We start from the raw sequence: 115,343 nt of genomic DNA, 5'->3' as shown, positions 1-115,343 counted from the left end.
ATTGGTATTGATGCAGTAGCAATGTGTGTAAATGATATTGTTGTCCAAGGAGCAGAGCCGCTTTTCTTCCTTGATTATATTGCTTGTGGTAAAGCTGAACCTAGTAAAATTGAAAACATCGTCAAAGGTATATCAGAGGGCTGTCGCCAAGCTGGTTGTGCATTAATTGGTGGAGAAACAGCTGAAATGCCAGGAATGTATTCTACGGAAGAATACGATTTAGCTGGTTTTACAGTTGGAATTGTTGATAAAAAGAAAATTGTAACAGGTGAAAAAATTGAAGCTGGTCAAGTATTAATAGGCTTAGCATCTAGCGGTATTCATAGTAATGGTTATTCTTTAGTACGAAAAGTATTACTAGAAGATGGAGAACTATCTTTAGATCGCATTTACGGACGCTTAGAACTACCTCTTGGTGAAGAATTATTAAAACCAACGAAAATTTATGTCAAACCTATTTTAGAACTATTGAAGAAACATGAAGTATACGGTATGGCGCATATTACAGGTGGCGGGTTCATTGAAAATATTCCACGTATGTTACCAGAAGGAATCGGTGCAGAAATTGAATTAGGATCTTGGAAAATTCAACCGATTTTCAGTTTACTTCAAGAAGTTGGAAAACTAGAAGAGAAAGAAATGTTCAATATTTTTAACATGGGTATTGGTATGGTAGTTGCAGTGAAGGAAGAAGAAGCGAAAGATATCGTTCGTCTTCTTGAAGAGCAAGGAGAAACAGCTCGTATTATTGGACGTACTGTACAAGGGTCTGGCGTTACCTTTAATGGGGGCACAGCACTATGAGTAGATTAGCAGTTTTTGCTTCTGGAAGCGGCTCTAACTTTCAATCTCTCATCAATGCGGTAGAAGAAAAAAGATTAGACGCAGATATTAGTTTATTAGTATGTGATAAACCAGAAGCACGTGCTGTTGGACGGGCACATTATCATCATATTCCATGTTTCGCTTTTTCAGCGAAAGCATATGAGTCAAAAGAAGCATTTGAAAAAGAAATATTAAAGAAGCTAGAAGAGTATGAAATTGATTATGTTATTTTAGCTGGATATATGCGTTTAATTGGACCGACTTTACTAGAAGCTTACGGCGGGAAGATTATTAATATTCATCCATCACTATTACCGAGTTTTCCAGGGAAAGATGCTGTTGGTCAAGCGTTAGAAGCAGGTGTGAAAGTAACTGGAGTAACAATTCATTATGTAGATGCAGGTATGGATACAGGGCCAATTATTGCGCAAGAAGCAGTAGTTGTTTCTGAAGGGGATACGAGAGAAAGCTTACAAAAGAAAATTCAACAAGTTGAACATAAATTATACGTAAATACAGTGAATCAAATTGTTCAATCTGTTAAAGAACCAACTGTTAACTAACATACAACCAGGGGTGAAGGATAAATGAAAAAGCGTGCATTGGTAAGTGTTTCAGATAAAACAGGAGTAGTGGAATTTGTTAAAGGTTTACTAGAACAAGGGATCGAAGTTATCTCAACAGGTGGTACGAAAAAATTACTAGAAGAAAATGGCTTACAAGTAATTGGTATTTCTGAAGTAACTGGGTTCCCAGAAATTATGGATGGTCGCGTAAAAACATTACATCCAAACATTCATGGTGGTCTATTAGCAGTTCGCGATAATGAAACGCATGTAGCGCAAATGAATGAGTTAGGTATTCAGCCAATTGATTTTGTTGTTGTTAACTTATACCCATTCAAAGAAACAATCGCTAAGCCTGATGTAACATTTGCTGATGCAATTGAAAATATTGATATCGGTGGTCCAACAATGATTCGCTCTGCTGCGAAAAATCATAAATTTGTATCGGTAATTGTAGATCCAGTAGATTACGATGTTGTATTAGCAGAACTGAAAGAGAACGGTGAAGTAAAAGAAGAAACAAAACGTAAATTAGCAGCGAAAGTATTCCGTCATACAGCGGCATATGATGCGTTAATTTCTAATTACTTAACAGCGCAAATGGGTGAAGAAAGCCCAGAAACATTAACAGTGACATTTGAGAAAAAACAAGATTTACGCTATGGAGAAAATCCACATCAAAAAGCAACATTCTATAAAGCGCCATTCGCGGCAACTTCTTCTGTTGCGTATGCAGAACAATTACACGGTAAAGAATTATCTTATAACAATATTAACGATGCAGATGCAGCACTTAGTATTGTAAAAGAATTTACAGAGCCAGCAGTAGTAGCAGTAAAACATATGAATCCATGTGGTGTTGGAGTGGGTACTGACATTCATGAAGCATACACACGCGCTTATGAAGCGGATCCAGTATCAATCTTTGGAGGTATTATCGCAGCGAATCGCGAAATTGATAAAGCTACAGCAGAAAAGTTACACGAAATTTTCTTAGAAATTATTATTGCACCTTCTTTCTCAAAAGAAGCTTTAGAAGTGTTGCAAAGTAAGAAGAACTTACGCTTACTAACTGTAAATATTGAAAAAGCGACAAGTGCAAGTAAAAAACTAACTTCTGTACAAGGTGGACTTCTTGTTCAAGAGGAAGATACGTTATCATTAGATGAAAATACAATTTCAATTCCGACGAAACGTGAACCGTCAGAGCAAGAATGGAAAGATTTAAAACTAGCTTGGAAAGTTGTAAAACATGTGAAATCAAATGCAATTGTTTTAGCAAATGATAACATGACAGTTGGTGTAGGTGCAGGACAGATGAACCGTGTAGGTTCGGCGAAAATTGCTATCACACAAGCAGGCGAAAAGGCGCAAGGTAGCGCACTTGCATCTGATGCTTTCTTCCCAATGCCAGATACGTTAGAAGAAGCAGCAAAAGCAGGAATTACAGCAATCATCCAACCAGGCGGATCAATCCGTGATGAGGATTCTATTAAAGTGGCGGATAAGTATGGGATTGCTATGGTGTTCACTGGCGTACGTCATTTCAAACACTAATAGAGGTTGTTTAAAAAGTCCGGTCAAGATAACCTTAACATATCGTCGTTGCATAGCCAGTGCGGTACTCATGTAGGAAAGCTACACTCCGTGTCCTCCTGTCAAATGCGCCTCGACCTGCTCGGTTCTCTTGATCCTCCTTTTTAAACTTACATTGATATGAAAACAAACTAGGAGCATAGCTTCTAGTTTGTACTTATTTAAGTATTGGGGGATGAAATATGAATGTTTTAGTAATCGGCCGCGGTGGGCGTGAGCATGCTTTAGCTTGGAAGTTTGCACAATCTGCAAAAGTGAAAAAGGTGTATGTAGCACCAGGTAATGAAGGTATGCGAGATGTTGCAACACCCGTTGATATTGATGAAAATGATTTTGATGCATTAGTCTTATTTGCAAAAGAGAATCATGTGGAGTTAACTTTCGTTGGACCAGAAATTCCACTTATGAATGGAATTGTTGATCGTTTTAAAGAAGAGGGACTTCGCGTATTTGGTCCGAATAAAGCGGCTGCTGTTATTGAAGGTAGTAAAGCTTTTACAAAAGAGCTTATGAAAAAATATAGTATTCCAACTGCGGCGTACGAAACTTTTACAGACTATGAAGAAGCAGTACAGTACATTCAAAAAGTTGGTGCACCAATTGTTATTAAGGCAGACGGCTTAGCGGCTGGTAAAGGTGTAACGGTAGCAATGACACTTGAAGAGGCATTACAAGCTGCGAAAGAGATGCTACAAGATGTAAAGTTCGGCGAAGCAAGTAAGAAGGTCGTTATTGAAGAGTTTTTAGATGGACAAGAATTTTCATTAATGGCATTTGTGAATGGAACAACTGTGCATCCGATGGTAATTGCTCAAGATCATAAACGAGCTTTTGATGGTGATAAAGGTCCAAATACAGGTGGAATGGGTGCATATTCTCCAGTACCACAAATTCCGGAATCAGCAGTTCAAGAGGCGATAAAAACTGTATTACACCCCACTGCTAAGGCGATGATTGCAGAAAACCGTTCGTTTACAGGTATTTTATACGCGGGACTTATTTTAACAAATGATGGTCCAAAGGTAATTGAGTTTAATGCTCGCTTTGGTGATCCTGAAACGGAAGTTGTATTACCTCGCTTAGAAAATGATTTAGTTGATGTATGTAACGCTGTATTAGATGAGAGTGAACTAACGTTACAATGGTCAGAAGAAGCAGTTATTGGTGTTGTACTTGCTTCGAAAGGATACCCAGAAGCATATAAAAAAGGTGATATTATTAGCGGATTAGATGCATTGCAAGATGTGATTGTTTTCCATGCGGGTACAGTAATGAAACATGGGGACTTTGTAACAAACGGTGGCCGTGTATTATTTGTTGCTTGTAAGGCGAATAGTTTACAAGAAGCGAAAGATAAAGTATATAAAGAAATCGGTAAAATTGAGAGTGATGGTCTATTTTATCGAAGTGATATAGGATATCGTGCAATTGGACATGAGATGACGAGAAGCTAATATTATGAAGATAAGAAAGGTGGGGAATGGTGTAGTCCATTCTCCACTTTTTTATATTATTTTATTTAGGTAGTTTTATAAGGTCGATAATGTCAGGGCAGTGTAATTGATAAGTTATTGCTGTTGATGAAACTTTTTTAGAAATTTTTTGGCAAGAGTTATTGGAATATTGAATTTCCCTGTCTTCTGTATTTCGACCGCTTGTTTTTGAGTAATCAACATCATAATACAAAGATGTCGTTTCTCTTCCTTTTTTTACTGTTAAATCTATGATGAGAGGCTCATCTTTTTCGTTAAATTGAGTGATTCGAATGGAGTGACTCTTATTTGCATTATATTTTTTAATGAAGGTATCTAATTTTTCGATATTGTAAACTGTATCATTCTTTTGAATGACATCACCATATTTTTCGGCGGTTTCAAAACTATATTCTTTATTGGATGTATCAATCGTTGGTCGTTTATTTGAGCAAGCGACAAGATTGAATGAGAGTAGTGTGATAAAGAATAAACTAGTTTTTTTATAGTAGTGTTTGATATGCAAAGCTAACCACCTCCATATATAACATTATATTTGTATTTTACAATATATTTAAAAAGAAAACATCATCATTGAAAAATATTTAGTAATATAGTATTAAAAAAATCCCGCTGATTTCTCAGCAGGATTTTTTATGCATCTTTATCTTTTTTCAATTTTCCTTTTTGCTTTGCCATTTCTCGAAGTAAATACTCGATGTGTGCATTGACGCTACGAAACTCATCATTCGCCCATTTTTCGATGACTGCGTGTAATTCAGGATCAATACGTAATGGAAAGCTTTTCTTTTTAGCCATAAGGATTTACAACCTTTAATATAGGCTTCCTGTATTAATAACTGGTTGCGCACCTTTATCTGAAACGATGGCAACTAATAAATTGTTCACCATATTTGCTTTACGCTCGTCATCTAATTCGAGTACGCCTTCTTCATCTAACATATGGATTGAATCTTTCGCCATCTTCACAGCACCTTCAACAATCTCTTTTCTAGCAGCTAATACTGCTTTCGCTTGTTGACGTTGTAGCATTGCATGGGCAATTTCTGTTGCGTAAGCTAAATGTGTTAAACGAGTTTCTAATACTTCTACGCCAGCGATTTCAAGGCGTGCTTCTAATTCACGCTTTAATTCTTCAGAGATTTCTTCAGTATTTCCCCGTAACGTGATACAAGTTTCATCTTGGAAATTATCATAAGGATATTTTGTTGCGACGTGGCGGATTGCCGTTTCACTTTGAATTTCTACAAATCGATCGTAATGTTCAACACCGAACATTGCTTTTGCAGAATCAACAACTTTATATACGATAACGGCCGCAATTTCAATTGGATTTCCCTCAACATCGTTTACTTTTAATTTCTTACTATTAAAGTTTTCAACACGTAACGATACAGTTTGACGGAATGCGAATGGAATTGTTAAAAATAAACCGTTTTGACGAATTGTTCCTAAATAATTACCGAAAAACGTAATGACTTTTGCTTGGTTTGGTTGAACAATACCAATACCTGTAGCAAGAACTGCAGCTAAAATAATAGTTAATGCTGCTCCTATGAAAATTTCTTGTACAAGGAAAAATACGCCGATAGCAGCTAAAATTAAAATCCCGATAACACCAAGAAAACCATTAACATAAAAAACTTGTTTTTCTTTCATATGATCGCCTCCTGATATAAAAATGATATCACTTTTATATCATTTTAAGCAAGGGGTTTACACCTAATTTTCTGAATTTTATTGATTTGGTATCTCTTATGTACATTTTAAGATTCAAAACAAGAATGTACGTTCTGTTTTGTGGTAAAATAAAGAAGACTTAACCGCCCACTGCAGCAGCTAAGTCTCTTTGAGAGCATCTTGCATCGTGACAAATGATTCAAAGCGGTTTTGCCAGGATTATATCTTCAATCGCTGACTCAATCTCTTTGTCAGAAGCGTCATAATTTCCATTTGACTTTGATTTGTCATCATTGGAAGTTTGATTCACTTCTTCTTTAGTATGTTCCTTTTCAGTAAAATTCATGCTAGGCATTTTAAATGCCCCCATATTCATGTATTTTCCGAATTTCCACATTTCAACAACAGGGCAGAAACGAACAATTCCCTCTGCAACTTTCATTGCACCAATCCATAGCAAAATGTTAGACCAAGTGCACCAAGGTTTGCGTACGAGTTTAGTTGCACTACAACCGAAGAGAACAAGTCCGAGTGTAATTCGAATTAGGGCATTTATTGTACCGATATTTTGCTTCATTAGAAAAACACTCCTTTTTATGAAAGTTGAAATAGATAATACTATTTCTTTTATTAGTATCCCATTTGATTTTTGGGATATGTAATCCAACATTTGACGTGGAAAAAGATGTTGGAATGTGCGTGTGTGTAAGTAGCTTTTTTTGTTATAATGAAAGAATGCATAAAAGGAACTTCAAAATTAAATCCTCTCGTTTAAAAAATATGGAAGAGGTAATTCCAAACTTAATTCTCCGTTTTAAACAAATATTTAAGATGAAGTTAAAACAATAATGATGAAAATAAACTGTTATTTTGAACAGAAATATATATAACTCGAGAAAAGAAAGGGTGTTTTCATGTACGATATTTCCGGGTGGAAACATGTATTTAAGCTTGATCCAAATAAGGAGTTAAGCGATGAACATTTAGAAATGATTTGTGAGTCTGGAACGGATGCTGTTATTGTAGGCGGAAGTGATGGAGTGACAATTGATAATGTACTACACATGCTAGTTAGCATTCGTAGATATGCAGTTCCTTGTGTATTAGAGGTTTCTGATGTGGAAGCAATTACACCAGGATTTGATTATTATTATATCCCAAGCGTTTTAAATAGCCGAAAGGTAGAATGGGTAACAGGCGTTCATCATGAGGCTTTGAAAGAATTTGGGGATATTATGGACTGGGACGAAATTTTCATGGAAGGGTATTGTGTTTTAAATCCGGAAGCGAAAGTAGCCCAGCTTACAGATGCGAAATGTGATGTAAGAGAAGATGATGTGATTGCATACGCGCGTTTAGCAGACAAGCTATTACGTTTACCGATATTTTATTTAGAATATAGCGGTACGTATGGAGACGTTGAACTTGTTAAAAATGTAAAAGCAGAATTAAAACAAGCGAAGTTGTATTATGGCGGCGGTATTTCTAATGCAGAACAAGCGAAAGAAATGGCACAGTACGCTGATACGGTAGTGGTTGGAAATATTATTTATGATGATATAAAATCCGCGTTAAAAACAGTTAAAGCAGTAAAAGGAGAGTAGGTGCAGGCGTATATGAGTAAGACAGATAAGTTATTAAATGGTTTAAATCCGCAGCAACAAAAAGCAGTACAAACAACGAACGGACCACTTCTATTAATGGCAGGCGCAGGTAGTGGTAAAACACGTGTGTTAACACATCGTATTGCGTATTTACTTGGTGAAAAAGGTGTAGCACCATGGAATGTACTAGCCATTACCTTTACAAATAAAGCAGCTCGTGAAATGCGCGAGCGTATTGATACACTTGTTGGACCAGAAGCAGAAGATATTTGGATTTCGACGTTCCACTCTATGTGTGTACGTATTTTACGACGTGATATCGATCGTATTGGTATTAATCGTAACTTTACAATCTTAGATTCAGGCGATCAGTTAACTGTAGTCAAAAAAATTATGAAAGAGCGCAATATTGATCCGAAAAAATTTGAGCCGCGCTCTATTTTAGCTGGTATTAGTAATGCGAAAAATGAATTGTTATCTGCAGATAAATATGCAAAAAAAATTACAATCGCTGATCCATATGAAAAATTAACGAGCGACGTGTATACAGAATATCAAAAACGTCTTCTGAAAAATAATTCATTAGACTTTGATGATTTAATTATGACAACAATTCAGCTATTTGAACGTGTTCCAGAAGTACTAGAGTTTTATCAGCGTAAGTTCCAATATATTCACGTGGATGAGTATCAAGATACGAACAAAGCGCAGTACCTTCTTGTTAAACATTTAGCAGCACGTTTTAAAAATTTATGCGTTGTAGGTGACTCAGATCAGTCTATTTATCGCTGGCGTGGTGCGGACATTTCTAACATTTTGTCATTCGAAAAAGACTATGAGAATGCGCAAGTTATTCTGTTAGAACAAAACTATCGTTCGTCACAAAATATTTTAAATGCAGCGAATGCTGTTATCGAGAAAAATACGAATCGTAAACCGAAGAAATTATGGACAGATAATCAAGTTGGAAGCAAAATCTCGTATTATCGTGCTGCAACGGAAAAAGACGAAGCATATTTTGTTGCGAAAAAAATTCGTGACGATATTCAAATGGGAAAACGAAAATATACTGACTTTGCAGTGTTATATCGTACAAATGCTCAGTCTCGTATGGTCGAGGAGATTTTCCTGAAATCTAATATTCCTTACAAAATTGTCGGCGGCACGAAGTTCTACGATCGTAAAGAGATTAAAGATATTTTGGCGTATTTACGTTTAATTGGGAATCCAGATGATGAGATTAGTTTCGCGCGTATTATTAACATGCCAAAGCGCGGAATTGGTGCGACTTCTATCGATAAAATTATCAATTACGGTGTACAAAATGGAATTTCATTAACTGCTGTATTCGATGAGATCGAGCATGTTGGTGTAAGTGCAAAAATAACAAAGGCAGTAAAAGAATTCGCAGGTCTATTACACAACTGGGTAAATATGCAAGAGTATCTATCTGTTACAGAGTTGGTAGAAGAAGTTATTGAAAAAACAGGCTATCGCGATATGTTGAAAAACGAGCGTACTTTAGAAGCCGAAGGTCGTTTAGAGAACTTAGATGAGTTTTTATCTGTTACGCAAACATTTGAATCTCAAAGCGAAGATAAGAGCCTTGTTGCATTCTTAACAGACTTAGCACTTGTTGCTGATATCGATCGTGTAGATGAAGATCCAACTGCTGGTGAGGAAGTTATTTTAATGACGATGCACTCAGCGAAAGGATTAGAATTCCCAGTTGTATTTATTGTTGGTTTAGAGGAAGGAATATTCCCGCATACGCGTTCTTTAATGGAAGAAGATGAAATGCAAGAAGAGCGTCGTCTCGCTTATGTAGGTATTACTCGTGCAGAAGAAGAGTTATATTTATCCAATGCACAAATGCGTACTTTATTTGGTAGAACAAGCATGAACGCCGCATCTCGATTTATTACAGAAATCCCGGCAGAGCTAGTGGAATCGTTAAATGAAACAGCGCCGAAACGTGAAACTTCGTTTGGTGCAAAAGGAAGAACGGCCAGTAGCAGTAGAACGACAACGACAACGACAACACGCTCTCGTTCAGCTTTCGCGCGTCCTGCAGCTAAGACGACAGGCGGCGAACAAATCGGCTGGGCAGTAGGCGATAAAGCTTCCCACCAAAAATGGGGAGTCGGTACAGTTGTAAGTGTAAAAGGTGAAGGTGATGCAAAAGAGTTAGATATTGCGTTCCCAAGCCCAATTGGTGTTAAACGCTTATTAGCAAAATTTGCACCTGTGACGAAACAATAGGAAAGGAATGAGGATATGTCAAAAGAGATAGCAAAAAAACGTATAGAAGAACTGCGTGATTTGTTAAATACATTTAACTATCAGTATCACGTATTAGACAATCCTTCTGTTTCTGATGCGGAGTATGACCGTAATATGCAGGAGCTTATAAAATTAGAAGCAGAGAACCCAGAATTTATGAGTGAAGACTCTCCCTCCATTCGCGTTGGTGGGACTGTTCTTGATATATTTGAAAAAGTAACACATAAGTCACCAATGTTAAGTTTAGGAAATGCGTTTAACGAAGGCGATTTACGTGATTTTGACCGAAGAGTACGTCAAGGAATTGATGATGCGAATGTAAGATATATATGCGAATTAAAAATTGACGGACTTGCTGTTTCGCTTCATTATGAAAAAGGACGCTTTATTCAAGGGGCAACACGTGGTGATGGCGTAACGGGTGAAGATATTACTCAAAACTTGAAAACGATTAAAGCGATTCCGCTTCGTTTAAATGAAGAAGTAACGTTAGAAGCTAGAGGCGAAGCTTATATGCCGAAGCGTTCATTCGTTAAGTTAAATGAAGAAAAAGAGCAAAATGGTGAAGATGTATTTGCGAATCCGCGTAATGCGGCAGCAGGTTCAATACGCCAACTTGATCCGAAAATTGCAGCGAAGCGTAACTTGTCTATGTTTGTGTACGGTCTTGCGAATGTAGAAGAAAAAACAATTCCATCACATAGTGAATCGCTTGATTTCTTAGGTGAACTTGGGTTCAAAACAAATCCAAATCGTCGTACATGTGAAACAATCGAAGAAGTTATAGCTTATGTAGAAGAATGGCAAGAAAAACGTCCGCATCTTGATTATGAGATCGATGGAATCGTTATAAAAGTAGATGATGTTGCCCTTCAAGAAAGTTTAGGAACTACAGCAAAGAGTCCAAGATGGGCAATTGCTTATAAATTCCCGGCTGAAGAAGTTGTAACAAGATTAACAGGCATTGAATTAAGTGTTGGTCGCACAGGGGTTGTAACACCGACTGCAGAGCTAGAGGCAGTGAGAGTGGCTGGTACTATCGTTCGTCGTGCTTCTTTACATAACGAAGATTTAATTCGTGAAAAAGACATTCGAATTGGTGACTATGTTGTTGTGAAGAAGGCCGGAGATATTATTCCAGAAGTTGTGAACGTTATTTTTGATAAGCGTACTGGCGAGGAAGAAGAATATCATATGCCAACGCATTGCCCAGCATGTGAGAGTGAACTTGTTCGTTTAGAAGAAGAAGTAGCGCTTCGATGTATAAATCCGACTTGTCCGGCTCAAATTCGTGAAGGGTTAATCCATTTCGTTTCAAGAAATGCAATGAATATTGATGGACTTGGAGAACGTGTCATTACACAACTCTTTGATGCAGATTATATTCGTACATTTGCTGATTTATATTCGTTGACGAAAGAGCAATTATTACAGCTAGAACGATTTGGCGAAAAATCAGCAACGAATTTAGTACAAGCGATTGAGAATTCTAAAGAAAACTCATTAGAGCGATTATTATTCGGTCTTGGTATTCGCCATGTCGGAGCAAAAGCAGCACGTACATTTGCAGAGCATTTTGAAACGATGGATGCACTTGTGAAGGCAACGGAAGAAGAACTAAAAGCAATTAATGAGATTGGTGAAAAAATGGCTCAATCCGTCGTGACGTATTTTGATAATGAAGACGTATTAGAGTTATTACAACAATTTAAAGAGTATGGCGTGAATATGAAATACAAAGGCATAAAAATTGCTGATTTACAAAATGTTGAGTCGTACTTCGCAGGAAAAACTGTCGTTTTAACAGGGAAATTAGAAGTTATGGGACGTAGTGAAGCGAAGAAAAAGATTGAGGCATTAGGTGGAAAAGTAACAGGAAGTGTTAGTAAAAGTACGGATTTAGTTGTTGCGGGTGAAGCGGCAGGTTCGAAATTAGCACAAGCGGAGAAACATAATGTTGAGGTTTGGAATGAAGAGAGGTTCTTACAAGAGCTAAATAAGTAAGAGGTGCAAACTTACCATGAAAAAAATAGCATTAGCGGTATTAAGCCTTGGTCTACTAGTAAGTGGGTGTAGTGCAGGTGCCGATAAAGATGACAAAGTGGTTGAGAAATCGGGGAAAGCAAAAGAACAAGCAATCGTTCCGAAGTACTCTATTTCGGATGAATATTATAAGACGACTATTCCATTTGATGGAGGAAAGGCACGTGGCTTAGTTGTGCAAGGAGTAAGTAATCGTCTTGATATAGATGAATTTGAAACAGGATTAATGCGTATTGCGAAAGAATCATTTAGTACGAAAGATAATGTTTTAAAAGGCGGAAAGGCCCTAAAAACTCAGGATATACAGATGCTTGTTAAAAGAAAACGTACAGATGCAGAACAAAAGGAACTAGAAGATACATTAAAAAAAGATGCGGTTAACTTCCCGAACATAGGGTTAAATCCCGCATTAGGTGCAGGATCCGAATCACTAGAAGTGAAAAATAAAAAAAATCCAATATATATTTCAAATATTTTAGAGCATGATTATTATGTGAACAAAGGCGAAAAAGATGAGCGTAGCGGCATTACAGTTGGATTAGCGATGAATTCGGTTCATTATTACGAGGAAGAGCATGGTTACCCGCGTGAAGCTACAATCTCGAATGAAAAAATGTTAGCTGAAGGGAAAAAAATGGCGCAAGAAATCTTGAAAGTTATGCATCAACGAGATCCTGAAACCAAAACCCTTCCGATAACATTTGCAATTTATCGTCAGGCTCCGAAGTCTTCGCTCGTACCAGGTAACTTTGTTTCTTATGCGAATGTCGAAAAAGGCAGCGAAACGGTTGAGGATTGGAAACAAATTAATGAGAAATATTATTTGTTCCCATCTGAACAAGCGAAAACAGATAATAAACGTGAAGATCTGGCGAGAGTATCGAACTTTAAATCAAAACTAAGCGATTATTTCCAAGGCGACTATACAGCTGTTATCGGTACCGGTATGTATAGAGATGATGAATTAAGAGAAATAAAGCTTGATATTCCTGTCCAGTTTAATGGGAAAGCAGAAATAATTGGCTTTACACAATATGTAGCTGGGCTTGTTATGGAATACTTCCCGAATTATATGAAAGTACAAGTAACGATTAAATCTGTAGAACGCCCAGAAGCGATTATTATACGTGAAGCGAAGCAAGATGAACCATTTGTGAAAATTTTAGATTAAATAGGAGGGCTGTTCCTTTATGGAACGGCTTTTTTTCTTGAAGAATTTTGTTATAATTTAAAATGTTATAAATAATGGGGTAAGGGGTAAAGCACATGGACGAATTGAGTTTTCAAGTCATTATTTTATTAATTGCATTCGGATTTTTAGCAGCTTTTATTGATTCAGTTGTTGGCGGTGGAGGATTAATTTCGCTTCCAGCACTTATGTTTGTTGGTTTACCACCAGCTTCGGCAATTGCAACGAATAAATTAGCTGCAACGATGGGGACGTTTACGAGTGCGATTTATTTTATTCGATCGGGAAAGGTCGATTTTAAAATTGTAGGAAAGTTAATCCCGTTAACTGTTATAGGAGCAGTCGCAGGTGCTTTAGTAGTAAAGTTTATTCCGCCGGATATTTTACGTCCGTTAGTACTTGTAATGTTGGTGTTTATTGCCATTTATATTATTGCGAAAAAGGATTGGGGAAGTGTATCTACCTATAAGAAGATGACGAAAAGAAAAACATTAATATTTTTCTTTGTTATTTTAATGATAGGGTTTTACGATGGATTTTTTGGACCAGGGACAGGATCCTTTTTAATTTTTGCATTTTTATTAATTGGTTTGGATTTTATTCAAGCGGCAGCATCTGGAAAACTTTTGAACTTTGTTAGTAATATCGTATCTTTAATTACTTTTTTATTTTTAGACGTAATTCATTTTGAATACGGTATTATTATGGGATTATCGATGATTTTGGGCGCTTATTTTGGATCGAAGTTTGCAGTTCAAAAAGGTGTTGGATATGTAAGGACTTTATTTTTATTAGTAACTATTTTATTAATCGGAAAAAACATTTTGGAATATACTCATATTTTTTAGAGTTATACGTATGTATAACTCTATTTTTTTATTATATTTTAAAAATTAATTAATTTTTAAAATATAAGTCTAGGAATATTTGAATAAATCTAAATTATCGTGTAGAATAATGTTGTAAAATGTAAACGTTTTTCTAAGGGGAGGCTAAAAAGAATGGTAGTAGCATACAAACATGAGCCATTTACAGATTTTTCAGTAGAGGCTAACAAATTAGCGTTTGAAGAAGGTTTAAAGAAAGTAGAATCTTATCTTGGACAAGACTATCCATTAATTATTGGGGGAGAAAAGATCACTACAGAAGACAAAATTGTTTCTGTAAACCCTGCAAATAAAGAGGAACTTGTTGGTCGCGTTTCAAAAGCAAGCCGTGAGTTAGCTGAAAAAGCAATGCAAGTAGCGGATGAAACATTCCAAACTTGGAGAAAGTCAAAACCAGAAATGCGTGCAGACATTTTATTCCGTGCTGCAGCAATCGTTCGTCGCAGAAAACATGAATTCTCTGCTATTCTTGTAAAAGAAGCAGGTAAACCATGGAATGAGGCAGATGCTGATACAGCAGAAGCAATCGACTTTATGGAATATTATGGTCGTCAAATGTTAAAATTAAAAGACGGAATTCCAGTAGAAAGCCGTCCAATTGAATATAATCGTTTCTCTTACATTCCACTAGGAGTAGGTGTTATCATTTCTCCTTGGAACTTCCCATTCGCAATTATGGCAGGTATGACAACAGCTGCTTTAGTTTCTGGTAACACAGTATTACTAAAACCAGCTAGTACAACTCCTGTAGTAGCAGCGAAATTCATGGAAGTATTAGAAGAAGCTGGCTTACCAGCTGGCGTAGTAAACTTCGTTCCAGGTAATGGTTCTGAAGTTGGTGACTACTTAGTAGATCACCCTCGTACACGTTTCGTGAGCTTCACTGGATCTCGTGATGTAGGTATCCGTATTTATGAGCGTGCAGCGAAAGTAAACCCAGGACAAATTTGGTTAAAACGCGTTATCGCTGAAATGGGTGGTAAAGATACAATCGTTGTTGATAAAGAAGCAGATCTTGAATTAGCAGCTAAATCTATCGTTGCATCAGCATTCGGATTCTCAGGACAAAAATGTTCTGCATGTTCTCGTGCAGTAATCCATGAAGATGTATACGATCACGTATTAAATCGTGCGGTTGAATTAACGAAAGAATTAACAGTAGCTAACCCAGCTGTATTAGGTACAAACATGGGTCCTGTTAATGACCAAGCTGCATTCGATAAAGTAATGAGCTATGTTGCAATTGGTAAAGAAGAAGGTAGAATCTTAACAGGTGGCGAAGGAGACGATTCTAAAGGCTGGTTCATCCAACCAACAATCGTTGCTGACGTTGCAGAAGATGCTCGCTTAATGAAAGAAGAAATCTTTGGACCAGTAGTAGCATTCTGTAAAGCAAAAGACTTTGATCATGCACTTGCAATTGCAAACAATACAGAATACGGTTTAACAGGTGCTGTTGTTACTAACAACCGTGACCATATTGAAAAAGCACGTGAAGAATTCCATGTGGGTAACTTATACTTCAACCGTGGATGTACTGGTGCAATCGTAGGTTACCAACCATTCGGTGGCTTTAACATGTCTGGTACAGACTCTAAAGCTGGTGGCCCTGATTACTTAGCACTTCACATGCAAGCAAAAACTACTTCTGAAACTTTATAAGAAATAGTAGAAGAGATCTTCGCAGTCTGCGAAGATCTCTTTTTTTTGAAAAAATTTCTATATGTGGTTTAAAGCATGAATGGGTCTACAAATTAATTATATATATTGTCTATTTTATATACGCTTTTTCATTTTCCACTAAGCTAAAATAAAATTAATAAACAATAAATTCTCTAAAGAACTAAAAACCAACCATAGATTGTCCAAAAAATTTTAATACCAATAGGCTTTACTCTATTGAGATTGTGAAGTTTCCTGCTTAAACTAACGGGGCAGATTAGTTGAATAAAATCATATTCGGATTAAGATAGATATAAGTAGAAAAACTAATAAATAAGGTTTACTTCAGTAAAATAAGGTATATTATATTTGTTGAATAGATTCTCTTTAAAGACAAGAAAAGTAGGTGAACAAAGTGGGAAAATATCAATTGGATTACAAAAGTCAGGTAGCTGTGGCAAAGTTTCATGAAAAACAGACGCCTGCCAAATTTGATAAAAAGCAGCAAATTGAAAAATTGCGTGCAGAGTATTTGAAAAAGAAGCAAAAATAAACAGATAAATAATATGTTACGTTTTTGATTACGTTTTCCCTGATTTTTTGTATATGGTGTAAACAAACACAAGAAAATAGGTAAGTTATTCATCGTTCAAATATATATAAATTAGTAGTTTTTATTCCATTGCTACACATAACTCTGTTTTTGATTAAACGTTATTTTAAAGATACAACAAAACCAACGAATAATAGAGCTTATATCGAAAAGTAAATGGCCATTGAAAATATAGGATTTATTTTTCAATGGCCATTTATGGTTATATATTTAACGTTTTGGACAATGTATGCTTTAACTTACCCTATAATAGGGGAAGCTAATTCATTTGAACCGAAAGTGATTTCCATATATTACTATTTGGTGATTAGAACTAGCTAAACCCTATTAATATCAGGATAAACATGTAAATAGAAACAAATCAACGAGAAAAGTTGACTTATTAGTCACATTTTTTAGTATTCATTTTAAGGATTTCCTGTATAATACAATTTGAAAGAAAATCTATGGTTTGACAAGAAACACTCTTTTCGGTTTTGCTCACTGAAGGGAGTGTTTTTTTGTAGCCAAAAACTCCTCTGTACTCATTACATTTGCATATACTCCATTTAAACTAGCTAAAATTGTGTTATGAATATAAACGGCTGGTATAGTAGCACTCTTAAAGGAAAGATCTTTTGTAGCACAAGCATCATGTATAACGGTACATGGAAAGCCGAAATCAAAAGCAGCCCTTACAGTAGCATCAATACACATATGAGTCATCATCCCGCATATGACGACGTGCTCAATGTCTAAACGTTGTAATTGTTCTAGAAGATCGGTTTCGCGAAAACTATTTGGATAATGTTTGAGTATAACGGTTTCTTCTCTAAGTGGGCGTACGCTTTCATGAATATGTACACCCTCTGTATTTGGTAGGAAAAAAGTAGCGTCATCTTTTATTGCTACATGTTGGATATGAAAAATAGGTTCGTTTTTCGTTCTAAAGAATTGTAGCAGCTGGCTAGCATATTCGCTTGCTTCTACTGGATTACGCAATTCCATCTTTCCATTCGGAAAATAATCATTTTGAATATCAACGAGTAAAAGAGCTGTTTTCATATATTTATCTTCCTCCGATTTCATATTCAAATAATGGTATTCAATGTATAGAGAGGATTCTCCTTTTAAAAAATATGAAGGAGGAGAATTTTACATAACTTTAAAAATTACTATTTGTATTGTGATTTTTTATTTAAAAATTTTAATAGAGAAATAATTAATATTTTTCTAAAAAATGTATTGACTCTTATTATTCTGAGTTCTATAATGAGAATTAATTAAACGACAATTAAATCGATACATTCTTATCCAGAGAGGTGGAGGGACTGGCCCTACGATACCTCAGCAACGGGTTTTTTAATACCGTGCTAACTCCAGCAAGCCTTATAAAAGGCTTGGAAGATGAGAAGATGTGAACGAGTACATATAAGTGCTCTCCTTCTTATCTTTATGGTTGATAAGAAGGAGAGCACTTTTTATTTTACCTCGAAAGCTCTACTTCAAGTTTTTACAGCATATAGGAGGGGAAAAAATGATTTCTTTTAACAATGTAAGTAAAGTATATGAATCAGGTGGGCAATCTGTTCATGCGGTGGAGGATGTAACGTTATCAGTTGAGAAGGGCGAAATTTTCGGCATTATCGGTTTTAGTGGCGCTGGAAAGAGTACGTTATTACGCCTAGTAAATATGTTAGAGAGACCAACGGCAGGAACGATTTCAATAGATGATAAAGATATTACATCCTTATCGACGAAAGAATTACGGAAGCTAAGACAAAGAATCGGGATGATTTTTCAAAGTTTTAATTTATTTAATTCAAGAACAGTGTTTGGGAATATTGCTTATCCATTAAAATTAGCGAAAGTACCAAAGAATGAGATAAAAGAAAGAGTAAATGAACTGCTGAAGTTTGTAGGATTAGAAGATAAAGCAAACTATTATCCAGAGCAACTATCAGGCGGACAAAAGCAGCGTGTTGGTATTGCAAGAGCACTTGCAACATCGCCAGACATTCTTATATGTGATGAGGCAACATCAGCTTTAGATCCAGAAACAACGACAGAAATTTTGAACTTATTAAAGAAAGTAAATCGAGAATACAATGTAACAATTCTTCTTATTACACATGAAATGCATGTTGTGAAAGAAATTTGTCACCGTGTAGCTGTAATGGAGAAGGGAAAGGTTATTGAAGAAGGAAAACTGTTTGACGTTTTCACACAACCAAAAACAAAGACAACTCAAAACTTTGTACGCTCTATTATTAATGATCATTTACCGGAAAGTGTTCTAGGGAAAATTCAAAATGGTGGACAGATTTATCGCTTAACATTTACTGGTGAAGAGACAGGGCAGCCAGTACTATCATATATCGCGAAAAACTATAACGTCGATGTAAACGTACTGTACGGAAATATTATTGAACTTCAAAATGTGCTATTTGGAAATCTACTTGTGGAACTGCAAGGTGAGCAGAAAGAAATTCAAAAAGCATTACAACATCTAAGACTGCAAGTGCAGCTGAAGGAGGTAGAAGCTCATGCGAGTTGATTGGAGTATATTTTGGCCACGCATAGTAGATGCGACGGGGGATACCCTCTTAATGGTAATTGTAACCCTTATATTTGCTACAATTCTTGGTATACCTCTAGGTTTACTGTTATATGTAACGAGAAAAGGAAACTTTTTAGAAAATAAATGGGTCTTTTCTATTCTTAATATCATTATTAATACAATTCGCCCGGTTCCATTCATCATCTTCTTAGTAGCTTTAAGCCCACTAACAAGAAGCGTTATTGGAACGACGATTGGAACAGCAGCAGCAATTTTCCCAATGACGTTAGTCGCTTCGATTGGTATTGCGAGAATGGTTGAAACAAATCTTGTTTCTGTTCCGAAGGGGGTAATTGAAGCAGCACAAGCAATGGGAGCTTCACCAATTAGAATTGTTTTTGAAATTCTTGTGCCAGAAGCGTTAGCGCCATTGATCTTAGGGGTTACATTTATGACAGTTGGTTTAATTGAATTTTCTGCAGTTGCTGGGCTTGTCGGTGGTGGCGGTCTTGGTGACTTAGCGATGACATATGGTTATCAACGTTTTGATACATCAGTTATGTTCGTAACGGTCGTTTTACTTATTATTCTCGTACAGGTAGCTCAAAACTTAGGAAACTACTTTGCGAAAGTCTTTTTACGCAGATCATAAAAAGGAAGAGGGGAAAAGAAAATGAAGAAAATTTTAGCATTTGCATTATCAGCAATCGTAGGGATTTCAGCATTAAGCGGCTGCTCAAGTGGGGACACGGGGGCAGGAGCAAAAGAGAAAACAGTTCGCATTGGTGTAACTGGAACGGATGGAAACGCTTGGGAAATTGTAAAGGAAAAAGCTGAAAAAGAAGGAATTAAAGTTAAACTGGTTGAGTTCTCTGATTACACAACGCCAAATAAAGCGTTAGCTGATGGAGATATTGAACTAAACTCATTCCAGCACGTTGCTTTCTTAGAGCAATTTAAAAAAGAGCATAAGTTAGATATTACAGCTGTTGGTACAACGCAAATTGCACCAATGGGCTTATACTCTGAAAAATATAAGAAGGCAAATGAAATTCCAGATGGTTCAGAAATTGCGATTCCAAATGATCCAACGAACCAAGCTCGTGCATTAAAACTTCTTGATGCAGCTGGATTATTAAAGCTTAAGAAAGACTTTGGCTTATTTGGAGACCCAAGCGGCATTGCTGAAAATCCGAAGAAGTTAAAAATTACACCGGTTATCGCACAGCAAACACCTCGTGTATTAAAAGATGTAGCAGCTTCAGTTATTAATAACGGTGTTGCTGGTCAAGCTGGATTAGATCCAGCGAAGGATCCAATTTTCTTAGAAGATCCAAAGAATGAAAATGCGAAGCCATATATTAACATTTTTGCAGCTCGTACAAAAGATAAAGATGATCCAACACTGAAAAAAGTAATTGAACTATATCATTCAAAAGAAGTAACAGATGCAATTAAGAAAGAAACAAATGATGGTTCCATTTCAGTAGATCTTTCACTTGATGAGCTTGAAAAAATCGTAAAATAATTAGTGGGTTTAACGATTAACAGTAGGAACCCCTCCGCTGTTAGCTCGTTCAACATATAATCTACTTAACAAACAAAACCCTAATTCTGTACCTTCCAATTCTGTATAACGTAGAATCCAATGTTTGTTAAGTAGAGTAATGGACCAGGAGTTTTCCTGGTCTTTTTTTATTACTAAAAGTAGCTAGCGAGTAGTAAGATAATCCAAATTATAATGGGGTAAGAAAATAAGCTGAAAATAAGTGTAATTACGAATTGCTTGTTATGAATTAAGTATTTTTGGGATAAAAAAAAGAAAATAGAAAAAATAGCAATGAAAACAGCTGATATTACGCCAGGATTATAGGAACGATAAATAAAAAACAAAATAATATGTTGAACAGAGTTGAAGAAGATAGCCCCTTGTATAAAAATAATCCAGTATATAGAAGACAAGAAGTTCAGTTGATATAGAAAGACGATAAGTAAAACAAAGAGAGTTAATACAGAAATTGCAATGAAAAATTGTTGACTAGTTATAAAAGTAATCGAAAATTGATTAGCAAGATATCGTGGCATCTGGAAAGATTCTTCAAGGTTATGAATGAAAAATAAAAAGGGAATAATCCAAAGCATAATAGTGGAATGTTTTTTCAACAACTTACATCACTCCAATATGGAGATAGAAAGCCTAGAAAGGCTCTCTATCCAGAGATGTTCATTCAATTATGATACTTTTTAAATTATCTTCGTGATGCTCTTGTTCTTTCGGATAAGTAGCTAGCTCCTCTTGCAAAATATTTAGTATTTGCTTAGCTGATTGTTGGATTGGGGTAGGTAACTCTTCTAATATATTCATACCGACTTTTATTTTTGTACGAATTACCTTTCTTAGTAGTTCCTCATGCATGTACTACACCTCCAAACCGAATATTTAGTACATCTTCTTCGAACTTAGCTCCTTGAATAGAAAGGTGTGTTAACGTTTTTGGTAATGTGATGTTCCGTTTCACAGAACCTGAACGAATGATAAGTTCATCACCTTTTTGATTTAATGAAAGTTCACTTTTGTTTGAGAAGGGAATGGAGAGAACGAAAATATACTCATCACCATCTTTTTTTACATATTGAGTGCGCCCGTTAAATTTCACTTCGGTAGGAGAAGAATCTGATTTAAATAAAGTGTCTCCTACACGCTCTAACATGGACAAACCGACAACTTCTTGTTCAAACATAGGAGCTTCGTAAATAGGAAGCGGCTGAAAACTATCTTGAATTAATGTTTTATATTTTTTTTGAGTATCTTTCCATGCTTGAAAATAAGGATCAGTGACAGTGTTAGGAATGACGCGGTTAATCATAATGGCATCTACGTTATAATCGTATAAATTTAAATAAGTAAAGCTTCGCTGAGCTTCTTTAATGACCATTTTTTCGGGATTTACAACGATGCGGATACTTGTTATTTCTCGATTTGATAAAATATCTCTCATTTCTCCGAGCTGTTCAAGTGTATTTGTTAATTCGTCCATAATATCATCGGTTGGAAGAGGAACACCAAGAAGTGGTTGAGCTACAGGGCGAACAACTTTTAAAACTTTTCTTTTAATAGGAAATAATTTTTCCATCCACCAGCCGAGCATGTCTGGAAAGCTGAGCATTGCTAAAGTTTCTCCTGTTGGAGCGCAATCAATGATGATAACATCATATGTGTTTTGTTTATAATAATCGAGTACGCGAAGTAAGCTAATTAAATCTTCCATACCAGGAAACATTGTTAATTCTTCTGTTGTAATATCATCAGCTGCTTTGGAAGTGAAGAGTAGTGTAATATATTTCTGTAATTTCCCCCAGCCTTTTTCCATCTCATAAATCGTATTAATTTCTTGTGCCCACAAGTTTTCACGAATTTCTAATGGCTCAGAAGATAGCTTTATACCAAATGAATCTCCTAAACTATGAGCAGGATCTGTACTCATTACTAATGTTTTTAATCCTTGTTTTGCACTTTGAAATGCTGTTGCTGCTGAAATGCTAGTTTTTCCTACGCCGCCTTTACCTGTATACAAAATAATTCTCATCATTATATCCCCTTTGTTTCGGATGTCGAATATTACGAGTTACGAAATATTTTCTTGAATAAAAACCCTATTAGGGTTTTTATTCAATCGGAATGTTTTTCATTTTAGGTGTAGAAACCTTTTCTTCTGTTTTTTGCTGTGACGTAGCAATGTGATTCATGATCTTTTGGAAGATTTGTAGTAAGAATGTTTTTTCTTCTTCTGATAATGCTTCTGTCACTAAGCTAAAGTAATGGGCTGCATTTTGTTTTACTTCTTGAACGAGCATTATACCGCTTTCCGTTAAACGAATTAATACAATGCGTCGGTCGTTTTCATCACGGTACCGTTCAATATACCCCTTTTTTACAAGGCGATTTACAACGCCCGTCGTTGTACTCATCGGTATATCAAGAAGTTCAGCAATTTTTGTCATTGTAATATCTGTATTTCGCTCCATCCAAAGTAAACAAAATACTTCTGTTTTAGAAAGTGTTAAATCTAGGCTTACCCATTCCTCAGGATAGAAAAATTTCTTGGCGTTATCTAGCAGTAAGTCTAAAAAATGTTCATATTGCAACAATTAATTCCACTCCCGTATATTTCGAGGTTCGTAATATTTGTTTTTAGTTTATGTGGAATTGAAAAAAATGTCAATCATTTTGATTGTTTTTTCAGATAAGCCAGAAAACTATATGTGGAATAATGTTTTTTATGATAGTTTTATAAATCGAAAAATAGAATTTACATAAAAATCCATCATGATAAATATATTTATCTATAAAATGAATGTACAGATAAAGAGGGGGAGGACGATGAGAAGACGAAATACGCAAGCGTTCACGTTTTTAGCATGGACTTCATTTGTTTGTGCGCTTTCTGGAATGTTAATAGGGATATATACATTAGATGCAACGCTTAGTGTAAAAGGGTACTATTTATTAGGCACATTATTTTTAACGATGTCTTGTTTTGTATTACAAAAAACAATTCGTGATAATGAAGAAGATAACGAGAGATTTCCGAAAAATAAACCGGTAGATAAGGAGTAAATTGTAAAGAAAGGCAATTGCCTTTCTTTTTTTATGTAAAAATGCCGTAAGTGCCGTGTGTTGACTTGCTTGAAGTACTGAAAATTTGGTATCATCAATAGTATTGTAGATTGAACGATATATTATGGAGGTGGCCTAGCCGTGTCAAGAATTTCCGTTGAGAATGTAAAGCACGTAGCACATTTAGCACGTCTTGCAATTACTGATCAAGAAGCAGAAAAATTTCAAAAACAACTAGATGCAATTGTTACATTTGCAGAACAGTTAAATGAATTAGATACAACTGATGTAAAACCAACAACTCATGTATTAACTATGAAAAATGTTATGCGTGAAGATGTACCAGAAAAAGGTTTACCAGTAGAAGACGTATTAAAAAATGCACCGGATCACAAAGATAATCAAATCCGTGTTCCAGCAGTATTAGAATAGAGGAGGGGAATTTCGATGTCATTATTTGATCATTCAGTATCAGAGTTACATAAGAAGTTAAACAACAAAGAAATTTCCGTTACGGATTTAGTAGAAGAATCTTACAAACGTATTGCGGATGTTGAAGATAACGTAAAAGCTTTTCTTACATTAGATGAAGAAAACGCACGCGCGAAAGCGAAAGAATTAGACGCGAAAATTGGTGCGGAAGATAATGGTTTATTATTCGGTATGCCAATTGGTGTAAAAGATAACATTGTAACTAACGGTCTTCGTACTACTTGTGCGAGCAAAATGTTAGCAAACTTCGATCCAATTTATGATGCGACAGTTGTGCAAAAGCTAAAAGCTGCTGACACAATTACAATCGGTAAGTTAAACATGGACGAGTTCGCAATGGGTTCTTCAAATGAAAACTCAGGTTTCTACGCTACGAAAAATCCATGGAACTTAGATTACGTTCCAGGCGGATCTAGTGGTGGTTCTGCAGCAGCTGTAGCAGCAGGAGAAGTATTATTCTCTCTAGGTTCTGATACGGGTGGTTCTATCCGTCAACCAGCTGCATATTGCGGTGTTGTAGGTTTAAAACCAACTTACGGACGCGTATCTCGTTACGGATTAGTAGCATTCGCATCTTCACTTGACCAAATCGGACCGATTACACGTACAGTAGAAGATAATGCATACTTATTACAAGCTATTTCAGGTATTGACCGTATGGATGCAACTTCTGCAAACGTTGAAGTAGGAAACTACTTAGCTGGTTTAACAGGCGACGTTAAAGGTTTACGCATTGCTGTACCGAAAGAATACTTAGGAGAAGGTGTTGGCGAAGAAGCTCGTGAGTCAGTACTAGCTGCTTTAAAAGTATTAGAAGGTATGGGCGCAACTTGGGAGGAAGTATCTCTTCCACACTCTAAATACGCTCTAGCAACGTATTACTTACTATCTTCTTCTGAAGCATCTGCTAACCTTTCACGCTTTGATGGCGTACGTTACGGGGTTCGTTCTGATAATGTAAATAATTTATTAGACCTTTACAAAAACACACGTAGCGAAGGTTTTGGTGATGAAGTAAAACGTCGTATTATGCTTGGTACATTTGCACTTAGCTCTGGTTACTATGATGCATACTACAAGAAAGCACAGCAAGTACGTACATTAATTAAAAACGACTTTGAAAATGTATTTGCTAACTATGATGTTATTATTGGACCAACAACGCCAACTCCGGCATTTAAAGTGGGCGAAAAAGTTGATGATCCAATGACAATGTATGCAAACGACATTTTAACAATCCCAGTAAACTTAGCTGGTGTTCCAGCGATTTCTGTTCCATGTGGATTTGGTGCTAACAACATGCCACTTGGTCTACAAATCATTGGTAAACACTTCGATGAAACGACAATTTACCGCGTTGCACATGCATTTGAGCAAGCAACAGACTATCATACAAAAAAAGCAAGTCTGTAAGGAGGCGAGCATAGATGAATTTAGAAACAATTATTGGTTTAGAGGTTCACGTTGAGTTAAAAACAAATTCGAAAATTTTCTCTGCGAGTCCAACAGAATTCGGAGCGGAGCCAAATACACAAACAAGTGTAATTGACTTAGGATACCCAGGGGTACTTCCTACTTTAAATAAAGAAGCAGTTAACTTTGCAATGAAAGCTGCAATGGCATTAAACTGTGAAATCGCAACGGAAACGAAGTTCGACCGTAAAAACTATTTCTACCCAGATAATCCGAAAGCTTACCAAATTTCTCAATTTGATAAGCCAATTGGTGAAAATGGTTGGATTGAAATCGAAGTAGATGGTAAAAAGAAACGTATCGGTATTACACGTCTTCATTTAGAAGAAGATGCTGGTAAATCAACGCATACAGCTGATGGTTCATTAGTAGATTACAATCGTCAAGGTATGCCTTTAATCGAGATCGTATCTGAGCCAGATATGCGTACTCCGGAAGAAGCATATGCATACTTAGAGAAGTTAAAATCAATCATTCAATACACTGGCGTATCTGATTGTAAGATGGAAGAAGGTTCTCTTCGTTGTGATGCGAATATTTCACTTCGTCCTGTTGGACAAGAGAAATTCGGTACAAAAGCAGAACTGAAAAACTTAAACTCTTTCACTTACGTGCAAAAAGGTCTTGAGCATGAGCAAGTGCGCCAAGAAAAAGAATTATTATCTGGTGGTATCATCCAACAAGAAACACGTCGTTATGATGAAGCAACGAAGAAAACAATCTTAATGCGTGTGAAAGAAGGATCTGACGATTACCGTTACTTCCCAGAGCCAGACTTAGTTGAACTTTACATCGATGATGAGTGGAAAGAAGAAATTCGTGCTTCGATTCCAGAACTTCCAGATGCACGTAAAGCTCGCTACGTTGCAGAAATTGGCTTACCTGCTTATGATGCACACGTATTAACATTAACGAAAGAAATGTCTGATTTCTTTGAAGCTGCAATTGCAGACGGTGCTGATGCGAAATTAACATCAAACTGGTTAATGGGTGAAGTGCTTGCATACTTAAACAAACAACAAAAAGAATTAAAAGACGTTGCACTAACGCCTGCTGGTCTATCTAAAATGGTTCAATTAATTGAAAAAGGTACAATTTCTTCTAAAATCGCGAAGAAAGTATTTAACGAATTAATTGAAAAAGGTGGAGACCCAGAAGAAATCGTTAAAGCAAAAGGTCTTGTTCAAATTTCTGACGAAGGTACACTTCGTAAGGTTGTAACAGAAATTCTTGATAATAATGAGCAATCTATCGAAGACTTTAAAAACGGTAAAGACCGTGCAATTGGCTTCTTAGTTGGTCAAATTATGAAAGCTACAAAAGGACAAGCAAATCCACCGCTTGTTAACAAAATCTTACTTGAAGAGATTAATAAGCGATAAAATAGTAGTAACTTTTAAAGATTAAGCAGAAAAACACCCGTACATGGGTGTTTTTCTAGGTTAATCAAACGTTTGTTTAAATGAGACAAAATCGTTTAAACAAACGTTTGATTAACTGTCAAAAGTGGAAAAATGTTTGTATAGCAACTATGGTATGATAGTTGCAAAAAGGTGGGAATAATGATAAATCTAGACATAGAGGTTTTTTTTCATCTCATGAAATAATAGATAATTATTATTCGTTATATGTAAATTGTTGTGAGGAAATAGATAGACATAAATTTTTTGTCAAATAAAACAAAACCATTGAAATGAATATTTACTTTTGATGGACTACACGAATCGGGTTCTTACTGCCTGTTTGAGCGGGATAAAAGAAGGATAGGAAGATGAGAGGAGGTAGGCATAGGAATACTGAATAGAAGTTCGGTATGTTCTTTTTGATATATAAAGAAATTTCCTGTGCTAATAAATGATGAAACGAGCAAGAATTATTTATAATCCTACTTCTGGGCGCGAGCTATTTAAGAAGAGCTTACCGGAAGTATTACAAAAATTAGAACAAGCTGGATATGAAGCGTCTTGTCATGCGACAACTGGTCCTGGAGATGCGACTGTGGCAGCTAGGCAAGCTGCGGATCGTAAGTTTGATGTTGTTATCGCAGCTGGTGGTGATGGTACATTAAATGAAGTGGTGAACGGTTTAGTAGGACATGAACATCGTCCAAAGTTTGGAATTATTCCAGTTGGAACGACAAATGATTTTGCGCGTGCGATCGGTGTACCTCGTGCTATTGAAGAGGCTGCGGATATTATTTGTGAAGGAAAAACAGTTCCGTTAGATCTTGGTAGAGCAAATGATACATATTTCATTAATATCGCTGGTGGCGGCCGTATCACAGAATTAACATATGAAGTACCAAGTAAGCTAAAGACAGTATTAGGACAACTTGCTTATTATTTAAAAGGTATTGAAATGTTACCGTCATTACATCCAACATATGTTGAAATTGAGTATGATGGAAAATTACTACAAGAAGAAATTACGATGTTTTTAATTACGAATACTCGTTCAGTGGGCGGCTTTGAAAAAGTAGCACCATATGCATCGATTAATGATGGTTTATTTGATTTATTAGTACTGAAAAAAGGTTCTATCGCTGACTTAATTAAAGCAGCAACACAAGCGCAGCGTGGTGAACATATTAACAATCCAAAAGTGTTATACACACAAGCAAATCGAATTAAAGTGCATTCACCAGATAAACTAATGATTAACTTAGATGGTGAATACGGTGGAGATGCACCGATGGAATTCGAAAATATATATCATTGTCTTGAACTATTTGTTCCTGAACAACAAGAGGATGCCCTGTAAAGGCATCCTTTTTATTATATAGAGGAATTGTAAATTGGAAGTTAGTTTGATTTTTATGGTATTTTTACAATTCGTTTATTTTATATCCATACTTTATTGATACACTGGAGGAGATAAGAAACGAGAGGTAGGATGCTATGGAGAAGGTAAAAGCAATACTATTTGATAAAGATGGGACATTAATGGATTTTCATTCAATTTGGATAAAAGTAGCTGAAGAACTTGTGGCGGAATGTATCAATTTATATCAACTGCCAAGGTCAATGCAGCCTACTTTACTAAAAGAAATCGGCGTGGATGGGGTGTTTGTGAATCCTCGTAGCGCAATAGCGGCAGGAACAAGCCTTGATGTTGCAAAGGGACTTTGCAAGTATATTACGTCATCTATGGAAGAGGAGATGCATGAGTGGGTAAGTGAAAAGTTATTTTCTCTTATGTATGAACACCGTTCCTATATGAAAATGACAACGGATTTACCGAGAATTTTACAAGGTTTAAAGGATAGAGGATTTATTTTAGGTGTTGTTACAGCCGATGATTTTGCACCGACAGAATTGTTTTTAAAACAGTATCAATTAGAGTCTTTTTTTGATTATGTTGTAGCTTCAGATACGTTTCCGGCACAAAAACCAGATAAAAGAATTATAGAATCTTTTTGTGAGAAGTTTCATTTAAAAGCATGTGAAGTAGCCGTCGTTGGAGATACACCAACTGATTTATATTTAGCGAGAAATGGCGGCGATTGCTATGCGATTGGAGTACTATCTGGTACAGGAGATCGTCAAACGTTAGAACCACTTGCTGATTTAGTAGTACAATCTGTTGGGGAGTTTATTTCTCATTCGGGTGAGTTCATTTGGAAACAAGGAAAGTCTAATGTGTAAGGAAAATAAGTCTATAAGGACTCTTGATGAGTCTTTATAGACTTATTTTTTATGTCGACATAGAAGGCATGTAGGATGAATGCTGGAAAAGAATATTGGCATACATTTTGCAATGAAAAGAGAAAACAATGTAAAGAAAAGGATGGGGTACGTAATGAACACAAAAAAATTTGCTAAAGTAAATGAACAAATTCCTGGACCGAAAGCAGCGTCTTTATTAGAACGCCGCCAAAATATAGTACCAAAAGGGGTAAGTAACGGCATCCTAACGTTTGTACAATCTGCAAATGGTGCTCTTGTAACAGATGTTGATGGCAATCAGTACATTGATTTCGCGGGAGCAATCGGAACAATTAACGTAGGACATTGTCATCCAGCTGTTAAAGAAGCGCTCCATAAACAAGTAGATCAATACATTCATACTGGATTTAATGTCATGATGTATGAGCCATATATTGAATTAGCAGAAAAACTTGCGGCATTAGCGCCAGGAAGTTTTGATAAGCAAGTACTATTTTTAAATAGTGGTGCAGAAGCGGTTGAAAATGCGGTGAAAATCGCTCGTAAATATACAAAAAGACCTGGTATTATCGCATTTTCTAAAGGGTTCCATGGGCGTACATTAATGACAATGACGATGACAAGTAAAGTAAAGCCATATAAATTTGGATTTGGCCCATTCGCTCCAGAGGTATATAAAGCGCCGTTTCCGTACGAATATCGCCGTCCAGAAGGATTAACGGAAGAGCAGTACGATGACTTTATGATTGAAGAGTTTAAGAATTTCTTCATATCAGAAGTAGCACCAGAAACAATTGCAGCTGTTGTAATGGAACCTGTTCAAGGGGAAGGTGGATTTATCGTTCCAAGTAAGAAGTTTGTTCAAGAAGTACGCAATATTTGTTCAGAACACGGCATCTTATTTGTAGCGGATGAAATTCAAACAGGATTTAGCCGTACAGGAAAATACTTTGCCATTGATCATTATGATGTCGTTCCAGATTTAATTACGGTATCTAAATCATTAGGCGCTGGTGTACCAATTAGTGGTGTTATTGGGCGCAAGGAAATTATGAATGAATCTGCGCCGGGAGAGCTTGGTGGAACGTATGCAGGAAGCCCACTAGGATGTGCGGCAGCGTTAGCAGTACTTGATGTAATAGAAAGAGAGAATTTAAATGATAGAGCGATAGAATTAGGAAAAGTCGTAATGAACCGATTCGAAGAGATGAAAAATAAATATAATTGCATCGGTGATGTGCGTGGTTTAGGAGCGATGTGTGCATTTGAGCTCGTTCAAGATCGGAAGACGAAAGCACCTGATAAAACGTTAACAGCTAATTTGTGCGCAGAAGCAAACAAACGCGGATTACTTCTACTATCAGCAGGGACATATGGTAATGTTATTCGTGTGTTAATGCCATTAGTTATTACAGATGAGCAACTTGAAGAAGGATTAACAATAATTGAAGAATCACTGCAAGTCTGTTATGAGAAAGCAAATACTGCTCGTGTTTAAAAGCTAAATAATAAATCGCAAACATTCTAGCTGACTCTATATAAAATGCAGAAAATTCACTTTATAATAAAGGTAGTGAAGTGAATCGATGGATTGGAAGTTAGGGGTGGCTAGGATGGTTGGAGAAAAGGAACGAGTGTTAATGGATTTACAAGATGTATTTGAATATGCGTTTGACGAAATTTTTGTGACTGATGAAAAGGGAATCGTTGTGCGTGTAAATAGTACATGTGAAAGGCATTATCAACTAGGTGCTAAAGAGTTAGTAGGTAAGCATGTGAAAGAATTGCAGAAGGATGGTATCTTTTATCCATCGGCAACGTTAGAAGTAATTGAAAAAAAGAGACCGATTGAACTCGTTCAAACGACAAAATCAGGAGAGTATTTACACGTTCGTACAAGGCCTGTTTTTGATAATGCGGGAAATTTAAGAAGAGTAATTAGTTATTCTCGTGATCTTACAGAACTCTACCAATTACGTCAAAAGGTAGAGGAAATGGATAATCAGTTAAAAACATATAAAAAAGAATTAAGAGAAACATATGAACATGAAGGACTTATTTTTAAAAGTATCGCTATGCAAAAAATAGTCGAGACAATCAAGAAAGTATCCGTGGTAGATAGTACAGTTCTCGTTTTAGGTGAGACAGGAGTAGGGAAGAGTCGATTAGTACGTCATTTACATGAAGTGAGTAACAGGAAGAATGAAAGTTTCTATGAAATTAATTGTGCGGCATTGCCAACGAATTTAATTGAATCAGAGCTTTTTGGATACTCAGGTGGATCTTTTACAGGTGCGAATCGTGAAGGGAAAAAGGGACTATTAGAATCAGCGCATAGAGGAACTCTTTTCTTAGATGAAATTGGCGAAATGCCGCTCGAAATTCAAGCGAAGCTTTTGCAAGTGTTGCAAGAAAAAACGTTTCGCCCTATAGGCGGAAGAGAATTAAAAAAGGTGGACGTTAGAATTGTAGCGGCAACAAATCGAGATTTAAGTATGATGGTGAAACAAGGAACATTCCGGAAAGATTTATATTATCGTCTGAATGTCATTCCAATTTTAATTCCGCCACTTCGGGAAAGAGCAGAAGATATTTTGCCGCTCATTTATCATTATTTACAGCACTTTAACGAGAAATATGGCCGGAATGTAAAATTAGCACCTAGTACATTACAAATGTTTGTTGGTTACCCATGGGAAGGAAATAATAGAGAAATTGAAAATGTGATTGAGCGAATTGTTATAACTGCTGATGATATCGTTACGATAGAAGATTTGCCAATAGCGATGCAAGAATCAACGGTTGAACAGTCCGGCCAAAGTCTCTATAAAATGTTAGAAGAAGTGGAACGTAATATTATTTTGAAAGCATATAAAACATATGGATCGAGTTATAAAGTAGCGGAGTTTTTAAAAATAAGTCAATCTGCTGCCACGAGGAAAATAAAGAAACTTATAGAGGAGGAAGAGAACATTGGATAAAAAAGCGACGTTTGTAAATGTAGAGAAAAAGGCGATGTATATAAATGGTGAGTGGATTACATTGCAAGAACAAATCGAAGTAAATAATCCAGCAACGAAGGAAATATTTGCGACGGTACCAAAGGGCGGGGTAACAGAGGCAAAGCAAGCTGTTGATGCTGCACATGAAGCTTTTCAATCATGGTCTAAGTTAACAGCAGCAGACCGTGCAACGAAATTAAAAAAATGGTTCACACTTATCGATGAAAATAAAGAAGAGATTGCAGCGATCATGACGAGAGAACAAGGAAAGCCGTTTCTAGAAGCGCTTGGTGAAGTAAATTATGCAAATAGCTTTGTTGAATGGTATGCAGAAGAAGGAAAACGCGTATATGGTGAAATGATTCCGGCTTCTCATCCAAATAAACGTATTTTAGTTATGAAGCAACCAGTTGGAGTGATGGCAGCTATTACACCTTGGAACTTCCCGGCTGCTATGATTACGAGAAAGGTAGCCCCGGCACTTGCAGCAGGATGTACAGCGGTTGTAAAACCTGCAAGTCAAACGCCGTTAACTGCGTTAAAATTAGCTGAATTAGCCCATGAAGCGGACATTCCTAAAGGTGTAATAAACATTGTAACAGGTAGTGCGAAAGCAATTGCTGATACGTGGATGGAAGATGGACGTGTTCGAAAAGTTTCCTTTACAGGATCAACGGAAATTGGGAAAGAATTAATGGCTAGTGCTGCACAAACGATGAAAAAAGTTTCACTTGAGTTAGGTGGTCACGCACCGTTTATTGTTATGAATGATGCGGATTTAGATAAAGCGGTAGAAGCGGTAATTGGTTCGAAATTCCGTAATGCAGGACAAACGTGTATATGTACAAACCGAGTATTTGTTCAGGAAGAAGTGTATGAAGTGTTTGTAGAGAAGTTCCAAAAGGCAGTAGGGCAGTTGAAAGTAGGAGATGGTTTCGGTGACGGAACGACTGTAGGACCACTTATTGACGAGAATGCAGTTTCGAAAGTACAAGAACATATCGAAGATGCTATTCAAAAGGGTGGAACAGTTTTATATGGTGGCCAAAAGGTTGCAGAGCTAGACGGACACTTTATGCAACCAACTGTAATTGGGTTGGCGAATGATACGATGCTTTGTATGAATGAAGAAACATTTGGTCCAGTTGCACCTGTTGCGAAATTTAAAACGGTTGAAGAAGTAATTGAGCGTGCGAACAATACGCCATACGGTTTAGCTGCATATATTTTTACGAAGGATATTAGCCAAGCATTCCAAATTAGCGAAGCGTTAGAGTACGGAATTATCGGTTTAAATGATGGACTTCCATCGGTTGCACAAGCGCCGTTCGGTGGCTTTAAAGAAAGCGGTATTGGCCGTGAAGGAGGCCATTTCGGTATCGAGGAATATTTAGAAATTAAATATATTTCATTAGGACTATAAGTAGTATACTAGAATCTCTATAAGGTAACAGAGAAGGAGACTCTAGTATGATATATTGGCTATTATTACTCGTAACAATTGTTTTTGAAGTAGCTGGAACAATTGCGATGAAATTATCAAACGGTTTAACAAAGCTCGTTCCAAGTGTACTTATTTTCGTATTTTATGGAATTTGTTTCAGCGTATTTGCAATCGTTGTCAAAAAAATTCATTTAAGTATCGCTTATGCCATTTGGTCTGGTGTAGGAACATTACTTATTACAATCATTAGCGTGTATTTTTTTAAAGAGCACATTAGCTTATTCCAAGCATTTTGTATTCTTTTTATTGTTTTAGGAGTAATTGGACTTAAGGTTTCATCGGCATCATAAAAGGCTATCTTCCGGTGCGGGAGATAGCCTTTTGCTTTTTATTAAAATGCCCAGTTACCTTTACGGAAGATTGGTTCATGTCTTCCGTCATCTGTAATACCATCGATATCAAGCTCAGCTGATCCGATCATGAAGTCGTTGTGTGTAATACTAGTATTTGCTCCGTTTTCAGCAAGTTCTTCTTTAGACATTGTTTTTCCGCCAACTAAGTTGAATGCATAAGCACTTCCGATTGCAAGATGGCAAGATGCGTTTTCGTCAAATAGCGTATTGTAGAATAAAATATTTGTGTTTGAAATTGGTGAGTCATGAGGTACTAAAGCCACTTCTCCTAAGAAGTGAGAACCTTCATCTGTTTCTACTAAATGTTTTAAAGCCTCTTCACCAGTTTCAGCTTTATAGTCTACGATACGTCCGTTTTCAAATGTTAACGTGAAGTTATCGATAATGTTACCTGCAAATGCTAACGGTTTTGTACTAGATACTTGGCCGTTTACACCTGTTTTAAGCGGCATTGTAAATACTTCTTCAGTTGGAATGTTCGCCATAAATGGTACGTTCTTTTCATTTAAGCTACCAGCACCAGCCCATACATGTTTTTCTGGAAGTTCGATTGTTAAATCTGTTCCAGGACCCGTATAGTGAAGAGCTTTATAATGTTTTTCGTTTAAGTAATCAACTTTTGTATGTAACGTTTCATCGTGTTCTTTCCATGCTTCTACAGGATTTTCTAAATCAGCGCGAGTCGCTTTAAAGATAGCATCCCATAGTTTTGCTTCTTGTTCTTCTGGTGCAACGTCAGGGAATACTTTCGCAGCCCATTCTTTCGTAGGAACAGAAATGACACACCAGCTTACTTTATCAGCTTGTACGTAATCACGATATACTTTCATTGCTTCACCGGCTACTTTATGAGCAGCTGCAATACGCGTTGAATCTACACCTTTTAATAAATCAGGATTTTCTGCATAAATAGACATAAATGCAGCGCCTTCTTTTGCTAATTCTTCACGAGCGTGTGCTTTCCAAGAAGGGAATTCAGAGAATGCTTCTTCAGGAGCTAGATCGAACTTTAAGCGTGTTAACGTTTCATCATTCCAATCAACATATACGTGTTTTGCACCAGATTTATATGCTTTCTCTGTAACGAGGCGTACAAATTGTACAGCTTCAAGAGGTGCACTAATTGATAATGTTTGTCCTGGTTGAATATTAACACCAACATTGACTGCAAGAGCAGCATATTTCTCTAACGTTTGTTCAAATGACATATGTATAATCTCCTTTAATTTGAAAGATTTCTTACTATATATAATACAAGAAAATTCAAAAAATATATATAAATATAGCGTAAAAAGAGAGCTCAAAATATATTGAGCTCTGATCGTTATTTAATCGAAGAAGCAAATTGTTCTACTGTCGTCGTATTGTGTATGCGAACACGCTTCATTTTTAACAGCTCATCGGGTTCACCTTTCGTAATGAACTTTCCGGGCTTTGTTGTCGTCGCAAATTGATAATACTTCTTCGTTTCTGCAACGACTTTATCATCTACATGACCGAATGGATAAGCAACTGCGATAACAGGCTTACCTGTTATTTTTTCTAGCTTTTCTTTCGATTCCTTTAATTCTTCTTCATAGTTTGTAATCTTCGGTAAGTCTACATGTGTTGCAGTATGAGATTGCATGGAGAAAATACCCGAATCAACCATTTCTTTTATGTCGGATGTAGAAAGAGATCCGTCAGCATCGACATTATTAACAATCATATATTCTGTTGCTGTTGGTTTAAACGTATCGTCTTTTAGCTTTTGCAAAATATGAAATGCATTCATATTATTTTTCATACCGTCATCAAATGTAACAAAGATAGGTTTATTCACCTTATTAATATCGCCCCAGCGTTCAAAAGTTAGTAATGTATAGCCGTTTTCCTTTAAATATTTCATTTGGGCTTCAAAGTTAGCGGGTGATACGAATAAATCTTTAATGCCTTGTCCGTGATAATCATCGAGTGCATGGTACATAAGAACGGGAACCTTTTGTTCGAAAGTAATAGCAGCTTTTGTGAGTGGAATGATTTTCCCATCTTCTTTCATTCCTATTGCTTCAATTTGGAACTCACCGCGTTTTCCTTCAAATTCTTTTATATCAAAAGGAAGTGTAAATTGTTTCTCCTTTTCTTTAGAAGAAAAAGATTTAGCACTTTCCTTCCCATCAGCTGTGCGCCAAATTTTATATTGTACCTCACTTAAAGTATCCTTTATATCTGTCATATGAATAGTAGTGTTTGTAGATTCGTGTGTAATTGGATGATAAGAAATTTTACCTTGTTCTTGTACGGTCACTTCTTGTTTCTTAGTCTCTTGAACCTTTTTCTCTTTTTTAGGTTCAGGACTTACATTGCTACTGTTACAGCCAGCTAAAATGGCAGACGTACATAAAGCGATTGCTGCGTATTTTCTCATAAAATCACCTTCTATTGTGTATTATGTTGCATACGTATTTAAAATCCCCACCGCTGTAAGAGAGGTGGGGACATACCCTTGTTCAGCATATCATTTTTAATTATGAGATAGGTTAGTGCCTTTCGATAGAAATATTCTTTCGTCTTTTAGTAAAGTTTACTTTATAAGAGATATGAATTTTTCCATAGATGTATTAGGCCCTACAAAATGGCGTTTAATTAAGTACTGTTCGTTTGGCATCCCTTTTGTAATGTGATTACCATGATCAGTAGTTACTGCGAATTCATAATGTTTTTTTGTTTCTTCAACAGCTGGATCATTATAAGAACCTACTGGATAGGCGAGAGCAATGACTTTTTTACCAGTAAGGGCTTCGATTTTTTCTTTCGAACTACGTAATTCCTCATCATAATTACTTGAATGAGCCATCATCGTATGATTAGCAGTATGCGATTGAATAGAAAAAATGCCTGAATCCATCATTTGTTTTATCTCATCTGTTGATAGACGATTTGGTTTGTCTATCTCATTTGCAGTAAGAAATTCAGTAGCAGTAGGTTGGAATCTATCATCCTTTAATTTTTGTAAAATATGAAGAGCATTCATATTATTTTTTCGACCATCATCCATCGTTACAAAAATAGGTTTATTTACACGATTTATATCATTCCAACGTTCAAACGTAAGCATCGTATAACCGTTATCTTTCAAATATTGCATATGCTTTTCGAATTGCTCAGGTGGTACGTATAAGCCGTAATCCCCATCACTTGGTCCAGGGTATTTTTCAATCGCATGGTACATTAATACGGGTACATGTTGCTGGAATGTAATTTTAGATGTTACTAGATTTGTTTCAGTATGATCTTCTTTGATTCCTACTGTTTCAATTTGAAATTCGCCACGTTTTAAATGAAATGATTTTAAATGTAGTGGGAGGGCAAAGTCACGATCTTTTTCTTGTGAAGTAAAAGTTTGTTTGCTTTCAGGACCATCAGCAGTACGCCAAATATTGTAACGTACTTGTTTGAATGAATCCCTTAAATCTTTGGTATAAAGCGTGGTGTTTTGTGCGTTATATTCATACGGATCCCATGTAATAACTCCTTGTGTTAAAGGAATTTCAACTGCTTTCGCTTTTTTCTGTTCAACTGTTTGTTTCGCCGTTGCTTCTTTTATTTGTTTATCACTAGAGCTACTAGTGTTACAACCTACGAGAATAGCAGAAGAAAGTAAAGCGATATATGTATACTTTTTCATTCTATCATCCTTCTATTGTGTTTTAATTATCATCACTTATGTCATGAAACCATCGTTCTTATAAGTGACAATAATTCAAATTTTTGGTTTTAAAAATTTGAATTATACCCTTGTCCATCATATCACTATAGAATATATAGGGGAATACACTTTTGGAATATTTCGGAAAAAATACCTTATTTTTTTCTGGTGAGATTTACATAAAAATACATTTAGAAGATGAAAAAACTCCACCTAAACTTCCTTTAGAAAAAGGAGAAGTAAGGTGGAGTTTTTATTAAATAAACAATCCAGCAATTGTCGCAGATAAAATAGAAGCAAGTGTTGATGCAAATAGCATTTTCCAACCAAATTTTGATACGACGCTTCCTTGTTTTTCAGAAAGGGCACGGATTGTACCAACGATCGCACCAATTTGGCTAATACTTGCGAAGCTAATTAAGAATACTGTAACGATTCCGACTGTACGTGGAGATAATGTTGATGCAACACCTTTTAAATCAAGGATTGCTACAAATTCGTTTAAAACAATCTTTGTACCCATAATACCACCAGCTGGGATAATATCTTGAGTCGGAATACCCATTAAGAATGCGAATGGAGCAAGTATATAACCGAAGATTTGTTGTAAAGTAACAGCATATCCCATTGCACCTGAAGCTGCGCTAATTACGTAGTTTACAACTTCCATCACACCGATGAAGGCGATCATTAATGCAGCAACGATACCAGCTACTTTTAAACCATCAAGCGCACCGTTAATCATTGCGCCGATAAAGCTGTCTCCGAATAAAGTTCTATCAAATTTTTGAATCACTTCATCTTCTTTCTTCGTATCAACGGGTGTTAATAACGAACAAACGATTAAGCTTGAGAATAAGTTTAATGGAAGAGCTGCTAGTACATATTTCGCATCTAACATCATTACGTATGATGCTGTAACAGAAGCAGAAACGGAGCTCATCGCAGAACAACAAATGATAAACATACGGTTTTTGTTAAAATGCTGTAAATCATTTTTAATAACGATTAACGCTTCACTTGAACCGAAGAATACAGAGTTTACTGCGTGGAATGACTCGACGCGTGGTAAACCGGTAATTTTTGAAATTGCACCGCCGACAACGCGGACGATGAATGGTAAAACACCTAAATAACTAAAGATAGAAAGTAATGCTGAGAAAAATACGATAATTAATAATACATTTAAGAAAAAGACAAAATCTCTTTGAATTCCATTAAAGAGAAAATCGACACCTGTCGTACCAAGTTTAATTAGTTTGTTGAAAACTTTACTAATGAAGATGATAATTTGTTGACCAATTTTTGTGCCAAACATAAACCAACCGATTAAAATTTGGAAACCAATCATAATAGCAATTGCACGGAAGTTGATTTTACTTTTGTTGTTTGACAAAGCAAAGCATAAACCTAAAACGACAAGAATACCGATAATGCTCATTACATATTGCATGTAGTTGCCCCTTTCAGAAGTTCGTATAAAGTTTGTACATAAAACGCTCGTTATATTACTAAAAATAAAACAAAGAGGTTTTATGTCATACGTAAGATGTCTGACCTTTTAGAAAAATAAAAAAAGACCCATATGGATTCACTTTCATCTATGAGAGAAAGCTAATCAATATGAGTCCTTTTTTGCACATAGGCTAATATTCATTAGTTTTCCCCATAGTCCAGCAATTTAAGGTTGCCGGGTAGAAACTCTCGATCCATATTATCGAGTATATATGAGGTAACATCGTCCGTATTAAATTAGTAGTAGCGTAACATTAGCAGAGAACTATCGTCAATAGCTTTTTTTCTTCCGATAGAAATAGACCGTATAAGTATGATAAAATGTAACGCAGTGTTATGAAAAAGAGAGGTCGGAAAATGAGTACAAAAATGACGCCACCAGTTGAAAAAAACGAATTTATAGATGTAGTGTTTGAAGATTTAACACATGATGGTGCCGGTGTTGCGAAAGTAAAAGGCTATCCTATTTTCGTTAAAAACGGATTACCAGGTGAAGAAGCACAAATTAAAATTATTAAAGTGAAGAAAAACTTCGCATTCGGTCGTTTAATGAAGCTTCATACAGAGAGCCCATATCGTAAAGATGCAGAATGCCCAGTGTACAATCAGTGCGGCGGTTGTCAGCTTCAGCACTTAACATATGAAGGACAATTACAAGCGAAAGAAAAACAAGTACGCGACGTTATGCAACGCATCGGAGGACTAGGTGATGTTCCTGTTCATCCTGTACTTGGCATGAAAAACCCGTGGGTATACCGCAATAAAGCACAAGTACCAATCGGAGAACGTGAAGGCGGACTTGTAGCTGGTTTCTATCGCCAAGGAACGCATGACATCATTAATATGGAATCTTGCTTAATTCAGGCCGAAGAAAATGATACATTAATTCAAGAAGTGAAACGTATTTGTGAGAAGCACGGTATTTCGGCATACAACGAAGAGCGTAATAAAGGAACACTTCGTCACGTAATGGCTCGTTACGGACAAGTAACAGGGGAAATTATGCTTGTCTTCATTACACGTACAGCGGAACTGCCGAACAAAAAAGCAATCATTGAAGAAATTGCTGCGAAATTCCCAGAAGTAAAATCGATTGTTCAAAACGTAAACACGAAACGTACAAACGTAATCTTCGGAGACACAACGACAGTACTGTACGGATCAGAATACATTTATGACTTTATCGGTGACATTAAATTTGCAATTTCAGCACGTTCATTCTATCAAGTAAACCCAGAACAAACGAAAGTGTTATACGATAAAACGTTAGAATATGCAAAACTAGATGGCAACGAAACAGTAATTGATGCCTATTGTGGAATTGGATCAATTTCCTTATTCCTAGCGCAAAAAGCGAAAAAAGTGTACGGCGTTGAAATCGTCCCAGAAGCAATCGAAGACGCAAACCGAAATGCAGCACTAAACAACATGACAAACGCTGAGTTTGGCGTAGGAGAAGCAGAAGTAGTCATTCCAAAATGGTACAAAGAAGGCATAATCGCCGATACAATGGTCGTAGATCCACCGCGTAAAGGTTGTGATGATGCACTACTAAACACAATCATCGACATGAAGCCAAAACGCGTCGTATACGTATCATGTAATCCCGCAACATTAGCACGTGACTTAAAAGTACTAGAAGAAGGCGGATATAAAACGCAGGAAGTACAACCTGTTGATATGTTCCCGCATACGACTCATGTTGAGTGTGTAGCTTGGCTTAAGTTGGTATAATAGAAAAGCAGTTGATATAGGAAAATCTATACCATCTGCTTTTTGGTTTACAAAAATACCATTTATAAGCGATTTTAGTTAAAATAAATATTGCTGATTTTCATAAATTATAAATTGAGAGTTTGAAATTGTATTCATAGTGAGAGGATTTGAATTTGAAATGATAGATAATTTTTGGCGTGATTTACCACGACCATTTTTCGTACTTGCACCAATGGAAGATGTGACAGACGTTGTTTTTCGTCACGTAGTAAGTGAAGCTGGTAGCCCAGACGTATTCTTCACAGAGTTCACAAACTCGGATAGCTATTGTCATCCAGAAGGTATGAAAAGTGTACGTGGCCGTTTAATTTTCACAGAAGATGAACAACCGATCGTGGCGCATATTTGGGGAGATAACCCTGAATACTTCCGCCAAATGAGTATTGGTATGGCAGAGCTAGGATTTAAAGGTATCGATATTAATATGGGATGCCCTGTACCGAACGTTGCATCAAGAGGAAAAGGGAGTGGCCTTATTCTACGTCCAGACGTTGCGGCAGAACTTATCCAAGCAGCAAAAGCGGGCGGACTACCTGTCAGCGTAAAAACACGACTTGGCTTTAAAGAGTTAAGCGAGTGGGAAGATTGGTTAACGCACATTTTCAAACAAGATATTGCAAACCTTTCTATTCACTTACGTACAAGAGAAGAAATGAGCCAAGTAGATGCGCACTGGGAGCTAATTCCGGAAATAAAAAAATTACGTGACCGCATTGCACCAAATACGCTAATAACAATCAATGGAGACATCCTTGATCGTAAAATGGGGCTGGAACTTGCTGAAAAATACGGTATTGATGGCGTAATGATTGGACGAGGCATCTTTAAAAATCCATTTGCTTTTGAAAAAGAGCCAAGAGAGCATAGCAGTAAAGAACACCTTGATCTTTTAAGACTACAACTTGATCTTCAAGATCAATATGCAGAAGTACTACCACGCTCCATCACAGGGCTTCACCGTTTCTTCAAAATTTATGTGAAAGGCTTCCCTGGAGCTGCTGAATTGAGAAATCAATTGATGAGCACGAAGTCGACGGATGAAGTGCGTGCATTACTTGATAAGTTTGAGGCGAGTGTTAATAAAGATGGGGGGAGTGAAACAGTGTAACTTTTGAAAGTTACACTGTTTCATTTTAATTAAGGTGAACCGTATTATAAGTAAGGGCGGTATTCTATGTCGAACAAGGGTAAGAAAAGAATACAGGAGAAAATCGAAAATGGTTGGTCTTGATTTTCAATGATAGTATCATGTTTATTTTATTATGCCTATAATTGGAGGCCATGTGAATGTTAAGTGATCAGGCGAGATATTCTAGGCTCGCGAATATAACAAAAATCATAAATACAAAGTTAGAACTACGTGAAGTATTGCAGCGTGTAACAATGGCTATATCAGAGGAGATTGTTAAGTGCAACGCTGTTGGAATTTATTTACCCCAGGAAGATGGAACATTTAGAGGGTTTGCAGGAAAACCAGAGACAATAAATGGCGTAACGCTCGATACTCAGGTAATCGATCCTGAAATAGACTTACTAGCAAAAGAAGTTATTGAAACAAAAAAAACCATTTATATCCCTGATACATCAAAGGATGATCGGCCGGATTCGAGACCAGTTGCTGCGTTCAAAATTAAGTCTTTATTAGCTCTACCTATCTCATTTGGGCAAGAGTTATTTGGTCTGGTTTTTTTATTTGATTATGGAGTTCCAATGAACTTAACAAATTCAGAAATTCAAAGTGTTGAAGCTTATGTAAATATGGCCGCGGTCGCAATTCAAAACGCAAATAATTTAACTCAAAAGGAAAACCTTATTGCCGAGAAGCAGCTGTTACTAAATGTTACCCGTGATTTATCAATGTGTTCCTCGATACAGGAGAGTTTTGATAAATGTTTTCTTTACTTAGGACAGATTTTAGAGAGTAAAAACATGGCTGCCCACCTTTTAGACCCGCTAGACAAAACCACGATTAAAACAACGAAGTTAAGCAAGGACTGTGATTGGACAGAAGCGGATTGGATGGAGAAAAGCTATGAAGCCAAGATCCAAGAGGTTATTCAAACAAAAAAAATAGATTGTAAGGGTCTACTGATGATTCCATTGGTTTCAATGGGAGAAGTATTAGGGGTAATCGTCGTTGGCAAAGAGGGAAAAGCTCACAATTATGATAATTCCCAAATGCAACTGGCAAAATCTATCGTTGATGCCACAGCGCCTACATTTTCCAACTTGTTATATATGGATCGACTTGAAAGCATGGTGGAAGAGCGAACGAGAGAACTGGCTGTTGCTAATGAAAAAGTTACAAGTGTGATTGAAAGTATTACGGATGGATTTTTTACTTTGAATAATACATGGGCATTTACGTACGTAAATAAGCATCAATATTTTCCACAAAGAAAAACAGCAAAAGATGTATTAGGCAAGAATATATGGGGGATTTTCCCGAGTAGCGTTGACGAAGTTATGTATAAGGAACTTCATCGTGCAATGTCAGAGCGAACTACAGTTTGTTTCGAATTTTTTTCTACCTCTGATGAATATTGGCACGAAGTTATTGCATACCCGTATGATGATGGTATTTGTTGTATTTTTAAAAACATAACGGAAAAAAAGCAATATGAGCAGGAATTGAAAAGGTTATCGAACCTAGATTTAATAGGGCAAATGGCAGCAGGCATCAGCCATGAGATTAGAAATCCAATGACAACAGTACGAGGATTTTTGCAGTTATTAAAAGAAGAGCCAACCTATGAGAAACATAACAAGCACTTTAATTTAATGATTGAAGAACTTGACCGTGCCAATTCTATTATTACTGAATTTCTCTCAATGGGTAATACAAAGAAATCAGATTTGCAGATGTTAGATTTAAATTCAATTATCCGCGATATTATTCCTTTAATAAAGATTGATACGTATAATCAAAATAAATATATTCAAGTCGATACAAATGACATTCCGGAATTACTTTTAAATCGTAATGAGATACGGCAATTATTAATAAACCTATATCGTAATGGCTTAGAAGCGATGGGCACAGAAAAAGCTCTAACCATTAGCACCTACAAAGAAGGTCGAAATTGTGTGGTGCTTGCAGTGCGGGATCAAGGAGAAGGTATCAGGCCTGAAGTATTAGAGAAACTGGGTACTCCATTTTACACGACAAAAGATAATGGAACTGGATTGGGGCTAGGCATATGTTATGCCATTGCTGCCCGTCATAATGCAAAAATAGAAATTCAAACAGGATCGGAAGGCACGACCTTTTTTGTTAAATTTAATTATGAAAATAATGAATAATAACCTCATTTAGATTAGTTACGGTGAACTGTACCACAAATAAAAAGTAAAACTTAAGTAAATATAATCAATATATTTCGCCTGAATTTTACGTAACATTCACGTTTGAGCTGCCAATTAAATTAGAGCTGCATAAAAAGAAATGGACTAACCTATATCAGGTTAGTCCATTTTTAAGTGAGTTAATTAATAGTAAATCCCCATCCTTTTTTGCTTTATTAATATCATCCTCAAAGGAAGGAGCTATCCCACTACCAACTAAAATACCTTTTACAGTATTTAATTTGATTGAAGGCGTTTCTATCGATAGGATCTTTCTTAATTTCTAATAAAATAAATTCGTTATTAGAAGTATCTCTTAATAATAAATAAAATCATCCCCACAACCATTAATCCACCTAAGACTACAAAACCGCCCTCTAAAATGTTAAAGTAGTAACTTAACGACATTCATTTACACATGCTAAAAGCATTATTATAATCAACATTTCAGGAGGCAAAACAATGGCAATGAGCAACAACGATATATTAAAAAGAGTAAGGTACGCTTTAGATATAAGAGATATAGATATGGTAGAAATCTTTAAACTTGGTGGTATGGAAGTAACGAAAGAAGACGTAGTTGATATGCTTACAAAAATAAAGAGAGCTCCTCAGCATGAAGCTGAAAATGATGATGTAATCGAAGATGAGTACGTATTAACGTGCGATATGGTGATGTTAGAAGCATTTTTAAATGGATTTATTACTTTAAAAAGAGGGAAACAAGATCCGAAACCAGGACAACCGGCACCTGTACAAAGCAAAGAGAGTGCTAATAACCTTCTTCTAAAGAAAATGAAAATTGCACTATCATTAACGAGTGAGGATGTACTTGATATATTAGATAGCGTAGGTGTTACGGTAACAAAAGGAGAGTTAGGCGCTCTATTAAGAAAAAAAGGTCATAAAAATTACAAAGAGTGCGGTGATAGATACGCAAGGAATTTCATTAAGGGATTAGGTGTAAAGTATAGAGGGTAATGATTCCGTTAAAGCGATAAATGATATAATAGGTAGAGTAGGGCGTTTATATCCTACTCTTTTTTATTTGTAAAATAATACGTTAGGTGATGAAATGGTACATACATATTTAGGTGAGACAATTAATTTTCATATAACTTATAAAAAGAAAAAATCGGTGCGTCTTTTTGTAGATTCGTACGGAAATGTGGAAGTGCAGGCTCCAAAAGGAACGCCTGTTGAATACTTAGTCCAATTGTTAGAGGAGAAATGGGAGTGGATTCAGAAAACACGTCAGGAAATGCAGGAACGAGCGCTTGGACCACAGGAAAAGGATTATGATCAAGGCGAGGGTTTTCTGTACTTAGGGAATACGTATCCAATACAAATTTCTCAAGATGCAAGTATTACGCAAGACAATGCAGTGTTTGAAGGGAATAAGCTACATATTTATGTGAAAGAGCTTAAGGATGAGAAAATACAGCAAGCTTTAAAACGATTTTATTATAAGCAGTGTAAAACTTTAGTAGAGAAGAGTATTAAAGCGCATCAAAGTAATTTCAAAACAAAACCACGTTCTATTCGTATTACAGATAGTAGTCGTACTTGGGGTACTTGCGATTCGAATTTACAGCTAACATTCAATTGGAAGTTAGCAATGGCACCACAGCGAGTAATTGACTATGTAGTCGTTCATGAAATGTGTCATATGGTTCATTTAAATCATGATCGCTCTTTTTGGCGTCTTGTCGGGAAGATAATGCCTGATTATAAGGAAATGGAAAACTGGTTAGCGTTATCGAGTTGGAAGATGACGGTTTAGTAAGGAATATCGATTTTTGTCGGTAAATCGATATTCCTTGTCGAATCGTTGATATATTTTGAGTTACGATAGATATATTTGAAAAATCGTTGATATAATTTCATGTACCAAAGAACTGTTCAGCGAGGAGAAAATAAAAAGGAAGGGATACCCCTTCCTTTTCTTGCATGTAAATTATCGTCCAAACTTCACAATGAAAGTATCGTCTGTTTTCTCCATCTCATACCCACGATACCCTTCCGAAAGCAACGCCTGCTGTCCACTAGCATCACTCATTAGAATACGCTGAACATCCGTCCAATCTCTTTCTTTATCCCCGCGCAATTCCTTCACAAAAACATACCGCATACTCCCGCCGTATTTCTCTTTCAGCGCAGCAATTTCCATCCCTTGCGCAAACTTATCTTTTAAACTCGGAATGTTAAAAGGCGCAACTGTGCAGCAAACGTAATCGTATTTGCCATCTTCTTTTTGTAATTCGTCCATGATGACGTTTGCTAATATTTTTTGCATCCCATTTCCTCGGCAGTTCGGATGAACGTTTGAGATTTCTTGATAGATGACGCGGTGTAGTTCGCTTTCTGATAGGCCAATATCAAGTCCTAAATGTTCGTCGTCGATAGGAGGGACGAGTAGGGCGCGAAATGCGATGAGTTCGTTTTTTATAAAAGCACCGATCATCATGCCGTTTCCTTCTAGAATGTATTGAAATTCTTCTTGTGAGAGTGGTTGTAAACGACCTTTATCTTCTAATGCCTCAACTACAACGTTTTGTAGTGATAAAATTTGTTCGATATGCTCTCTTGATAGTAATGTAACGTGAAATAGCTCGTTATTTTGTTTTAATGCACCTTCATATAGAACTGTCATGTATGAGCCCTCCTTTAGCGTACAACATCTTGAAAGACGGTTAGTTCTTGTAATGTATCTTCGTTTATTTCAATGCCTAGTCCTGGTTTTTCGTTTAAGCGAATGAATGGCACGTCGTAATGTAAGTTACCAATGTCTTTCGTGAATTTTAATGGTCCTGTAAGTTCTACGCTTGTAATGATTTTTTTTGAGAAAGCGACATGGAATCCTGCGGAAGAGGCAACAGATGATTCGACCATGGATCCAACTTGGCACTCAATGCCTGCCATTTCTGCTTGATGAGCGAGTTTTACAGCGGGATATATGCCGCCGCATTTCATTAGTTTTATGTTCACTTTATCAGCAGCGTCTAATTTAATGATTTGGCGCATTTCACGAGAACTTTTTAATCCTTCATCAATCATAAGCGGAAGGTCTGTTTTAGAACGAATATGAGCCATTGCGTCAATATCGTCCGCTATAACAGGCTGTTCAATCCAGTCGATGTTTACATGTCCTAATGAACGAAGTGCCGTTAATGTGTTTGCGCTATTTTTCCACCCTTGGTTTACATCAACGCGAATCGCAATATCATTTCCTACACGTTCACGTACTGCTTCAATTCGTTTTACATCTTCTTTTACATTTGTACCGACTTTCATTTTGAAAGATTGGTAACCTTTCTGAATCATAGAAGCAGCTTCTTCAGCCATGTCTTCTGGGTCTGCGATACTTAAGACGTGAGTGACAGGGAATTCTTCATGGTATCGTCCGCCAATTAATTGATATACAGGTTGATTTAGTTTTTTACCCATTATATCGAAACAAGCGATATCAATTGCAGCCTTCGCAGTAGGAACACCGTAAATTGTGTTATCCATCATATCGTGTATTTTCTCGATAGTCATTGGATTTTGCCCGATGAGTGCAGGAGCCAGTGTATGTTTTAAAGTATGGAAAGTACTTTCCCATGATTCGCCTGTAACGTGATCATCAGCAACGCCTTCACCGTAACCGATAATGCCTTCGTCTGTTTCCATTTTGACGATAATAGAAGGCATATCAGAATAAGAACCATAACTAATAACAAACGGATCGCGAAGCGGTAAACGAATTGCGTAAAGATGAATAGCTGTAATTTTCATTGAATAAAGACCCCTTCCTGTTTACAATGGTTTTGTACATTTGATATAGTTGACGTTAAATAGTCGTTAATTAATGATAAGGAGTTAGAGAAAATGATGATAAAAATTGCAGTCGTCGGTTCAAAAGAGTTTATGGAGACACTTTTACCTATCGCTCATAAACTAGAAGAAATAGAAATTGATCCATATATTTACCTTCATCCGGCAGAATCTTCTGAACTATTGAAGCGTTTAAAGCCTTGTGATTTCATCTTTTTCTCAGGTGCTTTACCTTATTATATGGCAAAAGAAATAAGAGAACAATTACGAATTCCAAGTACGTACTTACAGCAAGACGAGACAACTGTCGCATCTTCTATTCTTTCTGTCATGTATCACCAACGTATTCAACCACATAAAATTTCAATTGATTTAGTAGACCGCTCATTCATTACAAATGTGTTCCATGATATCGGTATAAAAGAAAATCCACAAGTGTTTGATTATGAAAATATGCTGTGGAGTAAAGATGAAATAAAGAGAGTTATTGATTTTCATGTAGCTAAATACCAATCTGGAGAGGCTCATTTAGCTTTAACTAGCATTCACACTGTCTATGATGAACTTCAAAAAATAGGTATTCCTTCAGAGCGTATGATAGATCCGAAGCAATCCATTATACATGGGTTAAAAGATGCGAAAATAAAAGCTGAGTTAGCAAAAAGCCATTCAGCTACTGTTGGTGCTTGCATGATTTCTTCTTTAGAATTACGAGAAGGTTTGCTTGAGCAATTAGATGTCATTTCAAAAGAACTACGTGGTTCATTTAAAAAAGTTGATGAAATGACGTTCATTTTGTATACGACTCGTGGTGATATTGAATCGATTATAAAAACAAATATGATAAATGATTTATTTGCGAGTATAGAAGGAACGATAGCTATTGGATTTGGTTACGGAAAAACTGTGAAGGAAGCAGAGCAAAATGCTAAAATCGCTCAAGGTTTCGCGAAGAATAATCCAATAGACCACTGTTTTTATATACTAACAAGTGATAAAGAACTATTTGGTCCGTTCCCGAAAGAACAGAGAGTACAAAGTTTGAAGAATGATAACCCGGAGCTAATGAAAATAGCGAAGGAAACGAAACTTAGTCCAGCAAACTTATCAAAAATTATTCAATTTAGTCAATCACATCCGTCATTGAAGTTTACAGCAGCAGATCTTTCTGAATACTTACAAGTGACTCGCCGATCAACAGAAAGGTTATTAAAGAAACTAGTTGATTATGGGTATGTTCATATTTGCGGCGAGGAAATGCCTTATCAACAAGGACGCCCTCGCGCAATATACGAACTGAATTTACCGTTATCTTTAAGCTTCTAATTGAGCCTTTTGTTTTTTTAGTAGTTCTGCTTTTTCAATGTCTGATAGTTTCGTAATTGTGAGACCAGTTATGCCGTAAAGGATTGAGATAATAGGTACGATGAAATTCAATATAGCATAAGGAGCATATTCGAATGCACCAACTCCAAGTGTTGCGAGAATAAATACACCACATGTATTCCAAGGTACGAAGACAGAAGTTAATGTTCCGCCATCTTCTAATGCTCTGGATAAATTTTTAGAATGCAGTCCTTTTTCTGTGTATGCATTTGCGTACATTCTTGAAGGAACAACAATCGAGATATATTGTTCAGAGCAAGTAAGGTTTGTCGCAAAGCACGAAGCAATAGTAGAAGCGATAAGTCCTTTTGATGACTTCGCTAATTTCAAAATTTGATTTACAATTGCGCGAAGAATGCCAGTATGCTCTAGTACTCCTCCGAAGGTCATAGCGACAATTGTCATAGAGACCGTATTCATCATAGAGCTTAAACCACCACGATTAAAGAGTTCGTCTACTAGCTTATTTCCAGTTTCTATAACAAATCCACTTTGGAGTGCGCCGACAGCTGATGAGACAGAACCACCTTGAATAAAGACTTGTGATAAAAATCCTAAAATAATACCTACGAGAATAGCTGGTATAGCTGGAACCTTTTTAGCAACCAATACCATTACGATTACAGGTATAATTAATAGGAAGGGTGAAATAACAAAATTTTGTTGTAATACTTGTAACGTTTGATCGATACTTTTTGCATCAATATTGTTAGCGCCAAAGCTTCTTCCTAAGAGCGCATAAACGATAAGAGTAATAATTAAACCTGGAATTGTAGTAAATAACATATGACGAATATGTGTGAATAAATCTGTATTTGTTAATCCTGCGGCTAAGTTTGTCGTGTCTGAAAGCGGTGACATTTTATCGCCGAAATAAGAACCGGAAATGATAGCACCGGCAACCATTGGAGCTGGGATTCCCATACTTAGGCCAATTCCCATTCCTGCAACACCAATTGTTCCCATTGTAGACCAAGAGCTACCAATCGCTAATGCAACAATAGAACAAATAATTGTAATTGAAACTAAAAATAGTGATGGAGTTAAAAGATTTAACCCGTAATAAATCATTGTTGCGACGATTCCGCCGCCAATCCAAGCACCGATCGTTAAACCTACTAGAATAATGATAACGATAGCGGGTAATGCGAGGCGAATTCCTTTATACATTGATTCTTCAATGTCGTTCCATTTGTAACCGTAACGCCAAGCGACGATAGAAGCAACGGTTGTACCGATAATAAGTGGGACGTGAGGGCTTTGTTCTAATACAACAATTGTAACCATCATAACTGCAACTGTAATAATAATAGGGATTATTGCTATTCCAAAAGGTATTTCTTTTTTCATAAATTTCCTCCTTGTTATGTATGTTTGTTTGTATTTTTAGAATTGTCGTAAAATAGACGTTTATTAGGTTATGATAACTAAAAAGATATGTAAGCGTCAACATAAAAGACAGAAAATAAGTAATATTCTAGTTGTTTGTTTAGTTTGTAATATAGATGTAGAGTAAGCTTTTTAAGTGTTTGAAAATAAACAATTGACTTTTTTCTTAAAATTCAATATGTTCATAAAAACATCTGTTTTTCATAAGTATAATTAACCTGAATGGTTTTGGAATTTGGGAAGGAGAATGTAGCTTTGAAAACATTAGAACTACAAGAGCGTTTAACTGAAATTTTTCAGCATTTACATGAAAACCCTGAAGTGAGTTGGAAAGAGTATGAAACGACAGCGTATATTACTAACTTTTTAAAAGAAGAAGGAATTTCATATAAAATATTTGATGATTGCCCAGGCGTGATCGCTGAAATTGGAAGTGGAAATCCAGTTGTTGCAATTCGTGCCGATATGGATGCACTTTGGCAAGAAGTAGACGGAGAGTTTAAAGCGAATCATTCATGTGGTCACGATGCACATATGACAATTGTGATGGGGCTTATTTTACAATTGAAAAATATGAGATGGGGTAGTGGAACGGTTAGGTTTATTTTTCAGCCGGCAGAGGAAAAAGGAAATGGTTCTTTAAAGATGGTAGAGAAGGGTGCCGTGGATGATGCTGACTTCTTATTTGGTGTTCATTTAAGACCGATTGAAGAACTACCTTTGAAACAAGCTGCCCCATCTATTCGTCACGGAGCAGCAGGATTTTTAGAAGGAACGATTCACGGAGATGATGCACATGGGGCACGCCCGCATCAAGGGATAAATGCAATTGATGTCATTTCGATGATCAATATTGGATTGAAAAATATATGGTTACCGCCGCAAAGTTCCTATTCAGTGAAGATGACAAGGTGCCAAGCTGGTGGTGATAATTTAAATATTATTCCGGGTAACGGTCATTTTAGTTTAGATGTAAGAGCAGAGAATAACATATTACTAAATGAATTGAAGCAAAAAATAGAGCAAGTAATTTTGTCAGCTGAATCAATGGGATCTAAAGTATCTTATGAGTGGATCGATCTCGCACCAGGAGCTGAAGTGTCAGAAGAAGCTGAGCGCTTTATGCGAAAGGGCATTCTTGAAGTGTACGGGGAAGAGGGATGTACTGGACCACTGTATACGACAGGAAGCGATGATTTCCATTACTACACAGTGAAGAGACCACATTTAAAAGCTGTCATGCTTGGACTAGGGGCTAATCTACAACCTGGATTACACCATCCGTATATGAAGTTCGATCATAGTTGTATCATGGATGGAGTAGAAATATTGAAACAAACTGTATTGAAAGTATTAGAGGACAGGGGCTAGAGAGCTCCTGTTTTTTTGTCATACTTTGTCGTTAAATCGATATATTTGAAAAATCGTTGATATATTTGAAGTTACGATAGATATATTGAAAAAATCGTTGATATAATTTCACATACCAACTAATTTGATGAAAAATTCCTCTCCAATACATGGTGTATAATAATAAGTACCATTTTTAATAGGAGAAAATCAATGAACGAACAATATTATGATGCAGTTTTAAATATAAAAACAGTCGGCGAGCAAAAGGGATTTAATAAGTCTATGCATTACCACCGTTATGAGCCGACGCCATATAGTGGATTAGAGGAACTTTTGAACCAATACGAAATTAAAAGTAGCGACCGAATTGTAGACTTTGGATGCGGAAAAGGACGATTAAACTTTTACATGCACCATAAGTGCGGTGCTTCAGCAGTTGGAATTGAAATGAATGAAGAGTTTTATAAAGATGCGATGGATAATCGTGATCGTTATGTGCGAAAAGTACGAAACAGCAAAGATAAAATTCAATTTGAGTGCTGTTTAGCACAAGAATATGAAGTTGATTCGCGTGATAACCGATTTTATTTCTTTAATCCGTTTTCAGTACAAGTATTTATGAACGTAGTAAATAACATTTTGCTTTCGGTAGAAGAGGCAGAGAGGGAAGTGGACATTATTTTATACTATCCTTCGGAGGATTATATTTTCTTCTTAGAGAACCAGACAGCGTTTGAATTAAAGAGAGAGGTTAGATTGCCGGGTGCTTATGAGAAGAATGGGAATGAGAGATTTTTAGTTTATACGTTAGGATTATAAAAAAAACAGGTGCTAAGGCACCTGTTTTTTTTAATTAGTTACGGATTAAGTAATCAAATGCACCTAAAGCTGCGTTTGCACCTGAACCCATAGAGATGATGATTTGTTTGTACGGATTATTTGTACAGTCACCTGCAGCAAACACTCCTGGTACGTTTGTAGCGCCGTGCTTGTCTGTTACGATTTCACCACGAGCGCGTTCAACTGTTTCGCCTAACCAGTCTGTGTTTGGCACAAGACCGATTTGTACGAATACACCTTGTAATTCAACGTGATGAACTTCTTCAGTTTCACGATCGATGTAAGAAATACCGTTTACTTTATCAGTACCAGTAATTTCTTTCGTTTGAACGTTTTTCAGAACAGTTACGTTAGGTAAGCTGTTAAGACGCTCTTGTAATACAGCATCAGCTTTTAATTCTGGCATGAACTCAAGAACAGTTACGTGCTTAACAATACCTGCTAAGTCGATAGCTGCTTCAATACCAGAGTTACCTCCACCGATAACTGCTACGTCTTTTCCAATGAATAATGGACCGTCACAGTGTGGGCAGTATGCTACACCTTTATTTTTGAACTCAGCTTCACCTGGTACGCCAACGTTACGCCAGCGAGCACCTGTTGAAACGATTACGCTCTTACTTTTCAGAATAGCGCCGTTTTCAAGTTCCACTTCAATAAGTTCTTTTTTCTCTAAACGTTTTGCACGTTGTAGATTCATTACATCGATGTCGTATTCTTTTACGTGCTCTTCAAGGCTTGCTACTAGCTTAGGACCTTCAGTGCGTTTTACGCTGATGAAGTTCTCAATACCCATAGTATCCATTACTTGACCACCGAAGCGCTCAGCAACGATACCAGTGCGGATGCCTTTACGTGCTGCATAAATCGCTGCACTTGCACCAGCAGGGCCGCCACCAACAACAAGAACATCGTATGGATCTTTATCAGAAAGCTCTGATGCATCTGGACCGTTACCCATTTTTGCTAAAATTTCTTCAAGTGTCATACGACCGCTTCCGAAAGATTCGCCGTTTAGGTAAACAGTTGGTACTGCCATGATGTCTTTGCTTTCTACTTCCTCTTTGAATGCAGCGCCATCAATCATAGTATGTGTAATACCAGAGTTTAGAACGCTCATTACGTTAAGAGCTTGTACAACATCAGGACAGTTATGACAACTTAGGCTGATATAAGATTCAAAATGATATTCGCCTTGAATGTTTTTAATTTGATCGATTAATTTTTGTTCAACTTTTGGAGCGCGTCCACTTACTTGTAGTAAAGCTAACACTAATGAAGTAAATTCGTGTCCTAATGGAATACCAGCGAATACGACACCAGTGTCTTCACCAGGGCGGTTTACGCTAAAGCTTGGTGTTCTCTCTAATTCAACTTTTTCTACTGTAATCTTAGATGACATAGTAGCTAATTCGTCTACTAGAGCTAACATATCTTTAGATACGTTATCGTCTCCTGCGCTTACTTTAAGTAAAATATCGTTCTCCATTAACTGAAGGTATTGGGATAGTTGTGTTTTTATATCTGCATCTAGTATCATTTTGATCGAACTCCTTAGATTTTGCCTACAAGGTCAAGGCTTGGTTTAAGTGTTGCAGAACCCTCTTGCCATTTAGCTGGGCAAACTTCACCTGGGTTGTTACGTACGTATTGAGCTGCTTTAATTTTGTTAACAAGAATGCTTGCGTCACGGCCGATACCGTCAGCATTGATTTCCATAGATTGGATAACGCCGTCTGGATCGATGATGAATGTACCACGAGCAGCAAGACCTTCTTCTTCCATTAAAACGTTGAAGTTTGTAGTGATTGTGCGAGTTGGGTCACCAATCATAATGTATTCGATTTTGCCGATAGTTTCTGAGCTATCATGCCATGCTTTGTGAGTGAAGTGAGTGTCTGTAGATACAGAGTATACTTCAACGCCTAACTCTTTAAGAGTTGCGTATTGGTTTTGTAAGTCTTCAAGTTCAGTTGGGCAAACGAATGTGAAGTCAGCTGGGTAGAAACAAACTACACTCCATTTTCCTTTTAAACTTTCGTCAGTAACTTGGATAAATTCTCCATTATGGTAAGCATTAGCTTTAAACGGTTTTACTTCTGTGCCGATTAATAACATATTAAAATTCCTCCTAAATGTTGGTTTTGAGCATCAAAAAATAGTGTGCTCATAAAATATATTTTTTAATTAACTATAATAATTCTAATTCGATATTAATTATCATATAGAAGTGGTTATTTTGTCAAGTGAATAAACCAACTTTATACCAATTTAATTAATATTTATTCTCAATTAAGGCTATTAGGGAATTAAAAGGTAATTTTATGTCGTAAATTTTCAATGAGTGCTTAAAAGAGTGGTGTGTATGTTAGAGATATGGTGTAAGGATAGATTCTTAGGGAGGAAATATTTCTTAGAAGTTGTGTATTTGAAAAGTCGTTGTCTACTTCTATTTTACAAAGAATTGTGCGATAAATAAAATAAAATGAATCAGAATCTTTTTGAACAATTTTTGTCATCCCAAATATATAATTAGGAAGTATATTGTAATGATAATTAGAAATATTGACTCAAGGTGCTAACAAGATATAATAAAACCTAGATATACCTTTCAAAAAGAAGAATATATAATATAGGATGAAAAAATTTCACCCTATTATTTTTTATGGCCTTTAGAAAACGCTTACAATTGGTATGGAGGGGAAACCATGTCTACGTTCACAAAGTATTTTTTAATGGAAGCTAAAGATGTGATTGCATATGTGAAAGAGAAATTATCTAAGTTTGAGGATGCAAAGGGGTTACAGTGTAAAGAAATAGGCGATGGTAATTTAAATTATGTATTCCGCGTTTGGGATGAACAGAAGAATATTTCTGTCATTGTAAAGCAAGCTGGAGATACAGCACGTATTTCAGATGAGTTTAAGTTGTCGACGAATCGTATTCGTATAGAATCAGATGTTTTGCAGTTAGAGGAGGAGTTAGCACCTGGGCTTGTTCCAAACGTATATTTGTTTGATAGTGTGATGAATTGTTGCGTAATGGAAGATTTATCGGATCACACAATATTACGTACAGCACTTATAAATCATCAAATATTTCCGAGGCTTGCTGATGATTTAACGACTTTTGTGGTAAATACTCTTCTATTAACATCAGACGTTGTAATGAATCATAAAGAAAAGAAGGAACTTGTGAAGAATTATATAAATCCTGAGTTATGTGAGATTACAGAAGACCTCGTATACGCGGAACCATTTACAAATCATCATAATCGTAATGAGTTATTTCCGTTAAATGAAGGATGGATTAGAGAGCATATTTATAGTGATAAAGAGCTTCGTATGGAAGTAGCAAAGCTTAAATTTTCTTTTATGACGAATGCACAGGCGTTGCTCCACGGTGATTTACATACCGGTTCTGTTTTTGTGAAAGGTGATTCTACAAAGGTAATTGATCCTGAGTTTGCCTTTTATGGACCGATGGGATATGACGTTGGGAACGTGATGGCGAATTTAATGTTTGCTTGGGTGAATGCAGATGCGACTATGCCGCCTGGGGCTGAGAAAGATACGTATATGGATTGGCTACAATCGACAATGGTGGATGTAATTGATTTATTTAAGAAGAAGTTTTTAGATGCTTGGGATATTCATGTGACAGAGATTATGGCGAAGGAAGAAGGCTTTAACGAAGTTTATTTACAATCTGTATTAGAGGATACGGCTGCAGTGACAGGCCTTGAGTTAATTCGTCGTATTGTTGGGTTAGCGAAAGTAAAGGATATTACTTGTATTGAGAATGAGGAAGTACGTGCTAGAGCGGAACGTATTTGTCTTCAGGCAGCGAAGAAGTTTATTTTACATGCGAAACAATATAAAACAGGTAAAAGCTTTATAGAAACGCTAAAAGAACAATCTGTGCAGAATGCGAAGTAAGGGGAGAAAGTGATGAAAGAGCAGTTAATACCGATTCAGTGGAAAGATGATACATTAGTTTTATTAGATCAAACACTATTACCGAATGAAGTTGTCTATGAGTCTTTCAAAACAGCTGAAAGTGTATGGGATGCCATTCAAGTAATGAAAGTGCGAGGAGCACCAGCAATCGGTGTTTCAGCAGCTTATGGTGCGTATTTAGGAATCAAGGAAGTTCCTCAAAGTACGGTGGAAGAATTTATAGAGGAAGTAAAAAAGGTATGTGCATACTTAGCAACATCAAGGCCGACAGCAGTAAATTTATTCTGGGCACTTGAAAGAATGGAGGCAGTAGCGACAGAGAACGCGCACTTATCAATCGCTCAGTTGAAAGATAGATTACTAGAAGAGGCAAAAGAGATTCATAGAGAAGATGAAGAAATTAACCGTCAAATTGGAGAGCATGCATTGACGTTATTCCATGATGGGATTGGAGTATTAACACATTGTAATGCTGGTGCGTTAGCGACGACTAAGTATGGCACTGCGACAGCTCCAATGTACTTAGCAAAAGAAAAAGGATGGGACTTAAAAATCTTTTCGGATGAAACACGTCCAAGATTACAAGGTTCAACGTTAACAGCATTAGAACTACAGCGAGCGGGAATTGATGTTACTGTCATTACGGATAATATGGCAGCTATGGTTATGTCACAAGGAAAGATTGATGCGGTAATCGTTGGATGCGATCGTGTGGCAGCAAACGGTGATGTAGCCAATAAAATTGGGACATTAGGCGTATCTATTTTAGCAAAATACTACAACATTCCGTTTTATGTAGCAGCACCAACACCGACAATTGACTTGAAAACACCAACAGGAAAAGAAATTCCGATTGAGGAAAGAGATGCTGCTGAAGTAATTAATCGCTTCGGACAATATTCTGCGCCGAAAGAAAGTAAAGTATATAATCCGGCATTTGATGTCACGCCACATGAAAATGTAACAGCGATTATTACGGAAAAAGGGATTGTAAAAGCACCGTTTACGGAGAATTTAAAAAAGCTATTTTAGTAAGTAGATAGATTTAAAAAGTCAGTCATCATAAGCTTCATACTTAGGGGGATGTATATGTTATTACAAAAAGAAAGAGAAGAAATTGTAGCGTACGGAAAGAAAATGATTTCTAGCGGTTTAACAAAGGGAACAGGCGGTAATATTAGTATCTTCAATCGTGAACAAGGTCTTGTTGCAATTAGCCCAAGTGGTTTAGAGTATTATGAAACGAAGCCTGAAGATGTAGTTATATTAAACTTAGATGGTGAAGTGGTAGAGGGAGAGAGAAAACCATCAAGCGAGCTCGATATGCACCTTATTTATTATAGAAATCGTGAAGACATAAATGCGCTTGTGCATACACATTCTCCTTATGCGAAGACGATTGCATCATTAGGATGGGAACTTCCTGCTGTATCGTATTTAATTGCTTTTGCAGGCCCGAATGTTCGCTGTGCACCGTATGAAACATTTGGTACGAAGCAATTAGCAGAGGCTGCTTTTGAAGGTATGATTGATCGACGTGCCGTTTTACTTGCCAATCACGGTTTAATTGCAGGTGCAAATCATATAAAAATGGCGTTTACTGTTGCGGAAGAGATTGAGTTTTGCGCGCAAATTTATTATCAAACGAAAAGTGTCGGAGAGCCGAAGTTGTTGCCAGAAGATGAGATGGAGAATTTGGCGAAGAAGTTTGAAGGGTATGGGCAGCAGTAGAATGACACAAAAAAATACCCTCAAGATTTGACTCTTGAGGGTATTTCTATGCTTTCTTAAGCAACAAATACATAAAGTAAGGAGCACCAATTAAAGCGACAACAATACCTGCTGGGATGCCATTAGGATCAACGATATTTCGTCCAATTGTATCTGCTAATAGCAATAGCCATCCGCCGATTAAAAGGGCGATAGGCATGAAGATTTGATGTCTTGGACCTACTAAAGATTTCGCGATATGAGGAGCCATCAGCCCGATAAAGCTAATGCCTCCTGTTACGGAAACAGCTGCAGCTGCAAGCGCAACGGCTGCAACTAATAGGTATCTGCGTTCTTTTTCAATTTCAATTCCAACACCGATTGCGACTGGTTCGTTTAATGCTAGAATGTTTAATCGATTTGCTTTATAGAAAACGAACGGAATTAATACGATTAACCATGGGAGCATTGCTAAAACGAAGATCCAGTCATCTCCCCAAATATTTCCGGCAATCCATTTTGAAATAAAGTCTACTTTCATGCGATCTGCGGATGAAATAAGGACAATCATCATTCCGGATAGTGCAAATGCAAAACCGATACCGGTTAATGTTAATCGTATTGGCTGAAGTCCAGTTGATTTACTATATGAAAATACGTAAATTAGAACAGCTGTTAGAAATGCCCCGATAAATCCAACGACAGGTAGTAAGTAAAGAAATGAACCTACATCTATGGGAAAGTATAAAAAGAAAATAGCAACAGCAACACCGGCCCCAGAGTTGATTCCGAGAATACCAGGTTCAGCTAAATCATTTCGGGTAATTCCTTGCAGAATAGCCCCTGATAAAGCGAGAGCCATACCAGCTAATAATGTAATGATAATTCTAGGTAGCCTTAAAGAGTATAAAACAAACTCCTCTTTAAAAGTCCCTTGCCCCATTAATGTTGGGAGTAGTCGATCATAAGATAAAGATGCTGAACCAAGTCCCATTCCAACTACGATGGTGGTGATGGTTAGTATGAGTAAAGCGAGTATAATAAGACGTTGTTTTCTTAGAATAGATTGCATCATGAGAATGTTTTTCCTCCTTTACGTACAACGAATAGGAAGAATGGTAACCCTACAATTGCGACAATAGCGGCAACTGGTGTTTCGTACGGAGCGTTAATAGTACGTCCGATTGTATCTGCAAGTAGCATAAAGGAAGCTCCAGCAATTGCTGACATCGGTATAACAAATCGATAATCTGGACCGACAATTGGACGTACCATGTGAGGTACCATTAAACCGATAAATGCCATATTTCCGACAAGCGCTACAGACGCACCTGCAAGTAAGATAATAATGATAAATAGAATGGTTTTAATAACAATAATTTTTTGACCTAGTCCAATAGCCACTTCTTCACTGAAACTAAGAACTGTCAATTTTTTTGCTAGTAAGATAGCGATAAAGATGCTAATTGAAATGACTGGAATAATAATTTTCAATTGGCTCCAAGTTGTTCCAATTACGCCCCCAGCAGTCCAAAGTGATACATCTTGTGAAATTTTGAAGTAAATGCCGACTCCTTCTGAAATTGCGAGTAGGAATGCTGAAACGGCAGCCCCTGCTAATACAATTCGAAGAGGAGAAAGTCCGCCCTTTTTCATCATACCAATTCCAAATACCATAATTGCGCCAACCGCAGCACCGATAAAGCAAGCAAATGTTAAGTAAAGATAGCTGATGGAAGGGTTGAAAGCAAGTGTCAGCGCGAGCGCAGCATTTGCTCCACCAGATAGCCCTAATAATCCAGGATCTGCAAGAGGATTTCGTGTTAATCCTTGCATAATGGCTCCAGAAACAGCGAGTCCAGCTCCTACAAAAATAGCAGCAACTTCACGTGGCAAACGTATTTCGCGAATAATAGATATTTTGTCCCCTTTAGCGGAGGAAGTGAGTGCTAACCATACGTCTTTTATTGAAGTATCTGCAGCACCTAATACCATTGCCACCATAAAAATAAGAAAGAATGCAATTAAGCTCAAAATTAGTTTGTATGTAAAAGCTATCGAACGTGGATTGTCGTGATCTTTTGTCATTCGTTTCACATCTTTTCTGTTCATAGAATAAAGGAAGAGGAATTCTTAATTTAAGAATTCCTCATGTTTGTATTATTTACCAAGAAAGCTCTTCTTGAAGAAGTCTAGTTGGAAATCTAATGTAAGTGGATCATTGAAATAGAATTCCATCATGTTTGCTTCATATACGCGATTATTTTTTACTGCTGGGATATTTTTATATGATTCTGTCTCTTGGAATGAGTTATCAGTATCTTTGTTTTTACTTACGATTAAGTAATCACCAGCAAATTCAGGTAATACCTCAGTAGATAATGCGTAGTAACCTTCTTTTAATGCTTTTTCTTTTACTTTTTCAGGCATTTTTAATTTCATTTCTTGGTACAGAATTTCTGTTCCACGGCCCCAGTTTTCGCCGTATACATAAAGCTGTTTGTTGAAGTTTTCTACAACAGAAACTGTTGCATCTTCACCGATTTTTGCTTTAATTTCTTTACCAGCGTCTTGTGCACGTTTCTTGAAATCATCAACCCAAGTTTTTGCTTCTTTTTCTTTGTTTAATAACTTACCGATTTCTAAATGCTGTGTTAAGTAATCAACTTTTCCGTAAGTGTATCTTACAGTAGGAGCGATTTTCTTTAACTTATCGACATTTTTAATATTTGATAAACCAATGATTAAATCTGGATTTAGTTCAGCAATTTTTTCAACATTTTCATCTGATACTTCAGTAACATCTTTAAGTTTGCTATCAAAACGTGGGTTTTGTTTAGACCATGAATCTACCCCAACAAGATTTACATCTAATGACATTACGTTACCAGCGAATGATGATAAAACAACAACGCGTTTTGGATTTGCAGGAACCTCTACTTTACCATTTTCAGATTGGTATGTAATTGTTTCTGATTTACTGCCTTTTGTATCGTTCTTTTTGTCTGTAGAGCCATTGCTACAAGCGCTCATAACAAGAACGAAAAGAACTGTTAGTGAAATAAATAACTTTTTCATCGTCTTTCTCCTTTAACATAGATGATATGTGTATACAATAATTTGTTTAACTGCAATCTTTTTGAAAGAGTAGTGGTAATACAAAATGTTTATTAAAAATCTTGAATATGAGATTTCACAATATAGTATTAACCCTATTAATGAAAGAAGATGTAATCTCAAATTTGCTAATTATTAACAAATTGATAATGATTATCACTATTGATTCTTTAAATAATATAATTTTATATAGGTGTATTGTCAATAGTAATTTTGATTGTAAATTTTGCGGAAACAGGTTATATTTTATTGAGAATGATAATCAATGATTAGTAGCTGAGGAGTGACACGAATGAATCAAGAAGAATTGTTTGATGTAACCGTGATAGGCGGTGGACCTGCAGGGCTTTATTCAGCTTTTTATAGTGGACTCAGAGAAATGAAAACGAAAATAATAGAATTTCAACCACAGTTAGGTGGAAAAATACATGTTTATCCAGAGAAGATGATTTGGGATGTAGGAGGGTTATTGCCAGTTACAGGTGATAAATTAATTGAACAACTTGTACAGCAAGGGCTAACATTTAAGCCGGAAGTGGTATTAAATACAAAAGTAGAATCGATTATTCGTAATGAAGATGGTACTTTTACGTTAAAAGCAAGCGATGGAGAAGAACATTTTTCAAAAACAGTTATTGTTGCAACTGGAAGTGGGATATTGAAACCGCAAAAGTTATCCATTGAAGGTGCTGAGCGATTTGAAGTATCTAATTTAAATTATACAGTGAAATCTTTAAAGCGTTTCAAAGGTAAGACGGTCATTATTTCCGGTGGAGGAAATTCTGCCGTTGATTGGGCAAATGAATTAGAACCAATCGCGAAAAAAGTGTATGTAACATATAGAAAAGAAGAATTATCTGGTCATGAAGCACAAGTAAAACAATTGCTGAATAGCTCGGCGGAGTGTTTCTTTAATACATCGATTACAAAACTCATTGCTGGTGACAATCATGAAGCGATCGAATATGTAGAATTAACGAATCATGAAACAAGTGAAGTTTCACATTTACCTATTGATGAAGTTATTATTAATCATGGATATGAACGTGACATTACATTATTAGAAAATAGTGAATTAGACGTTGCAATTATAGATAATTATTATATTGCAGGGAATGCGAATAGTGAGTCCTCAGTAGATGGATTATATGCTGCTGGAGATATTTTAAAGCATGAAGGGAAATTACACTTAATTGCGGGAGCATTCCAAGATGCTGGAAATGCTGTAAATAAAGCAAAACAATTTATTCAACCAGATGCAAGTGAGTACGGAATGGTTTCTTCGCATAATGAAGTATTTAAGAAGAGAAATCGTGAATTGATCAAGCAGATGATGAAATAAGAAAAGAACAAGTATACCCCCATTTACTTCTCTATTCGAGTGACGAGAGAGATAAATGGGGGTTTTCCTGTTTACTATATTTTCAATCATTATAATGACACCGGTTTCATCAGTTCATGTGATATGAACGTTTTATTTGTAAATCTTCCTAGAAAACAATGAATCTATGTTTTGATTACGCAGAACAGTATTAAATTATGCTGTCCCTTTAGCTCGTTCGTTAGGAAATGGCATATTTAATATAGAAACAATGTACTGTTTTCCATGCATTCGAGCTAATGATTCTAATATTTGACGGACGCGTTTTGTAAGATGTCCTTGTTCTTTTATAGCTTCACAATATGCGTCATAGAAAGCGTATTTAGCCCAAAGGAAATCATCTTGTTGGAATAAAAAATGATTTTTGTACCATTCCCCAATTGTATGGTAACAATTGTTTTCATGTATTGCTGCGCTTTGAGAAAGAATACGATCAGATAAAGATGTAGTTAAATGAGAAATTGTGTTTTTTGTTTCAACTTGTAATGTTTGTTCTAACATTGTAATGATGTGACGAGTAGCCATATGTTAACTCTCCTTTGTGTAAATGGGTAATACCATTCTGTATTTAAAAAATCCTTACTATATTATTATACAATATATGGAATGCATCCACCTTCTTTTTAAATTGCATTTACAAAATCTTTTTTATTTGTTTACAAAAATAAAGTAAGATACAGTATATATGAAAAAATAATAAAGGAATGAACGCGTTGTATATAACATTAGAAGAAGCTGCGGAGTATTTGAATTTACCAAAGTCGTATATTGAAGAACTAATTCAGCAAAAGAAAGTTCGTGCGCTATTTGATGGAGAGCAATATTTATTAAATAAAGAACAATTCAATACACATTTAGAACAAATGGAGAAATATAAGCAATTAGTGGAAGAAATATTGAACGAACCAATTCCAGAAGATATGGATGTTAAAGACGAAGATTAAACTATGGGAAATCCCGTATGAAGATATGCAGAAATGTATCTTCATACGGGATTTTTTGTTTCAAGATATCAAAATTTTAAGGAGTCTCCAGGGCTTTTCGGGAGTTTGATAGGTATTAGTCTACCAGGTTAAAAGCATATTTTTTTCTAGCTAGGACAAACATAGAGAACGTAACCTGTACAGATACATATACTATCAGTGCAAAAGCTTATAAATTAATGGAAGGGGTTTTCTCGTGAGTTTATTTCATTGGGATTTTTTGAAAGACTTAATTGGATCTTATGTAAGAGTAAACAGAGGTGGACCAGAATCTCAAAAAGGAACAATAGTATCATTAGGTGTGGACTACTTCGGATTAGAGAATGAAAAAGGAGAGAACCATTACTACCAGCTTCGCCATCTGAAAAGCATTACCCAAAATACGAAAGATGGTGGAGTAGGTGATTTAGAATGGGGAGAAGAAGACATTGCAGAAGACTTTGAAACGCTACTTCAAAGCTTCAAATACCGCTGGGTGAAAATTAACCGTGGTGGACCAGAGAAAATTGAAGGTATTTTACAAGATGTTTCTGGCGGTTATGTAACATTGATTATTAAAGAAGAAGTTGTATTAATTACACTATCTCATATTAAGAGTGTTAATTATAATGCATCTGTAAGTGGAGAGAGTGATGAGAGTAGCAATGAGAAAAGTAATGAAAACAGCAATAATTCAAGTCGAGCTCGCGCACTAAGACAATCAAGTAGAGGAAGATAAAACAGAAAGGAGGGTATGAATTTGAAGGATGTATTATGCTGTGATCAAATCAAAGGTTTAGTTGGTGAGAATGTAAAAGTAAATCTTCGTGGACCGGAAAGTCGAGTAGGTGTACTGTCATTGTTAGGAAAAGATTACCTTACACTACAATTACCTCATGGAGAATTAGTGTATTATCAGCTGAAACATGTGAAGAGTCTAGTCAGAAAAGTAAAAGAGGCACAAGGAGAATATGGTTCATGTTTTTATGCGGAAGAAGATACTTTTTTAGATGTATTAAATGACTTGAAGTATAAATGGATAAAGATTAATCGTGGTGGACCAGAGTGTGTGGAAGGTTTATTGAGTGATATACATGATGGAAATATTACACTAGTTAACGGTGATGAGGTCATTTATGTGATTAATTCCCATATTAAGAGCGTGAGTCAAATAGTTAAAAACAAAAAGACTGAAGAAGAATAATGTTTAATAAATAAAAGGGGCATTATGATTGAAAGTGAAGAATGATTTCATATTTCTCTGTAATTATTTTTGGATATATGAAAAAGGGTTTCTTACTATTAAAAAACAGAACATTGCCCCTGGTTATTTTTTGAAATGGAGAATAGGAGAGTAAAAATTCATAGGAAGGAGGATACAGATGAATGAGTTAAACAAAAGTATTGGAGAAAATATATATGTTAAATTAATTGGTGAAAAAAGATTTAAAGGTGTATTAATAGACGTAGGAAATGATATTGTTGTTCTTTACAATGGACAAGACTACGTATATATATCTTTATACCATGTACAATATTATAAGTTTTTAAGACCATATGATGAAGAGATATCAAAACCAGATGTGGATTCTGTAATTAAGAGGGAATCCCCTTCCATTTCTTTGAGAAAAGTATTAAGTACTTCTAAAGGGATTTTTACAGAAGTTTATGTAGCAGGAAATGCTCCAATACACGGTTATGTTACAAGTGTAATGAACGATTATATTGTTTTTTATAGTCCAGTTTATAAAACAGTATATATATCTTTAAAGCATTTGAAATGGTTAATTCCGTATAAAGAAAATCAAGTTCCGTATGCCCTCAATAAAAATGAACTCCCCGTGAATCCGTTAAATATTACGTTAGCTAGAACATTTGAAGAGCAGCTTATTAAAATGGCTGGAAAAATTATGGTGTTCGATTTAGGTGAGGAGTCTAATAAGATTGGAAAGATGGCGAAGATTGATGAGGGGCATATTGAAATATTAAAAGCACGTGATGCAAAAATGTATGTGAATATTCAACATGTGAAATCTGTCCATTGTCCGTAGACGAGTTGAAAGGGCTGGCTTTTTCTTTTATATGTAGAAGAAAAGGTCGAGCCTATTTGTTTAGATTGATTTGAATATGAGGGTAAAAATGAATTGAATATAAATATGTTAGCTTTATCTATGAAGAGCTAATCTTGTGCGAAATTATAAAAAATATGTACGAGCCATCTTGTAATATATTCAATTTATTTTTTGAGGGAGAACTGCTCAACTAATATATCAAAGGGGTTTTGTTTGTGGAGCAGTTTCCAAATTCGTTATCGATTACATTACTTGGTAGTGCTGGTGGAGCAGCAAAAGCAGTTTTAGCAATTTTAAATCAAGCGATAGTAAATGAAAAAGACCCGATTTATGAAGCGATAAAGAATGTTACATTTCATTTGGTTGATATAAAACAAAAAGATAGGGCTTATTATGGTGAGTTGTTTCCAAATTTGAAAGATCAATTGTTTTTATATGAAATTGACCTTCAAGATGTAGTGAAATTCAAACAACATTTGAAAGAAAAAAGCACGGGTGTTGTTATTGATGTTTCGGGGGCAGATACAATCAGAGTATTAAGTTGTTGTAATGAACTTGGAATTTGTTATATTAATTCAGCTTTGGAAAATGAGGAAGTAGATCAGGACGATAGTTTAATCGGCTTTCAGCTTACGGAAAGATATACGAGGTTTGAGAAGGAGAAAGAGAAATTTACAAATACAAAAGCAATTATAGGCTCAGGTATGAATCCAGGTGTTGTTCAATGGATGGTTGTTGAACTTATGAAGGAGCGGCCAAAAGAAAAGCCAAGAGCATGCTATATAGTAGAACATGATACGTCATTTTTGAATGATACAGCACTGATAAAGCCTCATACACTTTATGCTTCATGGGCAGTAGAGCGATTTCTAGATGAAGCGATATGGAGTTATCCGATGTATATGAGTCAGCATCGTCCTCTTTATTTTTATGAAGATGTATATGCTTCAGAGTATAAAGTAAAGTTAGGAGAGAAAGAGTTTTATGGCTGTTTAATGCCACATGAGGAAGTTTTAATTTTAGGAAAAAACTTCAATATGGAAGTGGGTTTTCTTTACCGAATTAATGAGTATACGACTAATGTAATTAGACAGAACTTAGATCAAGTAGAAGATTTATGGAATTGGAATCGTAAAGTATTTAATCCAGCCGAAGAAGAGATTGCGGGCGAGGATCTAGTAGGTGTATTACTCGTTTATGAAAATAGCGAGACATATATGTATAACGTGATGAATAGCAGTCAAGTTTTTCATAAATATAAAACGAATGCGACTTACTTCCAAGTAGGATGCGGAATTTATGCTGGCTTATGTAGTTTACTGTTCGATAACTTTAAACAAGGTGCCTATTATGTAGAGGAATTATTATTAAATACAGAAAGTAAGTACGGAGAATATTTGAATTTATATATGAATAATTTTGTAATAGGACATAATAATTTTACGGATGGCCTGCTACATGATCGGGTAAGATGGATATAAGTTGTGACGAAAAGGAAGGGGAGATCTCCTTCCTTTTCGTGTTATAAGGTTACATATTGTTCTGAAAGCAATTTCATACTTATAATTTAAGAAGATAATATGTAGAGTTTTTGTATTGATCATGAGGAGTATTTATATGAAAAAATTTAAAAGCTTGATTTATGAGGAAAGAGAAGCTTTAAAAGTATTTGTATTATTATTCTATATTATATTTTTTTTATATGACGTTATTTATTATTTTGTGTATCCGGCTATGAATATTAATGGAACAGCGGTAGGTTGGCCAGAAGGTAGCCTTGGGATAGGTGTGTATATATTTGTAATAGCATTATTTCCTATTTCGATATATCTTCAAAAAAGAGGGTATGTATATTCTGTAAAATATTTATTTTTATTTGGGTACATGTTTATCAATCTTGTTAATAATTTAATGATTTATTTGCGAACGGATAGAGCTTTTGAACATGGTAGTATGGTAGAAATGTTATTAATTTTATTTGCCCCAGTTTTTGTGAATAGAAAATATTTTTATTTAGTTTCCTTTAGTGTAATTGGAAAGTACGTACTGTTCACATTGCTATTACAAGATTTAAAAGTGGTAATTCCGCTTGTTTTATGTGTATTCTATTTCATTATTTCACATTCTTTGTTAAAACGATTTCAATCTTATGTAAGAACAGTGGTTGAAATGATGAACAATATGAAAGAGACAGAAAATTTAGCTGTCATTGGGACGATGTCTACAACAATTGCGCATGAAATTCGAAATCCATTAACGGCTTTAAAAGGATTTACGCAAATGCAAAAAGAAAGAAACCCAGCAGATACGATAAGCTATGATATTATGTTACAAGAAATTGAAAGGATAAATGGATTTGTTAGTGAATTGATGTTGTTAGGAAAGCCGAAGCCAACAAATTATGAATTGTGTAATATACGAGAAATCCTTCTATATGTTGTGCAGCTAATGGAAAGTTATGCAGCGCAATATAGAGTGCAATTTCATTTGCAAATAGAGGGGAATTTACCAGCTATAAACGGTGATGATAAACAATTAAAACAAGTGTTATTAAATATTATTAAAAATGGGATAGAATCGATGCTAGAAGGTGGAGACATTCATATCCGTGTATACGAAAAAACTGAAGGACATTTATGTATTTCTATCGAAGACCAAGGATCTGGTATAGAGAGCGAGAAGTTAGATAAAATCGGTAAAGCTTTTTACACAACGAAGGAGAATGGTACAGGACTTGGGTTAATGATTACACATAAAATTATTAAGGAGCATCAAGGAAGTATCTCCATTCAAAGTAGTGTGGGAGTAGGAACGAAAGTGGAAATTTATTTGCCAACAGTGTAGCGTAGTAAAAGAAATTATTTTTCAGAAAAGTGTTCTTGTTGTGTAAATATAAACATTTTATAAAATGTTGCAAGAAGGGTTTTTTTTTAAAAATACTTCGTTTATAATGGAGGAAAATATCGACATGAGATTGTTTTCTCATGTAACGGTTTAGTAGTGTTATGAAAAGATAAGAAGGGGTGCACGCGCATCCTTTTTTCTATGCAGATATGATGAGAGGGGTGGTATGATGGAATTAACATTAAATTCGACTGTATGTTTACACACGATTCAATTTCGAAAAGAGCAAAAGAATTATATTGTAAAAGATACAATTACAGGAGAAAAATATGAAATGCCGCCACTTTGGATTGATGCATTGGCAATGATGCGTGACGGTTTTTTATTGGGGGAAATTGAGGAGAAATTAAGAGAAGAGTATCCGGCCAAAGAAGTGGATATGCTAGCATTCACGAGGCAGCTGTTAGAGCTAGAACTTGTCGAAATGGTAGATGGAGAAGAGATAGCTTGTACAAAGAAGAAAGAGAAAGATTATTTAGCTTGGGTACGCCCTCGTGTTGAACAATTATTTCTTAATTTAAATAAAAAATATAGAAGCAAAGGTCAATGATGATCTTTGCTTTTTTTATAGACTGTGTTTAAAAAATAACAGCGAATGCTCTTGCAAAAGCACCGTCACTATCTTTAATTTTTAAAGGTGCCGCTGAGAAAAAGAAACGTTTCGTGTTAATGGCATCTAAGTTTGTTAAGTTTTCAATTAAATAAATATTATTTCCAAGTAGTATGTGATGAATCGGTGATGTTTCTGTCGTTACCTCATCAGGAGAAATAAAATCTAAACCGACCGATTTTACTTTTAATCGAACTAGTTCTGTAGCTAATTCTTCGGAAAGATAAAATGCTTCTTTCTCATAAGCTTCTGTATTCCACTTAGTAGATAGGTTGGAATGGAAAATGATAATATCACCTTCTTTTATGTCAGCATTATACAATACTTCCTTAGGTAATTTTCGCTCTTGAATATGAGTTACATCGATAAGAACGGCCTCGCCTACAAATTGATCAAGGGGTAATTGATCGATGGTTGTTGCACCTGAAATGAAATGTGCAGGAGCATCGCAATGCGTGCCAACATGAACGACAGAATGAAAATCTGTAACTTGATAGCCTGTCTCTTCAACGTTTGTAATTGCTTCTAGTTGGATTTTTGGTGTTCCAGGAAATTGAGACATATTGTTTTCAAATGTTTGTGATAGATCAATTACTTTCATTTTACATACCTCCAATATATGTTTTTCAAATAATAAAAAGCCCATCCTTCATAATCAAGAAAGATGAGCTTTACATACTAGTTGAGTATTATCTTCCAAAATGCAATGCATTTTGCAGGAATTAGCACCTATTCAGTTTGTATAAACTGAGGTTGCTGGGCTTCAAAGGGCCGGTCCCTCTGCCTCTCTTGATAAAAGGTATATTTAATTTTAAAGTTCGGAATATTTACGATATTTAAATTGTAATTCATTTCCTTTTTTTACGCAACACAAAATAGGTATTCACCCAAATAAAGTTGCTCGCATATTGTAGCTTATGTAAATAGAATGCTGCGAAGGAGTGAGTGCAGTGACAGGGAATATATTGAATTATTATGCTGGTGGAAATACAGCTAGAGGATTCCATAATTTATACGACGAGAATTTGAAAGGGCTAGATAGGTTATTTATTTTAAAAGGTGGTCCTGGAACCGGTAAATCTTCTTTAATCAAGGCAATAGGTCGTGAATGGATTGAAAAAGGATACGATATTGAATTTTTACACTGTTCTTCTGATAATAAATCGGTTGATGGTGTAATTATCCCGAAGTTAAAAGTAGGAATTGTTGATGGAACATCACCCCATGTTATTGAGCCGAAAATGCCAGGAGTTGTCGAAGAGTATATTAATTTGGGGGTTGCTTGGGATTCAGATAAATTAAGAAAGCAGAAGGTGGAAATTGAACGATTTGTTTCAGAAGCAAGCAAAGCTTTTCAAGCAGCATACGCTTGTTTTAAAGAGGCATTAATTATACATGATGCGTGGGAGAAAATATATATTAATAATATTGATTTTGATAAAGCGAATGAACTAACAGATGAGCTGATTCAGAAATTATTTACAGATAAAGGAGGGAAACAACCGCTTGTGAAACATCGCTTTTTAGGAGCAGCTACACCGAAAGGAGCAGTTGATTTTGTTCCGAATTTAACAGAAGGGTTATCACATCGTTATTTTATAAAAGGACGCCCAGGCTCTGGGAAGTCGACAATGCTCAAAAAATTAGCTAAGGCAGCAGAAGAAAAAGGATTTGAAGTGGAAGTATATCATTGTGGATTTGATCCAAATAGTCTTGATATGGTTATCGTAAGAGAATTGGGTTTTGCAATTTTTGATAGCACCGCACCACATGAATATTTTCCGAGCCGCGAAGGTGATGAAATTATAGATATGTATGCCTTGATTGTGACACCAGGGACAGATGAGAAGTATGCGACAGAAATTCGCGACGTTTCCATTCAATATAAAGCAAAAATGAATGAGGCGATGTCTTTCTTAGCAAAAGCAAAATCAGTTCGTGATAAATTAGAACGAATTTATATTGCTGCTATGGACTTTTCAAAAGTGGATGCATATAAAGAGGAGATTCAAAAAGAGTTTGAACGAATTGCGGTTAGTGTAACAGAAAAGAACAAATAGGGATTTTTGAACTGTCAGAATTTTTCTGACAGTTATTTTAGTATGTAGTAAAATGAGTAATATATTTGTCGAATTTCCAAGGAAATAATCAAAAAATGGAGATGGTAAGAAATGAGAGAGAAAATTGAGCTGGAGTTAGACAGAATTGAAAAAGAGAATGATGTAAAAATTTTATTTGCAGTAGAATCAGGGAGTCGTGCGTGGGGATTTCCATCGAAAGATAGTGATTATGATGTTAGATTCGTTTATATACACCCTGTGGAATGGTATTTATCAATTCATGATAAACGAGATGTAATTGAATATCCGATTAGTGATGATTTAGATATAAGTGGCTGGGATATTAAAAAGGCATTACAACTATTCGCAAAGTCAAATCCAGCTTTACTCGAGTGGATTCGATCACCAATTTTTTATTCGAAAAACTCTCATTTTCCAGAGCAGCTTCAACAAATGAGTGAAAAGAATTTTGATCCAAAAGCAACGATATATCATTACTTACATATGGCATCAAAAAATTATCGTGAATTTTTGCAAGGTGAGAATGTAAAGTTGAAAAAGTACTTTTATGTATTACGTCCTATTTTAGCTTGTAAATGGTTAGAAGAGAAATCGACTTTGCCTCCCGTAGAATTTGATCGGTTGATTACAGAATTATCATTAGAACGTAGCGTGTTAGATGAAATTGAAAAGTTGTTAATAAAGAAAAAAGCAGGTACTGAAGTAGATGTTGGATTGAAAATTCAGGTGCTAAATCAATTCTTAGAAGAACAAATTCATTACTATCAGCAATACGTGAAAAGGATTGAAAAGGGATTAGGGATCGATATTGAGAGTTTAAATACATTGTTTCGAGATATGCTGTTTGAAGTATATGAAAAAGAGCACAAGTGAGTTTGTGCTCTTTTTTATTTTGCAGGAATAAAAAAACAGATATAGATGCGAGAAGACCTGCGAATGAGAATAAGTAAAAATTCCACGCTAAGTCATATTGCATTGTCTACTCATTATCAACTCGTTTTAACGGTTGATCTGCTGGACCTTCCATAACATCCCCATCAATTGAAAAGCGGGAACCGTGACAAGGACAGTCCCAAGTACAATCACCATTATTCCATTCAACTTCGCAGCCGAGATGTGTACAAGTTGTATCGACAATATGTAATTTTCCATCTTTGTCCTTATAAGCACCTGCTCGTTTCCCATTAACATGTACGACAGATCCTTCACCAACTTCGAGATCTTCTGGCTTACGTAATGCGGTTTCGATCTTTCCTTCAATTAAATGTTTCGCAACATCAATGTTCTGGGAGAGGAATGTTTTTATATCTGGATTTGCATGGAAGCGTGACGGTGCATACAGTTCCTTATAGGGATTGTGGACTTTTAGAATGGAGTCCTTCAGTAAATGAGCGGCAGCAGTTCCAGTTGTCATTCCCCATTTACGATATCCAGTTGCAACGAATATATTTGGATTTCTTTCGTTAATATGTCCGATATAAGGAAGCTTATCTAGCGTGATTAAATCTTGTGCTGACCATCTATAGGGAACTTCATCTACTCCAAACGTTGCTTCCGCAAAAGAATACAGTGCTTCATAATGAAGCATCGTGTTTATTCCTTGTCCTGTTTTATGACTTTCTCCGCCAATTAAAATCAATTGTTCTCCATTTTTTGTTGTATAGCGTAAGGAACGTTTTGGATTATCAATACTTAAATACATGCCACCTGGATAATTCGATTTTGCTTTGATTGCTAGAGCATAAGAGCGTTCGGCATACATTCGCGTAAAGAAAAAGCTATTCGCATCATAAAAAGGAAAATGTGAACAAGAGACAACATATTTGCAAGTGATGCGATGTCCGCCCTTTGTAATGACTTGTGGATAATCACCTTTTTCCACATCAATCGCTGTTGTTTGTTCATAAACTTTTCCGCCCATCTCCACAAACTTTTCTAAAAGTGTTTTCAAATAAAGGAGGGGGTGGAATTGTGCTTGGTTTTTCATGACAAGTGCAGATTGTACGGGAATCGGAATCGATAGAGATTGAACATAGTCACAAGGTATATTTAATTTTTGATAGGCTTCATATTCTTTCGATAAACTTCTTAATCCATTATCAGTAGTTGTATATAAATATGAATCTTCATTTGAGAAATTACAGTCGATTTTATATGTTTGCACCGTTTCATTTATGAATTGTAGAGCATGATTATTTGATTCATAGTAAAGCCTCGCTTTTTCCACACCGAAATGATTTATTAATTCATCATAAATAAGATCATGTTGTGCTGTTACCTTTGCTGTTGTATGTCCAGTCGTTCCATTTAAAATAAGACCGGAATCAATTAAAACAACGTTCATACCTTCTTTTGCAAGTAAATAGGCTGTGGTGATACCTGTAATACCAGCTCCGATAACAGCAACTTCTGTCTTTATATTTTCAGATAAATGTGGAAATGCAGGGACCTGAGTAGATTCAATCCAATAAGATGATGGCAATTGTGGAAATGTATCGCTTGTCATTATAGAAACCTCCCGATTTTAGAACAATTTTCCTTATAATATTTCCATATTATATGAAAATCATGTGTGCTGTTTTAGAAGGAGTCTATTTTTATTAAAAGAAAGATAAAGTTATTTTAGTATAATTATTTAATGTTGTCGGTATGAAGAGGTAGGAGTTGTGTAAAGCTAGATGCAGGTGAGTTTATTTGTTGTTTACATCGAGGGTTCTTGAATAAGATAGAGTCTATAGGATGTAAGCGTATGTATATGTATAACGGATAAAACCTTATAAAATCTATGTTTTTTCTTTAGTGAAATAAAGTATAATTATAAAAATATAACCAACTTTTATTACTAGGTCATAAAAGTTGTTGACAATATAGAAATTCTATTGATATGATTCATCATGTGGAAAGGTTGATAGAGAGTAAAAAGAGAAATGTTTTTCATTGATAATAAAAGCGAAAAATAAGTGACGATAGAGTGAGTATATTTTCCTTATAATAGATGCTTTTTTAATTACCTAGTAAAATCAATCTGGAAGCAAGAATTGATATATGTAAGTTGCGCGAGGCGCGGCATAAGAAAGGGGCAAAAGGATGAAGGAGCTTCATACGTTTGGGTGGTATGCAGCACGTGTATCACCACATTTGCCAAAAAAAGCATTTAAACCAGTTCCTACTCGTTTATTTGGTGGACTGGCTTATTTGCTTGTGGCATTGGCGGGGTTAATATCGATTGGTGTATTTGAATTGAATGTGTGGGCGAATCTAGGAATTGCGATTGTTCTCGGATTATGTTTTGCTTCACTTGGGTTTTTAGGACATGAAATTTTACATGGAACTGTTGTAAGAAAGGCATGGCTTCGTGATTTCTTAGGCGCCATTGCATTTATGCCATTATCAACAGGCCCTAAACTTTGGAGAAAGTGGCATAATGCAACGCATCATGTTCATACGCAGCATGAAGAGAATGATCCAGATGCATGGCCGACACTTGAGAAGCTTAAGAAGAGTAAGTTTCTGAGTTGGGTGTATCGTATGCCTCTTCATGTACGTTCATTCTTTAGCTTTCTGTCATTAACAATTCAATTTACATTGCATTCGACTCGAATGTTCTTTCATTTTATAAAAGAATTTAAGTCATCTAATCAAAAATCGGTATGGCTTCAACTTCTTTTGCCTTGGACTGTTTGGATTAGTTTATTGTTTATTATGGGACCTGGAAAATGGTTGTTTGCATATGTGATTCCGTTGTTAATTGCTAACTTTATTGTAATGGCATATATCGCAACGAATCACCGCTTAAATCCAATTGTTCCAGTAAATGATCCGTTAGCAAACTGTTTATCAGTAACAGTGCCGCGCTGGGTAGACGTTTTACATTTCAATTTCTCATACCATACAGAACACCATCTGTTTCCTGCTATGAGCTCTAAATACTATCCGTTAGTAAAAGAGAAAATTAAAGAAATGTGGCCGGAACGTTATCATGAGATGCCGATGACAAAAGCTTTGGCAGCGCTATGGAATACACCACGTGTGTATTATCAAGGAAGTGAATTAGTGGATCCGCATAGAGAGCATTTCTATGGTTCTTTAGGAAATGGACTAGATCCTCATAATATTTCATATCGTGAGGAACATATAGAGGAAAAAGAGAGTATTAAAAAAGTAAATCAGTAAAATTAATATATTTTTATAGTAGAAAAAGCAAGCCATCTCAGGCTTGCTTTTTCTTATAAAGAGACCTCTTTTTTATTATTTGCACGAACTTGAACTGAATTTGTTTCTTTTCGCTGTAGTCGTTTTTCTAAAAGATTAACAAAATAAGTAAATACAAGAACAAGTACGAGGTAATATAAACCAACGATTATGTATGTATCTAATTGTTGGAAGTTACTTGCAGCAATTGATAAACCTGATCCCCATAATTCGGACAATCCTACATATGCAACGAGCGAAGAGTCCTTTAATCCAATAATAAACTGATTTCCTAAAGGAGGAAGAGATTGCCGAAATGCTTGCGGTAATACAATACGGCGCATCGCTAAAGGATACGGCATACCTAGAGAGCGAGCGGCTTCTAATTGCCCCCTATCGACAGATTGAATGGATCCACGGAAAATTTCAGTAATATATGCACCGTTATGGATCGCTAAAGCAATGGCTCCTGCCCAAAAAGGAGTGAAAACAATAATAGATGTAATACCGAAATAGAGAATGGCGATCTGAACAATTAAAGGTGTACCACGAATAATAGCGATGTATACATGAGCAATACTATTTAAAATCTTATTGTTAGAGATTCGAAAAAAAGCGAATAGTAATCCAATTAGTGAACCGAGTAATAGGGATGTTAGTGTTAATTGTAATGTGACAATAGTAGCCTTTAATAGTGTGGGATAAGTAGACATAAAAATTTCAAACATATGTGTCACCTCATATTGTATAGATTTTGGTAGAGAATGAAATACCCCACTGATTATTATCTCGCATCAATCGGGAGCTTTACTGCCCTAAATAGCGGGATAAAAAGTGGGGCATAATTTATGAAACCTTTGAATAGCTAATTTACTTCGTTTTTTCCTCTTCACCAAGAATATTACGTCCAAACCATTTTTTACTGATCTTTTCATACGTACCATCTTTAATGATTTCATCTAAAGCCTTATTTACTTTCTCAACCATTTCTTTATCATCTTTACGAATAGCAATTCCCATTTCATCAAGATTTAATGGTTTTCCAGCTTCTTTTATATTTGATTTACCTTCTTTAATCATGCGTAAACCAACCATTTGATCAGTGATTACTGCATCAATACGTCCAGGCTCTAAGTCCATAAGTGCAGTAATATCGCTATCATATTCTGTAATTTGATCTGTATGTTTTGCAACAAGATCTTTAAAGGTGCTAGCTTTTACAACACCAATTTTCTTACCTTTCAAATTTTCTGGAGAAGAGATAGATGTATTCTTTTTAGCTACGAAAATCTGGGCCCCAGAGCGATAATATGGATTTGAGAAACTAACAGCTTTTAATCGTTCTTCTGTAATGGCCATACTTCCTAATATCACATCATATTTTTTTGATTGTAGACCTTGAATTAGCGTTTCCCATGGATTTGTAATGGGAGTGGGTTTCATTCCCATCTTTTTTGCGAGAGCTTCACCAATTTCCACATCAAATCCGGCAAGCTTTCCGTCATTTTCTTTATAGTTAAAAGGTTTGTATAATCCACTCATCGCATAACGAAATTCTTTTTCACCATTTGAAGAAGTAGTAGCACTTTCCTTGCCACAGGCTCCTAGTATGAAGGATGTACATAATGTAATACTCGCAACAATGGTTAATAGTTTTCTTTTCATAAAACCCCTCCTATATATTGATCATACGGATGGTTTTAAGTATGTTATTGAGATATTTTTGTGCACCGTATGAATGTAGTTCTTTTCGTTTGAAACAGAAGTTACATTATAGAACGTTGCGTAAAAATTGTTTTGCGCGTTCATGTGATGGAGCTGAAAAGAATTGCGCTGGTGGAGCGTCCTCTACAATCTTTCCATCATCCATAAAAATGACGCGATCAGCTACATCTCTTGCGAAATTCATTTCATGAGTAACAATAACCATGGTCATTCCTTCTTCAGCAAGTTCTTTCATAACTTGCAATACTTCTCCAACAAGTTCAGGGTCTAAGGCTGAGGTAGGTTCATCAAATAGCATAATTTTAGGATTCATAGCAAGAGCTCGTGCAATGGCAATGCGCTGTTTTTGACCACCTGACAGGAGGTGGGGAGTTACATCTGCTTTATCTTGTAGGCCGACTTTTTGCAAAAGCTGATTTCCAATCTCCTTTGCATGTGCTGTTTCTAATTTTTTTACATGAATAGGTGCTTCTATGATGTTTTCTAGTGAGGTCATATGGGGAAAGAGGTTAAAGTGCTGAAAAACCATACCAACATTTTCACGGACTTTGTTTAAATTTGAATGCTTTGGATCAATTTGTTCACCTTGTAAGTGAATTTCACCTTCATCGTACATTTCTAAAAAGTTAAGACAGCGAAGTAATGTACTTTTACCGGAACCACTGGCACCAATTAAAACAACAACTTCTTTTTCTTGCACTTCTAAATCAATTCCTTTTAAAACATCAAGTGAGCCAAATGATTTTACTAGATTTCGAACCTGAATCATACAAAACCCCCAGTCAAAATATATTTTACAAATGTTGCCCCTTATTTCTGTTATTAGTCATAAATTGTCAGAATCCTTTATTTTTTTCGGGTGATTTGATATTCAAGGGAATAATGATTTTTAAAATCCCTATATCTTTCTATAACGAAAATATGGATAATAATATATAGGTAGTACTTATATTGCTTATAAAAAGGGGGAAAGAAGAGATGGAAAAAGAAAGGAAGACATTTTCCTTTGGCTTACGTACACAACTTATGCTATTCACTACAGTTTTAGCTTTTATTACATATTCAACAAGTATATTTTTTATTTACGTAATATACGATTATTTTCAAAGTCATGTAAGTCAAACTGTTTATAATATTATCGTTATGTTATTAGGTGTAGTATGGTCTGGGATTTTAGCGTATGGAGCAGCAATCTTTTTAATTAAACCACTTCGAAAGTTGGAGGAGGCGGCGAGAAAAGCGGCTGAAGGAGATATTCGTGAAGATGTTCCATTACCAAAAACAGATGATGAGATTAAATCTTTAAGTGTTGCATTTAATATGATGCTAGGAAACTTAAGGGGCATGGTAAAGAATATTGATACAACATTTTCGTATACAAACAATCAAGTACAGCAGATTAGAAAACAAACAGGCGAAGCAACGAAACAAGCACAAGGTGTTTCTGAGACACTTGCAGAGATTTCTTCTGGAGCTGAGCAATCGGCCGCTTCCATTCAGGCAATTGTGTCTGCCGTTGATACAACAACTTCTATTGCAAGTGAAGTAGAAGAGAAAGCGAAACAGTCTGATGAGTTGTCTTCAGAAATGGTTCAAGCTTTAGGGCATAGTACTCGTGTCTTTACTTCCTTAATTCAAGGTATTCAAACATTGGCAAAAGAAAATGAAGATTCAATGCAAAATGTACAGAAGTTAGAAGAACGAATGAAACAAGTAGAACATATTGTTTCTGTTGTGAGTGAGATTGCTAGTCAAACGAATTTATTAGCACTAAACGCTTCTATTGAGGCTGCTCGTGCTGGAGAACATGGAAGGGGCTTTGCAGTTGTAGCTGAAGAAGTACGTAAACTTGCCGATGAAAGCGATCATTCTGCAAGAAACATATCGCAGTTATTACGAAATATGAAAGATGAAGTACAACAAGTTGCAATGAAAATGACAGAACAAGTGAAAATAGCTAAAGAAGAGGCAAAACGTGGGGAAGCTACGGAATTAATTTTAAAAGAGATGTCATCAAGTGTTATGGAAGTGGCTGATGCAACGAAGCAAATTAGTAGTTATATGAATGAACAAGTGAGTCACATTCATCAAACAGGAGCACAAACAAAGGCTGTAGCAGCAATTGCTGAGGAAACATCAGCTGGTTCACAAGAAGTGGCACGTGTGACGTTGCAACAATCTAAAAATATGGTAGTAATCGATCAATTATTAAAGGATTTAGAGAAGCAAGCAGCGGACTTAAAACAAACAATTGAACGATTTTCAATGTAAAAAGGAAGAACAGTATTCTGTTCTTCCTTTTTTACGTATGAAAGGGTGGGATACTTTGTTGAAAATGAAAAACATTACAAGGATCATATATGGTTTTCACTTTACGCAATCTTTGAAAGTTAGGGCCATAATAACTAGTTTGCCAATTTTTAATGTCGATATCGGGCCAATTGACATAGTCACCTAGTGTATAAGGATCTAAGGTTTCTCGTAAATCTTTAACCCAGCGTATATTTTGATTTTCTTCATCATCGCATTTCCAAGAGGTAATGTATTCTTGCGCAATAATTGCTTTACGATGAAAATAAGCTGTTTCAGTAGGCGGAATATTTTCAACAGCACCTACGAGTGATTGGTGCCAAATACTCGCATCTTTATTTGGTGCATGAGAAAGAAAGTGTTGCATGATTTGAATTCCTTTAAGAGGGATAGGTTTATATACGTAGGAACCGGAGCGCTTAAAGTTTTCAGGGATATTACCACTGTTAAAAAATTCAACAGCCTTTATATAAGGAACTTCATCTATAAAGAGAGAGGGGGTACCAGTTTCAAGAAGAGGAGATAATAAGGCGTGGAGTTCAGAGGGGGAGCCAACAAATTCACCTTGTGCTTCAATTTTATTTTGTTGCTTTGCAAATAATTCAATTGATGAAGTGAGACGTTCGTCTATATAAGGCGCCCAGTTTTGCCAAGCTTGAAATGCAGCAATAAAATCTTCCCATTCCCATGTAATGGAGAAGATTGATACATTTTTTATAGGATGTACTCGAAAAGTTAAAGAAGTAACAATGCCGAAGTTTCCACCACCACCACCGCGGCACGCCCAAAACAAGTTCTGGTTCTCATGTTCGTTTGCGCGAATAATTTTTGCTCCAAATGTACCGCACGCTTGTACCATTTCAACTTCTACTAATTGATCACATGTTAATCCAAATAAGCGTGAAAGCATACCGATGCCACCACCAAGTGTTAATCCAACAATTCCAACACTTGCACTTGTACCGGCTGGTATTGTAACACCATATTTCCAAAGTTTTTTATAGACAGTGCCGAGATTTGACCCAGCCTCAAGTGTTGCGGTTAAATTTTTGGTATTAACAGTAATTTGATTCATTTCACTTACATCAATAATAAGTCCTCTATTTAAAAGAGAAAAATTTTCATAGCTATGACGTCCACTTCTTAAACGAAATGGTATATGACGTTCGCGTGCCCATTTTAAGGCGTTACAGACATCATTTTTATTTTGGCAAAAAACAATAATACAAGGGATTTTTGGAATACTTAAATTTAAATTCATTCGGGATACGTCATAGTCAGGATCTGAAGGAACAACGATACGACCTGTTAATTTTGTTTGTTTCAATTTATCACGCCTTTCTAAAATAAGCAGTGCTTTTTATTAATATATGAAATGCGTATGTAACGTGCGTGGACAAGAGTAGGTGAGGAATGAGTTTGCTTTTGTGAGAAATAAATAAAGCATAAGAATAAAGAATCTACATTGAGTTCAATGAAAACAGTTGCAAACTATTCATATTTTGTTATGATAGTGTTACGAAAACGTTTGCATAAATTTCCCGACGGGATGCAAAAGGAGAGAATGACTATGAATAAGACATGGTGGAAAGAAGCGGTTGCTTATCAAATTTATCCACGTAGCTTTATGGATTCAAATGGTGATGGTATTGGAGATTTACAAGGTATTATTGCAAAGCTGGACTATTTAAAAGATTTAGGTATAGATGTAATTTGGATTTGTCCAATGTATAAGTCACCTAATGATGATAATGGCTATGACATTAGTGATTATCAAGATATCATGGATGAGTTTGGTACGATGGAAGACTTTGATGCTTTACTAGATGAAGTTCATAAGCGTGATATGAAGCTTATTATTGATTTAGTTATTAATCATACGAGTGATGAACATCCATGGTTTATTGAATCTCGTTCATCTAAAGACAATCCGAAGCGTGATTGGTATATTTGGCATGATGGTAAAGATGGTGCGGAACCAAACAACTGGGAAAGTATTTTTAATGGTTCGGCATGGGAATATGATGAAGTAACAGGACAATATTATTTACATTTATTCTCGCGTAAACAACCAGACTTGAACTGGGAGAATAAAGAAGTTCGCGAAGTATTATACGATACAGTGAATTGGTGGCTTGATAAAGGAATTGATGGTTTCCGAGTGGATGCAATTAGCCATATTAAAAAAGAAGATGGTTTTAAGGATATGCCAAATCCAAAAGAACTAAAGTATGTACCATCTTTTGATAAGCATATGAATGTGGATGGTATTCAACCTTTATTAGAAGAGTTAAAAGAAAATACGTTTTCTAAGTACGATATTATGACTGTTGGTGAAGCGAATGGCGTTAAGATTGAAGATGCTGAGCTTTGGGTTGGAGAAGAGCAAGGTAAATTCAATATGGTATTCCAGTTTGAACATTTAAGCTTATGGGATGCAGAAAAGAAGAAAGACCTTGATGTTGTAGGGTTGAAAAAGGTATTAACAAAATGGCAAAAAGGGTTAGAAAATAAAGGGTGGAATGCTTTATATATCGAGAATCACGATAAACCACGTATCGTTTCAACGTGGGGAGATGATAAACAATATTGGCGTGAAAGTGCAACAGCTCTTGGAGCGATGTATTTCTTTATGCACGGTACACCGTTTATTTATCAAGGGCAAGAAATTGGTATGACAAATGTTCAATTCCCAAATATTGAAGATTACGATGATGTAGCAATTAAAAATTTATATCGAGAGAAAATTGCAGAGGGCGTATCACATCAAGAAATGATGGAGATTATATGGGCTTCTTGCCGCGATAATTCACGTACACCTATGCAGTGGAATGATGAGAAGAATGCTGGCTTCACAACAAGTGCACCTTGGTTTGGTATGAATCCAAACTACAAAGAAATTAATGTTGAAAAGCAGAAAAATGAAGAGAATTCTATTTTCAATTTCTATAAGAAAATGATTGCCGTGAAAAAAGAGCACGATGTACTGAACTACGGTACGTATGATTTACTTTTAGAAGATGATCCGCAAATTTATGCATATACTCGTACATTAAACGATGAAAAAATTGTTGTAATTAGCAATATCTCAAAAGAGGAAGCTGTGTACAATGAGAGTTCATTCGCACTAGAACGCAAACGTTTGCTTTTAAATAACTATGAAATTGTGGAACATGAACAAGTAACTACAATCACGTTAAAGCCTTATGAAACAAGGGTTTATCGCATTTCGTAATAAAAAAGGATGCTCTTAGAGCATCTTTTTTTATGAAAAAAAATAAATTTCTATTGCAATGTGAAAACGCTTTTATTAAAATAGATTTATGAAAACGGTTGCGTAAAGAGGAAAATGAAGTGACATAAGGAATCGTTTTCATAAGAAAAATAGAAATTATAATTTAAATCATTATGTTGTTATAAATAAAGGGGAGGAAGAACAGATGAAAATTACGTCTTTTGATTTTTGGCAAAAGTTCGGGAAAGCATTATTAGTTGTTGTAGCTGTAATGCCAGCAGCTGGTTTAATGATTTCTATCGGTAAGTTAATTGGGATGTCTGCTGGGGATATTAACGCAGTTCATACAATCGCTCGAGTAATGGAAGACATCGGTTGGGCAATTATTACAAATCTACACATCTTATTCGCAGTAGCAATTGGGGGATCTTGGGCGAAAGATCGCGCAGGTGGTGCATTTGCAGCGCTATTAGCATTCGTCTTAACAAACAGAATTACAGGAGCTATATTTGGCGTAAACGCTGAAATGTTAGCGGATTCAAAAGCAAAAGTTTCTTCAGTATTAGCAGGAGATTTAATTGTAAAAGATTACTTTACTTCTGTACTTGGTGCACCAGCATTAAACATGGGAGTTTTCGTAGGGATTATCACAGGTTTCTTAGGAGCTACTTTATATAACAAATATTATAACTATAACAAACTGCCACAGGCATTAGCATTCTTTAACGGAAAACGATTCGTACCATTCGTTGTGATTGTTTGGTCTACAGTCACTGCAATTGTATTATCACTTTTATGGCCATTCATCCAAAGTGGATTAAATGAATTCGGTCGCTGGATTGCAGCTTCAAAGGATAGTGCACCAGTTGTTGCACCATTTGTATATGGAACGTTAGAGCGTTTACTATTACCATTCGGTTTACACCATATGTTAACAATTCCGATGAACTACACAGAGCTAGGCGGAACATATACGATGTTAACTGGCTCAAAAGTTGGACAAATTGTAGCAGGACAAGATCCTTTATGGCTTGCATGGATTACAGACTTAAATAATTTACTAGCAAATGGAGATACAAAAGCATATAACGATTTATTAAATAACGTTGTACCAGCTCGTTTCAAAGCTGGACAAGTTATCGGTTCAACAGCAGCGTTAATGGGTATTGCTTTCGCGATGTTCCGTAATGTTGATAAAGAAAAACGTGCAAAATATAAACCAATGTTCTTATCAGCTGCATTAGCAGTATTCTTAACAGGTGTAACAGAACCAATTGAATTTATGTTCATGTTTATTGCTCCAGTATTATATGTTGTATATGCAATTACAACAGGACTTGCATTCGCGTTAGCAGATTTAATTAACTTACGTGTTCATGCATTCGGATTTATTGAGTTAATTACTCGTACACCGATGATGGTTAATGCAGGACTAACTAGAGATTTAATCAATTTTGTTATCGTTTCATTCGTATTCTTCGGTCTGAACTTTACATTATTCAATTTCTTAATTAAAAAGTTCAACTTACCAACACCAGGACGTGCAGGTAACTATATTGATAATGAAGATGAGTCATCAGAAGGAACAGGAAATGTACAAGATGGTTCATTAGCAACGAAAGTTATTGATCTATTAGGTGGAAAAGATAATATTGCAGATGTAGATGCTTGTATGACACGTTTACGTGTAACAGTAAAAGATTTAGACGTTGTTGCACCAGAAGCGCAGTGGAAACAAAATGGTGCTTTAGGACTGATCGTAAAAGATAAAGGTGTACAAGCAGTATATGGTCCGAAAGCTGACGTATTAAAGTCAGACATTCAAGATATGTTAGGTGCGTAATAAGATGAAATTGCTAACTTTAAACTGTCACTCTTGGCAAGAAGAGAATCAAATGGAAAAGATAAAATATCTTGCTAAAGTCATTCAAGAAGAAGAGTACGATGTCATCGCATTGCAAGAAGTAAGTCAGTCGATACAAGCTGAAAATGTATGCGGTAACAAGAAAGAAGATAATTTTGGGCTTTTACTATTAGCAGAGTTAAAAGCGTTACATGTAAAAGATTACAATATTACTTGGGATTTCTCTCATATTGGTTATGATGTGTATGAAGAAGGATTAGCGATTATAACGAAGCATAGTATTATAAAAGAAGATACGTTCTTTATATCAGAAAATAAGGATACAACGTATTGGAAAACACGTAAAATTGTAAGTACAACAATTGCTTATAATGGTAAGAACGTCACGTTTTACTCTTGCCACCTCGGTTGGTGGAATGATGAAGAAGAATCATTCCAAGATCAAGTTGAGCGTTTAATGGAGCGTGTAGATAGTAATGAACGATCCTTCTTAATGGGTGATTTTAATAATAACGCCCGTTTGCAAGGTGAAGGCTATGAATATATGATACAAAAAGGTTTGTACGACACATATGAACTAGCAATAGAGAAGGATGAAGGAACAACTGTCCAAGGTGAAATTGCTGGTTGGGATGAAAATAAACATAATTTGCGAATCGATCTAATATTGTGTAACCGAAGTGAAAAAGTTCGTTCTTCAAAAGTTATTTTTAATGGTATAAACCGAAAGGTAATTTCAGATCATTTCGGTGTGGAAGTACAAGTAGATATATAATAGAAGAAATCCTCACAGATGATGAAAAGCTGTGAGGATTTTTTTGAGGAATACAAGTATTTCCAAGAGAAAATACTTGTATTTTTTATGACATTTCCTATATATTTGTTATTATTGAATGTAAAACTAATTTGGTCATTTTGTATGCATACTTTTTTTACTTCGTTATATAATGAAGTAAGTGAAATATTTAATGGGAAAAATAGTGTGTTTTCGTTTAATCCACGATGTAGAAAGTGATATAATTGCAAAATGCATGTATCATTTTCTAAAGAAGGAAAAATATATAATTAGGTGATAACTTCTATGAAACAAATTTGGCGTATTTATAAGACAGATTTACGGAATGTAGCTAAACATTGGGCTGCAATTGTTATTGTTTTAGGATTAATGATTTTACCATCGTTATATGCATGGTTTAACATTAAAGCTTCTTGGGATCCTTATGGAAATACGAAAGGAATCCAGATTGCAGTTTCTAACCAAGATGTTGGATCAAATTTAAGAGGGAAAGATATTAACATCGGGAAAGAAATTGTAGATTCACTTAAGAAGGACAAAAATTTTGGGTGGAAGTTTGTTGATGAAAAGCAAGCGATTTATGGGGTAGAGCGTGGAGATTATTCTGCAAGTATTACTATTCCAAAGGATTTCTCTGAAAAGATTGCAACAGTCTTGAATGAAAATCCACAGAAACCAGAAATTGATTATTACGTAAATGAAAAGGTCAATGCCATTGCGCCGAAGATTACAGCTAAAGGTGCATCGGGGCTGACAGAAGAGATTAGTAAAAACTTTGTTAAAACAGCAAACGGCGAGATTTTTGAAATCTTCAACGATCTTGGAATCGATTTAGAAACTAACTTACCGAGTATCGAGAAAGTAAAAGACCTTGTATTTAAGTTAGAAGCGCAGTTCCCAGAAATGAATACATTGATGGATAAGGCGTTAGATGATGCGACTCGAGCAGAGGATATTGTGAAAGTGGCGCAGAAAGATTTACCTGTTGTAGAGAGTGTCATAAATGATGGACAGGAAGCGTTGGCGAATTTAGATAAGTTCTTTGCAAGACAAGATCAAACATTAAAAAATGCTCCAGGGAAGATAAGAAATGATTTAGTAGTAGCACAAGGTGTTATGGATAGTGCAGCTGCATTTACCGACTTTTTAATGAATCCAGGTGTTGATCTAAACATCCCTGATTTCTCTGGAATGAATGGCCTGCCTGAATTCCCTGCAAGACCAGACCTTTCTAAGTTGAATAGTGATGGTTATAAGGGGATAGCACAAAATATTAATCAAACAGTAAATAATGTTTTAAGCTCATCACGTGCAGGAACAGCTTATGGGAAAAGTGTTGTAAATGGATTGCAAAATGGTCAGTTTGATCCAGAGCAAGCAAAGAAAGATTTAAATGCAGTATCAGATCAACTGCAAGCTCGTACAGAAAATATTTCATATCTTATTAATATATTTACTGAACTTCAAAACTCAGCCACGACTGATTTTGGAAAAAGCTTCTTCCAAGGGCGAGTGGATCGCTTAACTAAGCTTAAAGGTAGTATGGAAAATGCAAATAACGGCATTAAAGATATTGTAAGTGTTATCGGTACAGGACAAGAAGTAAAGAAAGATGTAACAGATGTAGCAAATCAAAAGTTAGATGCAGCAAACTCATTAATTGATCAAGCGGAAAAAGATTACAATGAAACATTTGTAGCAGATTATAAAAAAGCAGTTAGCACAGTAGATCAAGCTAAAGCAGATGCAAATGAAATATATGATAATGCAAAAGCGGATTATGAGAAAGCAAAGAATAGTCTTGAAAGTACTAAATCTAGTGTCCAAAAAGCATTAGAGGATGTACAAAATAGAGGTGTTAATGGTTTAGAAGGTTCGAAGGAAGCCTTAAAAAGTTTAAATGGTCAATTCCAAGCTGGAATTGGTTTAATCGATGATATGATTCCAGTTCTAGAAAGTACAAATAAGGTTTTAGCAGATGTAAGTAGTGATAAAAACCTTAATAATGGAATTGCAAAATTAAATAAAGCAAAAAGTAGTCTGCAAAAAGGTGTAGATGCAACGAATAAGGGAATTACACTTCTTAACAATGGACAGAAACCTACAAAAGATGTAATTGAAAGTATTAACAACGCTGCGAAGGGCGGGTCAGCTCAATTAACAGATGTATTATCGACGTATGATTCAGAAATTGTACCTAATTTCAATACAGCAATTGCTCGTACAAAAGAGATGTCGAAAAATACAACTCAAATTTTAAATGATGCAGACAAAAAGCTTCCAGATGTTAAAAAGCTACTAGAAGATTCATCAAAAGGCTTAGTAGACGGTAGAAAGAAATTAGCAGACATTAAAGCTGACATGCCGGAGACTGAGAAAAAGATTAAAGACTTAGCAAATAAAATTCGTGATTTTGAATCAGAAGAGGATATAAAAGACATCATACGCTTATTGAAAAATGATGTTGAAAAGCAAAGTGATTACTTCGCGAATCCAGTAAATTTAAAAGAGAATAAGTTATTTGCAATGCCGAACTACGGTTCAGCGATGTCACCATTCTACACAGTGCTTGCATTATGGGTAGGCGCACTATTAATGGTTTCGTTATTAACGGTAGAAGTACATGAAGAGGGCGCGAATTATAAGAGCCATGAAATATACTTTGGACGTTTATTAACATTCTTAACGATAGGTCTTTCGCAGGCATTTATCGTATCGATGGGGGATATATTCTTACTCGGTACGTACGTAGTCGATAAATTCTGGTTTGTGTTATTTAGTTTATTTATTGGCGGAGTATTTGTTTGTATCGTGTACTCGCTCGTTTCTATTTTCGGAAACGTTGGGAAATCGATGGCAATCATTTTACTTGTGCTTCAAGTAGCAGGATCGGGTGGTACGTTCCCAATTCAAATGACACCACCATTCTTCCAAGCAATTTATCCGTTCTTACCATTCACATATGCAATTAGTGCAATTCGTGAAACAGTAGGTGGCATGCTTTGGGATATAGTTATTAGAGATTTACTTGTATTAAGTGTGTTCGTAGTAGTCATCGTTATCGCTGCGTTATTATTGAAAACACCAATTAACAAATCGAGTGAAAAGTTTGTTGAGAACGCAAAAGGAAGTAAAATTATTCATTAATAAAAAAAGGTTCCTACCGATAGAGGTAGGAACCTTTTTGTTTAATCAAATTTTAATTTCTTTAATGCTTCTGCGAACGGGTTGTTTAATGGTTCTTCTTCTTTATTCTGTTGTTTCATATATTTTTGAACGTCGCGCTTATCAGCCTTGCTTCCAGATTCTTTTTTACGTCTCTCCTGGAATGTCGATAATTTCTCGCGATAGCCACATTTACATGCGAAAATTTGGCCAGCGCCTTCACCACGTAATTCTAACTTCTTCTTACATTGTGGGCAACGAGCGTTTGTTGTACGAGATACATTTTTACGATGACCACATTCACGGTCTTGGCAAACGAGCATTTTTCCTTTTTTGCCGTTTACCTCCAGCATTGGTTTACCACAGTCTGGACAAGACTTCGTTGAAATGTTGTCATGTTTATATTTTTTATCACTCGATTTAATTTCAGAAACAATTTCTTTCGTATAGTTCTTCATTTCTGAAATGAATACTTCTTTTTTCAGTTTACCCTTCGCAATTGCTTCGAGCTTTTGTTCCCAATCACCAGTTAGCGTAGGTGATTTTAACTCTTCTGGCACTAAATCGAGTAACTGACGACCTTTTGAAGTAATGTGAATATCTTTACCACGTTTTTCAAGTAAGAATGAATTGAATAGCTTGTCGATAATATCAGCTCGTGTCGCTACAGTACCTAATCCACCAGTTGATTTTAACGTATCAGCAAGTTGTTTATTTTGCGTATCCATATATTTTGTAGGATTCTCCATTGCTGAAAGTAAAGTCGCCTCGTTAAAACGTGCAGGTGCTTTTGTTTGACCTGATGTTTGCATAATTAACTTCACAGTTAATGTATCGCCTTTTTCAATGTGAGGTAGAAGTTGCTCTTTTACGTCATCGGTTACATCATCATCTTCAAAGCGATTTTCATATACTTCCTTCCAGCCGGCATGTAGAATAGTTTTTCCGCGTGCGATGAACGTTTCATTACCAACTTTTGTGCGTAGCGTTAGTTGTTCGTATTCGAATGCTGGGAATAAAACGGCTAAGAAACGTTTTACAACTAAATCATAAATTTTACGTTCTTTATCTGTGAAGGCCGAGAAGTTAACGTATCCTTCTGTTGGAATAATTGCGTGATGATCACTTACTTTACTATCATCAACAAATGACTTATTAGACTTGATAGGCTTTTGTAATACTTTATGTGCTAAAGGACGGTACTCTCCAACGCCACATGCTTTTAGACGTTCTGGGAGTGTTCCAACGATATCAGATGAAATATAGCGTGAATCTGTACGAGGGTACGTTAGCACTTTATGTTGCTCATACAATTTCTGCATAATGTTTAATGTTTCTTTCGCAGAATAACCGAACTTTTTATTTGCATCACGTTGCAATTCAGTTAGATCGTAAAGACCAGGAGAGAATGACTTCTTCTGTTTTTTATCAATTTCTACAACAGTAGCATTATGTTTATCTAAACCTTTTACAATACCATCGATTTTTTCTTTATTAAAACTGCGACTATTGCCGTTTGCATCTTGCCAAGTTAGTTTTAACTGATTCGTTGTTTGAGCTTCGATGCCGTAGTAAGTTTGAGCTTTGAAGTTCTTTATTTCATCTTCACGATTAGCGATCATAGCGACAGTAGGTGTTTGAACACGGCCGCAATTCAGCTGGGCATTAAAGCGAGTCGTTAAAGCTCGAGTCGCGTTAAGACCGATATACCAGTCAGCTTCTGAACGTGCAACTGCAGAAGCGTATAAATTGTCATATGCTTTACCTGGTTTTAAATTAGCGAAGCCATCTTTAATTGCTTTATCAGTAACGGATGAAATCCATAGACGTTTGATTGGTTTGTTAACTCGAACCTTATCAATAATCCAGCGAGCGACTAACTCTCCTTCACGTCCAGCATCTGTTGCTACAATAATTTCAGTTACATCTTTTCTAAGAAGCTGACTTTTTACAGCATTAAATTGTTTCCCTGTTTGTTTAATCACCGTTAATTTCAAACGCTCTGGTAGCATCGGTAAATCTTCTAAATTCCACTTTTTATATTTCACATCATAGCTTTCTGGATCTGCTAATGTAACGAGATGACCTAAAGCCCAAGTTACAATATATTTACTACCTTCAAGGTAGCCGTTTCCTTTTTTATCGCACTTCAGTACGCGAGCAATATCACGTGCAACGGAAGGCTTTTCAGCGATTACAACGCTTTTTGACATATTTAAAACATCCTTTCAAATTTCCATACGTTAACTATAGCATACATCTTCTTGAGATTCAGTTTCGCTCCAGATTTGAACGTTTTTTAGTGGGATAACATCTGTTTGAAAGTGAATGATGGCGACAGAACATAATATGCACCATGATGAGACTATGAGAAATAGATACTTATTTATTATACGTATTGTTTTATTAGTTGCTTCTATATTAAATAGAAAAGTAAAGAACTTGTTATTTTACTAGAATAAGAGTAGACTTTGAAGTAGAAGAATACTAAACACATGGGAGTTTGTGGATGCAAACTGAGAGTATGACTAATCCGTCATTGACCATTTGAACCTGTTGGATAATGCCAGCGTAGGGAGAGTGTAAAAGCACATGTTCAGGCACTTTGCGTACGCGCAAAGTGTCTTTTTGTGTATCTCCCATCACTATAGTTAGGGGATGAGAATGATGAATATAAAAGAAATTAGTAAAGTAGTGGATTTGGTGAGAGAATCTAATCCGCTCGTTCATAATATTACAAATGTCGTTGTAACAAATTTTACAGCTAACGGTTTGTTAGCGTTAGGGGCATCGCCTGTAATGGCGTATGCAAAAGAAGAAGTAGCAGAAATGGCTAGCATTGCTGGAGCGTTAGTATTAAATATGGGGACACTTCGCCCTGAAGAAGTAGAAGCAATGTTACTTGCAGGTAAATCAGCAAATGTGAACAATGTACCAGTACTGTTTGATCCAGTTGGTGCAGGAGCAACATCGTATCGAACAGAAGTTGCGAGACATATTCCAGCTGAAATCGAGTTAGCGATTATTCGCGGAAATGCAGCTGAAATAGCGAATGTTATTAATGAGAGATGGGAAATTAAAGGAGTAGACGCTGGTGCTGGAAATGGTAATGTCGTAAGTATTGCAAAGCAGGCAGCAGACGAATTGAATACAGTTGCGGTAATTACTGGAAAAGAAGATGTTGTTACAGATGGAGAGCGAACTATTCTTATTCAAAATGGTCACCCTATTTTAACGAAAGTTACAGGTACTGGTTGTTTACTAACTTCTGTAATAGGAGCATTTGTAGCGATAGAAAAGGATTATGTAAAGGCAGCGGTAGCCGCATTAACATTTTATGGTGTAGCTGCGGAACTAGCAGCTGCCAAGACAGTGGAAAAGGGACCGGGTAGTTTCCAAATTGAATTTTTAAATCAGTTAGCGAATACCACTTCAGGTGATATTGAGAAGTATGGGAAGATTGAGATTATATAGTAAGGAGGGGAACTAGATGTCGCGGATTACAAAGGCTGAAATGTCTAGGTTATTATCAGTATATTTTATTATGGGAAGTAACAATTGTACGAAGGAGCCACTACGAGTATTGAGAGATGCACTTGAAGGCGGTATAACAATTTTTCAATTTCGTGAAAAGGGGGAAGGCGCTTTAACGGGAGAGAAACGCATTTGTTTCGCAAAAGAACTACAAGCAATTTGTAAGGAGTACGGTGTACCATTCATCGTAAATGATGATGTGGAACTAGCTCTCGAGTTAGATGCAGATGGCGTGCATGTTGGACAAGATGATGAAGGAATTACTTCTGTTCGTGAAAAAATGGGGGATAAAATTGTTGGTGTATCTACACATACAATTGAAGAAGCACGTTGGGCAATTGAAAACGGAGCTGATTATTTAGGTGTTGGCCCTATTTTCCCAACGAGTACGAAAAAAGATACGAAAGCTGTGCAAGGAACGAAATGTTTAGCTCATTTTAGAGAGCAAGGAATTACAATACCGATCGTCGGAATTGGTGGTATTACAATTGAAAATACAGCTTCAGTTATAGAAGCAGGTGCGGACGGTGTTTCCGTTATTTCCGCGATTAGTTTAGCAGAATCTGCGTATGAAAGTACGAAGAAGCTAGTAGAGGAAGTAAGTAACAGTTTGTAGAAGAAGGCTATGTAGTATTAAAAGGCTACATAGCTTTTTATTTTTTTCTGATATTGATATTTAGAAAAAGGGAGATGATTGTTTGAAACGTAAACAGTTTGTAGAGTTGCAAAATGAATTATTTCGTTTATTCGAACAAGGAGACTTTGATGTTATTTATAGATACATAGATAAAGCGAAAAGAGAGTTCCCTGAAAGGATGGATAAAACTAGCTTTTGGGAAGCGTGTGTACTTTCGATAGAAGGGAAGTATGAAGAAGCAATTGTTAGTTTAAATGAAGCTTTAGAAAAGGGGATTTGGTGGAATCCACATACACTTATGCAGGATGAAGATTTAAAGGAATTACGAGAGAATGAAGCTTTTAAAATGATAGTGAAAAAGTGTGAAGAAATCTTTAAGAAACAGCAGCTAACAGCCGACCCGAAATTATTTACTTATGGAAATGAAGAGGCGAAGACAGGACTATTTTCTTTACATTGGAGAGGATCAAACATAAATGATTTTGCACCGTATTGGTATGGAGAAGAAATATTACGTGAGTATATGTTAGGTTTTTCTCAATCCTCACAAGTACATGGAATGAATTCTTATAGCTGGGATAATCATGATATAGCTATAAAAGATATTATGAAAAGTTTTAATGATTTTATGGGTAAATATGACTTGGAAGACACCATCCTTGCGGGAGCTTCTCAAGGGGGGAATATAGCGATAGAGTTAGCGTTAAAGAATATGTTAGAGACTCAAAAATTTATTGCAGCTATACCCGCTATTCGAGATGTTGAGGCAATTGAAAGTATAGTCGTATCAAATGATATAACGAATGTAGAAGGATATATTGTTACGGGAGATAAAGATCCGTTTTACGAAAACACGCTTCAATTAATGTCGATGTTCGAGAAATATAATGTGAACTGTAAATTAATTGTGAGAGAAGGTTTGGGTCATCTTTTCCCAGCGGACTTCACACAAATATTAAAGAACATAATGGCAGAATGGACAGTTAAAAATATTTAAACAAACGTTTGATTAAAAAAGCACAAACCCTTTAAAACTTTGGGTTTGTGCTTGTTCTTTAAAACATAATTGAAATTAAGAGCATTCCAATTCCGATAGAAGTGAATGTTGCGATTAGGCCTGGAATCATAAAGCTATGATTTAAAACATATTTACCAATGCCAGTTGTACCAGTGCGATCAAAGTTAATGGCAGCAACGATTGTTCCATAGTTTGGAATGAAGAAGTATCCATTTACTGCAGGGAACATCGCGATTAGTAGTGCTGGTGGAATACCGAGTGATAATCCAAGAGGCATTAAAGCGCGTACTGTTGCTGCTTGACTATATAGTAAAATAGATAGAATGAATAATGCGATGGCAAATAGCCATGGTGCACTTGTTACTAGGTGCTGAATTGATCCTTGAATCATATTTAAGTTTCCGTTAAAGAAAGTATCTCCCATCCAAGCGATCCCGAAAATAGCAACAACTGCTGTTGCCCCCGCTTTAAAGACGTTACCAGACACGATGCTTTCTACATTTGGTTTACAGAAAATAATAATAAGAGCTGCGATCGTTAACATAACCATTTCAATTGTGTTTGGCATGGAAAGACGGGCTAACTTCCCATCAACTATCCATCCTGGACGAAGTGCTTCAAATGAACCGAGAAGTACGACAAGAAAAGTTCCTACTAGGAAAAGGATAACTGATAATTTAGCTCCTTTTACACCAACAAATTCTTTTTTCTCTTCAATCTTAGGAATCATTCCTTCTTTTAATCGTTTTAAGTATTCAGGGTCTTCATTTAATTCTTTCCCCATTTTGCTAGCAACAAATGCAGCTACCATACAAGCGATGAAAGTAGAAGGGATACTTACTTTTAAAATATCTAATAAAGTGATTTTATAGTCAGCTAGCATTGCTAAAAGTGCAACTGTTGCAGCTGATATAGGACTAGCTGTAATTGCTTGTTGGGAAGCGATTACGGCAATTGACATTGGTCGTTCCGGTCTAATACCAGATTCGCGAGAGACTTCTGCGATAACAGGAAGTACAGAATAAGCAACGTGACCAGTTCCTGCGCAGAGTGTAAATAAATAAGTAACAATTGGAGCAAAGAATGTAATGCGCTTTGGATTTTTTCGTAATGCTTTCTCAGCCAGATGAACAAGGTAGTCCATTCCTCCAGCGGCTTGCAGTGCACCGGCAGCTGTAATTACTGCTAAAATCATAAGCATTACATCAATAGGCGGAGCTGTAGGTTGTAAGTGGAAGACGAAAACAAGTATTGCCATACCAACGCCACCCATTACTCCTAGACCAACTCCGCCTAGGCGTGCGCCAATAAAAATGCAGAGTAGTAACGTAAGAAATTGTAGCCAAAACATGATAAACTACCTCCGAAATTCATTAGTTAAGATATATTCGAATAATTTAATTTAAATGAAAATTAAAATAAATACTCAAAACAATCCTTGTGTTATATACATTTTTTATTATATAACACAAGAAATGTAACATTCACGTAGTTTGTTAAATTATTTCGAAAAAATAATACATTAAAACTTTACATTTGCATCTCTAAATAGGTAGACATTTTAATTTTTATGTTGTAATCTTTTGTAGAGAATAATTTAATTCTCATAGAACTCCCATATCGTTCAACTCGTTCAGCGAGAAAGGCAAACTGATGGAAACATTAGGACGCAAAACTGCAGGAGCTAAGGCCGAAAGGCTACGCTAGCCAGTTACCGGACGGATAGGGTTGGTCTTGACCAATGCTCTTTTCATTGGTCTTTTTTTTATTTGTAAACAAATGAGAACTGTTATCAGTTGCTGGTAAGGTTTATATTTTAATAGTTTTCCTTTATATTAAGTTAATTAAGAAAGGTGATGTTGATGAAAAAATATTGGCACAAGCTATCATTTCTTCAAAAGAATGTATTGTTAACTGTGTTAGTTATTTTGACGCTTGTTGGTACTATGGGAGCGTTAAGTTTTAACATGTTTCAAAATAGCATGATGTCTATATTTGAAAGGCATTCTTTTGAAACAGGAGATACGGTATTACATAAATTAGACGAAGAAATAGTGAGAGATGTTACAAAAGATCCAGTGGCACAAAGAGAAAAGAGAGAGAAGTTAACAGAGAAATTAGATGAAGCAACGGAAGAGTTGAATAGTGTTGGACAAACCTATATTGTTGGAGCAAAAGAAAATGAAAAAGGTGAATTACTAATCGTTGATTTGTCTACAGGGTTAGCAAATGTTGTTGAAGTAAGGCCGGGAGAATATTATAAACAACCAGATCTTTGGATGAAAGCATATGATAAAGTAATGAGCACGAAAAAAGCAAATATGACAGAAGTATATGAAGACGCATTAGGAACGTGGGTAACGATATTAGAGCCAATTAAAGATGGAGAAGATAATATTGTGGCACTTGTTGCAGCTGATGTAGATGCCTCTATTGTTCCTAGTACAAAGGAAAAGTTCATTATACAAGGTTTAATGTTTATTTGCATTTCTGTTTTAATTGCAACTTTTATTCAATTCTTAATTGTACGTAACGCACTTGCTCCATTGCGAGATTTACGTGAAGGATTGCGCAAAGTCGGTGAAGGTGATTTAAGTATTAAATTAGAGGAAAGGCCAGATGATATAGGTATTATTAATGCGTATTTTAATAGTACCATCGAGAAGTTTAAAGGAATTATAGATAAAGTGAAGCAGACAGCAGAACAGGTTTCCTCATCTTCACAAGAATTGTCAGTGAGTACGAAAGAGAATAGCATGGCAGTCCAAGGAATCGTAAGTTCTATGGTTGAGTTAAGAGCTGGCGCTCAGTCACAAGAAACTTCAGGACCAAAGTATTTAGGTATTGTATATGAAATGGAAGATAAGATGGAAGAGATAAATAATGCTGCAAAACAAATGGCGAAAGAGTCTGAAGGTATGGAGCATCAATCGGTAAAAGGAAATGGTGTTATTGAACAGACGATTAATCAAATGAACATAATACAAAATGCAGTACAAGATTTATCTTCTACTATTTATTCTTTGGAAACAAGATCAAAAGAAATTAGTGATATTGTAACAGTAATTACCGGTATTTCAAATCAAACCAATTCGCTAGCTTTAAATGCTTTTATTGAAGCTTCACGTGCTGAGGAAACCGGAAATGGATTTGTCGTTGTTGCAGATGAAGTGCGTAAATTAGCAGAGCAGACGGAAGTATCAGCAAAAGATATAGCGAAATTAATAGGGGAAACACAAGTTGAAACGGAAGAAGCTGTTGTTTCAATGCAAAATACTTTAAAAGAAGTAGAATCTGGAATGAAACTTGTTGAAAGTAGTGGTGCTTTCTTTGGGGAAATTTCAAAATCAGCACAATCTGTTACAAATCAAGTTAGAGTTGTTTCTAGCAATTCAAGTGATATATTGCAAAATAGCCAAAATATTGTTCGTGTTGTAAATGAACTATCGCTTATCGCAAATACGTATGCGAATAGTAGTAGTAATGTTGAAGAAAGTATGAAAGAACAGGAAATGTCTGTACAAGATATTGCTGAATTAGCCAGTTCTTTAAGCTGGCTTTCACAGGAGTTACAAGAGTTAATTGGGGAATTCAAAAGTTAAATGAAGTGATTATATGTGCTTTTGTTTGTTCAATAAAATAAATCATGCTACAATGAAAACGAATTAAGGACCGGGGAGCCAATTGGCTGAGAGGATGTAAACAAACATCGACCCTCAACCTGATCTGGATAATGCCAGCGTAGGGAGTTACTTAAAGTGATGTAGCATATGTTATTCTATAATAACTTGCATACAAGGCTTTCCTACGCAGTAGGAAAGCCTTTTCTTGTTTTAATATTTCATTTTATAAGGGGGATTTTACTATGTCACAACAAGTTACAATTTCATTTTCAGTAGTACCACAAGCGAAGAACAAAGATGTGTATTCTGTTGTTGATAAAGCAATTGAGGTTGTACAACAATCGGGAGTTCGTTATGAAGTAGGGGCAATGGAAACAACACTGGAAGGAGAATTAGATGTACTTCTTGACGTCATTAAACGTGCGCAACAAGCTTGTGTGGATGCTGGTGCAGAAGAAGTGATTACTTCTATTAAAATCCATTATCGTCCAAGCACTGGTGTAACGATAGATGAAAAGGTTTGGAAGTACCGTGATGAATATGCAAAACCAGAAGCAATCTAAAATAATTACAACAATTTGGCTTATCCTTCTCATTGCGATATGGGAAGGATCTGTTTCATTATTTAAAATTGAACCGTGGATTTTACCGAAGCCTTCTGCCATTGTTCAAGAATTAATTGGAATGAAAGATTTACTATTACCGAATACGATACAAACGTTACAAGAGGTTATAATTGGACTATTTTTTGCAATTTTAATTGGGACAAGTATTGCAATTATTATGGACGTTATCCCTTTATTTCGTATTTTAATAAATCCGTTGCTTGTTATTTCGCAAACGATTCCAATCGTTGTACTTGCACCGTTATTTATTATTTGGTTTGGATATGGAATGCTACCGAAAGTAATGGTAGTAATACTCGTTTGTTTCTTTCCGATTGCGCTTAGCATTTTAGAAGGTTTTCAAACGGTAGATAAAAATATGTTGAAGTTGTTGCAAACGATGAAGGCAACGAAATGGCAAGTTTACCAGAAAGTAAAGTTTCCAGCAGTGCTTCCATACTTTTTCTCCGGTTTAAAAATTGCAGTTACATATAGCGTAATGGGAGCGATTATTGGAGAATGGCTCGGTGCAAGCGAAGGGTTAGGAGTTATGCTTACGAGGGCTACAAAATCTTTTTTAACTGCCCGGGTATTTGGTGTTGCAGCAATTATCGTCATGGTGACATTATGTCTGTATTTTATCGTGGAGTTTATGGCAAGAATAACAGCACCATGGATATATAGAAAGGACGGCAGAAAATGAAAAAAGGTTTAAAAGTTATGTTGGCTGCCTTATTAGCAGTAGGTGTGGCTGGATGTAATCCGGCGAAGAAAGAAGAAAGTGTAAGTAAAGATCAAAAAGTAAAAGTAGTATTAGATTGGTTCCCGAATACGAATCATACTGGTTTATATGTAGCGCAAGCGAAAGATTATTATAAAAAGAAAGGCTTAGATGTAGAAATTATTCAGCCTGGTGACAATGTAACAGCAGAGCAAATGATAGCTTCAGGAAAAGCTGACTTCGCAATAAGCGCACAAGAAAATGTAACGTTGGCTCGGGTGGAAGGTATTCCTGTTGTATCTGTAGGAGCGATTATTCAGCATAACACTTCAGCTTTTGCGTCACTTAAGAAAGATAACATGACTTCACCGAAAAATTTTGAAGGCAAACGTTACGGAGGCTGGGGAGGACCAGCAGAAGAAGCGACGTTGAAGACAATTATGGAGAAACATCAAGCTGATTTTAATAAAGTCGAAAAAATCATTTTAGGACAAACAGATTTCTTTAAATCAATTGGCCGTGATGCTGATTTTGAATGGATTTATTACGGCTGGGATGGTATTGAAGCGAAGCGTCAAGGAAAAGAGTTAAATACAATTATGGTGAAAGACTTAGACCCAGCGCTTGATTTCTATAGTCCTGTTATTATTACGAGTGAAAAACATACGAAGCAAGATAAAGACTTTGTGAAAAAGTTTATGAGTGCAACGACGGAAGGTTATAATTTTGCAATTAAAGAACCGAAAGAAGCTGCTGATATTTTAATTAAAGCTGTTCCAGATGTGAATAAAGACTTAGTACAAGAAAGTCAAAAGTGGTTAAGTACGAAGTATCAAGATGATGCAAAAGCATGGGGAGTACAGAAGGAAGAAGTTTGGACGAATTACATGAATTTCTTATATGATAACAAAGTTATTAAGAAGAAAATTGATGTAAAAGATGCCTTTACAAATGAGTTCCTTCCAAATGAAAAATGAGTGGATTACAAATAAAAGATATTGTGAAATCTTTCGATGGAAAGAATGTATTAGCAAATATTAGTGCTTCTATACGAGAGGGAGAATTCGTTTCCTTTGTAGGCCCAAGTGGTTGTGGGAAAAGCACATTATTAAATATGATTGCAAATGTTGAAAATCCAACAAGTGGGAATGTAACGTATAAGGATAAGTACGTACAAGAGCAAGATGTTGTAAGTTATATGCCACAGCAGGATTTATTACTACCTTGGCGATCAGCTTTGCAAAATATAGTTCTTCCATTGGAAATCGAAGGTAAACCGAAAAAACAAAGGCTGACAGAGGGAATGGAAGCATTAAAGCAGTTTGAACTAGATGAATATGCAGACCATTATCCAGATGAGTTATCTGGTGGTATGCGTCAAAGAATTAGTTTTTTGCGCACATATTTATGTGAAAAGCCAATTATGCTACTTGATGAGCCTTTTGGGAAATTAGATGCCTTTACAAAAATGGAAGTACATAGCTGGCTTTTAAACTCTTGGCACCAAGAGAAGCAAACAATCGTTATGGTTACACACGACCTAGATGAGGCGATTTTACTTTCAGATCGCGTATTTATTTTATCTCAAAGACCAGCATCAATAGTTGGTGAGGTACAAGTGAAATTACCTAGACCGAGAACGATGGATATGTTAACATCACTTGAGTTAAAGAAGGATAAGGAAGAAATTCTGAGAGTATTAGCTCCTTATATGAAAAAATAGAAAAAGCCTTTTAACAGTTTTTTGTATAATTACTGTTGAGAGGTTTTTTTATATAGGAGGAGAAAGATGAAATCTATAGAAAAAATAGTGAATTCATTAACGATGGACAATCTTGAAGAAGGAACAAAAGAAAAAATAGAGAATAGAATATAACAGAGTAGTTTATACTCTTAATATAACAAATGTTAAAGGAGTGAAAGGATAAAATGACTTTATCAACTGTTCTTCAAATGGTTTTAGCTTGATACGGGAGAAGTCTGCCTATTTTTTAAAATTAAGCTAAATTGAAGACAGCAGGTAAAGAACCTTAATCCTTTTTTACGATAATATGTAATGGGTAAGGTGTATTCACCTTACCCATTTTTTATATATACAATTAAATAAGGCTTTATACTGTTGTTCTCTCTATTTAGCTTATGAAGAAGTATAAGTAGAGGAGAGAAAAAATGAGTATATTAACAGTAGAAAATGTAAGTCATTCGTATGGTGAGAAAACTATTTTATATAATGCGTGTTTTCAGCTATTAAAGGGCGAGCATGTTGGGTTAGTAGGTAAAAATGGAATTGGGAAATCAACATTGTTAAGGATTTTAACAGGAGAACTTATACATGACGATGGGAACATTGAATGGTTTCCACATGTGAAGGTAGGTTTTTTACAGCAGCATATGGATTTACAAGAAGGGATAACAATTGAAGGATATTTACAAAGTGCATTTTCTAATTTGTATGCGATTGAATGCGAAATGTTAAAAATTGCTGAAGAAATGAATGGAGCAGGAGAAATAGAAAAACTGTTAGTAAGGTATGGAGAATTACAAACTATATTGGAAAGCTCTAATTTCTATCAAATTCATACAGAAATTGAAGAAGTAGCAATCGGTTTAGGGTTATTTGAAATCGGGTTGAAAAAGGATGTTTCAAAGTTAAGTGGAGGACAGCGAACAAAGTTATTACTTGGGAAGCTCCTTTTAGAAAAAGCTGATGTTTTATTGTTAGATGAGCCAACAAACTATTTAGATACAGCTCATATAGAATGGTTGCAATCGTATTTGAGACTATATGAAAAAGCTTACATTATCATTTCGCATGATGAAGTATTTTTGAATAATATTACGAATGTTATTTATCATCTAGAAGAACGGAAGGTTAAGCGGTACGTAGGCGATTATGAACGTTTTTTGCAAAGTTATCAATTGCAAAGAAAACAATTACAATCTGCGTATGCGAAACAACAAAAAGAAATTGCCCAGTTAGAAACATTTATTCAAAAAAATAAAATTCGAAAAGCGAAACAGGCGAAAAGTCGGGAGAAAGTATTGGAGAAAATGCAAAGGGTTGAAAAGGTTAATCATGTACCTCGATCCCGTTTTGATTTCAATGTTTATGAGGAGCCAGTGAGTCGTATATTACAGGCTGAGAAACTGAGAATAGGCTATAGTGATTCGCTATTTCCAGAATTGAATTTACAAGTGAAAAAAGGAGAAAAGATAGCGATTGTTGGCCATAATGGTATTGGAAAAACGACAATATTAAAAACGTTATTAGGCCAAATAAAGCCGTTAAGCGGTTCAATTTCTGTTGGAGAACGAGTAAATCCTGCTTATTTTGCACAGGAAGAGTTTGCTTCAGAAACAACACCATTAGAGAAAGTTTGGGCAGAACGACCAGATATGACAAAGAAAGAAGTACGCCAAGCATTAGCAAAGTGTGGATTGAAAGAAGAACACGTATTAAAACCTATTCGTTTATTAAGCGGTGGAGAACAAACGAAAGTACGTTTATGTGAACTTATCGTAACGAAAAGTAACGTTTTAATTTTAGATGAACCAACTAATCATTTGGATATAGAAACAAAGAAATCTTTGCAGGAAGCGTTACAACAATATAAAGGAACAGTTTTACTTGTTTCACATGAGCCTTCTTTCTATGAAGCATGGATAACAAAAGTATGGAATATAGAAGATTGGAACGTTGAACAATATGAATAAAGAAAAGGCATTAGCTTATAAAAGCTAATGCCTTTTCTTTGTGATTAACATGATTTTCGAGAATTCTTACATGAGAATTGTATGAAGAAGCACTCTTATGGTGCGCTTATAAGCGTGCTTTTTCTTTTGTTATGTTTATATTTATAATAATACTAGATGCCTTTCCCTAATAGGCGACTATCTTTCTTTATATATATAGATAGTTTAAAGTGGAATTAAAATAATTCCTATATGTAAAGGATAATGTGATTAGTATGGGAAGACAATAGAAGTTAAAGGAAATTCATGTAAAATTCAGATGAACTTCACACGAACTTCATATTAGAAACTAAATATAATTATAATAGGTTATTATAATATCGATTTATGATTTTTTAAAAGTTAAAAGTTTGAATTTAGGACAGAGCACTTAAACCTAAATTCAAACTTTAGTGAAATAATTAATGGGGATTACGTTTAGTTTTCGCTAATGGATGCATTTACAAGTTCGGCGGGATTGCCTGTTCCTGCCCCTCCGATTATAACAGATCCACCAGGAGGAATTTCACCATTCCATCCTGCATTCGTAATTACGTAATGATTATTTACTTTACTACTAATTTTAGAATCCCAAACTTGTGTTAAATTGCCGTTATAATCAAATTCTAATTTCCAGTTTTTAATAGGGTTCGTTCCGCTATTTTTAATTACAATTGAGAAGTTGTAACCACTTCCCCAATTTGAAGTGATTGAAAAGGAAGCATTGCCATTTCCACCAGGAGGTGTTGTGTTAGTATCATCTGTTTTTACAATAATAGAAGTAGGCTGTGATTTATTCCCAGCAGCATCTTTTGCTACTATTGAAAATGTGTATTCTGTATTAGATTTTAAGTTTTTAATTGTAATGCTATTTGTTGTTGTACTCCATTTCTCTTCTCCAGCAGTAACTTCATATTCCGTAACTCCTACGTTATCAGTAGATGCAGTCCAGTTTAATTGAACTGAGTTTGAATTTTTATTTGTAACAGCAATATTTTTTACGTTTGTTGGTGATTCAGTATCTTTTTGAGTAATAGGTCCACCTAGTAATTCTTTTACTAACGTATCAAGTAATTTGGGCCCACTACAACTATATTTTGGACTTGTACGGCAATCCCCGCTAAGCTCCCAAAACATTGCGCCACTTAAACCTTTTGTCTTTATATAGTCTGTTTTATATTTCATAGATTCGTTGTCATCATAGCTAATAAACGTACCTGTAGTCGCATTATATAAATAAGGTACTTTCGCTACATCGTTCCATCCGCGAACAAAACCATTTTTATTAACATAATTAGCTGCTAAATCACCATAATCATACACACCTGTATCACCGGTAGAATAATCATCCCAAGTACCTTTAGAAGCGAGCTTTCCATCACTACCTGGTTTACAAGGTTGGTATTGTCCGTTATTTTCTTTTCCACAACTTTTCCATCCGCGTCCGTAAAATGGTACACCTAATACGAGTTTATCCGCTGGAACACCTTCATTTGTATAAATGTCTATCGCACCATCTACGTAAAATTTCGTATCCGCTGCTGGGTCACTTGGATCTTTGTATAGAGCTGCATTATGGTTAGAAGTAGCTTCCCATCCACCGTGGAAATCATATGTCATAATATTAATCCAATCCAGTATTTGAGAGATTTTCTTTAACTCTGTATGATCAGCATAACGTTGGCTTGCACCTGATGCGATTGTTAGTAAATATTGTTTACCATCTTCTGCACCAGCTTTAGTTAATGCATTTCGAACTTCTTGAAGGAGTAGGGTGAAGTTTTGCTTATCTTCAGGACGATAACTACCACCAGGAATCGTTTCTACGCCCGGATATTCCCAATCTAAATCAACGCCGTCAAATCCATATTCGCGAAGAAAAGCTACTGTAGATTCAGCGAATACTTTTCTTGTTTTTTCATCCGCGGCCATGTCAGAAAAGCGGTTAGACCAAGTCCAGCCACCAACGGAAATAATTGTTTTTAGGTGAGGATACTTAGCTTTTAATCGTTTCAGTTCGCCGAAATTTCCGCAGCGTGCGTATTTATCACAATCTTCCCAAGTTGTACCTGAGCCAGGATAAGATTTTGTGACATCAGCCCATGGTTCACCGAGTACGAGAGTGCCATTAGGGACCTCTTTATTTTGCAGTGGTACACCAGATTCTTTACAGTTCCACGTTTGTTTATTTGGATTATCGGGGTGAGTAGAAGGGTTTCCATGTTTTCCATTCCAGCAAATATCAGCGAAAGCATAGTTTAAATGGGTTAGCTTTGATGCATCAAGGTCTGCAACTTGATAATTACGTCCGTAAATACCCCATGAAGGAAAATACCCAACAATTTTTTGACCTTGCTTCGGTGAATCTGCTAATGCGACATTTGGAGTAATAAAGTTTGTGAGAAAAAGAGGCAAGAAGAGTAGTAGGGATAGTAATAGCAGTGTGAATTTTTTTGATCTCATAGTCATTTCTCCTTTCAAAGTAAAAGATATATTTAAAGGCATGCGCCAATAAATCAAAATGAATCTAGACGTATGAAACGTCTAGAAAAAAATGATCAGACATCACGAAGTCTATACAAGGGAGCTGGGGTGATTAAATCGTAGCAAATGTAAGATTTGGTGTAAACGCTTTATTTGATTCAAAAAGATTTTCTCAATATTAAATGGCTCTAATATAGACTACATATGAAAATAAAATATTGATTAGGGAAGAAAAGGCTCTTTGTAATTAAATTTGAGAAAAAATTGTATGAGGTCAACTTGTAATGGCATAGCAAGATGAGAAAATATCATGTAAAATAATAGTAAAAATATGTAAAGGAGGGAATGGTGTGGATGTGTTTTTGAACATTGCTGAAGAAAAAATTCGACAAGCAATACGGAATGGAGACCTTGATCATATTCCGGGAAAAGGAAAACCACTACAATTAGAAGACCTTTCAATGGTACCTCCAGAACTTAGAATGAGTTATAAAATATTAAAAAATGCAGGTATGATTCCACCAGAAATGGAACTACAAAAAGATATATTAAAAATAGAAGACTTAATTGCGTGCTGTTATGATGAAGTAGAGAGAAAAAAATTACAAGAAGAGTTAACAGCAAAAATGCTTCGTTTTCAGCAGATAATGGAAAAGAGAAAGATTAAAGAGAATTCGGCTTTTCGTATGTATCAAGATAAGGTATTTCGTAAATTACGCTAAGAGGGATAAGATGACTACATTTAAAACGATAGAAGAATTAGCGACATATATTGAAGAACAACAATTAGTACTTCTGTTTATTAAAACGGAAAATTGTGGTGTTTGTGATGTTATGCTAAGAAAAGTAAATTGCGTATTAGAGAATTATGATTACGTAGAGAAAGTAGAAATATTACTACAAGACATGCAAGAGATTGCGGGGCGATATGCAGTATTTACAGGACCAACAGTTTTATTATTTTATAATGGAAAAGAGATCCTTCGTGAATCGCGCTTCATTTCACTTGAAAATCTAGAGAGAACGATTCAATTATTCGAAGATTAAGGGAGGCTTTTATATGGAATTTATTATTGTCATACTATTATTTGTTGTAGTTGGAACGATCGTAACAGCAGTTCGATCAAACAAAAAGAAGGTAAATCTTACGAAACAAAATAACATTCATAATTCATCTAACAGTTCATCACCATTATTTTTCTTTGCTGGATCTGATAATGATAGCTCGCACGATGGAGGTTCACATGATTGTGGAGGATCTTTCGGTGGAGATAGCGGAGGCAGCTGCGATGGTGGTGGAGGTGGCGGTGATTGATGAGAATGCGCCCTATAGGGGGCGTATTTCTTTTTAAACAAACGTTTGATTAGTTGGCTTACCTATGCATAAAAACAATTAAACAAACGTTTGATTAAATATTTTTAACATACTAAGGGGAATGGAAATGAAAAGGGAGCCAAAAGTGAAAAATAAGGGGAAAGTAGTGTTATTTTTATTAGCTGCGGGAGGCGTATTTCTTGTCAAATTAGGATTTAAAATTGGAATAATACATACGATTCGAACGTGGTTTGAAAGTACGTTTTCTTAAATAAGGAATATAGCCTCTTGCGATAGAGGTTTTTTATTTGTTATTATTAGACTGAACGGTCGGTTTAAAGAGGTGTGAATATGAGAAGAAGCGCAGAAGAGATAAAGAAAGAAATTGCATATAAAGCGGAAAGTCTGTTTTCACAGAAGGGCTATGCAGCTACATCTATGGAAGAGATTTGTGAAATTACAGAGCGAAGTAAAGGGAGCATTTATTATCACTTTAAAAGTAAAGAAGAATTATTTTTATTTGTAGTAAAACAGCATACGTATGATTGGCTTGAAAAATGGAATGAAAAAGAGAAATTGTATAGTACCAGTACTGAAAAACTATATGGTCTCGCGGAATACTATGTAGAGGACATACAGCAACCCATTTCAAATGCAATAGAGGAATTCTCTATGAGCCAAGTTGTAAGTAAAGAGATTTTGGATGAACTGTTAGCTTTAACTAGAGAATCATATGTTATGTTTGAGCAATTAATTGAAGCGGGTATACAGTCTGGAGAGTTTCGTGGAGAGAATACGCGAGATCTTATGTATATTGTGAATGGATTATTATCAGGGCTTGGAGTACTTTACTACGAATTAGATCATAAAGAGCTGAAACGTATTTATAAAAAGGCAATAGATGTATTGTTAAAAGGGATGGCAGCTGAATAATAAGTCAGTTGCTTTTCTTACAAAACAAATTAGACCGAACGGTCGGTTTATGAAAGAGGAATGAAAATGAACGCTTTATTTAAAAACCGAGCATTTATGCTCGTTATGACATCTGATATTTTACAACAATTTGCAATTTGGATTAGAAATATGGCTCTTTTGTATTTCATAATGGAGCGAACGAATAATGATCCGGTTTCAGTTTCGTTGTTATCGGTTATGGAATATGCACCTATTTTTATTTTCTCGTTTATCGGTGGTGCGCTAGCTGATCGCTGGAATCCGAAAAGAACAATGGTTGCTGGGGATGTGTTAAGTGTACTGTCTATTATCGGAATTGTCTTGTTGTTAAAGCTGGATTATTGGCAGGCTATATTTTTTGCAACACTCATTTCTGCGATTGTAGGTCAGTTTTCTCAACCATCATCTTCGCGTATATTTAAGCGCTATGTAAAGGAAGAACAGGTGGCAAATGCGATTGCATTTAACCAAACATTACAGTCATTATTTATGATTTTTGGACCAGTGGTAGGCTCGCTTGTGTATACACAACTTGGCTTATTTACGTCACTATATAGCTTAATCATTTTATTTTTGTTATCTGCTATCGCTCTTTCATTTTTACCAAAATGGGTTGAACAAGAGCAAGTGGCGAGAGATTCATTAAAAAATGATATAAAAGAGGGGTGGAAATACGTTCTTCATACGAAAAATTTACGTATGATTACAATCACTTTCACCATTATTGGCTTAGCTGTTGGACTATCGAATCCATTAGAAGTATTTCTTGTAATAGAACGGCTTGGAATGGAAAAAGAAGCAGTTCAATATTTAGCCGCAGCTGATGGAATAGGTATGTTAATTGGTGGTATTGTTGCTGCAGTTTTCGCTTCAAAAGTGAATCCGAAAAAGATGTTTGTATTCGGTATGAGCATATTAGCAATATCATTTTTAGTAGAAGGGCTATCTACATCATTTTGGATTACTAGTTTCATGAGGTTTGGAACAGGTATTTGTTTAGCTTGTGTTAATATCGTTGTCGGTACGCTTATGATTCAACTTGTACCGGAAAATATGGTTGGAAGAGTAAATGGAACAATTTTACCACTGTTTATGGGCGCTATGCTAATTGGAACTTCACTAGCTGGAGGATTAAAGGAGATGACCTCACTAGTTACTGTGTTTTGTATAGCAATGGCACTTATTTTATTAGGGATAGGGCCAGTTCTACGCATGCAAATAAAGAAAGAAGATGTCGTTAATAAAGAGGAACTAACAAATTCATTAGCTTCGAAATAACTATTGTAAGGGAGCAAAATTGCTCCCTTTTTCTTTGAGGAACTTTTGACAACTATATGAGCCAATTATATACTGATGTTGTAAAAACGATTTTACAGGTTAGGAGCAATGGTGTGAAAAATCAAATCTATGAATTACGCACTGAAAATAATATTTCACAAGGCGCATTAGCTGATAAATGCAAGGTTTCTAGACAGACGATAAATGCAATTGAGAATAATAAATATGATCCAAGCTTAGCGTTAGCCTTTCGTTTAGCGGAAGTATTAGGAACAACTGTTGATAAATTATTTTTGTACAAGCAGTAGAGTCTCTCATTGTAAGGCGCACCGTTAAAAATAAAAAATATCCCCTTCTCATGTGAAGAGGATATTTTTCTTATAGCGTTTTCGTTTTTGGACTAGGTGGTGTAACGGATGTATCATTTTCGGGAACTCTAGTTAGTAAAAATCCACCAATAATAAACAGGACAATAATACTAAGGACACCAGCGTTTGTTTTTCCAGTTAATTGCGTTGTAACACCGACTAATACTGGACCCATAATTGCTGCGAACTTACCAAATATATTATAAAATCCGAAGAATTCATTAGCAGATTCTTTTGGTACTAGTTTTGCAAAATAGGAACGACTAAGTGCTTGAATACCACCTTGAGAAGTGGCAACTAACATTGCTAAAATCCAGAAATCAAGTGTCGTTTTTAAGAAATAAGCATATGTGCAGATAATGATATAAATAATAATACCGACATATAGCATCTTTTTACCTGTAAATGTTTCTGATAACTTTCCGTATAATAAAGCGAATGGACAAGCTACAATTTGTGTTACAAATAAGATGATTAATAGGTTCGTTGCACTAATACCGAGATCTGTTCCGTAAGCGGTAGACATAGTAATAATGGTATCGACCCCGTCAATGTAGAAAAAGTAAGCAATTAGGAACATAAATACAGTTTTATATTCTTTAATGTTTTTAAAAGTACTAGCAAGGCGTTTGAAGCTCATTGTAATTGGTCTTGGGTGACGTTCAATATAATGTGTTTGCTCTACATTTTTTAGCATTGGAATTGTAAATAACCCCCACCAAAGAGCTGTTATCGCGAATGAAATTTGACTAGCAATACCAACGGATAAAGGAATAGTTCCTTTTTGAGCAAGAATAATAAGAGCGATACAACCAATAAAAGGAATAGTACTCCCAATATAGCCTAAAGCGAAACCTCTCGTAGAAATTCGATCCATTCTATCTTCAGAAGTGACATCTACTAAAAATGCATCATAAAAAATGTTTGCTCCCGCAAAACCGACTAATGCGAGCATATAGCAGCCTAGTAATAAGTACCACTGAGATGTTGGGACGACTGCTAGCATACTTGTAAATACGATACCGAGTCCAGAGAAGAATGTGAAAAATCGTTTTTTAAATCCTTTATAATCAGCGACTGTGCCGAGAATAGGGGCAAGTATAGAAATTAAAAGTGTAGCGAACGAGTTTGTATATCCCCAATATGCTGTTGAAGTTGCACCAGATAGTCCAGCTTCTTTTGCAGCTGTTTTAAAGTAAATTGGGAATAATGCAGTTGTAATGACGAGCGAATATACCGAGTTCGCCCAATCGTATAATATCCAGCTTTTTTCTTGTCTGGACATTTTTTTCATATAGTGTTCCCCCTTAAATTTGTTCTACTAACAGTGTACAAAAATAAAAATTGTAAAAAGAGAAACAGTGATGATTTTTACATAACTTTTACATATATACACAGTTCTTTACAATTGAAGTAAATCCTCTACAATTGACCCGTCTGTTTCACCTAAGTGTAAACCGAGTAGTCTAGCGATAGTTGGACCTTCATCAATAAGTCTCATATACGGAATGGTAACGCCTTCTTTGATACCTTTCCCAGCAGCGATAAAAATTGTTTCATAGTTAGGTTTTGTTGGAGAGTATCCATGTGTACCAAATGTATATTTTTTACTAGGCGTAACATCTTTTTCGGTAATTTCCTTTATAAAATCTCCTGTATAGTTTTCAGTGAAATAATACCCTTCTCGCGCTTCTAACATAAATAAACAATTACCATCTGCACCGCAGTCTTTTGCAGCTTCATCATGAAGCATAAATTCAATTCCATTTTGTTTATTTTGAAGCAGGTCTTCAAGGAGTAGTTGTACTTCCCGAATTGTATCCGTATCGTTTTTGTCTTTCACATATACATAGGCAGAGCCGTCGCAACTTTGACAATAGACCTTCCAGTCTACTAATTTTCCTTTTGTATTTAGAGATATAAGCCCTTTTTGATGAAATAGTACATTTAATTGAATGGCTTTGTTTTCACTTAAAGCGCTATGGTCACCAAGAGCGATAATTGTACTCTCTTCATATAGATTACTGTCTTTTAAAGCTTGAATAATTTTACCTAGCCTTTCATCATGTCTATGAATTGCAGCTATTGTTTCTTTGGATTCAAAGCCGTGATAGTGTCGTTGGGTATCTAAATCGGTGAAATGTACAAACATGACATTAGGCTTTTTTGTCTGGATTGTATGCACGGTAGAAGCAAGTACGAAATCATCGAGTTCAGGTTGTGACAGTCCATTTCGTATATGGCCGAAGCGCCGATTCAAATCTAATTGGTATAGCGGGCTACCGCTAAATAATGAAACTAAAACTTGATTTTGCCACGGTCTATTTGGAAAGATTTCTGGTAAATTGTAATCAATATTTGCTCTGCCAGTCACAGGCCAAAGAAGGGCAGCTGTCGTTAAATTTGCTTTACGTGCTTCATCGTATAAAGTTGTTCCTTTAATGGATTTTCGGTACCAATGCCAATCTGGTGACTCGCATCCAGGTTGAAGTAATGTATTGCTAACAACACCGTGCTTGTTAGGGTAATTACCGGTTACGATTGTTGAGTGGCTTGGATATGTTACAGAAGGATAAATTGGTTCTACTTTTTCGACAACCGTGCCCTTTTTTATTAGAGATTGGAAATGAGGTAATTTTTGTAGTATAGGAAAATCTAAAGCTGATAAACAGTCGAATGATAAAATAATGACACGATTCGTTAATGCTGTACCCATAGAGTAATCCTCCTAATTATATAAAACCTATTATTATATATTACTATTAATACCTAGTAATAAAAATATATTTTTAGGTGAAAATTTATTATTTATTTTCAGAAAAATCAAATATATAATAAGTATAAGGGAATCTAGGGAAGGAGGGAATAGTATGGACTGGCTAGATGGGTTCGGTATCTTTTACATCATTGGCGTAATCACGATTATCCTTGTATTTGCTATTTCGTATTTACTAAAGAAACGGTTTCCAGATAAACAGTTTGATATTATATTTGCACTTAGTTTAATACTTCTTTGTTTAGTATCCTTTCCCGTTACAATGATGGTTATTGGTGGATGGGAAGGAATGGGATATGGATTTATTGGTTTCTTCGTTCTACTGGGTACACTTATCGGTATGATTGCACATCAACTTGTAAAAATCTCGCGAAAAAGCTACGTATAAAACTGCAAAAAATGAAAAGAATATATAAAAGTAAGAAAATTAGCTATTGTTTTAAAAAAGAATTTGTATTATGATAATCAACAAATTTATTTCGTTATAACGATGAAAAAGGACTAGTACATGTTTACCCTTTTTAGCAGAGAGAGAATCCGCTAGGCTGAAAGATTCTTAAAAAGGCGATATGGAACCTACCTTCGAGTTCTGCATATGCAGCGGGAATTTCCCGTTATCAAAAAGAGAGCATGCACAATTTTTGTGCATGAATCAGGGTGGTAACGCCGGCAAAGCTCGGTCCCTATTTAGGGACGCGGGCTTTTTTGTATTTTCTAAAAGGAGGAAGACTGACTATGGCAAAAGAACAAGTACAAGCGATTACGAAGATGGAAGAGGACTTTGCACAGTGGTACACAGATATTGTGAAAAAAGCAGAACTTGTTGATTATTCGAGTGTAAAAGGATGTATGATTCTACGTCCGTACGGTTATGCCTTATGGGAAAATATGCAGAAGGTTATGGATGAAAAGTTAAAAGCAACTGGTCATGAAAACGTGTATATGCCAATGTTTATCCCAGAGAGTTTATTACAAAAAGAGAAGGATCATGTAGAAGGATTTGCTCCTGAAGTAGCATGGGTGACACATGGCGGGGATGAAAAGTTAGCGGAGAGACTTTGTATACGCCCTACATCTGAAACTTTATTCTGTGAGCATTTTTCAAAAATTGTGCAATCCTATAATGATTTGCCAAAGCTGTATAATCAGTGGTGTTCAGTAGTTCGTTGGGAGAAAACGACGCGACCATTCCTTCGTACAACGGAATTCTTATGGCAAGAGGGTCATACAATTCATGAAACAGCAGAAGAATCTCAAGCTGAAACGTTAAATATTTTAAATCTATATGCTTCTTTCTGTGAAGACTACTTAGCGATACCAGTAATTAAAGGACAAAAAACAGAAAAAGAAAAATTTGCGGGCGCAAAGGCAACTTATACGATTGAAAGCTTAATGCATGATGGGAAAGCACTTCAAACAGGAACATCCCATAACTTTGGAACGAATTTCTCTGAAGCATTTGATATTAAATTTTTAGATCGTAACGGTAAGTGGCAATATGTACACCAAACATCTTGGGGTGTATCAACAAGAATGATAGGTGGACTTATTATGGTTCATAGTGATAATAATGGGCTTGTAATGCCTCCTAAAGTCGCACCAGTGCAAGTTGTTATTGTGCCGATTGCTCAGCATAAAGAAGGTGTTTTAGCGAAAGCAACAGAGTTACAAGGATATATTCAAAAGGTTGCACGAGTGAAAATAGATGCTAGTAATAAAACTCCAGGCTGGAAATTTAATGAGTATGAAATGAAGGGCATTCCAATTCGATTAGAAGTTGGTCCTAAAGATATTGAAAAGAATCAAGTCGTACTTGTAAGAAGAGATACGAAAGAAAAAGAATTTATCTCAATGGATCAATTAGAAAAACGCATTCCAGCACTACTTGAGGAAATTCATAGTTCTTTATTTAATAAGGCAAAAGTATTCCGCGATGAGCATACGTATAGTGTGACGAATTTCGAAGAGCTGAAAAAAGTAGCTGATGAAAAGCAAGGGTTTATTAAGGCAATGTGGTGCGGGGAATTAGCTTGTGAAGAGAGACTAAAAGAAGAAGTTGGAGTATCTTCACGCTGTATGCCTTTTGAGCAAGAGCATGTAGCTAATGAATGCATTTGTTGTGGTAAAGAAGCTCAGCAAATGGTGTATTGGGGAAAAGCGTATTAATGCTCTTTTTGATAGAGAATGAAAAGGACTTTGGGCTGCATAATAAACTGCAATCCAAAGTCCTTTTTAGTTCTGCAATTTGTTTCATGTATGTTTTAGATGGAAGGATGTGGTTTTATTTTGCATTTTTACGGCGAATAAATAGTAACATACCGATTAGGAATGTTGAAAGTCCCATTAAAATAGATGCAGGATAATGTGTTGCCGTATTAGGTAACTTATCGCCTTGTTCTTTCGCATTATCTTTTACATTGCCCCCCTGAGAACTGCCATCGCCTTTAACGCGGTTGCCACCTTGAGAACTGTTATCACCTTTAACACGGTTGCCGCCCTGAGAGCCATTACCACCTTGAGAACTGCTATCGCCTTTAACACGGTTGCCACCTTGAGAGCCACTGCCGCCAGAACCGTTGCCACTAGAGCCACTGCCACCAGAACCGTTGCCACCAGAACCGTTGCCACCAGAGCCGCTGCCACCAGAACCACTGCCGCCAGAACCGTTGCCACCAGAGCCACTGCCGCCAGAACCGTTGTCACCAGAGCCATTGCCACCAGAACCGTTGCCACCAGAGCCACTGCCGCCAGAGCCATTGCCACCAGAACCGTTGCCACCAGAGCCACTGCCGCCAGAACCACTGCCACCAGAAGAACCATTGCCACCAGAAGAACCATTGCCACCAGAACCGTTGTCACCAGAGCCATTGCCGCCAGAGCCATTGCCGCCAGAACCACTGCCGCCAGAACCGCTGCCGCCAGAACCATTGCCGCCAGAACCGTTACCGCCAGAACCATTGCCGCCAGAACCGTTGCCACCAGAACCACTGCCATCAGAACCGCTACCACCGGAACCACTGC

The 115,343-nt window shown here is 35.9% G+C and carries 104 protein-coding genes, 1 pseudogene, 6 riboswitches and 1 other annotated feature (1 of these 112 cut by a window edge); of the genes and pseudogenes, 71 read left to right on the top strand and 34 right to left on the bottom strand.

Features of this window, described 5'->3' with window-relative positions:
* The 4 genes from purM to purD all read left to right on the top strand — a co-directional run.
* Window positions 1–804: the 3' portion of a phosphoribosylformylglycinamidine cyclo-ligase gene (gene purM / locus ACXY7N_RS15035; protein ID WP_088083170.1), read on the top strand. Its footprint begins 237 nt before the window's first position; only the last 804 of its 1,041 coding nucleotides appear in the window; its start codon lies off the left edge, out of view; its stop codon occupies window positions 802–804.
* On the top strand, window positions 801–1,388 hold the full coding sequence (gene purN / locus ACXY7N_RS15030) for a phosphoribosylglycinamide formyltransferase (RefSeq protein WP_016089553.1): 588 nt from the start codon (window positions 801–803) through the stop codon (window positions 1,386–1,388). The genes purM and purN overlap by 4 nt, the downstream gene beginning before the upstream one ends.
* 24 nt (window positions 1,389–1,412) lie before the next feature.
* Entirely contained in the window at window positions 1,413–2,948 is a 1,536-nt protein-coding gene (gene purH / locus ACXY7N_RS15025; protein WP_488592446.1) for a bifunctional phosphoribosylaminoimidazolecarboxamide formyltransferase/IMP cyclohydrolase, read from the top strand.
* Between the two features lie 221 nt (window positions 2,949–3,169).
* Complete coding sequence (purD, locus tag ACXY7N_RS15020; protein WP_016089551.1) at window positions 3,170–4,441, top strand: phosphoribosylamine--glycine ligase; 1,272 nt, start codon at window positions 3,170–3,172, stop codon at window positions 4,439–4,441.
* A 61-nt stretch (window positions 4,442–4,502) separates the two neighbouring features.
* Here the strand turns inward: purD and ACXY7N_RS15015 are convergent, their stop codons facing one another.
* The 4 genes from ACXY7N_RS15015 to ACXY7N_RS15000 form a co-directional block, all read right to left on the bottom strand.
* Window positions 4,503–4,985: a DUF4362 domain-containing protein gene (locus ACXY7N_RS15015; RefSeq protein ID WP_098986127.1), complete on the bottom strand. Its 483-nt coding sequence runs from the start codon at window positions 4,983–4,985 to the stop codon at window positions 4,503–4,505.
* A gap of 128 nt (window positions 4,986–5,113) precedes the next feature.
* Entirely contained in the window at window positions 5,114–5,278 is a 165-nt protein-coding gene (locus ACXY7N_RS15010; RefSeq protein ID WP_001085171.1) for a type II toxin-antitoxin system antitoxin, read from the bottom strand.
* A 15-nt stretch (window positions 5,279–5,293) separates the two neighbouring features.
* Window positions 5,294–6,139 (bottom strand): SPFH domain-containing protein, encoded by an 846-nt coding sequence (locus ACXY7N_RS15005; RefSeq protein ID WP_016089549.1) that lies wholly within the window; start codon window positions 6,137–6,139, stop codon window positions 5,294–5,296.
* 220 nt (window positions 6,140–6,359) lie between these two features.
* Window positions 6,360–6,737, bottom strand: coding sequence for a YgaP family membrane protein (locus ACXY7N_RS15000; protein WP_016133482.1), 378 nt, complete (start codon window positions 6,735–6,737; stop codon window positions 6,360–6,362).
* Between the two features lie 337 nt (window positions 6,738–7,074).
* Here ACXY7N_RS15000 and pcrB point away from each other — a divergent pair, with 337 nt between their 5' ends.
* The 7 genes from pcrB to ACXY7N_RS14965 all read left to right on the top strand — a co-directional run bounded on the left by pcrB (window position 7,075) and on the right by ACXY7N_RS14965 (window position 16,381).
* Window positions 7,075–7,764, top strand: a complete 690-nt coding sequence (gene pcrB, locus ACXY7N_RS14995) for a heptaprenylglyceryl phosphate synthase (RefSeq protein WP_088083172.1) — start codon at window positions 7,075–7,077, stop codon at window positions 7,762–7,764.
* Window positions 7,765–7,776: 12 nt separating this feature from the next.
* Window positions 7,777–10,026, top strand: a complete 2,250-nt coding sequence (gene pcrA, locus ACXY7N_RS14990) for a DNA helicase PcrA (protein ID WP_116329471.1) — start codon at window positions 7,777–7,779, stop codon at window positions 10,024–10,026.
* A 15-nt stretch (window positions 10,027–10,041) separates the two neighbouring features.
* Window positions 10,042–12,051, top strand: coding sequence for an NAD-dependent DNA ligase LigA (ligA, locus tag ACXY7N_RS14985; protein ID WP_016133484.1), 2,010 nt, complete (start codon window positions 10,042–10,044; stop codon window positions 12,049–12,051).
* A 16-nt stretch (window positions 12,052–12,067) separates the two neighbouring features.
* Complete coding sequence (locus ACXY7N_RS14980) at window positions 12,068–13,261, top strand: CamS family sex pheromone protein (RefSeq protein WP_016089545.1); 1,194 nt, start codon at window positions 12,068–12,070, stop codon at window positions 13,259–13,261.
* A 95-nt stretch (window positions 13,262–13,356) separates the two neighbouring features.
* On the top strand, window positions 13,357–14,127 hold the full coding sequence (locus ACXY7N_RS14975) for a TSUP family transporter (RefSeq protein WP_016089544.1): 771 nt from the start codon (window positions 13,357–13,359) through the stop codon (window positions 14,125–14,127).
* A 153-nt stretch (window positions 14,128–14,280) separates the two neighbouring features.
* Window positions 14,281–15,828: an L-glutamate gamma-semialdehyde dehydrogenase gene (gene pruA / locus ACXY7N_RS14970; protein ID WP_000259557.1), complete on the top strand. Its 1,548-nt coding sequence runs from the start codon at window positions 14,281–14,283 to the stop codon at window positions 15,826–15,828.
* Between the two features lie 415 nt (window positions 15,829–16,243).
* The gene (locus ACXY7N_RS14965) at window positions 16,244–16,381 is read left to right on the top strand and encodes a hypothetical protein (protein WP_000521651.1); all 138 of its coding nucleotides are present in this window, start codon (window positions 16,244–16,246) and stop codon (window positions 16,379–16,381) included.
* 540 nt (window positions 16,382–16,921) lie between these two features.
* Here ACXY7N_RS14965 and ACXY7N_RS14960 read toward each other — a convergent pair.
* Complete coding sequence (locus ACXY7N_RS14960; protein ID WP_016089543.1) at window positions 16,922–17,485, bottom strand: cysteine hydrolase family protein; 564 nt, start codon at window positions 17,483–17,485, stop codon at window positions 16,922–16,924.
* 242 nt (window positions 17,486–17,727) lie between these two features.
* Window positions 17,728–17,834: riboswitch (SAM riboswitch) on the top strand.
* Between the two features lie 123 nt (window positions 17,835–17,957).
* Between ACXY7N_RS14960 and ACXY7N_RS14955 the strand changes: the two genes are divergently transcribed.
* Genes ACXY7N_RS14955 through ACXY7N_RS14945 form a run of 3 tightly spaced genes read left to right on the top strand, consistent with a single transcriptional unit; the run spans window position 17,958 to window position 20,508 of the window.
* A complete protein-coding gene (locus tag ACXY7N_RS14955; protein ID WP_016089542.1) occupies window positions 17,958–18,977 on the top strand; it encodes a methionine ABC transporter ATP-binding protein in 1,020 nt (339 codons plus the stop codon).
* Entirely contained in the window at window positions 18,967–19,632 is a 666-nt protein-coding gene (locus ACXY7N_RS14950; RefSeq protein WP_001261881.1) for a methionine ABC transporter permease, read from the top strand. The genes ACXY7N_RS14955 and ACXY7N_RS14950 overlap by 11 nt, the downstream gene beginning before the upstream one ends.
* Window positions 19,633–19,653: 21 nt before the next feature.
* Complete coding sequence (locus ACXY7N_RS14945; protein WP_016089541.1) at window positions 19,654–20,508, top strand: MetQ/NlpA family ABC transporter substrate-binding protein; 855 nt, start codon at window positions 19,654–19,656, stop codon at window positions 20,506–20,508.
* Window positions 20,509–20,681: 173 nt separating this feature from the next.
* On the opposite strand, the gene ACXY7N_RS14940 is transcribed toward ACXY7N_RS14945, so the two are convergent.
* The 4 genes from ACXY7N_RS14940 to ACXY7N_RS14925 form a co-directional block, all read right to left on the bottom strand.
* Window positions 20,682–21,146: an HXXEE domain-containing protein gene (locus ACXY7N_RS14940; protein ID WP_016089540.1), complete on the bottom strand. Its 465-nt coding sequence runs from the start codon at window positions 21,144–21,146 to the stop codon at window positions 20,682–20,684.
* Between the two features lie 58 nt (window positions 21,147–21,204).
* Window positions 21,205–21,396: a DUF3926 domain-containing protein gene (locus tag ACXY7N_RS14935; RefSeq protein ID WP_016089539.1), complete on the bottom strand. Its 192-nt coding sequence runs from the start codon at window positions 21,394–21,396 to the stop codon at window positions 21,205–21,207.
* Window positions 21,389–22,570, bottom strand: coding sequence for an ArsA family ATPase (locus ACXY7N_RS14930; RefSeq protein WP_016089538.1), 1,182 nt, complete (start codon window positions 22,568–22,570; stop codon window positions 21,389–21,391). Before ACXY7N_RS14930 ends, ACXY7N_RS14935 begins: the two co-directional genes overlap by 8 nt.
* A 76-nt stretch (window positions 22,571–22,646) precedes the next feature.
* Window positions 22,647–23,129, bottom strand: coding sequence for a MarR family winged helix-turn-helix transcriptional regulator (locus tag ACXY7N_RS14925; protein WP_016089537.1), 483 nt, complete (start codon window positions 23,127–23,129; stop codon window positions 22,647–22,649).
* 232 nt (window positions 23,130–23,361) lie between these two features.
* On the opposite strand from ACXY7N_RS14925, the gene ACXY7N_RS14920 reads away from it, so the two are divergent.
* From ACXY7N_RS14920 to ACXY7N_RS14875, 10 genes are all read left to right on the top strand, one after another.
* Window positions 23,362–23,598 (top strand): YiaA/YiaB family inner membrane protein, encoded by a 237-nt coding sequence (locus ACXY7N_RS14920; protein WP_016089536.1) that lies wholly within the window; start codon window positions 23,362–23,364, stop codon window positions 23,596–23,598.
* 141 nt (window positions 23,599–23,739) lie between these two features.
* Window positions 23,740–24,030, top strand: a complete 291-nt coding sequence (gene gatC, locus ACXY7N_RS14915; RefSeq protein ID WP_016089535.1) for an Asp-tRNA(Asn)/Glu-tRNA(Gln) amidotransferase subunit GatC — start codon at window positions 23,740–23,742, stop codon at window positions 24,028–24,030.
* Window positions 24,031–24,045: 15 nt separating this feature from the next.
* Window positions 24,046–25,503 (top strand): Asp-tRNA(Asn)/Glu-tRNA(Gln) amidotransferase subunit GatA, encoded by a 1,458-nt coding sequence (gene gatA, locus ACXY7N_RS14910; RefSeq protein ID WP_016089534.1) that lies wholly within the window; start codon window positions 24,046–24,048, stop codon window positions 25,501–25,503.
* Between the two features lie 14 nt (window positions 25,504–25,517).
* Window positions 25,518–26,945 carry an Asp-tRNA(Asn)/Glu-tRNA(Gln) amidotransferase subunit GatB gene (gene gatB / locus ACXY7N_RS14905; RefSeq protein WP_001047687.1) on the top strand — a complete coding sequence of 476 codons (1,428 nt, stop codon included), beginning with the start codon at window positions 25,518–25,520 and terminating at the stop codon, window positions 26,943–26,945.
* A 472-nt stretch (window positions 26,946–27,417) separates the two neighbouring features.
* The gene (locus tag ACXY7N_RS14900; RefSeq protein ID WP_000977669.1) at window positions 27,418–28,323 is read left to right on the top strand and encodes a diacylglycerol kinase; all 906 of its coding nucleotides are present in this window, start codon (window positions 27,418–27,420) and stop codon (window positions 28,321–28,323) included.
* 137 nt (window positions 28,324–28,460) lie between these two features.
* Complete coding sequence (locus ACXY7N_RS14895; protein WP_016089533.1) at window positions 28,461–29,207, top strand: HAD family hydrolase; 747 nt, start codon at window positions 28,461–28,463, stop codon at window positions 29,205–29,207.
* A 154-nt stretch (window positions 29,208–29,361) separates the two neighbouring features.
* On the top strand, window positions 29,362–30,726 hold the full coding sequence (gene gabT / locus ACXY7N_RS14890) for a 4-aminobutyrate--2-oxoglutarate transaminase (protein WP_033660245.1): 1,365 nt from the start codon (window positions 29,362–29,364) through the stop codon (window positions 30,724–30,726).
* 115 nt (window positions 30,727–30,841) lie between these two features.
* A complete protein-coding gene (locus tag ACXY7N_RS14885; protein ID WP_016089531.1) occupies window positions 30,842–32,209 on the top strand; it encodes a sigma-54 interaction domain-containing protein in 1,368 nt (455 codons plus the stop codon).
* On the top strand, window positions 32,202–33,653 hold the full coding sequence (gene gabD / locus ACXY7N_RS14880; protein WP_016089530.1) for an NADP-dependent succinate-semialdehyde dehydrogenase: 1,452 nt from the start codon (window positions 32,202–32,204) through the stop codon (window positions 33,651–33,653). The genes ACXY7N_RS14885 and gabD overlap by 8 nt, the downstream gene beginning before the upstream one ends.
* A 47-nt stretch (window positions 33,654–33,700) precedes the next feature.
* Window positions 33,701–34,024, top strand: coding sequence for a DMT family transporter (locus ACXY7N_RS14875; protein ID WP_016089529.1), 324 nt, complete (start codon window positions 33,701–33,703; stop codon window positions 34,022–34,024).
* Between the two features lie 41 nt (window positions 34,025–34,065).
* Here ACXY7N_RS14875 and ACXY7N_RS14870 read toward each other — a convergent pair whose 3' ends face one another.
* The 3 genes from ACXY7N_RS14870 to ACXY7N_RS14860 all read right to left on the bottom strand — a co-directional run bounded on the left by ACXY7N_RS14870 (window position 34,066) and on the right by ACXY7N_RS14860 (window position 37,754).
* Window positions 34,066–35,295, bottom strand: coding sequence for an aminopeptidase (locus tag ACXY7N_RS14870; protein WP_016089528.1), 1,230 nt, complete (start codon window positions 35,293–35,295; stop codon window positions 34,066–34,068).
* Window positions 35,296–35,411: 116 nt separating this feature from the next.
* On the bottom strand, window positions 35,412–36,494 hold the full coding sequence (locus tag ACXY7N_RS14865; RefSeq protein ID WP_116363672.1) for a polysaccharide deacetylase family protein: 1,083 nt from the start codon (window positions 36,492–36,494) through the stop codon (window positions 35,412–35,414).
* A gap of 156 nt (window positions 36,495–36,650) precedes the next feature.
* Entirely contained in the window at window positions 36,651–37,754 is a 1,104-nt protein-coding gene (locus tag ACXY7N_RS14860) for a polysaccharide deacetylase family protein (protein ID WP_016089526.1), read from the bottom strand.
* A gap of 152 nt (window positions 37,755–37,906) precedes the next feature.
* On the opposite strand from ACXY7N_RS14860, the gene ACXY7N_RS14855 reads away from it, so the two are divergent.
* Window positions 37,907–38,035: a hypothetical protein gene (locus ACXY7N_RS14855; RefSeq protein ID WP_255290085.1), complete on the top strand. Its 129-nt coding sequence runs from the start codon at window positions 37,907–37,909 to the stop codon at window positions 38,033–38,035.
* Here the strand turns inward: ACXY7N_RS14855 and ACXY7N_RS14850 are convergent.
* On the bottom strand, window positions 38,032–39,228 hold the full coding sequence (locus tag ACXY7N_RS14850) for a NupC/NupG family nucleoside CNT transporter (protein WP_016089525.1): 1,197 nt from the start codon (window positions 39,226–39,228) through the stop codon (window positions 38,032–38,034). The genes ACXY7N_RS14855 and ACXY7N_RS14850 overlap by 4 nt on opposite strands.
* A 196-nt stretch (window positions 39,229–39,424) precedes the next feature.
* Window positions 39,425–39,526, bottom strand: a riboswitch (purine riboswitch).
* A 121-nt stretch (window positions 39,527–39,647) separates the two neighbouring features.
* Between ACXY7N_RS14850 and rlmD the strand changes: the two genes are divergently transcribed.
* The 5 genes from rlmD to ACXY7N_RS14825 all read left to right on the top strand — a co-directional run bounded on the left by rlmD (window position 39,648) and on the right by ACXY7N_RS14825 (window position 46,194).
* Window positions 39,648–41,024, top strand: a complete 1,377-nt coding sequence (gene rlmD / locus ACXY7N_RS14845; RefSeq protein WP_016089524.1) for a 23S rRNA (uracil(1939)-C(5))-methyltransferase RlmD — start codon at window positions 39,648–39,650, stop codon at window positions 41,022–41,024.
* Window positions 41,025–41,184: 160 nt separating this feature from the next.
* Window positions 41,185–42,174: a tRNA dihydrouridine synthase gene (locus ACXY7N_RS14840; RefSeq protein ID WP_116363671.1), complete on the top strand. Its 990-nt coding sequence runs from the start codon at window positions 41,185–41,187 to the stop codon at window positions 42,172–42,174.
* 179 nt (window positions 42,175–42,353) lie between these two features.
* Window positions 42,354–44,369 (top strand): GAF domain-containing sensor histidine kinase, encoded by a 2,016-nt coding sequence (locus ACXY7N_RS14835; protein ID WP_016089522.1) that lies wholly within the window; start codon window positions 42,354–42,356, stop codon window positions 44,367–44,369.
* A gap of 504 nt (window positions 44,370–44,873) precedes the next feature.
* The gene (locus ACXY7N_RS14830; protein WP_116363670.1) at window positions 44,874–45,392 is read left to right on the top strand and encodes a YehS family protein; all 519 of its coding nucleotides are present in this window, start codon (window positions 44,874–44,876) and stop codon (window positions 45,390–45,392) included.
* Window positions 45,393–45,486: 94 nt separating this feature from the next.
* On the top strand, window positions 45,487–46,194 hold the full coding sequence (locus ACXY7N_RS14825; RefSeq protein WP_016089520.1) for a M48 family metallopeptidase: 708 nt from the start codon (window positions 45,487–45,489) through the stop codon (window positions 46,192–46,194).
* Between the two features lie 174 nt (window positions 46,195–46,368).
* On the opposite strand, the gene ACXY7N_RS14820 is transcribed toward ACXY7N_RS14825, so the two are convergent.
* Together ACXY7N_RS14820 and ACXY7N_RS14815 are read right to left on the bottom strand one after the other, a co-directional pair.
* On the bottom strand, window positions 46,369–47,064 hold the full coding sequence (locus tag ACXY7N_RS14820) for a GNAT family N-acetyltransferase (protein WP_353811506.1): 696 nt from the start codon (window positions 47,062–47,064) through the stop codon (window positions 46,369–46,371).
* Window positions 47,065–47,078: 14 nt separating this feature from the next.
* Window positions 47,079–48,188 carry a mandelate racemase/muconate lactonizing enzyme family protein gene (locus ACXY7N_RS14815; protein ID WP_016133501.1) on the bottom strand — a complete coding sequence of 370 codons (1,110 nt, stop codon included), beginning with the start codon at window positions 48,186–48,188 and terminating at the stop codon, window positions 47,079–47,081.
* A 93-nt stretch (window positions 48,189–48,281) separates the two neighbouring features.
* On the opposite strand from ACXY7N_RS14815, the gene ACXY7N_RS14810 reads away from it, so the two are divergent.
* Window positions 48,282–49,553, top strand: coding sequence for a transcriptional regulator (locus tag ACXY7N_RS14810; RefSeq protein ID WP_353811505.1), 1,272 nt, complete (start codon window positions 48,282–48,284; stop codon window positions 49,551–49,553).
* Here the strand turns inward: ACXY7N_RS14810 and nhaC are convergent.
* Window positions 49,542–50,963 carry a Na+/H+ antiporter NhaC gene (nhaC, locus tag ACXY7N_RS14805; protein ID WP_016089516.1) on the bottom strand — a complete coding sequence of 474 codons (1,422 nt, stop codon included), beginning with the start codon at window positions 50,961–50,963 and terminating at the stop codon, window positions 49,542–49,544. The genes ACXY7N_RS14810 and nhaC overlap by 12 nt on opposite strands.
* A 294-nt stretch (window positions 50,964–51,257) precedes the next feature.
* Here nhaC and ACXY7N_RS14800 point away from each other — a divergent pair, with 294 nt between their 5' ends.
* Together ACXY7N_RS14800 and ACXY7N_RS14795 are read left to right on the top strand one after the other, a co-directional pair.
* Window positions 51,258–52,373 carry a M20 peptidase aminoacylase family protein gene (locus ACXY7N_RS14800; RefSeq protein WP_353761363.1) on the top strand — a complete coding sequence of 372 codons (1,116 nt, stop codon included), beginning with the start codon at window positions 51,258–51,260 and terminating at the stop codon, window positions 52,371–52,373.
* Between the two features lie 192 nt (window positions 52,374–52,565).
* Window positions 52,566–53,174 carry an SAM-dependent methyltransferase gene (locus ACXY7N_RS14795; protein WP_016133505.1) on the top strand — a complete coding sequence of 203 codons (609 nt, stop codon included), beginning with the start codon at window positions 52,566–52,568 and terminating at the stop codon, window positions 53,172–53,174.
* Window positions 53,175–53,208: 34 nt separating this feature from the next.
* Here ACXY7N_RS14795 and ahpF read toward each other — a convergent pair whose 3' ends face one another.
* Window positions 53,209–54,735 (bottom strand): alkyl hydroperoxide reductase subunit F, encoded by a 1,527-nt coding sequence (ahpF, locus tag ACXY7N_RS14790; protein WP_016089513.1) that lies wholly within the window; start codon window positions 54,733–54,735, stop codon window positions 53,209–53,211.
* A gap of 14 nt (window positions 54,736–54,749) precedes the next feature.
* Window positions 54,750–55,313 (bottom strand): alkyl hydroperoxide reductase subunit C, encoded by a 564-nt coding sequence (ahpC, locus tag ACXY7N_RS14785; RefSeq protein WP_000924422.1) that lies wholly within the window; start codon window positions 55,311–55,313, stop codon window positions 54,750–54,752.
* A gap of 590 nt (window positions 55,314–55,903) precedes the next feature.
* On the opposite strand from ahpC, the gene mtnK reads away from it, so the two are divergent.
* The 3 genes from mtnK to ACXY7N_RS14770 are packed head-to-tail and all read left to right on the top strand — an operon-like array spanning window position 55,904 to window position 58,885.
* On the top strand, window positions 55,904–57,133 hold the full coding sequence (mtnK, locus tag ACXY7N_RS14780) for an S-methyl-5-thioribose kinase (protein ID WP_353811504.1): 1,230 nt from the start codon (window positions 55,904–55,906) through the stop codon (window positions 57,131–57,133).
* 12 nt (window positions 57,134–57,145) lie between these two features.
* Window positions 57,146–58,186, top strand: a complete 1,041-nt coding sequence (gene mtnA / locus ACXY7N_RS14775) for an S-methyl-5-thioribose-1-phosphate isomerase (RefSeq protein ID WP_353811503.1) — start codon at window positions 57,146–57,148, stop codon at window positions 58,184–58,186.
* Window positions 58,187–58,243: 57 nt separating this feature from the next.
* Window positions 58,244–58,885 (top strand): L-fuculose-phosphate aldolase, encoded by a 642-nt coding sequence (locus tag ACXY7N_RS14770; RefSeq protein ID WP_016133508.1) that lies wholly within the window; start codon window positions 58,244–58,246, stop codon window positions 58,883–58,885.
* Between the two features lie 46 nt (window positions 58,886–58,931).
* On the opposite strand, the gene ACXY7N_RS14765 is transcribed toward ACXY7N_RS14770, so the two are convergent.
* Genes ACXY7N_RS14765 through ACXY7N_RS14755 form a run of 3 tightly spaced genes read right to left on the bottom strand, consistent with a single transcriptional unit; the run spans window position 58,932 to window position 61,942 of the window.
* On the bottom strand, window positions 58,932–59,939 hold the full coding sequence (locus ACXY7N_RS14765; protein ID WP_016089509.1) for a FecCD family ABC transporter permease: 1,008 nt from the start codon (window positions 59,937–59,939) through the stop codon (window positions 58,932–58,934).
* The gene (locus ACXY7N_RS14760) at window positions 59,936–60,976 is read right to left on the bottom strand and encodes a FecCD family ABC transporter permease (protein ID WP_016089508.1); all 1,041 of its coding nucleotides are present in this window, start codon (window positions 60,974–60,976) and stop codon (window positions 59,936–59,938) included. The genes ACXY7N_RS14765 and ACXY7N_RS14760 overlap by 4 nt, the downstream gene beginning before the upstream one ends.
* A gap of 48 nt (window positions 60,977–61,024) precedes the next feature.
* On the bottom strand, window positions 61,025–61,942 hold the full coding sequence (locus ACXY7N_RS14755; protein ID WP_353811502.1) for an iron-hydroxamate ABC transporter substrate-binding protein: 918 nt from the start codon (window positions 61,940–61,942) through the stop codon (window positions 61,025–61,027).
* Between the two features lie 331 nt (window positions 61,943–62,273).
* Between ACXY7N_RS14755 and ACXY7N_RS14750 the strand changes: the two genes are divergently transcribed.
* Complete coding sequence (locus ACXY7N_RS14750) at window positions 62,274–63,323, top strand: NAD(P)/FAD-dependent oxidoreductase (RefSeq protein ID WP_016089506.1); 1,050 nt, start codon at window positions 62,274–62,276, stop codon at window positions 63,321–63,323.
* Window positions 63,324–63,518: 195 nt separating this feature from the next.
* On the opposite strand, the gene ACXY7N_RS14745 is transcribed toward ACXY7N_RS14750, so the two are convergent.
* Window positions 63,519–63,887, bottom strand: coding sequence for a hypothetical protein (locus tag ACXY7N_RS14745; protein WP_016133510.1), 369 nt, complete (start codon window positions 63,885–63,887; stop codon window positions 63,519–63,521).
* 179 nt (window positions 63,888–64,066) lie between these two features.
* Between ACXY7N_RS14745 and ACXY7N_RS14740 the strand changes: the two genes are divergently transcribed.
* The 7 genes from ACXY7N_RS14740 (at window position 64,067) to ACXY7N_RS14710 (ending at window position 69,850) form a co-directional block, all read left to right on the top strand.
* On the top strand, window positions 64,067–64,306 hold the full coding sequence (locus ACXY7N_RS14740) for a helix-turn-helix domain-containing protein (RefSeq protein ID WP_080118117.1): 240 nt from the start codon (window positions 64,067–64,069) through the stop codon (window positions 64,304–64,306).
* Between the two features lie 235 nt (window positions 64,307–64,541).
* Window positions 64,542–65,063 (top strand): hypothetical protein, encoded by a 522-nt coding sequence (locus tag ACXY7N_RS14735; protein ID WP_000051644.1) that lies wholly within the window; start codon window positions 64,542–64,544, stop codon window positions 65,061–65,063.
* 21 nt (window positions 65,064–65,084) lie between these two features.
* Window positions 65,085–65,528: a hypothetical protein gene (locus ACXY7N_RS14730; RefSeq protein ID WP_000655885.1), complete on the top strand. Its 444-nt coding sequence runs from the start codon at window positions 65,085–65,087 to the stop codon at window positions 65,526–65,528.
* 178 nt (window positions 65,529–65,706) lie between these two features.
* A complete protein-coding gene (locus ACXY7N_RS14725; protein ID WP_001004278.1) occupies window positions 65,707–66,375 on the top strand; it encodes an LSm family protein in 669 nt (222 codons plus the stop codon).
* 236 nt (window positions 66,376–66,611) lie between these two features.
* Window positions 66,612–67,877, top strand: a complete 1,266-nt coding sequence (locus tag ACXY7N_RS14720; RefSeq protein WP_016089503.1) for a hypothetical protein — start codon at window positions 66,612–66,614, stop codon at window positions 67,875–67,877.
* 136 nt (window positions 67,878–68,013) lie between these two features.
* Window positions 68,014–69,240: an ATP-binding protein gene (locus ACXY7N_RS14715; protein WP_016133511.1), complete on the top strand. Its 1,227-nt coding sequence runs from the start codon at window positions 68,014–68,016 to the stop codon at window positions 69,238–69,240.
* 229 nt (window positions 69,241–69,469) lie between these two features.
* On the top strand, window positions 69,470–69,850 hold the full coding sequence (locus ACXY7N_RS14710; RefSeq protein WP_033659615.1) for a hypothetical protein: 381 nt from the start codon (window positions 69,470–69,472) through the stop codon (window positions 69,848–69,850).
* Window positions 69,851–69,878: 28 nt separating this feature from the next.
* Here the strand turns inward: ACXY7N_RS14710 and ACXY7N_RS14705 are convergent, their stop codons facing one another.
* Entirely contained in the window at window positions 69,879–70,511 is a 633-nt protein-coding gene (locus tag ACXY7N_RS14705) for a cyclase family protein (protein ID WP_016089500.1), read from the bottom strand.
* 85 nt (window positions 70,512–70,596) lie between these two features.
* Window positions 70,597–70,709, bottom strand: a riboswitch (SAM riboswitch).
* A gap of 151 nt (window positions 70,710–70,860) precedes the next feature.
* On the opposite strand from ACXY7N_RS14705, the gene ACXY7N_RS14700 reads away from it, so the two are divergent.
* Window positions 70,861–71,970, top strand: coding sequence for a PRK06851 family protein (locus tag ACXY7N_RS14700; protein WP_016133513.1), 1,110 nt, complete (start codon window positions 70,861–70,863; stop codon window positions 71,968–71,970).
* A 111-nt stretch (window positions 71,971–72,081) separates the two neighbouring features.
* On the top strand, window positions 72,082–72,864 hold the full coding sequence (locus tag ACXY7N_RS14695) for a nucleotidyltransferase domain-containing protein (RefSeq protein ID WP_016089498.1): 783 nt from the start codon (window positions 72,082–72,084) through the stop codon (window positions 72,862–72,864).
* Between the two features lie 106 nt (window positions 72,865–72,970).
* On the opposite strand, the gene ACXY7N_RS14690 is transcribed toward ACXY7N_RS14695, so the two are convergent.
* Entirely contained in the window at window positions 72,971–74,497 is a 1,527-nt protein-coding gene (locus tag ACXY7N_RS14690; RefSeq protein WP_353811500.1) for an FAD-dependent oxidoreductase, read from the bottom strand.
* A gap of 581 nt (window positions 74,498–75,078) precedes the next feature.
* On the opposite strand from ACXY7N_RS14690, the gene desB reads away from it, so the two are divergent.
* A complete protein-coding gene (desB, locus tag ACXY7N_RS14685; protein ID WP_016089496.1) occupies window positions 75,079–76,164 on the top strand; it encodes a Delta(10) desaturase DesB in 1,086 nt (361 codons plus the stop codon).
* 53 nt (window positions 76,165–76,217) lie between these two features.
* Here the strand turns inward: desB and ACXY7N_RS14680 are convergent, their stop codons facing one another.
* The 3 genes from ACXY7N_RS14680 to ACXY7N_RS14670 form a co-directional block, all read right to left on the bottom strand.
* Window positions 76,218–76,910 (bottom strand): amino acid ABC transporter permease, encoded by a 693-nt coding sequence (locus tag ACXY7N_RS14680; protein WP_016089495.1) that lies wholly within the window; start codon window positions 76,908–76,910, stop codon window positions 76,218–76,220.
* 142 nt (window positions 76,911–77,052) lie between these two features.
* Window positions 77,053–77,847: an ABC transporter substrate-binding protein gene (locus ACXY7N_RS14675; RefSeq protein ID WP_016089494.1), complete on the bottom strand. Its 795-nt coding sequence runs from the start codon at window positions 77,845–77,847 to the stop codon at window positions 77,053–77,055.
* Between the two features lie 106 nt (window positions 77,848–77,953).
* Complete coding sequence (locus tag ACXY7N_RS14670) at window positions 77,954–78,676, bottom strand: amino acid ABC transporter ATP-binding protein (protein WP_016089493.1); 723 nt, start codon at window positions 78,674–78,676, stop codon at window positions 77,954–77,956.
* Window positions 78,677–78,885: 209 nt separating this feature from the next.
* Between ACXY7N_RS14670 and ACXY7N_RS14665 the strand changes: the two are divergent.
* Window positions 78,886–79,236: pseudogene (locus ACXY7N_RS14665) on the top strand (HAMP domain-containing protein); the annotation flags it as partial.
* The gene (locus ACXY7N_RS14660) at window positions 79,228–80,178 is read left to right on the top strand and encodes a methyl-accepting chemotaxis protein (RefSeq protein WP_445423431.1); all 951 of its coding nucleotides are present in this window, start codon (window positions 79,228–79,230) and stop codon (window positions 80,176–80,178) included. The pseudogene ACXY7N_RS14665 and the gene ACXY7N_RS14660, both read left to right, overlap by 9 nt.
* A 31-nt stretch (window positions 80,179–80,209) precedes the next feature.
* Here ACXY7N_RS14660 and ACXY7N_RS14655 read toward each other — a convergent pair whose 3' ends face one another.
* Window positions 80,210–81,544: an FAD-binding oxidoreductase gene (locus ACXY7N_RS14655; RefSeq protein WP_088083181.1), complete on the bottom strand. Its 1,335-nt coding sequence runs from the start codon at window positions 81,542–81,544 to the stop codon at window positions 80,210–80,212.
* Between the two features lie 243 nt (window positions 81,545–81,787).
* Here ACXY7N_RS14655 and ACXY7N_RS14650 point away from each other — a divergent pair, with 243 nt between their 5' ends.
* The 4 genes from ACXY7N_RS14650 (at window position 81,788) to ACXY7N_RS14635 (ending at window position 89,259) form a co-directional block, all read left to right on the top strand.
* Window positions 81,788–83,452 carry a glycoside hydrolase family 13 protein gene (locus tag ACXY7N_RS14650; RefSeq protein WP_088083182.1) on the top strand — a complete coding sequence of 555 codons (1,665 nt, stop codon included), beginning with the start codon at window positions 81,788–81,790 and terminating at the stop codon, window positions 83,450–83,452.
* A 205-nt stretch (window positions 83,453–83,657) separates the two neighbouring features.
* Window positions 83,658–85,295, top strand: coding sequence for a PTS transporter subunit IIBC (locus ACXY7N_RS14645; RefSeq protein ID WP_016089489.1), 1,638 nt, complete (start codon window positions 83,658–83,660; stop codon window positions 85,293–85,295).
* Window positions 85,296–85,299: 4 nt separating this feature from the next.
* The gene (locus tag ACXY7N_RS14640) at window positions 85,300–86,091 is read left to right on the top strand and encodes an endonuclease/exonuclease/phosphatase family protein (RefSeq protein ID WP_098986123.1); all 792 of its coding nucleotides are present in this window, start codon (window positions 85,300–85,302) and stop codon (window positions 86,089–86,091) included.
* A gap of 306 nt (window positions 86,092–86,397) precedes the next feature.
* Window positions 86,398–89,259, top strand: coding sequence for a YhgE/Pip domain-containing protein (locus ACXY7N_RS14635; protein WP_098986122.1), 2,862 nt, complete (start codon window positions 86,398–86,400; stop codon window positions 89,257–89,259).
* 41 nt (window positions 89,260–89,300) lie between these two features.
* On the opposite strand, the gene topB is transcribed toward ACXY7N_RS14635, so the two are convergent.
* Window positions 89,301–91,490 (bottom strand): DNA topoisomerase III, encoded by a 2,190-nt coding sequence (gene topB / locus ACXY7N_RS14630; RefSeq protein WP_016089486.1) that lies wholly within the window; start codon window positions 91,488–91,490, stop codon window positions 89,301–89,303.
* 272 nt (window positions 91,491–91,762) lie between these two features.
* A riboswitch (TPP riboswitch) is annotated at window positions 91,763–91,872 on the top strand.
* Between the two features lie 72 nt (window positions 91,873–91,944).
* Here topB and thiM point away from each other — a divergent pair.
* The 3 genes from thiM (at window position 91,945) to ACXY7N_RS14615 (ending at window position 94,445) form a co-directional block, all read left to right on the top strand.
* On the top strand, window positions 91,945–92,751 hold the full coding sequence (gene thiM, locus ACXY7N_RS14625) for a hydroxyethylthiazole kinase (RefSeq protein WP_033659616.1): 807 nt from the start codon (window positions 91,945–91,947) through the stop codon (window positions 92,749–92,751).
* Between the two features lie 16 nt (window positions 92,752–92,767).
* Window positions 92,768–93,427, top strand: coding sequence for a thiamine phosphate synthase (gene thiE, locus ACXY7N_RS14620; RefSeq protein ID WP_016089484.1), 660 nt, complete (start codon window positions 92,768–92,770; stop codon window positions 93,425–93,427).
* 82 nt (window positions 93,428–93,509) lie between these two features.
* A complete protein-coding gene (locus ACXY7N_RS14615) occupies window positions 93,510–94,445 on the top strand; it encodes an alpha/beta hydrolase (RefSeq protein WP_016089483.1) in 936 nt (311 codons plus the stop codon).
* Between the two features lie 58 nt (window positions 94,446–94,503).
* Here the strand turns inward: ACXY7N_RS14615 and ACXY7N_RS14610 are convergent, their stop codons facing one another.
* A complete protein-coding gene (locus tag ACXY7N_RS14610; RefSeq protein WP_000498715.1) occupies window positions 94,504–95,817 on the bottom strand; it encodes an anaerobic C4-dicarboxylate transporter family protein in 1,314 nt (437 codons plus the stop codon).
* Window positions 95,818–96,100: 283 nt separating this feature from the next.
* A riboswitch (cyclic di-GMP riboswitch) is annotated at window positions 96,101–96,185 on the top strand.
* 143 nt (window positions 96,186–96,328) lie between these two features.
* On the opposite strand from ACXY7N_RS14610, the gene ACXY7N_RS14605 reads away from it, so the two are divergent.
* The 6 genes from ACXY7N_RS14605 (at window position 96,329) to ACXY7N_RS14580 (ending at window position 103,129) form a co-directional block, all read left to right on the top strand.
* Window positions 96,329–98,068 carry a methyl-accepting chemotaxis protein gene (locus tag ACXY7N_RS14605; RefSeq protein WP_016089482.1) on the top strand — a complete coding sequence of 580 codons (1,740 nt, stop codon included), beginning with the start codon at window positions 96,329–96,331 and terminating at the stop codon, window positions 98,066–98,068.
* Between the two features lie 61 nt (window positions 98,069–98,129).
* Window positions 98,130–98,231, top strand: a riboswitch (TPP riboswitch).
* Window positions 98,232–98,331: 100 nt separating this feature from the next.
* Entirely contained in the window at window positions 98,332–98,652 is a 321-nt protein-coding gene (locus ACXY7N_RS14600; RefSeq protein ID WP_000082898.1) for an MTH1187 family thiamine-binding protein, read from the top strand.
* Window positions 98,624–99,397 carry an ABC transporter permease gene (locus ACXY7N_RS14595; protein ID WP_016089481.1) on the top strand — a complete coding sequence of 258 codons (774 nt, stop codon included), beginning with the start codon at window positions 98,624–98,626 and terminating at the stop codon, window positions 99,395–99,397. The genes ACXY7N_RS14600 and ACXY7N_RS14595 overlap by 29 nt, the downstream gene beginning before the upstream one ends.
* Complete coding sequence (locus tag ACXY7N_RS14590; RefSeq protein WP_016089480.1) at window positions 99,394–100,392, top strand: ABC transporter substrate-binding protein; 999 nt, start codon at window positions 99,394–99,396, stop codon at window positions 100,390–100,392. Before ACXY7N_RS14595 ends, ACXY7N_RS14590 begins: the two co-directional genes overlap by 4 nt.
* Entirely contained in the window at window positions 100,389–101,138 is a 750-nt protein-coding gene (locus ACXY7N_RS14585) for an ABC transporter ATP-binding protein (protein WP_016089479.1), read from the top strand. Before ACXY7N_RS14590 ends, ACXY7N_RS14585 begins: the two co-directional genes overlap by 4 nt.
* Before the next feature lie 446 nt (window positions 101,139–101,584).
* Window positions 101,585–103,129, top strand: a complete 1,545-nt coding sequence (locus tag ACXY7N_RS14580) for an ABC-F family ATP-binding cassette domain-containing protein (RefSeq protein WP_098986120.1) — start codon at window positions 101,585–101,587, stop codon at window positions 103,127–103,129.
* Between the two features lie 456 nt (window positions 103,130–103,585).
* Here ACXY7N_RS14580 and ACXY7N_RS14575 read toward each other — a convergent pair whose 3' ends face one another.
* Complete coding sequence (locus ACXY7N_RS14575) at window positions 103,586–105,610, bottom strand: glycosyl hydrolase family 18 protein (RefSeq protein WP_098986119.1); 2,025 nt, start codon at window positions 105,608–105,610, stop codon at window positions 103,586–103,588.
* 371 nt (window positions 105,611–105,981) lie between these two features.
* Here ACXY7N_RS14575 and ACXY7N_RS14570 point away from each other — a divergent pair, with 371 nt between their 5' ends.
* The 7 genes from ACXY7N_RS14570 (at window position 105,982) to ACXY7N_RS14540 (ending at window position 109,486) form a co-directional block, all read left to right on the top strand.
* On the top strand, window positions 105,982–106,353 hold the full coding sequence (locus tag ACXY7N_RS14570) for a DnaJ family domain-containing protein (RefSeq protein ID WP_016089476.1): 372 nt from the start codon (window positions 105,982–105,984) through the stop codon (window positions 106,351–106,353).
* Window positions 106,354–106,363: 10 nt separating this feature from the next.
* Window positions 106,364–106,678, top strand: coding sequence for a thioredoxin family protein (locus ACXY7N_RS14565; protein WP_016089475.1), 315 nt, complete (start codon window positions 106,364–106,366; stop codon window positions 106,676–106,678).
* A 13-nt stretch (window positions 106,679–106,691) separates the two neighbouring features.
* Window positions 106,692–106,946 (top strand): hypothetical protein, encoded by a 255-nt coding sequence (locus tag ACXY7N_RS14560; RefSeq protein WP_016089474.1) that lies wholly within the window; start codon window positions 106,692–106,694, stop codon window positions 106,944–106,946.
* Between the two features lie 127 nt (window positions 106,947–107,073).
* Window positions 107,074–107,217 (top strand): hypothetical protein, encoded by a 144-nt coding sequence (locus tag ACXY7N_RS14555; protein WP_016089473.1) that lies wholly within the window; start codon window positions 107,074–107,076, stop codon window positions 107,215–107,217.
* 80 nt (window positions 107,218–107,297) lie between these two features.
* On the top strand, window positions 107,298–107,879 hold the full coding sequence (locus tag ACXY7N_RS14550) for a TetR/AcrR family transcriptional regulator (protein ID WP_098986117.1): 582 nt from the start codon (window positions 107,298–107,300) through the stop codon (window positions 107,877–107,879).
* Between the two features lie 66 nt (window positions 107,880–107,945).
* On the top strand, window positions 107,946–109,178 hold the full coding sequence (locus tag ACXY7N_RS14545) for an MFS transporter (RefSeq protein WP_016136995.1): 1,233 nt from the start codon (window positions 107,946–107,948) through the stop codon (window positions 109,176–109,178).
* Between the two features lie 56 nt (window positions 109,179–109,234).
* A complete protein-coding gene (locus ACXY7N_RS14540) occupies window positions 109,235–109,486 on the top strand; it encodes a helix-turn-helix transcriptional regulator (protein ID WP_002023181.1) in 252 nt (83 codons plus the stop codon).
* Between the two features lie 70 nt (window positions 109,487–109,556).
* Here the strand turns inward: ACXY7N_RS14540 and ACXY7N_RS14535 are convergent, their stop codons facing one another.
* Entirely contained in the window at window positions 109,557–110,840 is a 1,284-nt protein-coding gene (locus tag ACXY7N_RS14535; RefSeq protein WP_488592445.1) for an MFS transporter, read from the bottom strand.
* A gap of 108 nt (window positions 110,841–110,948) precedes the next feature.
* A complete protein-coding gene (locus ACXY7N_RS14530; RefSeq protein WP_016089469.1) occupies window positions 110,949–112,262 on the bottom strand; it encodes an alkaline phosphatase family protein in 1,314 nt (437 codons plus the stop codon).
* Window positions 112,263–112,416: 154 nt separating this feature from the next.
* Between ACXY7N_RS14530 and ACXY7N_RS14525 the strand changes: the two genes are divergently transcribed.
* Together ACXY7N_RS14525 and proS are read left to right on the top strand one after the other, a co-directional pair.
* Window positions 112,417–112,710, top strand: coding sequence for a YesK-like family protein (locus tag ACXY7N_RS14525; protein ID WP_016089468.1), 294 nt, complete (start codon window positions 112,417–112,419; stop codon window positions 112,708–112,710).
* Between the two features lie 93 nt (window positions 112,711–112,803).
* Window positions 112,804–113,010 (top strand) — a binding site (T-box leader).
* A gap of 47 nt (window positions 113,011–113,057) precedes the next feature.
* Window positions 113,058–114,488, top strand: coding sequence for a proline--tRNA ligase (gene proS / locus ACXY7N_RS14520; protein WP_016136996.1), 1,431 nt, complete (start codon window positions 113,058–113,060; stop codon window positions 114,486–114,488).
* A gap of 115 nt (window positions 114,489–114,603) precedes the next feature.
* Here the strand turns inward: proS and ACXY7N_RS14515 are convergent.
* Window positions 114,604–115,343: LPXTG cell wall anchor domain-containing protein (locus tag ACXY7N_RS14515; protein ID WP_488592444.1), on the bottom strand; the 740-nt coding region annotated here is incomplete at its 5' end.

Source organism: Bacillus sp. 5w2 (assembly GCF_054353775.1).
This window is presented reverse-complemented; position numbering and strand designations above follow the sequence as displayed.

What these genes read in the sequence shown, in the direction of transcription:
- gabT (WP_033660245.1), top strand. Translation starts at nt 29,362, where the DNA reads ATGAACACAAAAAAATTTGCTAAAGTAAATGAACAAATTCCTGGACCG.
- ACXY7N_RS14560 (WP_016089474.1), top strand. Translation starts at nt 106,692, where the DNA reads ATGGAATTTATTATTGTCATACTATTATTTGTTGTAGTTGGAACGATC.
- ACXY7N_RS14875 (WP_016089529.1), top strand. Translation starts at nt 33,701, where the DNA reads ATGATATATTGGCTATTATTACTCGTAACAATTGTTTTTGAAGTAGCT.
- ACXY7N_RS15000 (WP_016133482.1), bottom strand. Translation starts at nt 6,737, where the DNA reads ATGAAGCAAAATATCGGTACAATAAATGCCCTAATTCGAATTACACTC.
- ACXY7N_RS14895 (WP_016089533.1), top strand. Translation starts at nt 28,461, where the DNA reads ATGGAGAAGGTAAAAGCAATACTATTTGATAAAGATGGGACATTAATG.
- purD (WP_016089551.1), top strand. Translation starts at nt 3,170, where the DNA reads ATGAATGTTTTAGTAATCGGCCGCGGTGGGCGTGAGCATGCTTTAGCT.
- mtnA (WP_353811503.1), top strand. Translation starts at nt 57,146, where the DNA reads ATGAAAGAGCAGTTAATACCGATTCAGTGGAAAGATGATACATTAGTT.
- ACXY7N_RS14770 (WP_016133508.1), top strand. Translation starts at nt 58,244, where the DNA reads ATGTTATTACAAAAAGAAAGAGAAGAAATTGTAGCGTACGGAAAGAAA.
- ACXY7N_RS14575 (WP_098986119.1), bottom strand. Translation starts at nt 105,610, where the DNA reads ATGAGATCAAAAAAATTCACACTGCTATTACTATCCCTACTACTCTTC.
- ACXY7N_RS14850 (WP_016089525.1), bottom strand. Translation starts at nt 39,228, where the DNA reads ATGCAATATGTAATGAGCATTATCGGTATTCTTGTCGTTTTAGGTTTA.
- ACXY7N_RS14555 (WP_016089473.1), top strand. Translation starts at nt 107,074, where the DNA reads ATGAAAAGGGAGCCAAAAGTGAAAAATAAGGGGAAAGTAGTGTTATTT.
- ACXY7N_RS14695 (WP_016089498.1), top strand. Translation starts at nt 72,082, where the DNA reads ATGAGAGAGAAAATTGAGCTGGAGTTAGACAGAATTGAAAAAGAGAAT.
- ahpF (WP_016089513.1), bottom strand. Translation starts at nt 54,735, where the DNA reads ATGATACTAGATGCAGATATAAAAACACAACTATCCCAATACCTTCAG.
- ACXY7N_RS14595 (WP_016089481.1), top strand. Translation starts at nt 98,624, where the DNA reads ATGAATATGCAAAACCAGAAGCAATCTAAAATAATTACAACAATTTGG.
- ACXY7N_RS14765 (WP_016089509.1), bottom strand. Translation starts at nt 59,939, where the DNA reads ATGATGCAATCTATTCTAAGAAAACAACGTCTTATTATACTCGCTTTA.
- ACXY7N_RS14755 (WP_353811502.1), bottom strand. Translation starts at nt 61,942, where the DNA reads ATGAAAAAGTTATTTATTTCACTAACAGTTCTTTTCGTTCTTGTTATG.
- ACXY7N_RS14590 (WP_016089480.1), top strand. Translation starts at nt 99,394, where the DNA reads ATGAAAAAAGGTTTAAAAGTTATGTTGGCTGCCTTATTAGCAGTAGGT.
- gatA (WP_016089534.1), top strand. Translation starts at nt 24,046, where the DNA reads ATGTCATTATTTGATCATTCAGTATCAGAGTTACATAAGAAGTTAAAC.
- topB (WP_016089486.1), bottom strand. Translation starts at nt 91,490, where the DNA reads ATGTCAAAAAGCGTTGTAATCGCTGAAAAGCCTTCCGTTGCACGTGAT.
- ACXY7N_RS14645 (WP_016089489.1), top strand. Translation starts at nt 83,658, where the DNA reads ATGAAAATTACGTCTTTTGATTTTTGGCAAAAGTTCGGGAAAGCATTA.
- thiE (WP_016089484.1), top strand. Translation starts at nt 92,768, where the DNA reads ATGTCGCGGATTACAAAGGCTGAAATGTCTAGGTTATTATCAGTATAT.
- ACXY7N_RS14750 (WP_016089506.1), top strand. Translation starts at nt 62,274, where the DNA reads ATGAATCAAGAAGAATTGTTTGATGTAACCGTGATAGGCGGTGGACCT.
- ACXY7N_RS14815 (WP_016133501.1), bottom strand. Translation starts at nt 48,188, where the DNA reads ATGAAAATTACAGCTATTCATCTTTACGCAATTCGTTTACCGCTTCGC.
- ACXY7N_RS15010 (WP_001085171.1), bottom strand. Translation starts at nt 5,278, where the DNA reads ATGGCTAAAAAGAAAAGCTTTCCATTACGTATTGATCCTGAATTACAC.
- pcrA (WP_116329471.1), top strand. Translation starts at nt 7,777, where the DNA reads ATGAGTAAGACAGATAAGTTATTAAATGGTTTAAATCCGCAGCAACAA.
- rlmD (WP_016089524.1), top strand. Translation starts at nt 39,648, where the DNA reads ATGAGTACAAAAATGACGCCACCAGTTGAAAAAAACGAATTTATAGAT.
- ACXY7N_RS14980 (WP_016089545.1), top strand. Translation starts at nt 12,068, where the DNA reads ATGAAAAAAATAGCATTAGCGGTATTAAGCCTTGGTCTACTAGTAAGT.
- ACXY7N_RS14535 (WP_488592445.1), bottom strand. Translation starts at nt 110,840, where the DNA reads ATGAAAAAAATGTCCAGACAAGAAAAAAGCTGGATATTATACGATTGG.
- ACXY7N_RS14690 (WP_353811500.1), bottom strand. Translation starts at nt 74,497, where the DNA reads ATGACAAGCGATACATTTCCACAATTGCCATCATCTTATTGGATTGAA.
- ACXY7N_RS14835 (WP_016089522.1), top strand. Translation starts at nt 42,354, where the DNA reads ATGTTAAGTGATCAGGCGAGATATTCTAGGCTCGCGAATATAACAAAA.
- ACXY7N_RS14760 (WP_016089508.1), bottom strand. Translation starts at nt 60,976, where the DNA reads ATGAACAGAAAAGATGTGAAACGAATGACAAAAGATCACGACAATCCA.
- ACXY7N_RS14945 (WP_016089541.1), top strand. Translation starts at nt 19,654, where the DNA reads ATGAAGAAAATTTTAGCATTTGCATTATCAGCAATCGTAGGGATTTCA.
- pruA (WP_000259557.1), top strand. Translation starts at nt 14,281, where the DNA reads ATGGTAGTAGCATACAAACATGAGCCATTTACAGATTTTTCAGTAGAG.
- ACXY7N_RS14820 (WP_353811506.1), bottom strand. Translation starts at nt 47,064, where the DNA reads ATGACAGTTCTATATGAAGGTGCATTAAAACAAAATAACGAGCTATTT.
- ACXY7N_RS14715 (WP_016133511.1), top strand. Translation starts at nt 68,014, where the DNA reads ATGAAAAAATTTAAAAGCTTGATTTATGAGGAAAGAGAAGCTTTAAAA.
- ACXY7N_RS14530 (WP_016089469.1), bottom strand. Translation starts at nt 112,262, where the DNA reads ATGGGTACAGCATTAACGAATCGTGTCATTATTTTATCATTCGACTGT.
- ACXY7N_RS14830 (WP_116363670.1), top strand. Translation starts at nt 44,874, where the DNA reads ATGGCAATGAGCAACAACGATATATTAAAAAGAGTAAGGTACGCTTTA.
- ACXY7N_RS14950 (WP_001261881.1), top strand. Translation starts at nt 18,967, where the DNA reads ATGCGAGTTGATTGGAGTATATTTTGGCCACGCATAGTAGATGCGACG.
- mtnK (WP_353811504.1), top strand. Translation starts at nt 55,904, where the DNA reads ATGTCTACGTTCACAAAGTATTTTTTAATGGAAGCTAAAGATGTGATT.
- ACXY7N_RS14840 (WP_116363671.1), top strand. Translation starts at nt 41,185, where the DNA reads ATGATAGATAATTTTTGGCGTGATTTACCACGACCATTTTTCGTACTT.
- ACXY7N_RS14740 (WP_080118117.1), top strand. Translation starts at nt 64,067, where the DNA reads ATGAACGCGTTGTATATAACATTAGAAGAAGCTGCGGAGTATTTGAAT.
- ACXY7N_RS14920 (WP_016089536.1), top strand. Translation starts at nt 23,362, where the DNA reads ATGAGAAGACGAAATACGCAAGCGTTCACGTTTTTAGCATGGACTTCA.
- proS (WP_016136996.1), top strand. Translation starts at nt 113,058, where the DNA reads ATGGCAAAAGAACAAGTACAAGCGATTACGAAGATGGAAGAGGACTTT.
- ACXY7N_RS14680 (WP_016089495.1), bottom strand. Translation starts at nt 76,910, where the DNA reads ATGTTTGAAATTTTTATGTCTACTTATCCCACACTATTAAAGGCTACT.
- gatB (WP_001047687.1), top strand. Translation starts at nt 25,518, where the DNA reads ATGAATTTAGAAACAATTATTGGTTTAGAGGTTCACGTTGAGTTAAAA.
- desB (WP_016089496.1), top strand. Translation starts at nt 75,079, where the DNA reads ATGAAGGAGCTTCATACGTTTGGGTGGTATGCAGCACGTGTATCACCA.
- ACXY7N_RS14860 (WP_016089526.1), bottom strand. Translation starts at nt 37,754, where the DNA reads ATGAAAAAGTATACATATATCGCTTTACTTTCTTCTGCTATTCTCGTA.
- ACXY7N_RS14795 (WP_016133505.1), top strand. Translation starts at nt 52,566, where the DNA reads ATGAACGAACAATATTATGATGCAGTTTTAAATATAAAAACAGTCGGC.
- ACXY7N_RS14930 (WP_016089538.1), bottom strand. Translation starts at nt 22,570, where the DNA reads ATGATGAGAATTATTTTGTATACAGGTAAAGGCGGCGTAGGAAAAACT.
- pcrB (WP_088083172.1), top strand. Translation starts at nt 7,075, where the DNA reads ATGTACGATATTTCCGGGTGGAAACATGTATTTAAGCTTGATCCAAAT.
- ACXY7N_RS14975 (WP_016089544.1), top strand. Translation starts at nt 13,357, where the DNA reads ATGGACGAATTGAGTTTTCAAGTCATTATTTTATTAATTGCATTCGGA.
- ACXY7N_RS14640 (WP_098986123.1), top strand. Translation starts at nt 85,300, where the DNA reads ATGAAATTGCTAACTTTAAACTGTCACTCTTGGCAAGAAGAGAATCAA.
- ACXY7N_RS15005 (WP_016089549.1), bottom strand. Translation starts at nt 6,139, where the DNA reads ATGAAAGAAAAACAAGTTTTTTATGTTAATGGTTTTCTTGGTGTTATC.
- ACXY7N_RS14825 (WP_016089520.1), top strand. Translation starts at nt 45,487, where the DNA reads ATGGTACATACATATTTAGGTGAGACAATTAATTTTCATATAACTTAT.
- ACXY7N_RS14525 (WP_016089468.1), top strand. Translation starts at nt 112,417, where the DNA reads ATGGACTGGCTAGATGGGTTCGGTATCTTTTACATCATTGGCGTAATC.
- ACXY7N_RS14725 (WP_001004278.1), top strand. Translation starts at nt 65,707, where the DNA reads ATGAATGAGTTAAACAAAAGTATTGGAGAAAATATATATGTTAAATTA.
- ACXY7N_RS14960 (WP_016089543.1), bottom strand. Translation starts at nt 17,485, where the DNA reads ATGAAAACAGCTCTTTTACTCGTTGATATTCAAAATGATTATTTTCCG.
- thiM (WP_033659616.1), top strand. Translation starts at nt 91,945, where the DNA reads ATGAATATAAAAGAAATTAGTAAAGTAGTGGATTTGGTGAGAGAATCT.
- ACXY7N_RS14935 (WP_016089539.1), bottom strand. Translation starts at nt 21,396, where the DNA reads ATGCATGAGGAACTACTAAGAAAGGTAATTCGTACAAAAATAAAAGTC.
- ACXY7N_RS14670 (WP_016089493.1), bottom strand. Translation starts at nt 78,676, where the DNA reads ATGATTCAGGTTCGAAATCTAGTAAAATCATTTGGCTCACTTGATGTT.
- ACXY7N_RS14550 (WP_098986117.1), top strand. Translation starts at nt 107,298, where the DNA reads ATGAGAAGAAGCGCAGAAGAGATAAAGAAAGAAATTGCATATAAAGCG.
- ACXY7N_RS14650 (WP_088083182.1), top strand. Translation starts at nt 81,788, where the DNA reads ATGAATAAGACATGGTGGAAAGAAGCGGTTGCTTATCAAATTTATCCA.
- ACXY7N_RS14955 (WP_016089542.1), top strand. Translation starts at nt 17,958, where the DNA reads ATGATTTCTTTTAACAATGTAAGTAAAGTATATGAATCAGGTGGGCAA.
- ACXY7N_RS14605 (WP_016089482.1), top strand. Translation starts at nt 96,329, where the DNA reads ATGAAAAAATATTGGCACAAGCTATCATTTCTTCAAAAGAATGTATTG.
- ACXY7N_RS14870 (WP_016089528.1), bottom strand. Translation starts at nt 35,295, where the DNA reads ATGTCATTTGAACAAACGTTAGAGAAATATGCTGCTCTTGCAGTCAAT.
- ACXY7N_RS14810 (WP_353811505.1), top strand. Translation starts at nt 48,282, where the DNA reads ATGATGATAAAAATTGCAGTCGTCGGTTCAAAAGAGTTTATGGAGACA.
- ACXY7N_RS14900 (WP_000977669.1), top strand. Translation starts at nt 27,418, where the DNA reads ATGATGAAACGAGCAAGAATTATTTATAATCCTACTTCTGGGCGCGAG.
- purN (WP_016089553.1), top strand. Translation starts at nt 801, where the DNA reads ATGAGTAGATTAGCAGTTTTTGCTTCTGGAAGCGGCTCTAACTTTCAA.
- ACXY7N_RS14705 (WP_016089500.1), bottom strand. Translation starts at nt 70,511, where the DNA reads ATGAAAGTAATTGATCTATCACAAACATTTGAAAACAATATGTCTCAA.
- ligA (WP_016133484.1), top strand. Translation starts at nt 10,042, where the DNA reads ATGTCAAAAGAGATAGCAAAAAAACGTATAGAAGAACTGCGTGATTTG.
- nhaC (WP_016089516.1), bottom strand. Translation starts at nt 50,963, where the DNA reads ATGAAAAAAGAAATACCTTTTGGAATAGCAATAATCCCTATTATTATT.
- purH (WP_488592446.1), top strand. Translation starts at nt 1,413, where the DNA reads ATGAAAAAGCGTGCATTGGTAAGTGTTTCAGATAAAACAGGAGTAGTG.
- ACXY7N_RS14540 (WP_002023181.1), top strand. Translation starts at nt 109,235, where the DNA reads ATGAGCCAATTATATACTGATGTTGTAAAAACGATTTTACAGGTTAGG.
- ACXY7N_RS14710 (WP_033659615.1), top strand. Translation starts at nt 69,470, where the DNA reads ATGGAATTAACATTAAATTCGACTGTATGTTTACACACGATTCAATTT.
- ACXY7N_RS14580 (WP_098986120.1), top strand. Translation starts at nt 101,585, where the DNA reads ATGAGTATATTAACAGTAGAAAATGTAAGTCATTCGTATGGTGAGAAA.
- ACXY7N_RS14885 (WP_016089531.1), top strand. Translation starts at nt 30,842, where the DNA reads ATGGTTGGAGAAAAGGAACGAGTGTTAATGGATTTACAAGATGTATTT.
- ahpC (WP_000924422.1), bottom strand. Translation starts at nt 55,313, where the DNA reads ATGTTATTAATCGGCACAGAAGTAAAACCGTTTAAAGCTAATGCTTAC.
- ACXY7N_RS14865 (WP_116363672.1), bottom strand. Translation starts at nt 36,494, where the DNA reads ATGAGAAAATACGCAGCAATCGCTTTATGTACGTCTGCCATTTTAGCT.
- ACXY7N_RS14610 (WP_000498715.1), bottom strand. Translation starts at nt 95,817, where the DNA reads ATGTTTTGGCTACAATTTCTTACGTTACTACTCTGCATTTTTATTGGC.
- ACXY7N_RS14675 (WP_016089494.1), bottom strand. Translation starts at nt 77,847, where the DNA reads ATGAAAAGAAAACTATTAACCATTGTTGCGAGTATTACATTATGTACA.
- ACXY7N_RS14600 (WP_000082898.1), top strand. Translation starts at nt 98,332, where the DNA reads ATGTCACAACAAGTTACAATTTCATTTTCAGTAGTACCACAAGCGAAG.
- ACXY7N_RS14635 (WP_098986122.1), top strand. Translation starts at nt 86,398, where the DNA reads ATGAAACAAATTTGGCGTATTTATAAGACAGATTTACGGAATGTAGCT.
- ACXY7N_RS14565 (WP_016089475.1), top strand. Translation starts at nt 106,364, where the DNA reads ATGACTACATTTAAAACGATAGAAGAATTAGCGACATATATTGAAGAA.
- ACXY7N_RS14585 (WP_016089479.1), top strand. Translation starts at nt 100,389, where the DNA reads ATGAGTGGATTACAAATAAAAGATATTGTGAAATCTTTCGATGGAAAG.
- ACXY7N_RS14660 (WP_445423431.1), top strand. Translation starts at nt 79,228, where the DNA reads ATGATGCTAGGAAACTTAAGGGGCATGGTAAAGAATATTGATACAACA.
- ACXY7N_RS14545 (WP_016136995.1), top strand. Translation starts at nt 107,946, where the DNA reads ATGAACGCTTTATTTAAAAACCGAGCATTTATGCTCGTTATGACATCT.
- ACXY7N_RS14745 (WP_016133510.1), bottom strand. Translation starts at nt 63,887, where the DNA reads ATGGCTACTCGTCACATCATTACAATGTTAGAACAAACATTACAAGTT.